108 protein-coding genes and 1 pseudogene (1 of these 109 cut by a window edge) are annotated in these 113,404 nt (G+C 68.6%); 61 read left to right on the top strand and 48 right to left on the bottom strand.

Features of this window, described 5'->3' with window-relative positions; genetic code table 11:
- Window positions 1–734, bottom strand: a 734-nt coding sequence (locus tag EV643_RS07350) for a hypothetical protein (protein ID WP_370452231.1), incomplete at its 3' end; no start/stop codon positions are given.
- Window positions 735–914: 180 nt separating this feature from the next.
- Between EV643_RS07350 and EV643_RS07355 the strand changes: the two genes are divergently transcribed.
- Window positions 915–1,334 (top strand): hypothetical protein, encoded by a 420-nt coding sequence (locus EV643_RS07355; RefSeq protein ID WP_133799238.1) that lies wholly within the window; start codon window positions 915–917, stop codon window positions 1,332–1,334.
- A gap of 64 nt (window positions 1,335–1,398) precedes the next feature.
- Here the strand turns inward: EV643_RS07355 and EV643_RS07360 are convergent, their stop codons facing one another.
- The 3 genes from EV643_RS07360 to EV643_RS07370 all read right to left on the bottom strand — a co-directional run bounded on the left by EV643_RS07360 (window position 1,399) and on the right by EV643_RS07370 (window position 3,756).
- Complete coding sequence (locus EV643_RS07360; protein WP_133799239.1) at window positions 1,399–2,013, bottom strand: tetratricopeptide repeat protein; 615 nt, start codon at window positions 2,011–2,013, stop codon at window positions 1,399–1,401.
- A 277-nt stretch (window positions 2,014–2,290) separates the two neighbouring features.
- Complete coding sequence (locus EV643_RS07365) at window positions 2,291–2,776, bottom strand: hypothetical protein (protein ID WP_133799240.1); 486 nt, start codon at window positions 2,774–2,776, stop codon at window positions 2,291–2,293.
- A 392-nt stretch (window positions 2,777–3,168) separates the two neighbouring features.
- A complete protein-coding gene (locus EV643_RS07370; protein ID WP_133799241.1) occupies window positions 3,169–3,756 on the bottom strand; it encodes a hypothetical protein in 588 nt (195 codons plus the stop codon).
- 111 nt (window positions 3,757–3,867) lie between these two features.
- On the opposite strand from EV643_RS07370, the gene EV643_RS07375 reads away from it, so the two are divergent.
- Window positions 3,868–4,401 carry a TetR/AcrR family transcriptional regulator gene (locus EV643_RS07375; protein ID WP_133799242.1) on the top strand — a complete coding sequence of 178 codons (534 nt, stop codon included), beginning with the start codon at window positions 3,868–3,870 and terminating at the stop codon, window positions 4,399–4,401.
- Here the strand turns inward: EV643_RS07375 and EV643_RS45425 are convergent, their stop codons facing one another.
- Entirely contained in the window at window positions 4,402–4,992 is a 591-nt protein-coding gene (locus tag EV643_RS45425) for a CGNR zinc finger domain-containing protein (RefSeq protein WP_133799243.1), read from the bottom strand.
- Between the two features lie 105 nt (window positions 4,993–5,097).
- Here EV643_RS45425 and EV643_RS07385 point away from each other — a divergent pair, with 105 nt between their 5' ends.
- Window positions 5,098–5,784 (top strand): MOSC domain-containing protein, encoded by a 687-nt coding sequence (locus EV643_RS07385; protein ID WP_133799244.1) that lies wholly within the window; start codon window positions 5,098–5,100, stop codon window positions 5,782–5,784.
- Between the two features lie 73 nt (window positions 5,785–5,857).
- Here EV643_RS07385 and EV643_RS07390 read toward each other — a convergent pair whose 3' ends face one another.
- The 7 genes from EV643_RS07390 to EV643_RS07420 all read right to left on the bottom strand — a co-directional run bounded on the left by EV643_RS07390 (window position 5,858) and on the right by EV643_RS07420 (window position 13,874).
- Window positions 5,858–6,508, bottom strand: coding sequence for a cutinase family protein (locus EV643_RS07390; protein ID WP_133799245.1), 651 nt, complete (start codon window positions 6,506–6,508; stop codon window positions 5,858–5,860).
- Between the two features lie 118 nt (window positions 6,509–6,626).
- Window positions 6,627–7,604 (bottom strand): ABC transporter ATP-binding protein, encoded by a 978-nt coding sequence (locus EV643_RS07395; RefSeq protein ID WP_202869438.1) that lies wholly within the window; start codon window positions 7,602–7,604, stop codon window positions 6,627–6,629.
- Entirely contained in the window at window positions 7,601–8,617 is a 1,017-nt protein-coding gene (locus tag EV643_RS07400) for an ABC transporter ATP-binding protein (protein WP_133799247.1), read from the bottom strand. Before EV643_RS07400 ends, EV643_RS07395 begins: the two co-directional genes overlap by 4 nt.
- Entirely contained in the window at window positions 8,607–9,623 is a 1,017-nt protein-coding gene (locus tag EV643_RS07405; RefSeq protein ID WP_305000393.1) for an ABC transporter permease, read from the bottom strand. The genes EV643_RS07400 and EV643_RS07405 overlap by 11 nt, the downstream gene beginning before the upstream one ends.
- Window positions 9,624–9,657: 34 nt before the next feature.
- Complete coding sequence (locus EV643_RS07410; protein ID WP_133799248.1) at window positions 9,658–11,430, bottom strand: ABC transporter substrate-binding protein; 1,773 nt, start codon at window positions 11,428–11,430, stop codon at window positions 9,658–9,660.
- A gap of 22 nt (window positions 11,431–11,452) precedes the next feature.
- A complete protein-coding gene (locus tag EV643_RS07415) occupies window positions 11,453–12,430 on the bottom strand; it encodes an ABC transporter permease (protein WP_133799249.1) in 978 nt (325 codons plus the stop codon).
- Window positions 12,431–12,569: 139 nt separating this feature from the next.
- On the bottom strand, window positions 12,570–13,874 hold the full coding sequence (locus EV643_RS07420) for an aspartate aminotransferase family protein (RefSeq protein ID WP_133799250.1): 1,305 nt from the start codon (window positions 13,872–13,874) through the stop codon (window positions 12,570–12,572).
- Window positions 13,875–14,006: 132 nt separating this feature from the next.
- On the opposite strand from EV643_RS07420, the gene EV643_RS07425 reads away from it, so the two are divergent.
- Window positions 14,007–15,611: a PucR family transcriptional regulator gene (locus EV643_RS07425; RefSeq protein ID WP_133799251.1), complete on the top strand. Its 1,605-nt coding sequence runs from the start codon at window positions 14,007–14,009 to the stop codon at window positions 15,609–15,611.
- Here EV643_RS07425 and EV643_RS07430 read toward each other — a convergent pair.
- The 3 genes from EV643_RS07430 to EV643_RS07440 are packed head-to-tail and all read right to left on the bottom strand — an operon-like array spanning window position 15,577 to window position 18,272.
- A complete protein-coding gene (locus EV643_RS07430) occupies window positions 15,577–16,437 on the bottom strand; it encodes a MurR/RpiR family transcriptional regulator (protein ID WP_133799252.1) in 861 nt (286 codons plus the stop codon). The genes EV643_RS07425 and EV643_RS07430 overlap by 35 nt on opposite strands.
- 9 nt (window positions 16,438–16,446) lie before the next feature.
- The gene (locus tag EV643_RS07435) at window positions 16,447–17,580 is read right to left on the bottom strand and encodes an FAD-dependent oxidoreductase (protein WP_133799253.1); all 1,134 of its coding nucleotides are present in this window, start codon (window positions 17,578–17,580) and stop codon (window positions 16,447–16,449) included.
- Window positions 17,577–18,272 (bottom strand): FMN-binding negative transcriptional regulator, encoded by a 696-nt coding sequence (locus EV643_RS07440; RefSeq protein WP_133799254.1) that lies wholly within the window; start codon window positions 18,270–18,272, stop codon window positions 17,577–17,579. The genes EV643_RS07435 and EV643_RS07440 overlap by 4 nt, the downstream gene beginning before the upstream one ends.
- 114 nt (window positions 18,273–18,386) lie before the next feature.
- On the opposite strand from EV643_RS07440, the gene EV643_RS07445 reads away from it, so the two are divergent.
- Window positions 18,387–19,886, top strand: a complete 1,500-nt coding sequence (locus EV643_RS07445) for an amidohydrolase (protein ID WP_133799255.1) — start codon at window positions 18,387–18,389, stop codon at window positions 19,884–19,886.
- 4 nt (window positions 19,887–19,890) lie between these two features.
- On the opposite strand, the gene EV643_RS07450 is transcribed toward EV643_RS07445, so the two are convergent.
- Both EV643_RS07450 and EV643_RS07455 read right to left on the bottom strand, forming a co-directional pair.
- Window positions 19,891–20,694 carry a heme ABC transporter ATP-binding protein gene (locus EV643_RS07450; RefSeq protein WP_133799256.1) on the bottom strand — a complete coding sequence of 268 codons (804 nt, stop codon included), beginning with the start codon at window positions 20,692–20,694 and terminating at the stop codon, window positions 19,891–19,893.
- Entirely contained in the window at window positions 20,691–20,969 is a 279-nt protein-coding gene (locus EV643_RS07455; RefSeq protein WP_370452248.1) for a FecCD family ABC transporter permease, read from the bottom strand. The genes EV643_RS07450 and EV643_RS07455 overlap by 4 nt, the downstream gene beginning before the upstream one ends.
- Window positions 20,970–20,998: 29 nt before the next feature.
- Here EV643_RS07455 and EV643_RS44050 point away from each other — a divergent pair, with 29 nt between their 5' ends.
- Window positions 20,999–21,832 (top strand): LPXTG cell wall anchor domain-containing protein, encoded by an 834-nt coding sequence (locus EV643_RS44050; RefSeq protein ID WP_166665348.1) that lies wholly within the window; start codon window positions 20,999–21,001, stop codon window positions 21,830–21,832.
- Entirely contained in the window at window positions 21,829–22,119 is a 291-nt protein-coding gene (locus tag EV643_RS07470) for a DUF2470 domain-containing protein (protein ID WP_133799258.1), read from the top strand. The genes EV643_RS44050 and EV643_RS07470 overlap by 4 nt, the downstream gene beginning before the upstream one ends.
- Window positions 22,120–22,135: 16 nt before the next feature.
- On the opposite strand, the gene EV643_RS07475 is transcribed toward EV643_RS07470, so the two are convergent.
- Both EV643_RS07475 and EV643_RS07480 read right to left on the bottom strand, forming a co-directional pair.
- Entirely contained in the window at window positions 22,136–25,399 is a 3,264-nt protein-coding gene (locus EV643_RS07475; protein WP_133799259.1) for a BTAD domain-containing putative transcriptional regulator, read from the bottom strand.
- 171 nt (window positions 25,400–25,570) lie between these two features.
- Window positions 25,571–26,068 carry a peptidase inhibitor family I36 protein gene (locus EV643_RS07480; RefSeq protein WP_133799260.1) on the bottom strand — a complete coding sequence of 166 codons (498 nt, stop codon included), beginning with the start codon at window positions 26,066–26,068 and terminating at the stop codon, window positions 25,571–25,573.
- 226 nt (window positions 26,069–26,294) lie between these two features.
- Between EV643_RS07480 and EV643_RS07485 the strand changes: the two genes are divergently transcribed.
- Both EV643_RS07485 and EV643_RS07490 read left to right on the top strand, forming a co-directional pair.
- The gene (locus tag EV643_RS07485) at window positions 26,295–27,194 is read left to right on the top strand and encodes a hypothetical protein (protein ID WP_133799261.1); all 900 of its coding nucleotides are present in this window, start codon (window positions 26,295–26,297) and stop codon (window positions 27,192–27,194) included.
- Window positions 27,195–27,231: 37 nt separating this feature from the next.
- Window positions 27,232–27,816 (top strand): hypothetical protein, encoded by a 585-nt coding sequence (locus tag EV643_RS07490; RefSeq protein ID WP_202869439.1) that lies wholly within the window; start codon window positions 27,232–27,234, stop codon window positions 27,814–27,816.
- Here EV643_RS07490 and EV643_RS07495 read toward each other — a convergent pair.
- Window positions 27,800–28,630, bottom strand: coding sequence for a Sco1979 family transcriptional regulator (locus tag EV643_RS07495; protein WP_133799683.1), 831 nt, complete (start codon window positions 28,628–28,630; stop codon window positions 27,800–27,802). The two genes, EV643_RS07490 and EV643_RS07495, sit on opposite strands and share 17 nt — an antisense overlap.
- A gap of 204 nt (window positions 28,631–28,834) precedes the next feature.
- On the opposite strand from EV643_RS07495, the gene EV643_RS07500 reads away from it, so the two are divergent.
- On the top strand, window positions 28,835–29,671 hold the full coding sequence (locus EV643_RS07500) for an SAM-dependent methyltransferase (RefSeq protein WP_133799262.1): 837 nt from the start codon (window positions 28,835–28,837) through the stop codon (window positions 29,669–29,671).
- On the opposite strand, the gene EV643_RS07505 is transcribed toward EV643_RS07500, so the two are convergent.
- A complete protein-coding gene (locus tag EV643_RS07505; protein WP_133799263.1) occupies window positions 29,668–30,255 on the bottom strand; it encodes a helix-turn-helix domain-containing protein in 588 nt (195 codons plus the stop codon). The two genes, EV643_RS07500 and EV643_RS07505, sit on opposite strands and share 4 nt — an antisense overlap.
- Before the next feature lie 69 nt (window positions 30,256–30,324).
- On the opposite strand from EV643_RS07505, the gene EV643_RS45430 reads away from it, so the two are divergent.
- From EV643_RS45430 to EV643_RS07520, 3 genes are read left to right on the top strand one after another with little or no spacing between them, the layout of a single operon-like run.
- Window positions 30,325–31,014: an AzlC family ABC transporter permease gene (locus tag EV643_RS45430; RefSeq protein ID WP_133799264.1), complete on the top strand. Its 690-nt coding sequence runs from the start codon at window positions 30,325–30,327 to the stop codon at window positions 31,012–31,014.
- Window positions 31,011–31,334, top strand: coding sequence for an AzlD domain-containing protein (locus EV643_RS07515; protein ID WP_133799265.1), 324 nt, complete (start codon window positions 31,011–31,013; stop codon window positions 31,332–31,334). The genes EV643_RS45430 and EV643_RS07515 overlap by 4 nt, the downstream gene beginning before the upstream one ends.
- 26 nt (window positions 31,335–31,360) lie before the next feature.
- Window positions 31,361–32,077: a hypothetical protein gene (locus EV643_RS07520; protein ID WP_133799266.1), complete on the top strand. Its 717-nt coding sequence runs from the start codon at window positions 31,361–31,363 to the stop codon at window positions 32,075–32,077.
- Window positions 32,078–32,158: 81 nt separating this feature from the next.
- Here EV643_RS07520 and EV643_RS07525 read toward each other — a convergent pair whose 3' ends face one another.
- From EV643_RS07525 to EV643_RS07535, 3 genes are all read right to left on the bottom strand, one after another.
- On the bottom strand, window positions 32,159–32,803 hold the full coding sequence (locus tag EV643_RS07525; protein WP_133799267.1) for a class I SAM-dependent methyltransferase: 645 nt from the start codon (window positions 32,801–32,803) through the stop codon (window positions 32,159–32,161).
- Window positions 32,804–32,806: 3 nt separating this feature from the next.
- Window positions 32,807–34,795, bottom strand: a complete 1,989-nt coding sequence (locus EV643_RS07530; protein ID WP_238165427.1) for a spermine/spermidine synthase domain-containing protein — start codon at window positions 34,793–34,795, stop codon at window positions 32,807–32,809.
- A 162-nt stretch (window positions 34,796–34,957) separates the two neighbouring features.
- Window positions 34,958–35,824: a S1 family peptidase gene (locus EV643_RS07535; protein WP_133799269.1), complete on the bottom strand. Its 867-nt coding sequence runs from the start codon at window positions 35,822–35,824 to the stop codon at window positions 34,958–34,960.
- A 322-nt stretch (window positions 35,825–36,146) separates the two neighbouring features.
- Between EV643_RS07535 and EV643_RS07540 the strand changes: the two genes are divergently transcribed.
- Both EV643_RS07540 and EV643_RS07545 read left to right on the top strand, forming a co-directional pair.
- Window positions 36,147–37,610, top strand: coding sequence for an LCP family protein (locus EV643_RS07540; protein WP_133799270.1), 1,464 nt, complete (start codon window positions 36,147–36,149; stop codon window positions 37,608–37,610).
- A 7-nt stretch (window positions 37,611–37,617) separates the two neighbouring features.
- Complete coding sequence (locus EV643_RS07545) at window positions 37,618–38,646, top strand: glycosyltransferase family 2 protein (protein WP_133799271.1); 1,029 nt, start codon at window positions 37,618–37,620, stop codon at window positions 38,644–38,646.
- Here the strand turns inward: EV643_RS07545 and EV643_RS07550 are convergent.
- Together EV643_RS07550 and hisC are read right to left on the bottom strand one after the other, a co-directional pair.
- Entirely contained in the window at window positions 38,643–39,284 is a 642-nt protein-coding gene (locus EV643_RS07550) for a YitT family protein (protein ID WP_133799272.1), read from the bottom strand. The two genes, EV643_RS07545 and EV643_RS07550, sit on opposite strands and share 4 nt — an antisense overlap.
- Window positions 39,281–40,336 (bottom strand): histidinol-phosphate transaminase, encoded by a 1,056-nt coding sequence (hisC, locus tag EV643_RS07555; protein WP_133799273.1) that lies wholly within the window; start codon window positions 40,334–40,336, stop codon window positions 39,281–39,283. Before hisC ends, EV643_RS07550 begins: the two co-directional genes overlap by 4 nt.
- Window positions 40,337–40,437: 101 nt before the next feature.
- On the opposite strand from hisC, the gene EV643_RS07560 reads away from it, so the two are divergent.
- Entirely contained in the window at window positions 40,438–40,902 is a 465-nt protein-coding gene (locus EV643_RS07560; protein WP_202869440.1) for an Lrp/AsnC family transcriptional regulator, read from the top strand.
- A gap of 118 nt (window positions 40,903–41,020) precedes the next feature.
- Window positions 41,021–41,695: a type IV toxin-antitoxin system AbiEi family antitoxin domain-containing protein gene (locus EV643_RS07565; RefSeq protein ID WP_166665349.1), complete on the top strand. Its 675-nt coding sequence runs from the start codon at window positions 41,021–41,023 to the stop codon at window positions 41,693–41,695.
- A gap of 249 nt (window positions 41,696–41,944) precedes the next feature.
- On the opposite strand, the gene EV643_RS07570 is transcribed toward EV643_RS07565, so the two are convergent.
- The 5 genes from EV643_RS07570 to EV643_RS07590 form a co-directional block, all read right to left on the bottom strand.
- On the bottom strand, window positions 41,945–42,754 hold the full coding sequence (locus EV643_RS07570) for an ABC transporter ATP-binding protein (protein WP_133799276.1): 810 nt from the start codon (window positions 42,752–42,754) through the stop codon (window positions 41,945–41,947).
- A complete protein-coding gene (locus EV643_RS07575) occupies window positions 42,741–43,631 on the bottom strand; it encodes an ABC transporter permease (protein ID WP_133799277.1) in 891 nt (296 codons plus the stop codon). The genes EV643_RS07570 and EV643_RS07575 overlap by 14 nt, the downstream gene beginning before the upstream one ends.
- A gap of 75 nt (window positions 43,632–43,706) precedes the next feature.
- Window positions 43,707–44,408, bottom strand: coding sequence for a tyrosine-protein phosphatase (locus EV643_RS07580; RefSeq protein WP_133799278.1), 702 nt, complete (start codon window positions 44,406–44,408; stop codon window positions 43,707–43,709).
- A 35-nt stretch (window positions 44,409–44,443) separates the two neighbouring features.
- A complete protein-coding gene (locus EV643_RS07585) occupies window positions 44,444–45,550 on the bottom strand; it encodes an iron-containing alcohol dehydrogenase family protein (RefSeq protein WP_133799279.1) in 1,107 nt (368 codons plus the stop codon).
- The gene (locus tag EV643_RS07590; RefSeq protein ID WP_133799280.1) at window positions 45,538–46,275 is read right to left on the bottom strand and encodes a phosphocholine cytidylyltransferase family protein; all 738 of its coding nucleotides are present in this window, start codon (window positions 46,273–46,275) and stop codon (window positions 45,538–45,540) included. The genes EV643_RS07585 and EV643_RS07590 overlap by 13 nt, the downstream gene beginning before the upstream one ends.
- A gap of 52 nt (window positions 46,276–46,327) precedes the next feature.
- Here EV643_RS07590 and galE point away from each other — a divergent pair, with 52 nt between their 5' ends.
- Window positions 46,328–47,278, top strand: coding sequence for a UDP-glucose 4-epimerase GalE (gene galE / locus EV643_RS07595; RefSeq protein WP_133799281.1), 951 nt, complete (start codon window positions 46,328–46,330; stop codon window positions 47,276–47,278).
- Here the strand turns inward: galE and EV643_RS07600 are convergent.
- Window positions 47,275–49,425: an MMPL family transporter gene (locus EV643_RS07600; protein WP_133799282.1), complete on the bottom strand. Its 2,151-nt coding sequence runs from the start codon at window positions 49,423–49,425 to the stop codon at window positions 47,275–47,277. The genes galE and EV643_RS07600 overlap by 4 nt on opposite strands.
- A gap of 182 nt (window positions 49,426–49,607) precedes the next feature.
- Here EV643_RS07600 and EV643_RS07605 point away from each other — a divergent pair, with 182 nt between their 5' ends.
- Window positions 49,608–50,756 (top strand): sensor histidine kinase, encoded by a 1,149-nt coding sequence (locus EV643_RS07605; protein ID WP_133799283.1) that lies wholly within the window; start codon window positions 49,608–49,610, stop codon window positions 50,754–50,756.
- Window positions 50,753–51,409 (top strand): response regulator, encoded by a 657-nt coding sequence (locus tag EV643_RS07610; protein WP_133799284.1) that lies wholly within the window; start codon window positions 50,753–50,755, stop codon window positions 51,407–51,409. Before EV643_RS07605 ends, EV643_RS07610 begins: the two co-directional genes overlap by 4 nt.
- Here EV643_RS07610 and EV643_RS07615 read toward each other — a convergent pair.
- The 3 genes from EV643_RS07615 to EV643_RS07625 are packed head-to-tail and all read right to left on the bottom strand — an operon-like array spanning window position 51,406 to window position 53,267.
- On the bottom strand, window positions 51,406–51,813 hold the full coding sequence (locus EV643_RS07615; protein WP_133799285.1) for an RpiB/LacA/LacB family sugar-phosphate isomerase: 408 nt from the start codon (window positions 51,811–51,813) through the stop codon (window positions 51,406–51,408). The two genes, EV643_RS07610 and EV643_RS07615, sit on opposite strands and share 4 nt — an antisense overlap.
- A gap of 2 nt (window positions 51,814–51,815) precedes the next feature.
- A complete protein-coding gene (locus EV643_RS07620) occupies window positions 51,816–52,583 on the bottom strand; it encodes an SDR family NAD(P)-dependent oxidoreductase (RefSeq protein WP_133799286.1) in 768 nt (255 codons plus the stop codon).
- On the bottom strand, window positions 52,584–53,267 hold the full coding sequence (locus EV643_RS07625) for a TIGR03089 family protein (protein ID WP_133799287.1): 684 nt from the start codon (window positions 53,265–53,267) through the stop codon (window positions 52,584–52,586).
- Window positions 53,268–53,322: 55 nt separating this feature from the next.
- Between EV643_RS07625 and EV643_RS07630 the strand changes: the two genes are divergently transcribed.
- Genes EV643_RS07630 through EV643_RS07645 form a run of 4 tightly spaced genes read left to right on the top strand, consistent with a single transcriptional unit; the run spans window position 53,323 to window position 58,017 of the window.
- Window positions 53,323–54,660: a hemolysin family protein gene (locus EV643_RS07630; protein WP_133799288.1), complete on the top strand. Its 1,338-nt coding sequence runs from the start codon at window positions 53,323–53,325 to the stop codon at window positions 54,658–54,660.
- Complete coding sequence (locus tag EV643_RS07635; RefSeq protein WP_133799289.1) at window positions 54,657–55,739, top strand: hemolysin family protein; 1,083 nt, start codon at window positions 54,657–54,659, stop codon at window positions 55,737–55,739. The genes EV643_RS07630 and EV643_RS07635 overlap by 4 nt, the downstream gene beginning before the upstream one ends.
- A 42-nt stretch (window positions 55,740–55,781) precedes the next feature.
- Window positions 55,782–56,876, top strand: a complete 1,095-nt coding sequence (locus tag EV643_RS07640; RefSeq protein ID WP_133799290.1) for an NAD(+)/NADH kinase — start codon at window positions 55,782–55,784, stop codon at window positions 56,874–56,876.
- A gap of 43 nt (window positions 56,877–56,919) precedes the next feature.
- Window positions 56,920–58,017 (top strand): mannose-1-phosphate guanylyltransferase, encoded by a 1,098-nt coding sequence (locus tag EV643_RS07645; protein ID WP_133799291.1) that lies wholly within the window; start codon window positions 56,920–56,922, stop codon window positions 58,015–58,017.
- Window positions 58,018–58,065: 48 nt separating this feature from the next.
- On the opposite strand, the gene EV643_RS07650 is transcribed toward EV643_RS07645, so the two are convergent.
- The 3 genes from EV643_RS07650 to cofD form a co-directional block, all read right to left on the bottom strand.
- Window positions 58,066–58,800 carry a thioredoxin-like domain-containing protein gene (locus EV643_RS07650; RefSeq protein ID WP_238165428.1) on the bottom strand — a complete coding sequence of 245 codons (735 nt, stop codon included), beginning with the start codon at window positions 58,798–58,800 and terminating at the stop codon, window positions 58,066–58,068.
- A 66-nt stretch (window positions 58,801–58,866) separates the two neighbouring features.
- Window positions 58,867–59,838, bottom strand: coding sequence for a coenzyme F420-0:L-glutamate ligase (locus EV643_RS07655; RefSeq protein ID WP_133799292.1), 972 nt, complete (start codon window positions 59,836–59,838; stop codon window positions 58,867–58,869).
- Window positions 59,835–60,812 (bottom strand): 2-phospho-L-lactate transferase, encoded by a 978-nt coding sequence (cofD, locus tag EV643_RS07660; protein WP_133799293.1) that lies wholly within the window; start codon window positions 60,810–60,812, stop codon window positions 59,835–59,837. The genes EV643_RS07655 and cofD overlap by 4 nt, the downstream gene beginning before the upstream one ends.
- Before the next feature lie 115 nt (window positions 60,813–60,927).
- Between cofD and EV643_RS07665 the strand changes: the two genes are divergently transcribed.
- The 4 genes from EV643_RS07665 (at window position 60,928) to EV643_RS07680 (ending at window position 67,263) form a co-directional block, all read left to right on the top strand.
- A complete protein-coding gene (locus tag EV643_RS07665) occupies window positions 60,928–62,133 on the top strand; it encodes a DMT family transporter (protein ID WP_133799294.1) in 1,206 nt (401 codons plus the stop codon).
- 316 nt (window positions 62,134–62,449) lie between these two features.
- Window positions 62,450–62,701 carry a WhiB family transcriptional regulator gene (locus tag EV643_RS07670; protein WP_020389877.1) on the top strand — a complete coding sequence of 84 codons (252 nt, stop codon included), beginning with the start codon at window positions 62,450–62,452 and terminating at the stop codon, window positions 62,699–62,701.
- Between the two features lie 174 nt (window positions 62,702–62,875).
- Window positions 62,876–65,788, top strand: a complete 2,913-nt coding sequence (locus EV643_RS07675) for a glycosyltransferase family 2 protein (protein WP_133799295.1) — start codon at window positions 62,876–62,878, stop codon at window positions 65,786–65,788.
- On the top strand, window positions 65,785–67,263 hold the full coding sequence (locus EV643_RS07680) for a DUF5719 family protein (RefSeq protein WP_133799296.1): 1,479 nt from the start codon (window positions 65,785–65,787) through the stop codon (window positions 67,261–67,263). The genes EV643_RS07675 and EV643_RS07680 overlap by 4 nt, the downstream gene beginning before the upstream one ends.
- 6 nt (window positions 67,264–67,269) lie before the next feature.
- Here EV643_RS07680 and EV643_RS07685 read toward each other — a convergent pair whose 3' ends face one another.
- Window positions 67,270–67,716, bottom strand: coding sequence for a metallopeptidase family protein (locus tag EV643_RS07685; RefSeq protein ID WP_238165429.1), 447 nt, complete (start codon window positions 67,714–67,716; stop codon window positions 67,270–67,272).
- Between the two features lie 31 nt (window positions 67,717–67,747).
- Between EV643_RS07685 and EV643_RS07690 the strand changes: the two genes are divergently transcribed.
- The 8 genes from EV643_RS07690 (at window position 67,748) to EV643_RS07725 (ending at window position 74,925) form a co-directional block, all read left to right on the top strand.
- Window positions 67,748–68,155 carry a DUF3499 domain-containing protein gene (locus EV643_RS07690; RefSeq protein ID WP_133799297.1) on the top strand — a complete coding sequence of 136 codons (408 nt, stop codon included), beginning with the start codon at window positions 67,748–67,750 and terminating at the stop codon, window positions 68,153–68,155.
- An 82-nt stretch (window positions 68,156–68,237) separates the two neighbouring features.
- Window positions 68,238–69,314 carry a Gfo/Idh/MocA family protein gene (locus EV643_RS07695; protein ID WP_133799298.1) on the top strand — a complete coding sequence of 359 codons (1,077 nt, stop codon included), beginning with the start codon at window positions 68,238–68,240 and terminating at the stop codon, window positions 69,312–69,314.
- Window positions 69,307–70,050 carry a ThuA domain-containing protein gene (locus tag EV643_RS07700; RefSeq protein WP_133799299.1) on the top strand — a complete coding sequence of 248 codons (744 nt, stop codon included), beginning with the start codon at window positions 69,307–69,309 and terminating at the stop codon, window positions 70,048–70,050. Before EV643_RS07695 ends, EV643_RS07700 begins: the two co-directional genes overlap by 8 nt.
- A gap of 37 nt (window positions 70,051–70,087) precedes the next feature.
- The gene (locus EV643_RS07705; protein WP_133799300.1) at window positions 70,088–71,476 is read left to right on the top strand and encodes a phosphomannomutase/phosphoglucomutase; all 1,389 of its coding nucleotides are present in this window, start codon (window positions 70,088–70,090) and stop codon (window positions 71,474–71,476) included.
- The gene (locus tag EV643_RS07710; protein ID WP_133799301.1) at window positions 71,476–71,673 is read left to right on the top strand and encodes a Trm112 family protein; all 198 of its coding nucleotides are present in this window, start codon (window positions 71,476–71,478) and stop codon (window positions 71,671–71,673) included. The genes EV643_RS07705 and EV643_RS07710 overlap by 1 nt, the downstream gene beginning before the upstream one ends.
- The gene (locus EV643_RS07715) at window positions 71,673–72,749 is read left to right on the top strand and encodes an SIS domain-containing protein (protein WP_133799302.1); all 1,077 of its coding nucleotides are present in this window, start codon (window positions 71,673–71,675) and stop codon (window positions 72,747–72,749) included. The genes EV643_RS07710 and EV643_RS07715 overlap by 1 nt, the downstream gene beginning before the upstream one ends.
- On the top strand, window positions 72,743–73,936 hold the full coding sequence (gene manA, locus EV643_RS07720) for a mannose-6-phosphate isomerase, class I (protein WP_133799303.1): 1,194 nt from the start codon (window positions 72,743–72,745) through the stop codon (window positions 73,934–73,936). Before EV643_RS07715 ends, manA begins: the two co-directional genes overlap by 7 nt.
- Window positions 73,937–73,965: 29 nt before the next feature.
- Window positions 73,966–74,925, top strand: coding sequence for a cation diffusion facilitator family transporter (locus EV643_RS07725; RefSeq protein WP_133799304.1), 960 nt, complete (start codon window positions 73,966–73,968; stop codon window positions 74,923–74,925).
- A gap of 18 nt (window positions 74,926–74,943) precedes the next feature.
- Here the strand turns inward: EV643_RS07725 and EV643_RS07730 are convergent, their stop codons facing one another.
- Window positions 74,944–75,312 (bottom strand): MerR family transcriptional regulator, encoded by a 369-nt coding sequence (locus EV643_RS07730; RefSeq protein ID WP_133799305.1) that lies wholly within the window; start codon window positions 75,310–75,312, stop codon window positions 74,944–74,946.
- Between the two features lie 120 nt (window positions 75,313–75,432).
- Here EV643_RS07730 and ahcY point away from each other — a divergent pair, with 120 nt between their 5' ends.
- Window positions 75,433–76,881, top strand: a complete 1,449-nt coding sequence (gene ahcY / locus EV643_RS07735) for an adenosylhomocysteinase (RefSeq protein ID WP_133799306.1) — start codon at window positions 75,433–75,435, stop codon at window positions 76,879–76,881.
- 100 nt (window positions 76,882–76,981) lie between these two features.
- Here the strand turns inward: ahcY and EV643_RS07740 are convergent, their stop codons facing one another.
- On the bottom strand, window positions 76,982–77,617 hold the full coding sequence (locus EV643_RS07740) for a TetR/AcrR family transcriptional regulator (RefSeq protein ID WP_133799307.1): 636 nt from the start codon (window positions 77,615–77,617) through the stop codon (window positions 76,982–76,984).
- Window positions 77,618–77,704: 87 nt separating this feature from the next.
- Here EV643_RS07740 and EV643_RS07745 point away from each other — a divergent pair, with 87 nt between their 5' ends.
- Complete coding sequence (locus tag EV643_RS07745) at window positions 77,705–79,189, top strand: MFS transporter (protein WP_133799308.1); 1,485 nt, start codon at window positions 77,705–77,707, stop codon at window positions 79,187–79,189.
- A gap of 51 nt (window positions 79,190–79,240) precedes the next feature.
- Here the strand turns inward: EV643_RS07745 and EV643_RS07750 are convergent, their stop codons facing one another.
- Window positions 79,241–80,194, bottom strand: coding sequence for an RDD family protein (locus EV643_RS07750; RefSeq protein WP_238165430.1), 954 nt, complete (start codon window positions 80,192–80,194; stop codon window positions 79,241–79,243).
- Between the two features lie 79 nt (window positions 80,195–80,273).
- Here EV643_RS07750 and EV643_RS07755 point away from each other — a divergent pair, with 79 nt between their 5' ends.
- From EV643_RS07755 to EV643_RS07795, 9 genes are all read left to right on the top strand, one after another.
- The gene (locus EV643_RS07755) at window positions 80,274–81,272 is read left to right on the top strand and encodes a stage II sporulation protein M (protein ID WP_133799309.1); all 999 of its coding nucleotides are present in this window, start codon (window positions 80,274–80,276) and stop codon (window positions 81,270–81,272) included.
- A gap of 36 nt (window positions 81,273–81,308) precedes the next feature.
- Window positions 81,309–82,142, top strand: coding sequence for a DUF1206 domain-containing protein (locus EV643_RS07760; RefSeq protein WP_133799310.1), 834 nt, complete (start codon window positions 81,309–81,311; stop codon window positions 82,140–82,142).
- 83 nt (window positions 82,143–82,225) lie between these two features.
- Window positions 82,226–84,058 (top strand): ABC transporter substrate-binding protein, encoded by a 1,833-nt coding sequence (locus tag EV643_RS07765; protein ID WP_238165431.1) that lies wholly within the window; start codon window positions 82,226–82,228, stop codon window positions 84,056–84,058.
- Window positions 84,055–85,095, top strand: a complete 1,041-nt coding sequence (locus EV643_RS07770) for an ABC transporter permease (protein ID WP_202869442.1) — start codon at window positions 84,055–84,057, stop codon at window positions 85,093–85,095. The genes EV643_RS07765 and EV643_RS07770 overlap by 4 nt, the downstream gene beginning before the upstream one ends.
- Window positions 85,092–85,973: an ABC transporter permease gene (locus EV643_RS07775; protein ID WP_133799311.1), complete on the top strand. Its 882-nt coding sequence runs from the start codon at window positions 85,092–85,094 to the stop codon at window positions 85,971–85,973. Before EV643_RS07770 ends, EV643_RS07775 begins: the two co-directional genes overlap by 4 nt.
- Window positions 85,970–86,926, top strand: a complete 957-nt coding sequence (locus tag EV643_RS07780; RefSeq protein WP_133799312.1) for an ABC transporter ATP-binding protein — start codon at window positions 85,970–85,972, stop codon at window positions 86,924–86,926. The genes EV643_RS07775 and EV643_RS07780 overlap by 4 nt, the downstream gene beginning before the upstream one ends.
- The gene (locus tag EV643_RS07785) at window positions 86,927–87,880 is read left to right on the top strand and encodes an ABC transporter ATP-binding protein (protein ID WP_133799313.1); all 954 of its coding nucleotides are present in this window, start codon (window positions 86,927–86,929) and stop codon (window positions 87,878–87,880) included.
- 22 nt (window positions 87,881–87,902) lie between these two features.
- The gene (locus EV643_RS07790) at window positions 87,903–88,235 is read left to right on the top strand and encodes an ArsR/SmtB family transcription factor (protein WP_133799314.1); all 333 of its coding nucleotides are present in this window, start codon (window positions 87,903–87,905) and stop codon (window positions 88,233–88,235) included.
- Entirely contained in the window at window positions 88,232–89,029 is a 798-nt protein-coding gene (locus EV643_RS07795; protein ID WP_133799315.1) for a VOC family protein, read from the top strand. The genes EV643_RS07790 and EV643_RS07795 overlap by 4 nt, the downstream gene beginning before the upstream one ends.
- Here EV643_RS07795 and EV643_RS07800 read toward each other — a convergent pair.
- The 5 genes from EV643_RS07800 to EV643_RS07820 are packed head-to-tail and all read right to left on the bottom strand — an operon-like array spanning window position 89,026 to window position 94,091.
- Window positions 89,026–90,318: a DUF58 domain-containing protein gene (locus tag EV643_RS07800; RefSeq protein ID WP_133799316.1), complete on the bottom strand. Its 1,293-nt coding sequence runs from the start codon at window positions 90,316–90,318 to the stop codon at window positions 89,026–89,028. The genes EV643_RS07795 and EV643_RS07800 overlap by 4 nt on opposite strands.
- Window positions 90,318–91,295: an AAA family ATPase gene (locus EV643_RS07805; RefSeq protein WP_133799317.1), complete on the bottom strand. Its 978-nt coding sequence runs from the start codon at window positions 91,293–91,295 to the stop codon at window positions 90,318–90,320. The genes EV643_RS07800 and EV643_RS07805 overlap by 1 nt, the downstream gene beginning before the upstream one ends.
- Window positions 91,292–92,434 carry a DUF4350 domain-containing protein gene (locus EV643_RS07810; protein WP_133799318.1) on the bottom strand — a complete coding sequence of 381 codons (1,143 nt, stop codon included), beginning with the start codon at window positions 92,432–92,434 and terminating at the stop codon, window positions 91,292–91,294. Before EV643_RS07810 ends, EV643_RS07805 begins: the two co-directional genes overlap by 4 nt.
- Complete coding sequence (locus tag EV643_RS07815) at window positions 92,431–93,069, bottom strand: DUF4129 domain-containing protein (RefSeq protein ID WP_133799319.1); 639 nt, start codon at window positions 93,067–93,069, stop codon at window positions 92,431–92,433. The genes EV643_RS07810 and EV643_RS07815 overlap by 4 nt, the downstream gene beginning before the upstream one ends.
- Complete coding sequence (locus EV643_RS07820) at window positions 93,066–94,091, bottom strand: hypothetical protein (RefSeq protein WP_133799320.1); 1,026 nt, start codon at window positions 94,089–94,091, stop codon at window positions 93,066–93,068. Before EV643_RS07820 ends, EV643_RS07815 begins: the two co-directional genes overlap by 4 nt.
- Before the next feature lie 249 nt (window positions 94,092–94,340).
- Here EV643_RS07820 and mtrA point away from each other — a divergent pair, with 249 nt between their 5' ends.
- From mtrA to hpf, 5 genes are all read left to right on the top strand, one after another.
- Complete coding sequence (mtrA, locus tag EV643_RS07825) at window positions 94,341–95,018, top strand: MtrAB system response regulator MtrA (protein ID WP_026163715.1); 678 nt, start codon at window positions 94,341–94,343, stop codon at window positions 95,016–95,018.
- A 107-nt stretch (window positions 95,019–95,125) separates the two neighbouring features.
- A complete protein-coding gene (mtrB, locus tag EV643_RS07830; RefSeq protein WP_255512951.1) occupies window positions 95,126–96,748 on the top strand; it encodes an MtrAB system histidine kinase MtrB in 1,623 nt (540 codons plus the stop codon).
- Window positions 96,745–98,505, top strand: a complete 1,761-nt coding sequence (locus EV643_RS07835) for an LpqB family beta-propeller domain-containing protein (protein WP_133799322.1) — start codon at window positions 96,745–96,747, stop codon at window positions 98,503–98,505. The genes mtrB and EV643_RS07835 overlap by 4 nt, the downstream gene beginning before the upstream one ends.
- A 64-nt stretch (window positions 98,506–98,569) precedes the next feature.
- Window positions 98,570–99,259: a ComF family protein gene (locus EV643_RS07840; protein WP_133799323.1), complete on the top strand. Its 690-nt coding sequence runs from the start codon at window positions 98,570–98,572 to the stop codon at window positions 99,257–99,259.
- A 217-nt stretch (window positions 99,260–99,476) separates the two neighbouring features.
- Window positions 99,477–100,103, top strand: a complete 627-nt coding sequence (hpf, locus tag EV643_RS07845; RefSeq protein WP_133799324.1) for a ribosome hibernation-promoting factor, HPF/YfiA family — start codon at window positions 99,477–99,479, stop codon at window positions 100,101–100,103.
- 78 nt (window positions 100,104–100,181) lie between these two features.
- Here the strand turns inward: hpf and EV643_RS07850 are convergent.
- Window positions 100,182–100,772 (bottom strand): annotated as a pseudogene (locus tag EV643_RS07850) (S1 family peptidase); the annotation flags it as partial.
- Between the two features lie 250 nt (window positions 100,773–101,022).
- Between EV643_RS07850 and EV643_RS07855 the strand changes: the two are divergent.
- From EV643_RS07855 to EV643_RS07895, 9 genes are all read left to right on the top strand, one after another.
- Entirely contained in the window at window positions 101,023–102,237 is a 1,215-nt protein-coding gene (locus EV643_RS07855) for a winged helix-turn-helix domain-containing protein (protein WP_133799325.1), read from the top strand.
- Window positions 102,238–102,491: 254 nt separating this feature from the next.
- Entirely contained in the window at window positions 102,492–105,380 is a 2,889-nt protein-coding gene (secA, locus tag EV643_RS07860; RefSeq protein ID WP_133799326.1) for a preprotein translocase subunit SecA, read from the top strand.
- A 12-nt stretch (window positions 105,381–105,392) separates the two neighbouring features.
- Window positions 105,393–106,346: an NAD(P)H-dependent flavin oxidoreductase gene (locus EV643_RS07865; RefSeq protein WP_133799327.1), complete on the top strand. Its 954-nt coding sequence runs from the start codon at window positions 105,393–105,395 to the stop codon at window positions 106,344–106,346.
- A gap of 248 nt (window positions 106,347–106,594) precedes the next feature.
- Window positions 106,595–107,623, top strand: a complete 1,029-nt coding sequence (locus tag EV643_RS07870) for a LacI family DNA-binding transcriptional regulator (protein WP_133799328.1) — start codon at window positions 106,595–106,597, stop codon at window positions 107,621–107,623.
- Window positions 107,620–108,912, top strand: coding sequence for an extracellular solute-binding protein (locus EV643_RS07875; protein ID WP_133799329.1), 1,293 nt, complete (start codon window positions 107,620–107,622; stop codon window positions 108,910–108,912). Before EV643_RS07870 ends, EV643_RS07875 begins: the two co-directional genes overlap by 4 nt.
- Before the next feature lie 11 nt (window positions 108,913–108,923).
- Window positions 108,924–109,802 carry a carbohydrate ABC transporter permease gene (locus EV643_RS07880; protein WP_133799330.1) on the top strand — a complete coding sequence of 293 codons (879 nt, stop codon included), beginning with the start codon at window positions 108,924–108,926 and terminating at the stop codon, window positions 109,800–109,802.
- A complete protein-coding gene (locus EV643_RS07885; RefSeq protein ID WP_133799331.1) occupies window positions 109,802–110,626 on the top strand; it encodes a carbohydrate ABC transporter permease in 825 nt (274 codons plus the stop codon). Before EV643_RS07880 ends, EV643_RS07885 begins: the two co-directional genes overlap by 1 nt.
- A gap of 36 nt (window positions 110,627–110,662) precedes the next feature.
- Entirely contained in the window at window positions 110,663–111,718 is a 1,056-nt protein-coding gene (locus tag EV643_RS07890) for a glycoside hydrolase family 130 protein (protein ID WP_238165432.1), read from the top strand.
- Window positions 111,715–113,404 carry the 5' portion of a hypothetical protein gene (locus EV643_RS07895; RefSeq protein WP_238165433.1) on the top strand. Its footprint extends 221 nt past the window's final position, so only the first 1,690 of its 1,911 coding nucleotides appear in the window; its start codon is at window positions 111,715–111,717; its stop codon lies off the right edge, out of view. Before EV643_RS07890 ends, EV643_RS07895 begins: the two co-directional genes overlap by 4 nt.

Here is a 113,404-nt window from a genome sequence, read left to right on the forward strand (position 1 = left end):
GTCTGACCGGGCGCGCGTTTCAGCACATGCGCCTCGACCGCGCGGGCCGCGGCCTGCGCCAGCGGGCGGGTCGCGATCGAGATCGCGACCGCCTTCGACACACCGATCGCGCCACACCGCAACGCCGACAGGGTCGCGGTCAGCGTCGAGGTCAAGTGCAACGCGGTGTCGACCTGGTTGCCGGCCGATTCCTTCGACAGCTTCAACGCGAGCGCGATCTCGGCGACCCAGCTGCGTTCGGGGTCGACCGGCCGGCCGGCGGCGTCGATCTGGCTGGGGCGCGGGATGTCGCCGGACTGGGCCTGGCGCTGCCGGTAGAACGACGCGATCGCCTCCAGCCGGATCGACTCCGACCACGCCGTCTGCCGGGCGGTGGCCTTCATCACCTCGACCAACGCCATCGGCGACAGCGTCGTCGCCCGCACCTGCTCCAACGCGGTCGCCAGGTCGGCGCCCGGGGGCAGGAACACCCACGCCGGGGCGTCGCGTTCCAGCAGGAACCGCTCGGCCTCGTCCTGGTCGGCACCGGCCCACTCCCGCCACTCGAACGCCTCCACCCGCGACATCCGATAGCAGTCGCCGGTGTCATAGAAGTCGATCTCGTCGATCAGCACCGGACCGCCTGCGGCCTCGGGGTCGTCGGGCGGGACCAGCAGCCCGGCAGCGTCCAGCGCGTCCAGTTCCGCGGCGAGGTCGTGCTCGCCGTAGCCCGAGTTGACCGTGATCGCGTTCATGTGTCTAGATTAGAACGCATGTTCGATCCATTCAAATCGAGAGGCGGCTGTCGTGGGCGGGAATCTGCTGCTCTGGTTGGGGGTTCGAGGCTCTTGGTTGCTCTTAGCAAATGTTGGGAAGGTGGGCTGAATGTGCTGCGGGAGAGAAGGACTGTCCGTGCCTACAGCTAGGGTCCGCTCATGATCAGAGGGCGCATCATCGCTGAAAGCCTGAAGTCCGGCGCAGACCTCCAGGTCAACGACCTCAGGCTGGTCCGCCTCGGCCGCCACGAAGTGTCGACCTCGACGCTGCCGGTAGACGAGCGTTCTGAAGACGCTGACCAGCACGGCGCTGTCGACGGCCAGCCCACCACCTGGACGTTCATCGACTTCGAAGCTCCCGACACCGTCGCCGACGAACTCGCCCAAGTCCTGACGGCAGCCCTTGAGCCACAGCTCGGTTGGTGGGCCGACTTCACCATCAATGAAACCGAACACGCCATCGTCTTCGCCGAACGCGCGTTCCGCTACTGCATCGGCGACGCCGCAGGGCGAGCCGAAGCAGTGGCATGGGGCCGCGCCGCAGGAACACCCGAACACCAGCTCGACTGGGGGCCGTGATGACGACGCGGCTCCGGCCGGGCGGGCCGAGACTCCCGGAGTTACCGACGGACCCGATGTTCACTCATGGGCTACCTCGTCCGCGCAACAAGACCTCGAGGTTGCGCATCGCGCCGGCGTGGCCAGTGTCGGCGGCTGCGCGATACCAGCGCTCGGCCTCTTCCAGGTCGCCCCGGTCCTGCAGCAGGCTCCCCAGGTTCACCATCGCGTCGGCGTCGCCGGTGTCGGCGGCCGCGAGGTACAACCGCTCGGCCTCTACCGGGTCACCACGCTGATCCTGCAAGACGCCGAGGTTGTACATCGCGTTGGCCTCGCCGGAGGCGACGGCTGCGCGGTATAACCACTCGGCCTCCATCACGTCACGTCGCTCCGCCAGCAGGTTCGCCAGGTTGTTCATTGCGATGGTGTGGCCGGTGTCGGCGGCTGCGCGGTACCAGCGCTCGGCCTCCACCAGGTCGCCCCGTGCCGTCAGCAAGTTTGCCAGGTCGTTCATCGCGGCGGCGTGGTCGGTGTCGGCGGACGCGCGGTACCAGCGCTCGGCCTCTTCCAGATGGCCCCGCTCATCCAGCAGGAGACCGAGGTTGTGCATTGCGTCGGAGTCACCGGTGGTAGCGGCTGCGCGAAAGAAGAGCTCGGCCTTCGTCGGGTCACCACGCTCGTACAGGGCGAGCCCGACCACCGTGAGGTCTCCCGATGCGTCGGTTGGTTCCTCTGCGATAGCGTCCCAGGTCTGCGGTGGGATCGTGTCCAGGGAGCGCCCTGCGACGTGGTCCAGGTAGTAGTCGTGGACGGCTAGGCCGGTGCCGTCGGTTTAGGTGAGTCAGCAGGCGTGCCCCTGAGACGGGGGGTGCACGCCCACTTCAGGGACTGCTCGAAGCGGTCGAGGAGCGAGGCGTCGTCGGGGGGTAGGTAGAGCGGGTAGAGGTTTCGGACGAAGTGGAGGGGCGCCGGCCGGGTCATGCCGAGGCGGTACGAGTCCGCGGCGGCTCGCACGACCGCGACGCCACCCGCGGGCGGATCGCCGGACTCAACCCGCTCGATGAGTTCGGGTCCGGCAGCGAGGTACTCGCCGAGTCCCATTCCTCTGTTGAGGGCAGAGACGACGTCGGCTGGTCGGCGTACTGCTGGGCAGCCTGTTCCCGGTCAGGAGCATCCCAGCCGGTGAACTTGATCAGGCCGCGATGAAATCTCGCCAAGTCGACCACGTCGCTGCCGGGTGGCCTCAGTTCGCCTTGCGGTTTGATGTCTTCGTAGGCGGCCGCGCGGATTGTGGCCACGACGATCGCGCCGTCCAGGGCGAGCAACGACTGCAAGACCCCGGCGTCGACACCGGCACCGATATGGCGGTCAACGTCGTCGAGCCACACCACCGTTCGCGGACTGATGACTTTCGCGGTGAGCAGTTCGGTCAACGCGCCCGGCCGAACAGCCGGCACCAGCACCGGGCGTCGCCGTACAAGGCACGAGCCGCCTCGGCCGTCGAACGCGATTTGCCGGAAGCCGAAGGCCCGTGCACGAGCACAAACCGACACTCTCGCAAAGCCGTTCGCAGTTCCGGATCCATCAGACGCCGCGACGCGTAGGGCAACTGGTCGACCGATGCCTGCGCGCTCTCACGTGGGACACGCACTCCCAGGTAGGTCAGTGCCGATGGCTTGGGCGGAATCGACAGGGTCGAAGGGTGTCGCGGCTGAACCAGATGAAGGCCAACGCCCCGACACCAGCTAGCACCAGCAGCCAGCCCAAACAAGACCGCGACCGAGGACCGCCACCAATCCCACACCCGCCCAAGTCTGCCGTAACCACAGGGCGACGATGAGCTACCAGCGTTTCATCAGCCCGCGGCGGACAAGGTCGTTGTCTGGCGGGACGTTGTCCATAGCCAGGCGGACAGCAAGCAGATGGCGAGCGCGAGTGCCAATAGTCCGATCTGGAGGGCGGCCTCTGGTACGGCGGCCCGCAGGGAGACAGGGATCGCCCCGGCGCCGTACAAGAACAGGGCTGCTTTGGGCGGTCCATCCTGTTGCCAGAGCGAGACCGTGAACAGGGCGGTGCCGATCAGGAAGGCGATCGACGTCACCGTCAGCGCGATCCCCAGCGGGCCGGCGCGGAGTTCGGCGACCGTCCCGCTGTCGAGGTGGGGGAACACCAGATTCAGCACGAACTCCACCCCGACCAGGAGTGCAACGGCAGCGAAGTTCAGCGCGAACGCCACGGCGCCGAAGTGGCCACGCCGCCGTCCCGCCCTTAGATACAGGGCCATCACGAAGGCCAGCGCGAGCACCTGAGCCAGCGGGGCCACCAGTTGGGTCACTGCGGTCGCCGGGATCACGCCGGCCCGCTTGGCGGTATTCGTCAGCAGCACCACCGCGCTGAGCAGGCCCGCCACCGCGGCCGTCCGGTACAGCATCGAAGAAGTCATTGCCCCACCCTCCAATAACGCTTGTTATGGATAACGCTTGTTATGGTGGTGTCCCGCGGTCCCCGATCACAAGGGCCGTGACCGACTTGTGTCCTGTCTCCCGGGAGTCCGATGCCACGTACCAGCGACCAGCCCGACATCCGCGAGCGCCTGCTGGCCGGCGCGGCGGACGTGCTGGTGACCGACGGGATCGACGGCCTGACCGTACGGCGGGTCGCCGAGGCGGCCGGCCGATCGACGATGTGCGTCTACACCAAGTTCGGCAGCCGTCGCGGACTGATCCAGGGTGTCTTCACGCAAGTGGAGAACGACCTCGCCGCAGTCCTGCGGAAGGCGAAACCCGTTCGCGGCAGCAATCCGCTCGGGGTCGCGTCGGCGTACCGCCGATTCGCCCGCCAGCACCCCGCGGCGTACGCGCTCCTGTTCGAGCATCCCATCGGCGCCCTCGACCTCGACGAGTCGGCTCGTCGGGACGCCATTGCGCGTGTCGTGGCGCTGCTTGCCGAGACCGGCGCGAACGAGCCGGTGGCCGCGCTCGCCACGATGCACGGCCTGATCACCATCGAGCGCACCCAACCGCCGCCTGCTGGAGGCTGGGAGACCTTCTTCCTCCGAACAGTCGAGCGCACCATGGCGACCGGCTGATCAGCTCTCCGCTCCGTGATGGCGGCGATAGTGGCGGGCGGCGCGGGCGCGGTTGCCGCACGATGTCGAGCACCAATCCCGGCGCGGGTGGTTCTTGACGAAGTACAGGACGCATCCGGGCGCGTAACAAGCTCGGAGCAGGGCGCGATCCTCGCCCGCGAACAGCTCTATCGCCTCGGTGGCGATGGTCGACAGTGACCGCATCGCCGGCGTCGCCGATCCGGCCGACTGGCGCTCGAAGTTGCCCCGGCGGAGGCTGAGCTGTGGCCAAGTGTTCCCGCTGGCTACTGCTTCGTTGACCTTCGTGACAGCCAGCTCGATGTCAGAGGCGGCGGCCGCCGGCCGGGCATCCTCGGTGACCAAGGCCGCCAGTCGGCGCAGTGCATCGCGGAGAACCCGGAAAGCGGCCAGCTCCGACCTGCCCAGTCTTGCGCCGGCCGGCAACTGGATCGCCGCGCCGTCGACAGCAGTCAGCCAGGAACGCAAGTCGTCGACATCAGCCAGCGCGTCGTGAATGCCCTTCCGATCGGCCCAGATCGTGTTCATCAGCCGCACCGGCACCGGCTCGCGTGGAAGCACCTGCGTGTCCATCCGCACCTCCCAGATCTAACGGTACCAGCAGCTTGCATGCGTTAGAACCACGTGTTCTACTTTCTAACGCCAAGCGAGCCAACAATCCGTTATAAGGGGGCGACGATGCAGATCGAGGGATTGTGGCGCTATCCGGTCAAGTCGCTGGCCGGTGAAGCACTTCCCGATGCCCGGCTCACGACCGACGGCGTCGCCGGCGATCGAATCGTCCATGTCCGCGGCCGTCGCGGGCCACTGACCGGGCGGACCCGTCACGGGCTGCTGACCATCCCCGCTGTCACAGGTCCAGGCGGTGTTCCCTGGGTGAACGGCCATCCATGGAACACGCCGGCCGCCACGGAAGCCGTCCAGGCAGCAGCCGGACCGGACGCCGAGCTCGCCGCGTACGCCGGACCGGAGCGCTTCGACATCCTCAACCTGCTCGTCGCCACCGACGGCGCCGTGCGGGAGTTGGGCGCTGACATCCGCAGGTTGCGGCCCAACCTGCTGATCGGCGGCGTACCGGCAGGGGCAGAGCAAGACTGGCCGGGACACGCACTGGTCATCGGCGAGGTCGTCATCGGCCTCCATTCCACCCGCGGCCGCTGCATCGTCACCTCCATCGACCCCGACACCGGCGCCCAGGACCTCGACGTCTTCCGGCGCATCCGCACCGACTTCGGCGGCCGGCTCTGCCTCAACGCCTGGGTGATCAGACCCGGGCACATCCGGATCGGCGATCAGGCCACCCTCGAGCCGACCCAGCTCGAGCCAGACCACCTGGGCGGCTGGATCGTGGGCGCGCCGTACTAACAGAAGTCGTACCAACAGAAGACGAGGTGCCAGCCGACCGGTCGGCTGGCACCTCGCTGGTTCGGTGGCGTTATCAGGGAATGAAGACGCCGTTGAACCACTGGCCGCGCGCGTCGTCGGAGTAGACGTCGACGTTGAAGTTGTAGTTGCCGTGCTTGCCGGTGAAGTACCCGGGCAGGCCGGAGGCCGCATCGGCGTCGCAGATGATGTCGTCGGTGCAGAGCGTCAGCACGGGAATGTCGCCGAAGAAGTTGTCAGCGCCGGACAGCGGCGCACCCACGACAGGAGCGACGAGCGGGTGCGCTGCGGCTCCCGCGTTCCCCGGACCCGCGGCGCGCTTGGGGTCGGCGATCAGGACCGCGTTGACGTTGTCGATGGTCTCGTGGTTCTCGGTGACCCAGGTGTGCACCACGGCGGCACCAAGCGAGAATCCGAGCGCCTTGACGTGCTGGTCCGGGCACGCGTTGCGCTGATCGCGGATCAGCCGGTTCAGTTCGTTGACACCCTGCCGGGCGTTGTGGCCGATCGGCTGGGCCGGGTACCCGACGCGCTGGCTGATGTTTCCCTGCCAGTACGGCGCATTGGAGTCGTTGTCGCCGGTTCCGCCGACCACGATCGTGTACGTGCCGCCGCACTCGGCCGCTTGCGCAGCAGGTACCGCGAACACGTAAACCCCCGCGGCCGCCACCAGAAGGCCGGCCAACAGAGCTGCAAGTTTTTTCATTTACCTCTCGATTCAGATCGCTTCTCTCTGGAGCGACCATGTTGCCGAGAAGGGGGTGCACGGAAAGCGATCAGACGTGTCGCCTCTGTGACAATGTCTCATGTACGTCAGAGTCGCGTCAGACGAAGTGGCAGGCAGCCGACTGCCCGGGACTCAGGGGCAGCAGAGTCGGTGTCTCCTCGGTGCAGCGGGTCTTGTCGCCGGCACTCAACTCACCAGCGAACCGCGGGCAGCGCGAGCGGAACGCGCAGCCGCCGACCGGCCGATCCTGTACGACGTCGCCCGTGAGCAGCACGCGTTTCCTTGCCTCGGGCACCTTCGGGACCGGCACCGCGGACAGCAACGCCTGCGTATAAGGGTGGGCCGGGTTCCGATACAGCTCCTCCCGTGCGGCCTGCTCAACCACCCGGCCGAGATACATCACCACGACCTGATCGCTCAGATGACGTACGACGGCGAGATCGTGCGCGACGAACAGGTACGCCATACCGAACTCGTCTTGCAGTCCCGCAAGCAGATTCAGCACCTGAGCCTGTACGGACACGTCGAGCGCGGACACCGGTTCGTCGCACACCACCAACCGCGGCCGCAAAGCGATCGCGCGGGCGATGCCGATCCGCTGCCGTTGTCCGCCGGAGAACTGATGCGGATACCGGTTGTAGTGCTCCGGATTCAGCCCGACCCGCTCCATCAGATGCCGAACCTCGGCGAGCACCCCACCCGACGGCTGCACACCTTGTACCTGAAACGGCGCGCTGAGGATCGTCCCCACAGTCTGCCGTGGATTGAGCGACGACTGCGGATCCTGGAACACCATCTGCAGCTCCCGCCGGAGCGGCCGCAGTCGTCGTTCCCGCAACCCGACCAGCGAAGTCCCGGCGAACCGGATCTCGCCCGACGTCGGTTCGATCAGCCGGACCACCATGCCCGCGGTAGTGGACTTCCCGCAGCCGGACTCGCCGACCACCCCGAGCGTCTCGCCATCGGCCACCTCGAAGCTCACCCCGTCCACGGCGGTCACCACCCGACGCCCACTGCCATGCCCCCGGACGAAGGTCTTCCGCAGGTCCCGTACTTCGAGCAGCGGGGCCGTCACAGCGCGGGCGCAATCTGGGTGCGCCAGATCTCCTGGCGGTCCGGCACGGGCAGATGACACCGGGCCAAGTGGTCCTCGCTTCCCGCGGCCGACAACTCCGGACGCTCACTGGTACAACTACCGAACGCAAAACCACACCGCGGTTCGAATGAGCACCCCGGTGGCAGATCGATCAGCGACGGCGGCTGCCCGGCGATCGGCGCCAGGTCCCCGCGCGTCTCGTCGATCCGCGGGATGGACCCGAGCAACCCCCACGTGTACGGCGACATCGGCCGCTCGAACAGGTCCACCACGTCAGCTTGCTCGAGGCAACGACCGGCGTACATCACCACCACCCGGTCACAGGTCTCGGCCACGACGCCGAGGTCGTGCGTGATCAGTACGACCGCCGAGCCGAACTCCTGGCTCAGATCCCAGATCAGCTGCAGGATCTGTGCCTGCACGGTGACGTCCAGCGCAGTGGTCGGTTCGTCCGCGATCAGCAGACCCGGATCGCAGATCAACGCCATCGCGATCATCGCCCGCTGCCGCATCCCACCGGAGAACTCGTGCGGATAGGCACCGTACGAACGCGCGGCCGCCGGGATGCCGACCAGCGTGAGCATCTCCACGGCCCGCGCCCGCGCCGCCTTCCGGCTCACCCGGTTGTGGACCCGGTACGCCTCGCTGAGCTGGTCTCCGATGGTGAAGTAGGGGTGCAACGACGACAACGGGTCCTGGAAGATCATCGCGATCTCCGACCCGCGCAGCTGCCGCAACTCCTCCTCGGCGGCCCCGACCACCTGTCGGCCGGCGTACCGGATCTCGCCGGTGGTGACCGACTGCCCGGGTTCGTGCAGGCCGAGAATCGCCTTGCCTGCAACGGATTTCCCCGAGCCGGACTCGCCGACTACACCGAGGATCTCACCGGCCCGGACGTCGAACGAGAGCCCGTCGACGCTGCGGACCAGTCCGTCGGGAGTGGGGAAGTGGACGCTCAGGTCGCGGACTCGGAGCAGCGGCTCATCCGCCATGGCGCACCCGCGGATCCAGGATCGCGTAACACGCGTCGACGACCACATTGGCGACCACGATCAGGAACGCCGCGAACAGCGTCGTGCCCATGATCACCGGCAGGTCCTTGGTCGAGATCCCGTCGTACGCGAGCCGGCCGAGACCGGGGAAGCTGAACAGGTACTCGACGATGATCACCCCACCGAGCAGCGCGCCCAGATCGAGACCGGCGAGCGTGACGACCGTCGGAATCACCGCGCGCAACCCGTGCTTGCCGACGACGGTACGCCGGCGCAACCCCTTCGCCTTGGCCGTCGTGATGAAGTCCTCGGACATCGTTTCGAGCATCGCGGCCCTGGTCCACCGGGTGTAGACGGCCGTGATCAGGAACGCCAGGCAGAACCACACCGGCAGCAGGTTGACGGCCCAGCGCACGGGATCCTGGGTGAACGGGACGTAGGTGATACCGCCGGAGTACCAGCGCAACCAGCTCGGCCCGGCGGTCAGCGCGTAGATCAACAGCATCCCGCTGAAGAACTCGGGGATCGAGACGCCCAGCAACGAGATGACGGTCGAACCCCGGTCGAACCACGAACCACGTCGCGCCGCCGCGATCACCCCAGCAGCGACACCACCGGCGAGCCACAGTACGGCCGCGCCGATCACGATCGACAAGGTCACCGGGAAGGCCTGGACCAGCATCTCGGTGACGGACCTGTTCTGCCGGAACGAGTACCCGAGACAGGGTGCCGCACAGTGCACCGCTGAGACACCGTCACCGAGATCGCGGCCGGTGACGATCCCGCTGAGCCACGTCCAGTACTGCTCCCACACCGGCTTGTCGAACCCGAACCGCTCCGAGACCGCGGCCGCCTGGGCGGGACTGGTGTTCCGGCCGGTGTAGTAGAAGGCCATGTCGACCTTCGTCACCCGGGGCAGCAACTGGAAGATCGAGAACGTCACCACGCTCGCCACCAGCAGCACCCCGAGTGCCCCCAGCACCCGGTTCGCCGCGTAGCGGATCACGAGTTGCCCCTGGGCTCGATCCCCCTGGGCTCGATCACGGAGCCTTGACGCCGATGTTCGCGAGGTCGTAGGTGCCCAGGTCCCCGGTCATGTCCACGTTGGTCAGCGCGGCACCGCGGTACAGCGTCGCCTTCGCGTACGTGACCGGGATGTAGTACGCGGTCTCCATCGTCGCCTTGTCCATCTCCTGGTAGACCCCGGCCAGCTCGTCGCTCGACGCCGTGGCCGCCTTCTCGATCTGCACGTTGATCGCCGGCTCGTCGACGCCGACGAAGTTGGTCGACGAGGTGCTGCCGGTGTAGCGGGCCGGATCGACCAGCAGGGTGAGGAATCCGTTGCCGCTCGGGTAGTCCGGGATCCAGCCCATCAGGCCGATGCCGATCCGCTGGCCCTTCACCGCGGCCGGCGTACTGAGCGTGTTGTACGACGTGGACGCGTCCAGCTGCTTCGGCGTGAGGGTGATCCCGACCCGCTTGAGCGCGCTCTGGACACTCGCGAACACCTGGGGATCGTTGCCGTAGTTGGAGAAGCCCATCGATGTGCTGAAGCCGTCCGGCTTACCGCATTCGGCCAGCTCCGACTTCGCCTTCTCCAGGTCGCCGGTCCAGTCGGCGCCGGACGGGTAGAGGTTGGACTTGTCGTCGTGCCCGGCCAGGCCGCGTGGCATCAACGTGGTGGCGAAGTCGGCGCCGTTCGTCCCGCCGTACTGGATGACGAGATCGCGCTTGTCCACGGCGTACGCGATCGCGCGGCGGCAGTGCAAGTTGGCGAGCGTCGGGTCCGACGGGTAGAGGATCAGCATCGTCGTACTGCGCAGCACGGGGTTGTCGGCGTTTGCCTTGAGCTTCGGGTCCGACAGGATCTGCGACTGGAAGGTGGTCTGCACACCGCCGTCGAGCGACACGTTCAACGCACCGGTCTTGATTCGCGCGTCCAAGTCGTCGGCGTTGCTGAGCACGGTGATGTCGATGCTGTCCGGCAGGGCGCTGCGGATCGGATCACTCGTGCGATCCCACGACGGGTTGCGGGCCAGAAGCACGCTCTGCTTGGGCTTGACGGTCTTCAGAATGTACGGGCCGGACGAGACGAGGTTGGTGCCGGCGCCGTACTGGCTGCCCTTGTCGTTCTTCTTCGGGACCGGGGCCGCCGCGGGCAGGGCCATCAGGTAGTCCCAGTCGCCGAACGGCTTGGTCAGCTTGAAGACCACGGTCTTCGCGTCCGGCGTCGTGATCGAGGAGAGCGAACCCTTCGCGTCCTTGTACGGGCCCTGGTACGTCGGGGTGCCGTCCGGGGCGCACTTGTCCAGCAGGCAGAGGTAGTAGCCCTGGGGACCACCGGTGATGACGTCGGTCGCGTACATCCGCTCGAAGGCGTACTTCACATCGGCACTGGTGATCGGTGCGCCGGTGGAGAACTTGAGACCGTCGCGGAGTTTGTACGTCCAAACGGTCTTGTCCGCGTTGGCCTGACCGAGTGACTCCGCCAGGTCGGCCTGCAACTTGGCGCCGTTACCGGCCGCGGCCCCTTGTCCGGTCTTGCCGAACGACACCAGGTTGCGGCTCAGCAACCGGTGCAGGAACCAGCAACTCCCGCCGTACGTCGTGCCCGGGTCGAAGTTGTCGCAGCTGGCCGACGTGCCGACCTTGAGAGTGCCGCCCTGTTGCTGCGAGGGGTTCACAACTCCTTGCAGGGCAGCGTTGTAGCCCTCCGGTGCCCCGGGTTTGTCCTCGGCGGTGGACGAGGAACACGCTGCGAGGCTCACTGCACAGCAGAGCGCCACCGCTCGGTTGATCAGGTGCCGTTTCATGGTGGTGCCCTTCGTGAGCGGGTCAGGACTTCGTGGACTTCGGGTCGAAGGCGTCCCGGATGCCGTCACCCAGGAGGTTGAAGGCGAGCACGGTCGCGACCATGCACAGACCGGGGAAGAGCATGTAGGCGGGATCGACGACGAACGTCCGGGACGCCGCGCCGAGCAACTGGCCCCAGGACGTGGCCGGCGGCGAGATCCCGACCCCGAGGAACGAGAGTCCGGCCTCGGCCAGCACGGTGGTCGGGATGGACAGGCTGGTCAGGACGATGATCGGGCCGGTCAGGTTGGGCAGCAGTTCGCGGACCAGGATCCGGCGGTTCGTCGAGCCCATCACCCGGGCCGCGGCGACGAACTCGCGGGTCCGCAGCGAGAGCACCTGGGAACGCATCAGCCTTGCTGTGTAAGGGAAACTGAAGAACCCGATGACGAAGATCAGGATCGCCATCCGCAGCCCGTTGCCGGTCAGGAACCAGACCCGGTCGAGGTTGCCGAGTACGGCGAGCAGTGCGATCGAGAACAGGAACACCGGGAACGCCATCAGCACCTCGGTCGACCGGGAGATCACCGTGTCCACCCAGCCGCCGAAGTACCCGGCCCAGAGACCGAAGACGATGCCGAGCAGCACCGAGACCGCCGTTGCGCCGAACGCGATCAGCAGCGACGTACGGGATCCATAGAGCAGCAGGGCGAGCAGGTCGCGACCGGTCTTCGGTTCGATCCCGAGTGGGTGGTCCCAGCTCATCCCGCCGAAGCGGCCCTCGGGGAAGCCCAGGTTGGTCAGGCTCAGCAACTCGATGTGCCGCTCGGTGTCGACACCGAGTACGCGGCAGATCAGCGGGGCGAAGACCGAGGCCAGCAGCACGAGCGCGACGAAGACACCCGCTGCGACGGAGACCCGGTCACGCCGCAGGCGGGCGAGCGCGAGCCGGCCGGGCGAGCGGGTGCGGCTGGCCGAGCGGGTGCCGGCGGCCGCGACGGGATCGGTGACTGCGGTCATCGCCCACCTCGCCTTGGTCGCCCGGCATCCTGCGGGTCATACCATCACCGAAGCCGTCGGCAGAGTTCGGTCGTCCGCACGAATTGCGGCCGTCCCCATTGGGGCTGGCCCACTACACCGAGCCCGGGTACCCCCGCTATCACCAGCCGGCGAAGGCGTCGACCTCGTCGGCGCTGACCACGCCGTTGACCGCGTCGGTGATCGCCTGGACGAGGATGGTGACGGCCAGGTCGATCTCGGTGGCGGTGATGGTCAGGGGTGGGGTCAGTTCGATCACGTTGCCGCCTACGTAGAAGGCGACGGCGCCCAGTTGCCAGGCGCGGTAGACGGCCTTGCGGGTCAGGTCGGCATCTCGTTCGAGGCCGTCGCCGGTGACCAGGTCGATGCCCAGGGCCAAGCCTCGGCCGCGGATGTCGGCGCAGCGGTCCGCCACATCGAGGGCTCCGCGGAGTCCGTCGGCGAGGCGCTGGCCCATGGCGGCGGCGTTCTCGACCAGGCCCTCCGACTTGATGGCGTGGAGGACGGCTCGGCCGGCGGCGGCGCTGACCGGGTTGCCCGCGGTGGTGAGGAGAGCGGATCCGGCGGGTTGGTCCAGCAGGCTGGTGGGACCGACCGCGGCCGACAGCGGGAGGCCACCGCCGAGTGACTTGCCGAAGGTGACGATGTCGGGCTGGATTCCTTCGTGTTCGAAGCAGTGCAGCAGGCCGGTCCGGGCGAGGCCGACCTTGACCTCGTCGCAGATCAGCGGGGTCTCGTGCTCGCGGCAGAGCCGGGCCAGTTCGGCGAGGAACCCGGTCGCCGGTACGACGAGGCCGCCGTCGGACAGGATCGGCTCGACGATCACGGCCGCGACGTCACCGGCGGACAACGCCTGCTCCGCGGACCGTAGTACGTCGGCAACTGCTTCCTCGACCGTGCCCAGATGCGGCCGGAGGGGATCGGGGTACGGCAGGAAGACGGCATCGGCGGAGGCGTCCGCACCCGCGTCGACCTGGACCCCGGAGATCCCCTGCGCCAGCCCGAGACCGCCGTGATAGCTGTGCTCGAACGACACGATCCGCCGCCGCCCGGTGGCGTGCCGGCAGGCCCGGAGCGCCACGTCGTTGGCGTCGGACCCCGCATGGCCGAGGTACACCCGTCGATCGTCGGCGCCGGGCACGATCGCCAGCAGTTCCTCGGCCAGTTGGACAGCCTCCGGGTGAGCCGCCGAGATCGCGCCCGCGCCCGGTGCGCTCCGCAGTACCGTCGCCACCGCTTCGGCCACCGCCGGGTGCCCATGACCGAGACCCGAGGCCGACCAGGACGCAGACAGGTCGAGCAGCCGCCGCCCGCCGGGCTCGATCAGGAACCGCCCCTCACCGGCGACGACCTCCAACGGGAAGAACCGGAGCTTCTGCGCAGCGACCAGACTCGCCTGGTCCCGCTCGTACCAGGTCAGCGCCATCCGGCTTCTCCCCTTCGTGTGACGAACAATTCAGTGTGTGACAAACCGTTCAGTGTGTAACAAACCATTCAATGTCTGCTTGAAGTGAGTACCATATTGGATCTGTTACACGCTTGCCGTGGGAGTGATGCGATGCACGACGAGACGCCGCAGCTGTTCACGACGGCCTTGACGCCCATCGCGCTGCCGCTCGGTGCTCAGCCGCTGGCTGATGCGGATCCGCGCCCGATCCAGGCGGTCACGATCGTGGACGGCGCCACCCTGACCTGTCCGCCGGACGCCGTCGTCCTGGGTGTCGGGGTCCAGTCCTCGGCCGTCCTCGCGCTCGTCCGCGAAGCTGTCCGGGTCCGGGCTTCGGCGGTCGTCGTCGGCCGCGCGGTCGACCCTGGCAAGGCCGCCGCGGCGCTGGCCGCAGAGCACGGTACGACGATCCTGCGGCTGGCCGATGGCGTCACCTGGCAGCGGGCGGCGACCGCGATCGCGAGCCTCCTGCAGGGAGTCCGCCGGCCGGTCAGCGGGATCCAGGCGCTCGACGAGGTCCCGGACGGCGACCTGTATGCGCTCGCGGACGTCATCTGCGACCTGATCGACGCCCCGGTCACGATCGAGGACCGCAACACCCACGTGCTCGCGTTCTCCGCGCGGCAGGACGAGGCCGACTTCGTCCGGATCGACTCCATCCTGCAGCGGATGCGGCCGCACGACTACGTCGAGACCTCTATGGACGCGGTCCTCTCGTCGCCGATCCCGGTCTACCTGCCGGCCAGCCGTACCGCGGACGGCCGGGACGTGATGCCGCGAGTCGCCGTGGCCGTCCGCGACGGGATGCACCTGTTCGGGACGATCTGGGCAGTGGTCCCCGGACCGTTGCCGGCCGAGCAGGAGCGGCTGCTCACCGAGGCGGCCCGGGTCGCCGAACATCACTTGCGCCAGGCAACCGCCCAGGAGGACACCTCGTACCTCGAGGACCGCGTCTCGGCCTTGCTGGACGGCCGCGCCGACGCACCCGAGGCCGCGTCGTCGCTCGGGGTGGGGACACCCGCGCTGGTCATCTGCGTGGAGACATCGGGTTCGGACGTTCCCGCGCCCGCAGGTGATCTGGCCGGCTACCTCACCCGGCTCGCTTGGCGGAACCGCATCTGCTCGGCGCTGACGATGCATCTGCAGGGCGCCGGTATCCCCGCGGTCGCCGCGAGCGTCGCCCATCGGGTGTACGCCATCGCCTCGCTGGTGCAGCACGCCGAGACCGAGATCCTTGCCGCGTGCACCCAGTTCAACGGGCTGGTCGGGACCCGGACTCCGGTGTACGTCGGACTCGGGCGGCCGGCCTTGTCGGTGGAGGATTTCCGTCGTTCACGGGAGGACGCCGACGTGGCCGCGCGGACCCTGCGGCACGTCGGTGGTCCGCGCCGGGTCGCGTCGGTGTCGGACCTGCTGGTCGACTCGCTCTTCGTTGAGTTGAAGGGCAAGGTCGAGGCGGGGGAACGTGGTCCGTCCGGTGCGTACGAGCGGTTGCTGGCGTATGACCGCAATCGTGGAGCGCGGTTGGTGGAGACCTTGTGCGCCTGGCTGGACGCGTTCGGGGATGTGACCACCGCGGCCGGGTCGTGCGGCGTGCACCCGAACACGTTCCGCTATCGACTGATGCGGGTCGAGGAGATCGGCGAGGTCGACCTGACCGACCCGGAGGAACGCTTCGCCCTCAACTTCCAGCGTCGCCTCTTTCGAGCTGGGTGATGCGTTCTTTGGAGGTGCGGGCCAGGCGGATGTTGACCGCGGCAACCACTGTCTCGACGACGCTCATCGCCGGTGCGAGTGAGTCGAACGGTCCGACCGCCTCGACCTGTGCCGGGATCACCGCCGCCGCGATCTCCGCGGCCGGGGACAGCCACGGATCGGTGAAGAGCAGCACGCGGGCCCCGTTTTTGTTCGCCCGGCGGGCCACCTCGATCACGTCCGCGTCGTACCGGCGGTAGTCGAAGACGACCAGCAGGTCGCGCTTGCCCAGGTCGAGCAGCGTTGCGTCCCGTTGCAGGCGGTCCGCCGGCAGCACGGCGACCGCGGGCCGCATCAGCACCAGGTGGTTCGCGAAGTACGTCGCCAGCACCTGGCTGAACCGGCCGCCGATCAACGTGATCCGCAGCCGCGAGTCGCTCAGCAGGTCGACCGCGAGGTCCAGTTCCGACTGCGGGATCCGGGCGAAAGACTCGTTGACCGATGCGACGTACGCCGCGGCGACCTCGGTCAGCGAGCCGGGCATTGGCGGTGGGGTGCTGGTGTCGTTCATCCTTCGCAGTGGTGAGCCCATCTGCTCATGGATCTCGCGCATCAATGCCTGCTGCAAGAGCGGGTAACTGGAGTAGCCCAGGCGCGCCGCGAACCGCAGTACGGTCGGTGCGCTCACCTTGGCCCGGTCGGCCAGGTCCGCGACCGTCTCCAGCCCGGCCACCGGGTACGCCGCGAGCAGGGCGCGGGCGACCTTGCGTTCACCGGGACTGAGCGAGCCGAGCAAGTCCCGGGTCCGGTCGGCCACAGACCCCGTGTCCCCCGCAGGCTTCGACATCCTCGCAGCCTAATCCGACAGGTGACTGCGGAGCTGGTACCGGGGTGGGGCCGCGCCGTCGCCGGTGACCAGGTCGGTGAGGAACTCGGCGATCAGCGGGACGAACTTGAACCCCTGGCCGCAGAATCCGGTGGCGACGCTGATCGGGCCGACCCGGTCGATGACGAAGTTGTCCGACGGCGTGTTGTCGTACAGGCAGCTGATCGCGGTCGACTGATTCGGGTCCAGTCCGGGGAACCACTCCTCGACGTACCGGAGCAATTCCCGATCGGCCGACGGTTCTACCTCGAAGTCCCGGCTGTCCGGATCGACCACTGGCCCGGTGGCGTGAAGGCCGACCTTCACGCCGGACCCGGACTCGAAAAGGCCATAGCTCTCCGCCGACCCCAGCAGCCCTGAGCCGCGCCGCCAGTGCACGAAGCTCGGCCACGCCAATCCGGCCGAGACGGGGGTGAAGAACCGGGGCTGCTCCTGCGTGATCCGCAGCGGCGGCAGTGCGACCAGCCCGGCGAGCAGCTTCGGCGCCCACGGGCCGATCGTGACGACCACCTGACGTGCCCGGACCGCACCGCCAGGCAGACCGAGCTCGACCAGCCCGTCCCCGTAACCGTCGCCGGCCGTGACGACGCGCATCGCCTTCACCGGCGAATGCGGCCGGAACTCCGCTCCGAGGCTCGCGGCCACCGTCTGCAGCGCCTGCACCGTGCGATCGGCGTACAACCGTCCCGCACCAGGCTGGAAGAGCACCCGCGACTCGAATCGCATCCCCGGCCAGCGTTCGGCGGCCTCGTCCGGATCCAAAACTTCGTGCTCGATGCCCTGTCCGCCGAACAGGTCGGAGAAGGTCTCGACTGTGCCCTGATCCACCCCGTGATCCAGCCCGCCGGTGATCTCGAGCAACGTCTCGCCCGACTCAGCCTCGAGCTCCCGCCACAGCTCGCGCGCCCGCTCGGCCAGCCGCAGGGTCTCCGGATCGTCCACGGCGAGCCGGAACAGCCTGGTCCCGCCATGCGACCCGCCGCGCGTATGCCCGAGGTGGTACTGCTCCAGTACGACGACCTCGCGCCCCGCCGCAGCCAAGGCCCGCGCAGCGGCGGAACCCATCGCGCCTGCCCCGACCACCGCCACGTCGTACGTCGTCATCCGTCGCTCCCTCCAGAATGCGGCAGACCGTCACCGTCGTACCGGGCCCGCATCAGCTCTTCGACCACCTGGTGATCGCCGCGGGACGACTCCTGCAGTGCGGTCATCACGCCGACCCGGTCGCCGGCGGTCCGGTTCTGTCCCATCTTCACCTTCGCGGTCACGGTCTGCACCTTCATCGTGAACGCCTGCAGTTCCGGCAGCAGTTCGGTGGTCCGGTCCCGGGCCCAGTCGTCAACCTTCCAGCGGGCCTTCGACTCGTCCGGATGCAGACCGCGTTCGTGGTCCGCGACCAGCCGCATCAGGTGCGCCCGGACCGCCTCCGGATCGGTCAGCGGGACCGCCCGGCCGCGCAGCTCGATCGCGACGAAGTTGTACGTCGGCAGCCCGCGGCTGGCGTACCACGAAGGCGTCACGTATACCGACGGACCAACCACGCTGACCAACACCTGCGCGCCCAACCGGATCGACTCGGCGAACGGATCCTGGCCGGCCACATGCGCGGCGATCTCGAGCTCATCCGCCGCGGGCCTGCGCAACTGGACCGGGACATGGGCGATCCGCAGCTCCGGCTCGTCGGTGATCAGGGTCGCGAACGGCTGGGCCTCGATCAGCCGGGCCACCTCGTCCAGGTCGGGTTCGACGTAGTCCGGGTCGACGTACACAGGCGCTCCGTTCGGTTGCTCGACCATCCGAGTATCGGAGACCCCGGTCCGGGGCGGTTCGTGCCAGGCCACAACTTCGGCTGGTCAGTTCCGTGCTCAGCACCGAGCACCGTGGCCCGATTCGTCCGCAGAGTTGGGCGCATGACTTCAGCACCTGACGACACTCTGCTGACTCGTGTCCGTCTCGTCCGGGCCGGCGACCCCGCGCAGGACACCCTGGTCGACGTCCTCGTCACCGACGGAACCATTCGCAGCGTGCGGCCGGCCGGCAGCCTGCAGGACATCAGCGACGCCCAGGTGGTCGACTACGACGGCCGCTACCTGATGAACGGTCTGTGGGACCACCACGTCCACTTCCAGCAATGGGCGCTGGCCCGTCAGCACCTCGATCTGTCCGGTACGACGTCCGCGGGGGAGGTCGTCGACCGCGTCCGGGACCGGCTCGCCACCAACCCACCACCAGCCGGTACGGCGCTGCTCGGGTACGGGTTCCGCGACGGGCTCTGGCCGGACAAACCGCTGAAGTCCTTGCTGGACGACGTGTCCGGCGACATCCCGGTGGCCCTGGCCAGCGGCGATCTGCACTGCGGCTGGCTCAACAGCGCGGCATTGCGCAAGGTCGGCGCGACCGATCGGCCGAGCGGCCTGCTGCGAGAGACCGAGTTCGCCGCGGTGATGAGCCTGATGCAGGCGACCGCGCGCGACGCGGTGACCGGTCTCGTCGCCGAGGCGTCCCGTACGGCGGCCTCCCGTGGAATCGTCGGAATCGTCGAGCTGGAGAACGCCCGCAACACCGACGTCTGGCGTACCCGGTACGACGCCGCCATCCGCGACTTCCGGGTTGAGTGCAGCGTCTACCCCGAGAACCTCGACGGGGCGATCGACCAGGGCCTGCGGACCGGTGACGTCATCGAGGGCACCGACGGCCTGGTCACGATGGGCCCGTTGAAGGTGCTGACCGACGGATCGCTGAACACCCGGACGGCGTACTGCCACGACCCGTACCCGGGACTCGACGAGGACCCGCACGGCCTGCTCGTCGTACCGCCGGCGGTGCTGGTGCCGTTGATGAGTCGCGCCCTCGACCACGGGATCACCAGCACGATCCACGCGATCGGCGACCACGCCAACTCGCTCGTCCTGGACGCCTTCGAGAAGCTGGGCTGCGGTGGTTGTATCGAGCACGCGCAGCTGATCTCGCCGGCCGACTTCCCGCGATTCCGGCAGCTCGGGGTGGCCGCCAGCGTGCAGCCGGTGCACGCCCTCGACGATCGCGATGTTGCAGATAAGCACTGGGCCGGCCGCACCGACCGCGCCTTCGCCTTCGGTGGACTCCTCGCTGCCGGGGCCGATCTGCGACTCGGCTCGGACGCGCCGGTCGCACCGCTCGACCCCTGGCTCTCCATCGCCGCGGCCGTCCATCGCAGCGACGACGATCGCGAATCCTGGCACCCAGAGCAGGAGATCCCGGTCGCAGCGGCCCTGGACGCCTCGACCAAGGGCGGTCGTACTCCGCAGGAGGGTGCGCCCGCGGATCTTGTTGTCCTCGACAACGACCCGGCCAGGGCAACCGCGGCCGAACTGCGTACCACCGAAGTGCATGCCACCATGCTCGGCGGCCGCTGGACCTGGCAGGCCTGAACCGTCATCCTCGCTTCGGCAGGATCACCGGCTCACCGGTCGCGGGATGCGGCCAGACCTCGACATCATGCTGGTACACCTTGCTCAGCAGGGGAGCGGTCAGTACGACGCGGGGCGGCCCGTACGCCGCGAGCGCGCCCCGCGACAGGACGGCCACCTGATCGGCATAACCGGCCGCCAGGTTCAGGTCGTGCAGGACAACGACCACGGCATCCCCTTCGGCCGCACGGCTCCGAGCGAGCTGGAGAACGTCTTCCTGGTGGTGGAGATCGAGGGCCGCGGTCGGTTCGTCCAGCAGCAGCAGTTGGGTGCGTTGGGCAAGAGCCCGGGCGAGTGAGACCCGAGCGCGTTCACCGCCGGACAACGAGCTGAAGACCCGATCGACGAACGAAACCACGTCCGCCAGCGTCAACGCGGTACGGACGGCCTCATCAGCTTGTTCCTCGGCTTCGGTCCCGATCCACGGCGCCCGGCCCATCGCGACGATGTGGCCGACGGTGAACGGGAACGAGATCATTGCCTGCTGCAACATCACGGCCCGGCGCATCGCCATCTCCACCTGGGACCAGTGGTCCAGCGGTTCGCCGTACAGGCACACCTCGCCCTGCCAGGGGACGTCGCCGCAGAGTGCGTTCAGCAGGGTCGACTTGCCCGCGCCGTTGGGTCCGACCAGGGCGAGGACTTCGCCGGTGCGAACGGGCAGCGTGACGCCGTCGAGAATCAGCGCGCCGCCGAGGGTCACCCGGAGATCGCGGACCTGGGCGATCGTCGTACCGGTGCCGAGTCGGTTTGGTGGCCGGCGTCTCATCCCCAGCCTCCTTGCCGCGATCTGGTCCTGCGCAACAGCCAGAAGAAGAACGGCGCGCCGACCAGCGAGGTGATCATGCCGATCGGCAGGTCGGCGTTCCGGATCAGCGTGCGGGCCAGCAGATCCGCGCAGATCACCAGTACGGCGCCGGCCAATGCGCTTGCCGGGAGCAACAACCGGTGACCGGGCCCGGCGATCATCCGGATCAGGTGCGGTACGACGAGTCCGACGAAGCCGATGATGCCGGAGAACGCGACGCTGGCCCCGACCAGCAGCGCGACCGGTTGCCGATGGCAAGCTGGTTGTGGCGGACGGTGCGCGACTTGCCGTCCGGGTCAGCGGGCTTCGCAACAGCCAGGCGAACACCGCGGCGGCGCCGAGTGGGTTCTACCTGCTGACCGCGGTCGACAACGGACCCGGCCAGCAGGCGTCTCCGGCGATCGGCGGCATCGACATGACCGGGGAGTCCGGCTTCTCCCAGTGGATCACGAACTTCCCGTACGCCGGGTCGGAGGATCTGGTGGTTCCGGTCGGGGCCGACCTGGTCGCGCGGAGCACCCTGCAGGTGGTGTCGGCCGATGAGCACACCGACTGCGCCGAAGCACCAAACGGATGCGTGCTCTATCTCCGGACGGATCACCGGTCGACGGGGAACCGTGCATTCGACGTACGGGTGCCACTGCAGTTCACCGCAGCCGGCGCGTCGGCAGCCGCGGCCAGGCAGGCGTCGACGGGGTTGGGGGAGCAGACTGCCGACGCGGCGGGCAAGGTCTCCTTCACCTGGACGGTGCCGGCCGGCTTCGCGACCGGTAAGCACACCCTGACCCTGTCGGCCGGCGCGGGCATCCTCGCCGCCACCACCTTCTCGGTAGCCCCGGCAACGACACCAACCCCCACGCCTACTCCGACACCTACGCCCACCCCGACGCTCACCCCGAGTGCGTCGCCGACCCCGGCCCCAACGGCATCGGCGACCTCGTCGTCCGAACCGCCGGTCACAGACGTGAACACCAAGCCAAGCGGCGCCTTGGCCAGTACGGGCGGAAGCTCACTCTGGCTGGCCGTCGGAGGAACCGTCCTGCTCCTCGCGGGCGCCGCAACAGTCCTGCTCACTCGTCGCCGGAGAATGAACGCATGACCGACCCGTTCACGCCCGACATCGTCGCCGCGGTCCTCCGCCACATGAACGAGGACCACGCCGAGCACTCCCTCGAGATCGTCCGAGTGCTCGGCGCCCGCCCCGACGCCACCTCGGTCCGCCTCACCACCGTCACCCCCACCGGCGCCACGTTCGAAGCCACCGTCCCCGACGCCGATCCGGTCGAAGTCGTCATCCCCTGGTCCACCGAAATCACCGAACGCCCCCAGTTCCGCACCGAGTTCGCCCACATGTACCAGAGGGCCTCAGCCCAACCCCCACACTGAGAGCCACTGGTCGGGATCAAGCCCGAAGCGGGACGACGGTGGTGGCCTGAGCCTCGAGCAGACGGAAACCGCAGGAGACGGCGATCGACACGGCCTGTTCGGCGGCCTTGGTCGCGGACGTAGCGTCGCCGGTGTCGTGCAGCGCAGCGGCCAAGGTGATCAGAGCCTCGGCTTCGAGGTACGGGTAGGTGCCGCGCGCGATCGTGAGGCAGTCCTCGATCCACTCCATGGCGGCGGGAGCGTCGCCGAGGGTGAGGTGGGCCTGTGCGACGGTCGAGGCGGTTTGGGCCTGAGCCTTCGGGTCACGGACGACGTTCGCGAGGTGGTGCGCTCGCAGGGCCGCCTGCAGCGCGGCGGTTCCGTCTCCGCGCTGGCTGTACAACCGTGCCCACTCGTCCAGCGTGGACAGCTCGCCGCGGAGGTACGAGCGGCGCTGATAGGCCTCGATTACGTTGCTGAGCAGGCCGGCCGCACGGTCGGCTTCGCCCAACTGCCGCAAGGCGCTCGCCAGGTTGCCGCAGGTGGTGAGCGCGGCTACCTCCCGGCCGGTCTCGTTGATCTGCAGCGCGGATTCGAACAGGTCGGCCGCCTCCCGCAGATCGCCCTGGTAGAGGCGCGTCATGCCGAGACTGTTGAGCGCGATGGAGCGGACGTGGCCGTGCTGATCGTCTTCGGTCAGTTCGAGGGCACGCCGCATCCACAGGTCGGCGTCGCCCAGCTTGCCCCGCTCCAGCTGAAGCCACCCAACCTGGTGAGCCAGATAGGCAGCGGCTGTGGTGCGGCCTACGGCCAGCGCAAGGGTATGGCCGGCGAGACCGTCGGACAGTGCGTCCTCGTCCCGTCCAACCGCTCCCAACGCCTGGCAGCGGTTGATCAACATCGCGACCTGCGCGATGTCGTCACCGGCCGCGGTGGCGGCAGCCATCCCTGCCTGGGCCGCCGGTAGCCAACCGTCGGCATCCCTGCGAATCAGGAAGTATCCCCGGAGCTGGTCGGCGATTCGCCAGGACAGCGGCCCGTCGCCGGACTGCGCCGTATCCTGCACGACCGCCAGCAAGGCGGGCAGTTCGTCGTCGAGCCAGTCGAGGGCCGCGGTTTCCGTGTTGAAGAAGGCGGCCGGTTCGGGATGGACGCCGAGCCGCACGAGGTGCGGATTCACCCAGTTCATCGCGGCTGTCACCGCCTCGGCGTACCAGGAATACAGCCGGGCCCGCGCAGCCTCCCCTTCGGAGTCCTCCGCGAGAAGCCGATGTGAATAGAGGCCGAGCAGATCGTGGAACCGGTAGCGGTTCTGCGCGTGCTGCATGAGCATGTTGGCCTCGAGGAGGTCTTCCAGGATCTGATCGGCTTCGGCCTTGGGTAGCTCGAGCAGGATGCTCGTGCTGTCGACACTGAAGTCGTCGCCGGGGTGCAGGCTGCACAGCCGGAAGGCCCGCTGGGCATCGGAGTCCAGGTCGGCGTAGCTGAGCTGGAAGCTGTTGAGCACGCTGGACTCGCCAAGGCTGAGCTCGGTGAGCCGCTGGTTGCCGTCGTCCAGCCGGCGGGCCAGGTCGGCGACCGTCCACTCCCGCCGGGTGGCGAGCCGCGCGCCGGCGATGCGCAGGGCGAGCGGAAGCCGGGCGCAGGCTTCCACGAGCGCCCGCACATTTTCTGGGTCGGCATCGAGTCGATGCCTTCTCGCGGTCGAGCTGATCAGCGAGACGGCATCGTCCCGGGGGAGAGGCTCGAGGTTCACGACGCCGACGGTGGCCAGGTCCGGCAGCCGCCGTCGGCTCGTCACGATCACGTCGCTGCGCCCGGCCCCCGGCAGCAGCGGTCGTACCTGAGCCGCATCCTGTGCGTTGTCGAGCAATACCAGCATCCGGCGGTCGGCGAGCTCGCTGCGGAGCAGGGCGGCCGCTTCGATTTCGTCGGTGCCGATTCGCCGGCCGGGTACTCCGAGCGCGCGAAGAAAGCGGCCGAGGACCTGGATCGGCGCAGGGGTCGTCGCGTCGCTGCCGCGCAGGTCGGCGTAGAGCTGGCCGTCCGGATACTCCGCGCGGAGCTGGTGTGCGGCGTTCAGGGCCAAGGCGGTCTTGCCGACCCCGGCGATGCCGTTGATCAGGACGACTCGGGATGAGAGGGCGCCCGGCCGGCCGAGCGCCGTACAGATCGTCGCCAGCTCGTCCGTGCGGCCGACGAAGTCCGGCGGTGCGGACGGAGCTTGCTGGATGACCACTCGCTCTGCTGGTTGCGCTGGATACCCGCTCTGCTGCCGGAGCACCTCGAGATGAACCGCGCGTAGCCGCTCGCCTGGGTCGATGCCGAGCTGCTCGGCGAGCGCGGACCGGATCCGGTCGTACGCCGCGAGGGCCTCGGCCTGCCGACCGCACGCGGCCAGGGACTGGATCAGCTCGACGTGCAGCGGCTCGTCAAGTTCGTGCCGCGCGGTCAGGTTTCGCAGTGGTTCCAGCGCCTGTTCCGGCTCGCCAAGGTCACGCGCCAGCGCGGCGAAGGCCCGGACGGCGGCCGTGTACTCGTTGGAGACCGCTATGTAGAGCGGGTTGGCCGCCATCGGCTCCACATCGGTATCGCCACGCCACAGTGCTACAGCATCCGCAAGCTTCGCCAACGCCGCCTCTGGTTCGGCGCTCGCTGCTTGCGCAATGAGGTCGCGGAACGTGACGAGGTCGACGTCGCCGGTGCTCAGTGCCAGCCTGTAGCCGGCACGGCCGCCGACGACCACCGGGTTGGTCGACCTGCCGTCCTCCAGCAGCCGTCGCAGCCTGGCGACCCGGGTGTGCAGCAGATTCACGGCGTTTCGGGGTACACCGCGCGGCCAGAGGAGATCGATGAGTTCGTCCTGACTGACCGTCGTACCCGCGGCAAGGGCGAGCCGGGCCAGCAAGATGCGCTGCGGACCGGAGCTGACGCGCACCGGGACGTCGCCGTGCCGGACCTCGAGCGGGCCGAGGACATCGACGCGCAGCGGTCCGGCGGTGCCGGCGATCGAAGCGGTGACGAATCGGTGCGCCTTGGCGGCGGCATGGAGAAGACCCGCATCGTGTCCACTCAGCGCCAGGGCGGCCGCGATGGCCGCGATCGAGTCCCGCTTCGGGCTCTTGGTCCTGCCCTGTTCCAGGTCGCGAATCGCCCCCGCGCTGAGGCCTGCCCGGTCGGCGAGCTCCTGTTGCGTCACTCCGGCGTGCCGGCGAAGTGTACGCAGCAGCTCACCGAACTGGCCTCCCGCTCCCTGGGCATGCCGGGTGCCGGGTGAGCTGTCCTGCGACCATCCGGGCACGCTGAGTATCTTACGGGCTCCGAGGTGTCACGGATGTGGGTACTGGGCGGAAATGCTCGGCCGGGAATGTCCCGGCCGAGCAATTCCAGCGGCGGTCTGGATGACCGCTAAAGGTGCCGGATACCCGTCATTCTGTCATCAATTGGCCTGCGGTTCGCGCTGCGCCGGGATTCAGCCGCACGAGCCGCTTTCCCACTTGTGTGAACGGAGCAGGCGGGATGTGTTGAGCGTGCCCTGGGCGCCGCGGGGAATACAGCCGACCGAGGTCTGGTAGTTGATGCTGGTGTAGTAGCGGACGCCGTTGAAGGCGGTGCTGGTGCCGTTGTTGCGCACCGACTCGACGCTGTCGCTCCTGGCCCAGGAGCAGGTGACGGTGCCTGCCAGCCAGTTGTCGTCGGCGCCCGACCATGCGCACCTTTTGCCGGTTCCACCCGAGCCGGAGAAGAAGCAGACAAAGCCGCTGGAGCACTCCCACGCAGCCAGGAACGCCTGCTTCTCCTCGTCCCACGCCAGGTCGACATCTTCGGCGATCTGGCCCATGTCCAGGATGGCGGCTGGTGCGCCGGTGGATGCGGTCTCCGCGTTGGCCTGAGCGGTCGGCGCGGACACCGCCAGCATGATCGCGAGTACCCCCAGAATAGCGAGAACTGATTTCTTGAGGAATTTCATGAGTGCTCCAATCCGAATTCATGAGACTGCCGGGACATTCCGGTGAATCAGCTGATTGGTTCGGCCCGAACGCTAGTGCAGAGATTTGCCTTGCGCAAGCGGCAATCCGCGCCGTTTTGGTACGGGTGAGGTACGGGCAGCGCGCCGTCGTCGACATTCCCTAAAATGCACCACGGCGACCGAAGAAATCCCGCCAATTCGAACCCTTTTTGGAGGATCTCCCATTATGCGCAAGTCCATCGTGGCTGTTGCGGCGGCGCTGACCGTTGTCGCGACCGGTCTCGTCGTGGCCGGAGTCGTCGGGACCGCCCGGCCGGCGTCCGCGGCGCTCAGTGATGTTCCCGCGGACTGCAGTGTGTCCACTGCGGCGTACCGCTCCGACGGTCAGCGGCTCACCTACGTGTACAGCGACAGGCTGACCAGTACTAAGGCCTATGCCAACGACAAGCTTGGCTGGGTGCCATCGGCGCATCAGCAGATCGGCGCAAGCGGCGACGACACTGCCTTCAACAGCAGCGAGTTCGCCGCCCATCCGACCGATGGCTACATCTACCTGCTGAGCCGTCGGGGCGAGCTGATCGACGGCTCCTGGAAGATCACGAAGAACACCTCCACCCGGGTCAGGGCGGGGTTCGGAGGTACGCGCATCCTTGCGCATGGATGGCCGTACCTCTACCGGGTCGTGGGCACTTCGCTCTATCGCTACACGCAGTCCTCCTCCTCAGACGGTGCTCCCACCCTGACGTCACCGGTGAAGCTGGCCGGTACCGGCTGGGACAAGGTCAACACCCTGACCTACGAGCGCACCGGCGGTACGGGCACCGGCACCGTGGACGTGCTGATCGGCACCAAGGCCAACGGCGAGCTCAAGGAATGGCGGATCAACCGCGCCACTCCGACGACGATCAACTCGTCGGTACTGCGCTCGAGCGGCTGGGCATCGTTCACCAGCCTCAGCACCGGCTACTGCGACGCCCATCCCAACGGCCGGCCCCTGCTCGGGATCACCGCCGCCGGCACTGCCTCCGTGCGCTTCGACGCCAAGAAGACGGACTGGGTCGGCACGGACATCAAGGGCGGCTCTCTCGGCTCCCTCGGCTGGACCGCCCATGCCTACGGCCAGTAGGGACAGACCGATGCGAGTTCATCCGGGGCAAGTTGTCGTGAATCGATACGTGGATCCGGTGAGCGTCCTGGGGACGCAGGTTGCCAAGCGAGTCGAGCCGTTCGGGGACGGGCGTCGGTATGTGCGCGCCGGGCAGTGGGCGTGGTTCCTGGCCTGGCTGGTGGACTTCGTGGTGGTCGTGTTCGGTGTGGGGATCGGGCTCGTTGCGCTGGGGCTGATAGACCGCCAGGCGGACCTCGGCAACGGGGCATCGGCGCTCGCCCTGCTCGGGCTGCCGTTCGGGGTTCCCCTGGCGTACGGGTTGTTCTACGGCAACGGCCGGGCCCTGGGCGCTGTGCTGACCGGTACGCAGCTCGTCCGGCTGAAGGACGGTGGCCGGGTGGGCAACTGGGCGCCATGGGCCATGCTGATCCGGGTCTTGCTGCTGCCGCTCCTGCTCGTCGCGGTGCTGGCGAGTGCGTTTGCCGGAGGTGGAGGATCGCCGCCCGGGTCGTTCGTCAGGGTCAGTCTGGATGTCGACGCCAGCCGCCGGCTCTGGGCGGCGGAATCAGCCACCGCCGTTCCGGTCACGCTTCTGGCCGTGGCGCGGCCGGACCTCTGGGCTGCTACGGCAGGGACTTGATGATGTTCTTGAGCAGGTCCTCGGTTTCGCGCGGGGTGCCGGCGGCGATGGACAGGGCGTCCATGGTGACGACGTACTTGTCGACCTCTTCGCGCTTGTCCAGGTAGACCGCGCTGGTCAAGTGCTCGATGTAGACGACGTCGGGCAGGTCGGTGTCGGCGAACCGCATCAGGCTGAACGCGCCGCCGGTCGCGACGTACCCGCCGCGGTCGATCGGGATCACCTGCAGGGTGATGTTCGATCGGCTGGACAGCTCCAGCAGGTGTTCGAGCTGGTCGCGGAGCACCCGCGGACCACCGATCGCCCGGCGCAGCACGACCTCGTCGACGATCGCCCAGAGTCTGGTCGCGCGGCCGCGGGTGAGTATTCGCTGCCGGGCCAGCCGGAGCGCGACCAGCCGGTCCACCTCGGCCTTCGGCAGCGGCGCCTCGGCGTGTCCCAGCTGGGTGACCGCGCGGGCGTAGTCCGGGGTCTGCAGCAGGCCGGGGACGAACTGGACCTCGAAGGTACGGATCAGGCTGGCCGCCTCCTCCAGCCCGAGGTAGGAGTGAAACCAGGTCGGCGTGAGGTCGTCGTACCGCTGCCACCAGCCGGGGTTGTTGGCCTGCTGGGCGAGGTCGAGCAGCCGCGCCCGCTCGGCCGGATCGGTCACCCCGTAGAGGGTGAGCAGGTCGCCGACGTCGCGTGGCTTGAACCCGACCCGGCCGAGCTCGAGCCGGCTGATCTTCGACTCCGAACCGCGGATCGCCCAGCCGGCGTCGGCCCGGCTGATCCCTGCCTCCTCGCGCATCCGGCGCAGGTGGGCGCCGAGCATGATCCGCAGGGCGGTAGGCCCGCCCGGCGTGCCCGGCTCCTCGGTCACCGCTCCGCCTCCCCATCGGCAAATCGCGTCCTCAGCACAGATCTTTTCACGTCAGGTGGCCGGTTGCCGAGTCGCGACCCGCTACTCGGCGTGATGAGGAGCCTCCGATATGGATAAGCTCGGGTCGACAGCCGCTACGTCCCCAGCGAGGTCTCAATGCACCAGCCCACCGTGGCGCCCAGCTCGGTCCCAGTCGGCGTGGACACCACCCGGGCCAGCATTGCCCGCGTGTACGACGCCGCGCTGAACGGCAAGGACAACTACGAGGTCGACCGCGAGGTGCTCCGCCAGGTCGCCACGGTGGCCCCGCAGGTGAAGGATCTGGCCTGGTCGAACCGGAATTTCCTGACCCGGGCCTGCCGGTTCCTCGCCGGCCAGGCCGGGATCACGCAGTACCTGGACTGCGGCTCCGGCCTGCCGACCGCGGAGAACACCCACCAGGTGGTCCAGCGGCTGCAGCCGGACGCCCGGGTGCTCTATATCGACAACGACCCGGTGGTGCTCGCCCACGGCCGCGCGCTGCTGCAGGAGAACGACCAGACCCTGTTCATCAGCGCCGATATCTTCGACCCCGACGAGGTGCTCGGGACGCCGGAGGTGCGGGAGTTCCTCGACTTCGACCAGCCGATCGCGGTGATCCAGAACGGGACGCTTCACCACTACCTCGGCGAAGACTCGACCGAACTGATGCAGCAGTACGTCGATGCGGTGGTGCCCGGGTCGTACACGGTGATCGCGCACTTCCTGGACCCGCAGACGCCGGAGCACTCGGAGATCGCCCGGAAGATGGAGGAGAAGTTCACCCACAGCCCGATGGGCAGCGGGGTGTTCCGCACCTATGAGCAGATCCGGGCGATGTTCCCCGGGCAGGAGCTGATCGAGCCAGGCCTGGTCCTGTGCGACGAGTGGTGGCCGGACGGCCCCCGGGTGACTCCGCTCAACCAGGTGGAGGAATGCATCGCCGGCGCCGTCGGCCGCAAGCTCCCTGCTTAAGAGGTTTCCGAGATCAGTACGGCGGTGGTGTCGGGGGCGAGTGCCTGGAAGAGGTGGGGGAGGTCGCCCGGGTAGGCGATGTAGTCGCCGGGGTTGAGCTCGACCGGGTCGCCGATCAGGCCGATGAGGGCGCGGCCGGTGCTGAGGATGACGTGCTCGACGGTGCCGGGCATGTGCGGCTGCGATTCGCGGCCGGGACCGGGGGCGACGGTGATCCGGTAGATGTCGCGACGGGCGTTCGGCGGGCAGGACGCGACCAGGGTGGCGCTGTAGTCGGCGCGCTCGGAGTGGATCGCCGGGCCCTCGTTCGCCCGGATCACCTGGACCGTGGGCCGGGGTGGGTCGATCAGGTCGGCGAACTGGATCCCGAGCGCCACGCAGAGCGCCCAGAGCGTCTCCACACTGGGGTTGCCGGTGCCGGACTCCAGTTGGGACAGGGTCGACTTGGCCACGCCGGCCCGCTTCGCCACCTCGGTGAGGGACAGGCCGGTCCGGGCCCGTTCCCTTCGCAGCGATCCCGCGATCACATCGAGAGGCGCTCCACTTGATTCCTTTCCCACCCCACCACCCCGGTCATTCTGCATGCCTGTTCGCTCCATCGGTCCACTTGTTCGGCTTGACGAACGCAGTGCTTGGTGTTCATCATAAAACCCATGCGTTCGATTTGGCGAACATTGGATCGCGGTCTGGCCCGGGACATCGCGCTGGTCTGCCTGGCCGACGGCGTCGTCGGCATCTCGTACGGCGCGATCAGCGTCGGCGGCGGACTCGACCTGTGGGTGCCGGTGGTGCTGTCGCTGCTGGTGTTCGCCGGGGCGTCGCAGTTCCTGTTCGTCGGGATCGTCGCGGCCGGCGGGAGTCCGATCGCCGCGACCATCGCGGGGTTGCTGGTGAACAGCCGGCACGTGGCGTTCGGGCTGGCGATCAGCGATGTGATCGGGAGCGGCTGGCGGCGACTCCCGGGGAGTCACCTGATGACCGACGAGAACGTCGCCTTCGCCATCGGGCAGGACGAGTTGCGGCAGAAGCGGGCGGCGTACTGGGCCTGCGGGATCGGGATCTTCGTCTGCTGGAACGTCGGGGTGGTGATCGGCGCGCTCGCCGGATCGGTGATCACCGACACGGACGCGTTCGGCCTGGACGCGGCCTTCCCCGCTGTCCTGATGGCGCTGGTGTTGCCGGCGTTGCGGGATCGGGCGACGCGTACGGCGGCTCTGATCGGAGCTGGTGTGGCGCTGGTCGCGGTCCCCTTCCTGCCGGCGGGGTTGCCGGTGTTGATGGCGTTGGTGGGGCTGCTGTTCTACCGGCCGGTCCGGACGGGTGAGTTGGAGGGAGTGCGGTGAACAATCCGATGCTGGTGCTGGGCGCGATCCTGGTGCTTGCCGTGGGCACCTTTTCGTTGCGGATCGCGGGACCGTTGCTGCGGTCGCGGTTCGAGGTGCCGGTGCGGATCCAGCAGATGATGAGCGCGGCCGCGATCGTGCTGCTCGCCGCGCTGGTGGCGACCGCCGCGCTGACCGACGGCCACACGCACGCCGGCATCGCCCGGCCGGCCGGCGTACTGGTCGGTGCGGTGCTGGCGTGGAGTCGCGTGCCCTTCGTCCTGGTCGTCGTCGCCGCGGCCGCAACCGCGGCAGGATTACGCCTGCTTGGCATCCCCTAGCCACCTTTGCGCGTTAGCGTTCTGGTATGACGAGCTACCCAGGGCAGCCGGCGCCGCAGCGGAGCCGGACGTTGACGTGGATCGCGATCGCCTGTTTCGTCGTCGGGCTGGCGGTGAGCGGGTTCTTCGTCTCGCGGATCGTCAAGAACGTTCCCGAGACGCCGACCGCGGTCGAGAGCGGTCCGGTCCAGCTGGAGAAGGAAGGCCTCACCGTCTACGCCTCCCAGCCGGTGCTCACGCCGCCGTGTGAGGCGAAGGACGCGAGCGGCTCGGACATCCCGCTCAAGCAGCCGTCGGCCTCCGAGACGATCACCCTCAACAGCCGCACCTACTACGTGGTCGCCCGCTCGGTGAACCCGGTGCCGCCGCAGTCGGTCAGCGTCAGCTGCACCGACGGCGACACCAACGCCACGTACTACGTCGGCCCGAGGATGTCCGTCGTCGCCTTCGTCCTCTCCATCCTGGGCGCCGTCTTCGCCTTCATCATCTTCGTCATCGCCGGCGTCATCCTGCTCGTCGTCGACACCACTAAACGCCGCCGCTCCAACCGGCCCGGCAACACCTTCCCCGGCTCCGGCAACCCGCCCGGCAACACCTATCCCGGCAACCAGCCACCCCAGTTCCCCGGCAACACGTTCCCCGGCAACCAGCCGCCCCCGTACCCCACGCAGCCGCCCGGCAACCCGTACCCCGGCAATCAGCCGCCGTACCCCGGCCAGCAGGACTACCCGCCCCGCCAGTAGGACAGCCGCACCTCGGACAACATCACGGGACCTCGGACAGGTTTGTGTCATGTCCGAGGTCCCGCGATGTTGTTCAAGGCCCTAGCGGCTGCGGCAGCTTGCCAGCCAGAAGTAGGTGAGCTCCTCGTACTGGATCTCGGCGGCAACTGGACTGAGGTCGGCGAGCAGTTGGTCCTTAGTGGGGAAGTTCTTCAGTACTTCGTACTCGCGCCCGTCCGCGAGTCTCCTCGCCTGGTAAGTATCACCGGCATCCGTCGTCCGCGTGATCGGGTAGTTGCTGCCCTCGACGTATCGGTTGTCGGCCAGCACCACCAGTCCGCCAGGCCCGACGCGCTCGGCCAGCCCGTTGGCGAAGCGCGGGATGTCCGCACGCAGTACATGCGACCAGAAGAACCCGGCGAAGATCACCTCGACCTCACCAGGGATCGTGTCGAGCCGGTATACGTCGGCCGGCTGAAACCGAACCTCGGCGGGACCGAGCTGGCGGGTCCGGGCGATCGCGAGCGTCTCCTCGTTGACGTCGGTCGCGAGGATCGACCGCGCCGAGGTCGACAGCGCGGCCGTCCAGTACCCGGTCCCAGCGGCCACCTCCAGCACGGATTTCCCGGCAACGAGGTCAACCAGCGCCGATCGGAGCCGGCCCAAGTCGTGTGCACGTTCGGGCTTGGCGTAAACGGCGTCGTACTCCGGCGCACGCTCGCGGTAGTACTCCGTGAGGTCGGCCATCGCCTACCTCACGGCGACTTGCTTCGGGCGGAGGAGGAAGGCGCCGGCGTACAGGAGAGCGGCGACGATCAGGAGGCCGTCGAAGCCGATCAGCAGGGCGGCGTACTCGAGGCAGCCGCCGAGCATCGCGCCGAGCAGGTTGGCGCCGAAGCTGGCGGTGCCGTCGGCGGTGTCGGTGAACCGCTTGGCGAAGATCACGTTCGCCGCGAAGATCGGCAGGAACGCGATCAGCACCGCGACCAGCGCCCGCAACCCGATCGGCATCGAGAGCAGCCAGCCGTCCGGGAAGACCCAGCTCAGCAGCAACCCACCGAACAACACGACGTACATGGTCTTCAACGGTGGTGTCTTGAACCGCCTGGTCACTTCGACCGCGGCCAGGACGGCGACCAGCACGCCCGCGAACACGATCGCGTTGACCACCCACGTCGTACCGAACAGCAACGCGAATCCGGTGATGCTCTTCGTCTCCAGCAGCATGAATCCGGCGCCGAGCAGGAACAGGTCGGCGTACGGGCGCATCCGCCGGTACGACGAGCCGCCGCCCGCGATCCCGACCCCGATCACCCCGGCCACCAGGATCAGCCCGAGCGTGATCAGGTACAGCGACGGGATCCGGTCGGTGAACAGGTACAGGAACGGCCGGTTGTCCGTGGCCGGCGGCGGCGTGATCGCGGTCGGTCCGGCCCATGCGGTGGCGCAGGACTGGTCCGCCTCGGTGAGCCCGACCGTGACCACGGCCTGCTGCAGATCGTCACCCACCTTGTCCACACACGGCACGTGCCCGAACGCCTTCTGTGCCGTCGACGCGAGCCGGTCGATCAGCCAGGTCTCGCGGTAGTAGTTGTACATCGCGAACGCGCCGCCCGGCGCCAGGTGTTCCCGCGCGCTCTTGAACGCCTGCTCGGTGAACAGGTAGCTCTCCAGCCGCAGCGAGCTCGCGCCGTTCACCAGTGTCAGCGAGTCGGGCAGCGCCAGCAGGATCAGGTCGTACTTCTTGTCCGTCCGGGACAGGAACGCCCGCCCGTCGTCGATGTGCGACGTCACCCGCGGGTCCTGGTACGGGTGGTCCGGGTGCCGCTCGCGGCCGATGTCGCGAATCCGCGGGTCGATCTCGACGGCGTCGACGTGCTCGGCACCGTTGCGCAGGGCAACGGCCACGTCGGTGCCGGACCCGGCGCCGATGATCAGCACGTTCTTCGGCGCCTTGCCGGCCACCGCACGCTGGTACGGCAGCCCGTACTGCGGTTCCCACTGCAGCCGCTTCTCCGCCGGGATCGCCTGCTGATGCGGTACGCCGTTCACCGTGATCGTCAGCAACGGCGTGTTCTGCCACTCGAACGAGGACGTCTGCACCTTGTAGTACGGCGACCAGCTGTTCTCCGGGCGGGTGGATTCGTGGAACAGCACGCCGACCATCACCGCCAGCGGCGTGAGCACCAGCGCACCGGTCAGCACGGCGGCCGTCACCCGCGGCTGCGGGACCATCAGCACGAGGAAGCCGAGCGTGACCAGCAGGCCCCACCACACCGGCGGCGCCCCGAGGAACGACAGCAGCGTGAACGTCACGATTCCGGCCAGGCTGCCGATCAGGTCGAACCGGTACGCCGTGAGGCGCGGCAACTCGGCGAAGCACCGCCCGACCAGTTCGGCCGGCCCGGCCAGGACGATGGCCGCGGCGATGAAGACGATCGGCAGGATGACCCAGGTGGGCGGTCCGCTGGTGTCCAGGCTGGTGAAGTAGATGACATTGTCGCCGGACCGGTTCACCGTCACCGGTTTCCAGGCGATCACCGCGACCAGCAGGCCGAGCATCACGGGGGAGTAGTACGGCAGCCGCTTCGCCCGGCCGGACCGGAGGATGCCGATCCCGATCCCGAGGAACGAGCCGAGCAGCACGAAGTTCGAGAAGTAACTCAGGTGGACCACGTTCGACCCGGTCCAGCGGATCAGCGCGAGCTCGAGGAACAGCATCAGAGCGCTGGCGGCCACCAGACGGGTTCTCACCCCCAGCGGGTTCTGCCAGGGGTTCGCTGCGGCCAGAGGGGGCGTTGACGAGTCGACTGCCATGGGCGGCGACCATACCCGATCAGCAGTGGCACGGCGACCGACCGAGCGGTCGCCGTACCACGACTGTGATCGGCTACCGGACGGTCAGTGCCGGGCCGCCGGCTTGGCCAATTGGCAGCCGGCCTTGTTCAGATCGATCGTGCGGGACGCCGTCAGGCAGGTGTAGAGCCACCAGGTCTGCTGCCCGTACGCCGCACCCTGGTCGACCGTGATGTTGCCTTGTTCATCCACCTCGCACGGGTTGTTCACCGTGCACCGCTCGCCGTCCTCGTTACCGGTGTTGTTGACGCCGATCACCTCACCGGTGGAGGTGCTCACCACCGGTGATCCCGACGTGCCGCCGATCGTCTCGCAACCCGGCTGCTGGTACTTGATCGAGCTCTTCCAGGTCCAGTCGCCCTCGCGGAGCTCGGGGATCGTGGCCTGCACCGAGCAGGTGTAGATCCGCTTCCAGTATCCGGACACGACCGCCATGCCGGCGCCGTTCGCGGGGCCCTGCTTGGCCAGGGTCAGCGGGGTGACGCCGAGCCGGGAGTTGATCGACGCGTAGGTCTCGTTGACCTCGTAGACGATCATGTCGGTCTTGGTCATCGTGCCGTAGAGGATCCGGCGCGCGCGGACGGTCCCGGCGCGGCTGGAATCCGGCCGGAGCAGGGTGATCGACCGGGACGTCGAACGGTTCACCAGCACCTGGCCCGGGTCCAGGAACCCGCCTTCGTAGCAGTGCCCGTTGGTGAGCACCAGGGCTCGATCGGTTGCAGGAGATTCGGCGTACCGGACGAGCGAGGCGGAGCAGTTGCTGAGTGCGGCGATGCCGGTGAAGTCGGCGCCAGGTGCGGCGAGCTTCGGAGCTGTCTCGGCAGCTGTGTCGACCGCGAGGGCCTGGTTGCCACCGAGCAGCACTGTGCTCAGGGCGATCGCGGACACGGCAATGGAACGGATGAATCTCATGGGCGGTATTCCTTTGTCCTCACTGAAGCCTGCGACGGGGGGATGCAGACAGGGCGTGATGGCCCTGGGACTGTTCGTATCCGATCCGGCCGCCGGTGTTCCATCACAGGCGCGTGAAAATCACCGTTTCCGGGTCGCAGCAGGGGTTTCCCTCCGCGCGGGTGCGCCGGGGCGGCCGGTTTCGCTGCGTGGCAACACTGTTACGCTTCGTCTCCGGATCCGCCGGCTCGAACCAACGCCTGCACCGGTACGTCGTACCTGTGGGAACAGGTGACATGCGAGTGTCAGTACAGGCGCCGTACGGGAGAACGGGAAGGACGTCATGCCGCAGGAGAAAGCAGACCTGCGAAATCTCAGCGAGCCGGTGCGGTTCAAGCGAGCGCTGACGCTGCTGCTGATGACGCTGGTGCTCCCCGGATCCGCGCAGATCGCGGCGGGCAGCAAACGGGCCGGACGGTGGGCCTGGCGGGTGATCGCCGGGCTGGTCGCGATCGTGATTTTCCTGATCCTGCTGTCCCTGGTCTGGCGGTCCGGCACGATCAACATCCTGGTCTCACCGACCACCCTGCGGTTCGTGCAGATCCTGCTGATCCTGCTGGCGATCGGCTGGGCCGCGCTCTTCGTCGACGCGTACCGGCTGGGCCGGCCGCTCACGCTGGAACGGAATCACCGGCTGACGACGAGCATCGTGGACGGCGTCCTCGTCGTCCTGGTGGTCGGCGCCCTGATCTGGGGCAGCACGATCGTGTCGGCGCAGCGGGACTTCGTCGCCTCCGTGTTCGGCAGCGGGGAGAAGTCGAAGGCGGACAAGGGCCGGTACAACGTGCTGCTGCTCGGCGGCGACTCCGGCGCGAACCGGGTCGGCGTCCGGCCGGACAGCATCACCCTGGCCAGTATCGACGCCGACACCGGCCGGACCGTGCTGATCGGGCTGCCGCGGAACATGGCGAAGGTGCCGTTCCCGGCCGGGACCGAGATGGCCAAGCAGTTCCCGAACGGGTTCGAGTGGGACGGCTGCGGACACGACTGCTACCTGAACGGCGTCTACACCTGGGCGATGGGCCACAAGCAGTACTTCCCGGGCGTCAAGGAGCCCGGCCTGGTCGCCACCCAGCAGGCGGTCGAGGGGCTGACCGGGCTGAAGGTCAACTACTACGTGCTGATCGACATCGCCGGTTTCCAGCACCTGCTGGACGCGGTCGGCGGGATCACGGTCGACGTCGGCAAGAAGGTCCCGATCGGTGGTATCGGCAGCCCGATCAAGGGCTACATCCAGCCGGGCAAGAACCAGCATCTGGACGGTTACCACGCGATGTGGTTCGCCCGGTCCCGGGCGAACGCCAGCGACTACGAACGGATGACCCGGCAGAAGTGCGTGATGAGCGCGATGCTGAACCAGCTGTCGCCGCAGAAGGTGCTGACCAAGTTCCAGGGCATCGCCGCGGCCAGTAAACAGGTGGTCCAGACCAACATTCCGAGCGGCGAACTGGGGACCTTCACCGACCTCGCACTGGACTCGAAGAAGCTACCGGTGTCAAGCTTCTCGCCGGTCCCGCCACTCATCAAGACGGGTGACCCGGACTTCGACCTGATCCGTACCAAGGTCGCCGAGGCGATCGGAAAGTCCGAAGTGCTGGACAAGGCGGCCTCGGACGGGGACGGTAAGAAGCCGAGCACACCGAGTAGCGTGTCCACCAAGAAGCCGTCCAGCTCGACCAAACCCAGTTCGACCCCGTCCAAACCAACAGCCGACGTCGACGACGTCGCTCAGATTTGTAAGGCCTGACCTGAAGATGCCGCTGTCCAACTGGCCCCCGGTCTCCGTCGTGATGCCCGTGCTGAACGAGGAACGCCACCTCGAGGAGGCGGTCGGCCGCGTTCTCGAGCAGGAATACCCCGGCGATCTGGAGGTGGTGCTGGCCGTCGGGCCGAGCAAGGACCGGACCCAGGAGATCGCCGACCGGCTCGCCGCCGACGACAAGCGGATCACCATCGTTCCGAACCCGACCGGCAAGACCCCGGCCGGCCTGAACACCGGGATCGCGCACGCCCGGTACGACATCGTCGTCCGGGTCGACGGTCACGGCGTCCTGACCCAGGGCTACATCACCCGCGCGGTCGAGGTACTGGACGAGAGCGGCGCGGACAACGTCGGCGGCGTGATGGCGGCCGAGGGCAAGACGCCGTTCGAGATGGCCGTCGCGTGCGCCTACCGGTCCCGGCTCGGCCTCGGCGCCTCGACCTTCCACCAGGGCGGCAAGGCGGGCCCGGCGGACACGGTGTATCTGGGCGTCTTCCGGCGGGCAGCGCTGGAACGGGTCGGCGGGTTCGACGAGTCGATGCACCGGGCCCAGGACTGGGAGCTGAACTACCGCATCCGCAAGACCGGCGGCCTGATCTGGTTCAGCCCCGACCTGTCGGTCACCTACCGTCCCCGGTCGTCCCTGTCGGCCGTCGCCAAGCAGTTCTTCCACACCGGCCAGTGGCGCCGCGAGGTCATCCGCCGCCACCCGGAAACCGCCAACAAGCGGTACCTGGCCCCACCGGTCGCCGTCTCGCTCCTGGTGGTCGGCACTCTGCTCGGCATCATCGGCCTGATCACCGGCATCAGCCTGCTGACCCTGGGCTTCCTGGCCCCCCTCGGCTACGGACTCGCCGTCGTGGCCGGCTCTGCCATGGAAGGTCGCTACCTCCCCTGGAAAGCCCTCTTCTGGCTCCCCATGGTGATCGCCACCATGCACGTCTCCTGGGGCCTCGGCTTCATCGTCGGCCTCCAGGAACGCCCCACCGGCCCTGCCTTGACCTCCCCAGGCACCGCTTAGGCGCCGAGGTAGCGGCCGGGGCGGTGGGTCAGGGCTAGGACCAGGCCTAGGACGACTGCGCCGAGGGCGGAGCGTAGGACGTTGATGGGTGTGACTACGGCGAGGGCTGAGAGTACGACGATCGCGTCCAGTGCGAGTTGTACGTAGCCGGCTCGGAGGGCGTATCGCTCCTGCAGGATCAGGGCCAGGATGTTGAATCCGCCGAGGCTTGCCTGGTGGCGGAAGAGGATGAGTAAGCCCATTCCGGCTAGTAGGTTTCCCGTGACTGCTGCGTACGCCGGGTTCGGGTGGAAGTTGGGTGCGGCGAGGGGGTGGATGGATGAGAACGCCGAGACCAGGACGACGGCGATCATCGTCCGGATCGTGAAGTTCCAGCCCTTCTTCAGCACGGACAGGACGAAGAACGGTGCGTTGACCGCGAGGAAGATGACGCCGAACGGGAGCGGTGCGGCGTAGCTGACGAGAAGCGCGAGGCATGCGGTGCCACCGGTCACGGCGTCGCCGGTTTTCAGCAGGTACAGACCGAGGGACGCGACGAAGCTGCCGCTGAGGAGGGCGAGTACGTGGTCGGAGAGGGAGTGCGGGGCCGCCGGGTGTTGGGCCGCCGTACGGGGTGCGGAGATCGTCTGCGGGATCATGGCCGCGACCGTCGCAGTACTCGCAGCACTCGGTCGTTGGATTCGGGGTCGGCCACGGTGATCCGGATTCCGTCGTTGGGGTAGCCGCGGACCAGGATGTCCTCGGCGGCGAAGGCGGAGAGCAGGTGCTCGCGGAGAGCCTCGGTGGTGCGGATCCAGATGAAGTTCGCTTCGCTGTCGGGGATGCTCCAGCCGTACGTCCGCAGTACGGCCGTCATCCTCCTGCGTTCGGCGATCACCGGAACAACCCGTTCGCGCATCTCGTCGTACGCGTCGAGTGAGGCGATCGCGGCCTGCTGCGCGATGCTCGTCACCCCGAACGGGATCGCCGTACGCCGCAAGCCGTCGGCCAGCTCCGACGACGCGATCGCGTAACCGACACGCAGACCGGCGAGGCCGTACGCCTTCGAGAAGGTCCGGAGCACGCACACATTCGGGTGTCGCCGGTACGCCGACAACGCGGTCTCCGGCGTACCGGCGTACTCGAAGTACGCCTCATCGACAACGACCAGGACCTGCGGCGGCACCTGATCCAGGAAGGACTCGAGTTCGCTCGCGGTGATCGCGACACCGGTCGGATTGTTCGGCGAGCAGAGCAGTACGACCCGGGTGCGAGCGGTGATCGCGTTCACCATGGCAGCAAGGTCATGACCTTCGTCGCGCAGCGGAACGGGTACGGCCACGGCGCCCGCGAGGCCGACCACGATCGGATACGCCTCGAACGAGCGCCAGGCGAAAACCACCTCGTCGCCCGCGTCGCACATCGCCGTGATGATCTGCTGGAGTACGCCGACACTGCCGGGCCCGACGGCGATCTCAGCGGCGGTCACCCCGACGTGTTCGGCGATTCGCTCCCGCAGCTCGATCGAACTGATCTCCGGGTACCGATTGAGCCGCCCGGAAGCGTCCGCCACGACCTTGAGCACTGACTCGAGTGGCGGGTAGTGGCTCTCGTTCGACGCGAGCGCCGCCGCGAGCGCCGACTGAGCGCGCCGGCCGGGCACGTACGGCCGAAGGTCAGTGACTGCGGTGCGCAGAGCGGGATTGGTCATGTCAACGATGCTCAGGAGTCTGGAGCTCTGTGCGCAACCTCGCGCCGATCTGCTGGGACGAAATGTCGTTGCTAGGGCGATCTGGTGGCAATATGCACAACGTGGACACCCTTGACTCGCTTGACGCCCGGATCCTGCTGGCGCTCGACGATGACCCGGACGCGTCGATCCTGGCCCTCTCCCGGGCCCTGAAGATCTCCCGGAACACCGTCCACGCCCGGCTCCAGCGACTGTCCCGGAGCACCCTCCTGGGTTTCAGCCAACGCGTACCACCCCAGGCGATGGGCTACCACCTCGTCGCCTTCGTCTCCCTCGCCGTCAGTCAGACCGTTGAGGGCGCGAGCGAGCAACTCCAAGACATCCCCGAGGTGGTGGAGATCCACAACACCACCGGCCCGGCCGACCTCCTGGTCAAGGTCGTCGCCACCGACACCGACGAACTCCACCGCATCACCAAGTCCATCCTGGCCATCGACGGCGTAGAACGCTCCAACACCGCGATCTCCCTCTCCCAATCCATGCCCAACCGAACCCGAGCCCTCCTAGAACGAGCCGCAACCAGCTGACCCGGACGCGCTCCTCAAAGATTGTGATGCTTCATTTGATAGCGATACCGCTATAGTTTGAAGTAGCTATCTAGCGATAGCGCTTCAGTTAGTAGCGATATCGCTATACAATGCAGCTGTGTCCAAGTCGGAGTCGTGGCCGGCCGTGCTGACGGTCGCCGAAGAGCAGTGGGGCCTGGTGACCAAGCAACAGGTCGACGCCACCGGTGTCGCGTGGTCGACGCTGGCCCGACAGGCGCGAAACGGTGCGCTCGAGCACGTGGCGCATGGCATCTACCGGGTGCGGGGCGCTGGGAGCGTGGAGCATGCCGAACTGAGAGCAGCCTGGCTGCAGCTGAATCCCGCGGTTCCTGCGTGGGAGCGGGGTCCGGCTGACGGTGTGGTGTCACATCGTTCCGCGGCCGCGCTGTACGCGATCGGGCACCTCCCGGCCGACGTTCACGAGTTCACTCTCCCCGGCCGCAAGCAGAGCCGCCGCGCGGATGTGCGGCTGCACCGGGGGACGGTGGAGGCATCCGGTTGGACCGTGGTTCGCGGGCTGCCGGCTACTCGGCCGTACAGGATCGCCGCCGACCTGCTGGCCGAGCATGAGGATCCCGGGGCGATGGCCCAGCTCATCGCCGACGCACTGCGGTCGGGTTTCGACTATCCGGCCGCGATCGCTTCCGCAATTGCACCGTACGCCGCGGCGTACGGTCTGCGTCGCGGTGACGGGCTGGGGCTGCTTCGGTGGCTGCTGGACCTCAGCGGCGACCCGGAGCGGCAGGTGTGGCTGACCGACGCGGCGCGGTAGGCCGTGCGCGACAAGCTCCGCACGCAAGCCGAGGACAGTCCTTGGCAGCTGGGCGATCTGCAGCGCCAGTACGCCTACGATCAGCTGGTCGAGCGGTTGTACCGGCTTGACGCTGGCTGGGTGATCAAAGGAGCGACTGCCTTGCTGGCCCGGAGGATCTCGGTGCGGCACACAATCGACATCGACGTGTACAGACCGGGGCCGATCGCGGACGTCGAGCCGCCGGGCGGTTGCCTTGTGTTGAAGGGTTTAGCGTTTGCCGGTGGCTTCTTTGTTGTAGGCGTCTACTACTTCCTTGACGCCGCCGTCCATCCGGAGGACGCCCTTGTCGAGCCAGATGGCGCGGTTGCAGGTGTCCAGGACGACGTCGAGGGAGTGGCTGACCAGGAAGACCGTGCCGGCCTGGTCGCGGAGGTCCTTGATCTTCTGTTCGGAGCGGACCCGGAACTCCGCGTCACCGGTGGCCAGGGCCTCGTCGACGAGCAGGATGTCATGGGTCTTGGCCGAGGCGATGGCGAACTTGAGCCGGGCCGACATACCGGACGAGTAGGTCGACATCGGCAGGTCGATGAACTCGCCGATCCCGGAGAACTCGACGATCTCCGGGTACCGTTCCTCGATCTCCTCCGGTGACATGCCCATCGCGAGGCAGCCGAGGACGACGTTGCGGTCGCCGGTGAGGTCGTTCATCATCGCGGCGTTGACGCCCAGCAGGGACGGCTGGCCGCCGGTGTAGATGGCGCCGGAGGCGGGCGGCAGCAGGCCGGCGATGGCGCGCAGCAGAGTGGACTTGCCGGAGCCGTTGCGGCCGATCAGGCCGATCGCGTCGCCCTTGTACGCCGTGAAGCTGCAGTTCTTGACCGCGTGCACCTCGCGGATGGTCGGGCGGTCCTGGCGCTTCAGGATGCGCCGGAACGCGCTCGCCGCGGTGCCCTTGCCGCCGGAACCGGCCGTCACCTTGTAGATGATGTTGACGTTGTCGGCGATCACGGTGGGGACAGCATCGGACGCCGGCGTCGTAGCCGCCGGGGTCGGAGCTGCCGTTTCAGCCACGGCCATACCTGTCCTCCGCACGCCAGAAGTAGATGAACCCGCCGACCAGGCTGATCACGGCCCAGCCGACCGCGATCGGCCAGGCGTTCGGCAGCGCGTGCCTGGCGTGCTCTTCGAGCAACGCGCGCCGGGCGATGTCGATGTACGCCGAGATCGGGTTGAGCGCGAGGACGTGGATCACCCAGCCGGGGGCGTCCAGCGCGGCCAGCTTGTCCGGGATGGAGAAGAAGATGCCGGACGCGTACAGCCAGGTCCGGGTGATGAACGGCAGCAGTTGGCTGATGTCGGTCAGGAAGGTGCCCAGCCGGGCGAAGATCAACGTCATGCCGATGTTGAACATCGTCTGCAGCAGCAGTGCGGGGATGATCAGGAACCAGCGCAGCGCCAGCCCGTCGGACACGCCGACCATGACCAGCAGGATGCCCATCGAGATGAACATCTGGTTCAGCTCGTTGACCACGTAGGCCAGCGGCAGGGTCGCGCGCGGGAAGTGCAGGGTGCGGATCAGCGACAGGTTCGTCGAGATCGCCCGGGAGCCTTCCGTCATCGACCGCTGGGTGTAGGTGAACACGAACATCCCGCAGATCAGGAAGGCGGGGTAGTTGTGGATGCCCTTGGCGGTGCCCAGCAGGACGCCGAACGCCAGGTAGTACACGGCGGCGTTCAGCAGCGGGGTGAGCAGTTGCCAGATCGATCCCAGCCGCGCGCCCGCGTACAGGGCGTACGTGCGCGCGCGGGCGTAGGTGTAGATGAACTGGCGGCGGCCCCACAGATCACGGAGGTAGCCCCGGAACTCCGGTCGTGCGGAGCTCCTGGACAACCCGTAACGTTCGGCCACTGCCGCCATCTCAGCGGTCTTGGCCGACTCGGCGGCGGTTGACATGCGGGCCAATCTACTGGGCCCCAGCCTTCGACATCACATCGGCGCGCTCTGAACCGTTTCAGCCCGCACGCTGCGTCACGGCCGGAGCCGGTCGCGCAGCAACTTGAGCTGGTACGGCGTCAGACCGCCGTGCCGGAGGTACGCCTCAGGACCCCCGTACCGCGTACCGAGGTGGGCCAGGATCGCCACCAGCGACTCGGCCCGGGTGTCGCGGAACTCGATCATCTCCGGATGCAGCGACTCGTCGGGCTCCGCGGCGAGCTGCTCGGCCATCCAGCCGGCCAGATTCTCCTTGGTGAGGAAGTAGTCCGCGATGATCTCGTCCTCCGGTACGCCGGCCACGGACAGCGCGAGGGCGACCATCATCCCGGTGCGGTCCTTGCCGCCATGGCAGTGCACCACCACCGGACCGTCAGGCGCCTCCGCGATCGCCAGCACAGCAGCCGCGAACAACTCCGGATGCCTGTCCAGCATGTCGATACACGCGCCGACGATCGTGTCCTGCCCGTGTGGCGGATCGGCCGGATCCTGCAGCGGCATCTGCACCGCGACCGGGTCGTTCGCGAACGGCGACGGGAACAGCCGTAGCTCTTCCTCACCTCGAAGATCGAGGATCCGGCTCACCCCGGCGCGACGTACCGCCTCAACGCCTGACGGGTTCAGGAAGTGCAGGTTGTCCGCCCGGATCAGTACCCCTTCGCGGACCACCCCGCCATCACTGGTCGGCAGTCCACCGATGTCCCTGACATTCCTGCATCCCGGCCAGTTCAGCTGCATACGACCAGCCTGCCAGAACGCCCAATCGGAAACGCTCAGATCAGCCGGCCCTCCGGCGTGACCGCTCCGTCCGCGTTGATCCGCGCGAAGACGTGATCGTTGTACTCGTTGACCTTCGCGATGATCGCGGCCGGGCTGAGCCCCAGCTCCTCCAGGATCGTGAAGCGACCAGGACGGGTCTGTGGCGCGTAGTCGACGATCGCCGCGAACTCCTCCAGGCTGAAGCCGAGATCCACCGGCCGCACCGGCAACCCGTGCCGATGGAGACAGTCCACGGTCGCGGTGAACAGTTGCTGATCGCCACGCAGGAACCACGCGAACGCGGCCCCCAGCCCGACCTGCTCGCCGTGATAGACCCGCCGGTCCGGATGCATCAGGTCGATAGCGTGCGACACCTCGTGACACGCACCGGACGACGGTCGTGACGTCCCGGCGACGACCATCGAGAGCCCGGACAGCACCAGCCCTTCCGCCAGCGCGCTGAGGAAGTTGTCGTCGAGGATCCCGCCCGGATGGTTCATCACCGCGTTCGCGGACGTCCGGGCGAGGGATATCGCCAGCCCGTCGATCTCCTCACCGTGCAGCCGGTGGGATGCCTCCCAGTCGGCGACCGCGGACAGGTTCGAGACGATCTCGCCGATCCCGGACCGGATCGATCGCGGCGGCGCCTGGGCGACCAGGTCGAGATCGACCAGCACGGCGATCGGCGCCGGTACGCCGTACGAGCCGCGGCCGGCGTCGTTGTCCAGGGTGCTGATCGGCGACCCGATCCCGTCGTGCGCGAGGTTGGTGGCGACCGCGACCATCGGCAGACCGAGCCGGGCGGCCGCGAACTTGGTCACGTCCAGCACGGTCCCGCCGCCGATCCCGACCACCGCGTCGTACCGGTTCTTGCGAACCTGCTCGACCAGCTTGATCGCGGTGTTGATCGTGCCGCCCTCGACGGTGAACCAGTCCGCGTCGACCAGGTCGTGCTCGAAGGTGTGCTGAACGATCGGCCCGTACGTCGAACCGACCGCGATCGCGACCCGCCCGGACGTCGAGATCCGCTGGTCCGCCAGGATCTTGGCCAGCTCGGCCAGTGCGCCTCGCCGGACGTCGACGACCAGCGGCGCGGTGACGAACCTGGCTAGGAGGGGCATACGATCTCGCGGGCCCGGGCCAGGTCGTCGTGGTTGTCGATCTCCACCCAGTCGACCGAACCGATCGGGGCGACGTCGATCCGCAGGCCCTGGTCGACGAGGTGCTGGTAGCCGTCCTCGTAGTACAGGTTCGGGTCGCGCTCCCAGGTCTTGCGCAACGCCTCGGCGAGGTCGTCGGCGGCGGCCGGCTCGATCAGGGTGACGCCGATGTACTCGCCGGTGGCGTCGGCCGGGTCCATCAGCTTGGTGATCCGCGAGACGCCCTTGTCGGCCGTCCAGATCACTTTCATCTCCTCGTCGGCGAGGGACTTCTCGGTGTCGAGGGCAAGGATGATCCGCCGGTCGTCGCCGCGGGCCTCGAGCAGGGTGCGCTGGACCGAGGCCGGGTGCACCGTGTCGCCGTTGGCCAGCAGTGCACCCTGGCTGAGCAGGGAACGCGCGCACCACAAGGAGTACGCGTTGTTCCACGTCTCGGCCTTGTCGTTGTGCACCAGCTCGAGGCGGACGCCGTACCGGTCTTCGAAGTACGGGACCCGCTCCTCGACGGCGGCCGCGGCATACCCGACGACGATCGCGACGTCGGTCAGGCCGACCTCCGCGTAGTTCGCCAGGGTCAGGTCCAGCACGGTGGTCGGCGGGTCGATCGGAACGAGCGCCTTGGGCAACGTGTCCGTGTACGGGCGCAGACGGCGGCCCGCACCGGCGGCCAGGACTAGTCCGATCATTGCCCGATGGTACCGGCTCAGGCCGGTTTGGCGAGGATGAGAGGATCGGCTCATGACTTGGCTTGTGACCGGTGGTGCCGGCTACATCGGGGCGCACGTGGTGCGCGCGTTCGCGGCGGACGGGATCGACGTCGTGGTGATCGACGACCTGTCCAGCGGGAAGACCGACTTCCTGGTCGACGGCGTGCCGTTCGTCGAGGCGAACCTGCTCGACACCGACGTGGTTCGCAAGACCCTGGACGGCGTCACCGGTGTGGTGCACCTGGCCGGATACAAGTACGCCGGGGTCTCGGTCGAGAAGCCCATGCACACCTACACGCAGAACGTCACCGCGATGGTCTCGCTGCTCGACGCGATGGCCGGCACGGGTGTCCGCAACATCGTGTTCTCGTCCAGCGCGGGCGTCTACGGCACGCCGACGGACGAGATCGTCACCGAGCAGACCCAGCCCGACCCGCAGAGCCCGTACGGCGAGACGAAGCTGGTCGGGGAGTGGTTGCTCCGGGACCAGGCGAAGGCCGTCCCGCTGAACCACACGTCGCTGCGGTACTTCAACGTGGTCGGGTCCGGCGACCCGAAGGTGTACGACGCGAGCCCGTACAACCTGTTCCCGATCGTGTGCAACATGCTGACGCAGGGGAAGATCCCGCAGATCTACGGCACCGACCACCCGACCCCGGACGGCACCTCGATCAAGGACTACCTGCACGTGGCCGACCTGGCCCGGGCGCACGTCGCCGCGGCCCGGGCACTGGAGTCTGGCAAGACGCTTGAGCCGGTCTACAACCTGGGCAGCGGCACCGGTACGTCGGTCCGGCAGATCATGGACGCCGCCCGCCGGGTCACCGGGATCGACTTCACCCCGACCGAGGGCCCGCGCCGCCCCGGTGACCCGTCCCGCGTGGTCGCATCCGGCGAACTGGCCGCCCGCGACCTCGAGTGGAAGAACACCTACACCGTCGACGAGATGTTCGCCTCGGCCTGGGAGTCCTGGCCCAGCTAGACGAGGGCGGCGGCTTCCTCGTCAGCCACGGGTTTGATCTCCACGGCGGGTTCCGGTTCGCCGGCCATGGTCGGCAGCAGGCGGTCGAGCCACTGGGGGATCCACCAGTTGGCGTCGCCGAGCAGCTTCATCACCGCGGGCACCAGGACCAGTCGCACGATCGTCGCGTCGATGAATACGGCCAGCGCGAGGCCGAGGCCGAACATCTTGGTGCTCGGGTCGTCACTCACCACGAAGCTGAGGAAGACCGAGATCATGATCAACGCCGCCGACGTGATCACCCGGCCGGTGGCCGCGATACCACGGACCACCGAGGCGCCGTTGTCGCCGGTGCTCAAGTACTCCTCCCGGATCCGGGAGAGCAGGAACACCTCGTAGTCCATCGAGAGCCCGAAGAGCAGGGCGAACATGAACATCGGGATGAACGGGATGATCGGCACGGTCGTCTCCAGGCCGATCAGGCCGGCGGCCCAGCCCCACTGGAACACCATCACGAGCACGCCGAACGAGGCGCCGATGCTCAGCAGGTTCAGCAGCGCTGCCTTGAGGGGCACGAGAATCGACCGGAAGACCACGGTCAGGAGAATCAGCGACAGCAGGATCACCGCGCCGATGAACCACGGGAGCCGGTCGCTGACCCGGTCGCCGACATCGGCGAGGCTGGCTGTCTGACCACCGACGTGAGCCTTCGCCGGGCTGTCGCCCAGCACCGGCGGAAAGACCTCGGCGCGGAGACGGTGGATGGTGTCCACTGTCGCGTCATCCTGCGGCCCGGTGGTGGGATAGGCGACCAGCGTCGCGACGCCGGCCTGAACCGATGGCGGGGCGACCGCGGCGATCCCCTTGTCGGCCTTGACGGCGTCGAGGAGAGGCTGGACGACGCTCGGGTCCTTCGAGATGTCGACGGCGATCACCAACGGCCCGTTGACCCCCGGACCGAAGCCCTCGGCAACGAGATCGTACGCCCGGCGCTCGGTTCGATTGGTTGGAAGTGTGCCCTCGTCGGGCGTGCCGACCCGCAACGCCAGTACCGGTGCGGCCAGCGCCAGCAGCAGGACGGTCGCGCCGATCGCGAAGGCGGCGGCGTGCCTGGACACGTACTCAGCCCACCGCTGCCACCCCAGGCCCGGAGCATGTTTGCGGCGCCGGTTGATCCGGTGCCCGGCGAGTCCCAGGAACGCGGGCAGCAAGGTGATCGCGGCGATCACCATGATCAGTACGACGGTCGAGACGGCGATGCCGCCGGCGGTCAGGAACGGGATGCCGGCCACTGCCAGGCCGAGGATCGCGATGACCACGGTGCCGCCGGCGAAGACCACGGACCGGCCGGCCGTTGCGACAGCGCGCCCGACCGACTCCTCGACGGTCAGCCCGCCGGCCAGGTACTCGCGGTGCCGGGTAACCAGGATCAGCGCGTAGTCGATCCCGACCCCGAGGCCGACCATGCTGCCGAGCACGGGGGCCCAGGCGGGAATCTCGATCAGGTAGGTGATCAGGGACATCGAGCTGATCCCGAGCGCGAGGCCGAACAGGGCAAGCCCGATCGGAAGCCCCGTCGCGATCAGCGATCCGAACGCCACCAGCAGGATGATGATCGCGGCGATCACCCCGACCAGTTCGCCGACGCCCGCGTCCGGTTCCTCGAACGCGAAGAAGATGTCGCCGCTCAGCTCGATCCGCAGCGGCGACCCGGTACCGGCCTGGACGCCGAACTCCTTGAGATTCTCGAGGTCGGCCGGCTCGAGTTCCTCCAGCACCGGGTAGTGGATTCGGATGACGGCGACGCGGCCGTCGTCGGGTGAGATCGCGCCTTCGTCGGCCGCGAGTACGTGGGGCAGTTCGCCGGCCGCCGTCTGGACCCGGGCCAAGGCGGCGCGCGCCTCAGCCGAGTTGGGGAACGTCACCTGGTCGTCGCGGGGCGTCGCGACCACTTGAGTGGTCAGGCCCGCCTGGTCCGACCTGGCGGCTGACAGCAGGTCGGTCGCGTGCTGGGAATCGACGCCGGGCGCCTCGAACGTGTCGTGGAGTTTCTGGCCGAAGGCGCCCGAGGCCGCGACCAGGAGAACGGATACGACCAGCCAGGTTCCGATGACCGCCCAGGGACGGCGTGCGGCGTACCGGCCCAACCGGTACAGAGCTTTCGACATCGTTGTTCTCCTTCAGCGCCTCACAGGTACAGCGCCTCATAAGTGATGGGACCTTCATCGTGTCGAGGCAGCACTGGCCGGCGCCTCGGACGAAGAGCCGGAGTTCCCTCGGCCGGACAGCCGATCGGCGTGCCGTACTTCCGGCCGATACGCGGCGCTCTGGCTGTCTCTACGCTGTGGCCATGCTGAGAAACGCGGTCCGCTCGCTGCGGGCTGAACCGCGAGCACCGCAACCACCCAGGCGCGTATGGCGGGACTGGGTGCTCGTCGGCGCGCTGGTGCCGACCGCGATCCTCGAAGGCGTGTTGCGCGAGAACGTGCCCTGGCGACCGCTCGCGATCGTGCTAGCGGTATTTGCCGCCGTCGCTCTGTTGTGGCGGCGGACCCAGCCTCTCGGAGTGGTCGCCACCGTCTTCGGTGCCACGACCGTGATCACCATCGCGGGGGTGATCGGTACCGACGAACCGGTCGGGCTGTACACCATGATCCTGGTGCTGTTGCTCCCGTACTCGCTCTTTCGCTGGGGATCCGGCCGGGAGATCGTGATCGGGTCGGCGATCCTCGTGGTCGCTTCGGTCACCGGTACTGCCGCCGACTTCACCGGGGTTGGCGATGCTGTGGGCGGCAGCCTGGTTCTGTTGTTCTTGGCGACGCTCGGAGCTGCCGTCCGGTACTGGTCGTCCACCCGGCTCCGCGAACTGGACCAGGTGCGGCTCCGCGAACGCGAGCAACTGGCCCGCGAGCTGCACGACACGGTCGCCCACCATGTGTCGGCCATCGCCATCCGGGCGCAGGCCGGCCGGGTTGTTGCTGCAACCCGCCCTGAGGCCGCGGTCGACGCGCTGTCCGTGATCGAGGCGGAGGCCGCCCGGACGTTGGCCGAACTACGCGTCATGGTTGGCGGCCTTCGTGAGGACGAGGCGCCCACGCTCTCCCCGCAACCTGGCGTGGCCGACCTCGAGCGGCTCGCGCGCAGCGTCGGCGACCGGCCTCGGGTCGAGGTGGAGCTGTCCGGCGACCTCGACGATCTCGGGCCGTCGGTCGGGGCTGCCATCTACCGGATCGCGCAGGAGTCGATCACGAACGCCGTCCGCCACGCACGTCATGCGACCCGTATCGACGTCTCCGTCGCAGGCGAGAAGGACTGGGTGCGCTTGACCGTTCACGACGACGGCGATGCCGCCTCGGCTCCCCGGAACTCCTTGGGCTACGGCCTGGTGGGCATGACCGAACGGGCGATGCTGCTCGGCGGGTCGTTCGAGGCGGGCCCCGGCGTGGACCGGGGCTGGACCGTCGAAGCGTTGCTGCCGAAGACGGGAGTGGTTCGATGACGGTGCGGGTGCTCGTCGCCGATGACCAGGACCTCGTCCGTACCGGGCTGTCGATGATCCTCGACGCGCAACCGGGGATCGAGGTGGTCGGGCAGGCGGCCGACGGACTCGAAGCCGTGGCACTGGCGCGTCAGCTCAAACCTGATGTGGGTCTGTTCGACATCCGCATGCCTGGCCTGGACGGGATCGCGGCGACTCGCGAGCTGGCCGGGCCCGGTGTCGACGAACCGCTCGCGATCGTGGTGATCACCACCTTCGACCTCGACGAGTACGTCTACGGCGCCCTCAAGGCGGGTGCCCGTGGATTCCTGCTGAAGGACGCCGGGCCGGAGCTCCTGGTCCAGGCGATCCATGCTGCCGCCAACGGTGATGCACTCATCGCGCCGCGCATCACCGCCCGGCTGCTCGCCGCGTTCTCGGACGCACGCACCGGGCGTCCACCGGCTCAACCCGTCGAGCCGCTCACCAGCCGGGAGGAGCAGGTCCTGCTGACCGTCGCGCAGGGCCGGACCAACGCCGAGATCGCGGCGGAGCTCCACATCAGCCTCAGCACGGTCAAGACCCACCTGGCCGGCGTGATGACCAAACTCGGGGCCCGGAACCGGGTCGAAATCGCCATCTGGGCTTACGAAACGGGCCGAATCAACCGCTAGGGCTCGATGTCGTTGATGTTCCCCAGCTCGTCCGGATCGGGTTCGGCGACGGCGAGGAAGGCCCGCACGCATTCGACGGCGACGTCCGGGGCCAGGCGTTTGAGGCTCAGGGCAACGATGTTGGCGTCGTTCCAGCGCCGCGCGTTGGTGGCGGTCCACGCGTCGGCGACCGTGGCCGCCCGCGCCCCGGGGATCTTGTTCGCCGCGATCGCCGTACCAGTGCCCGTCCAGCACATCAGTACGCCGAAGTCGCAGTCGCCATGAACGACCTGCTCCGCGACCGCGCGCGACATACTCGTCCAGGTCTTGGCGTCGGCCGTCACCACCTCGTGCTCCGATCGCAGGTGGTCGACCACCGCCCGGACACACTCGTTCTCGTCATCCGCCGCGAACGCGATCCTCATGATCAACCCTTCCGATCGGTGAGGTTGAGCGGGTTGGGGCCGAGCAGGATGCCGCCCTCGACGGGGAGGGTGAGGCCGGTGATCCAGGCGGCGTCGTCGGACGCGAGGAAGGCGACGGCGGCGGCGATGTCCTCGGACTCGCCGACGCGGCCGAGCGGGTACATGGTGGCGAGGCGTTCGAGGGTGCCGGGCTGGTTGTCCCAGTTGGGGGTGCGGATCGTGCCGGGGGCGACGATGTTGAAGCGCACCCCGTTCGCAGCGTGCCGGGCGGCGAAGTTCTGGGTCATGGCGACCTGGCCGGCCTTGGCCGCGGAGTACTCGAGGTTGCCGAAGGCGGCGAGCCCGTTGACCGAGCTGATGGTGACGACGTTGCCGCGGGTTTCCAGTAGATGGGGGAGCGCGGCCTGGATGCATTGCGCGGCGCCGATCAGGGTGAGGTCGAGTTGCCGGTGCCACTCCTCGACGGTGGTCTCCTCGGGCGGCGAGGTGACGATGCAGGCGCCCGCGTTGTTCACGACGACGTCGAGCCGGCCGAACCGCTCGACCCCGGCCGCGACCGCCGCGTCGATGTCGGCTCGCTGGGTGACGTCGACCCGTACGGCGAGGGCGTGCTCCGGTCCCAACTCGGCCGCGACCGCGTCGATCTTGTCCTGCTGGAGATCGGTGACGATCACCGAACCACGCTCGGCCGCGATCCGCCGGGCGACGGCCGCCCCGATGCCCTGCGCCCCGGCCGTGACCAGCGCAACCCGTCCTTCGAACCGCTGCACCTAGCTCGCCTCCCAGACGCGATCGACCTTTTCGTCCGCGATCCGCCGCTCCAGCTTCGCCTCGTCGAGGTTGCGGCAGAGCACGATCGAACCACCTCCGGAGATCACCCCGACGAGTACGCCGACTCCCGCCGGCGCGACCAGGTTCGTCGTGACGAGGATGCGGTCGCCGATCGGTTCCGCGGCACGGATCAGGTCGGCATGCGAGGTCCCGTCGTACGCCGGTGAGGTGGCTGCCGGGGGATCGAACGGGACGAACACGTCCGGATGGTTGTACACCTCGGCCCCGTAGTCGTGGATGCCCTCGGGGATGGGCTCGCGGAACCGCCCAGCAAGGGGTAGCAGCGCGGACGCGATCGTCTCGCGGGTCCCGCGGACGCCGAAGTCCGGACCCGTGATCGCGAGATCGCCCGTCCCTGTGGTGACCTCGGCGCCGGCCGACCAGGTGGACAGCGCCCACACCACGCCGAGCCAGTGCGGCGGCAACCCGATCGCGACGGTCTCGCCCGGCTCCAGGTCGTACTCGTCGACCAGCAGGTTCGCGGTCTTGGCGACCCAGTTGGCGGTGGTCAGCGCACTCAGTTCGATCCGCTCGCCGGACGCGTCGTCGTAGTACGTGAGAAACGGACTGGCGCCGTCGCGTCGTACCGCGGAGGCGAACACCTCGGGAATGGTTCCGGCCATGTCTGAACCCTACGTTTTGCAGCTGCCACTCGGTGTCCTCGGGTAGGGTCGCTGCATGCTGATCGTGGTCGGCTTCGTGCTGATCCTGGTCCTGACCGTTGCCACCGGCTACTTCGTCGCCCAGGAGTTCTCGTACGTCGCGGTCGACCGGAACCGGCTGCGGAGCCAGGCCGACGCGGGTGATGCGGCCGCCGCCCGCGCGTTGAAGGTCACCTCGCGGCTGTCCTTCGTACTGTCCGGCGCGCAGGTCGGGATCACCATCACGGCACTGCTCGTCGGCTACGTCGCGCAGCCGTACCTGGGTACGGGCCTGGAGGATCTGCTCGGCACGACCGGGTTGCCGACCGGGGTGAGCCTCTCCGTCTCGGTCCTGCTCGCGTTGTTGCTGGCGACGATCATCCAGATGGTGTTCGGCGAGCTGGCGCCGAAGAACCTGGCGATCGCGCGGGCCGAGGCGATCGCCCGGCGGCTGTCCCGGTCGACGCTGATCTACCTGACCGTGGCCGGGCCCGTCATCCGGGTCTTCGACACCACCTCGAACCGGATCCTCCGCCGGGTCGGGATCGAGCCCGTCGACGAATTGCCCCAGGGCGCGACGGCGCAGGATCTCGACCGGATCATCGCCGAGTCGTACGAGCAAGGCTTGCTGGACCGCGACACCACCCGGCTGCTCGATCGCGGACTGGACTTCCGCGGCCGGATCGCCGAGGAGGTGATGATCCCGCGGGTCGACGTGATCACGGTGCACGCGAGCGATCCGGTGAGCCGGGTGGTGGAGCTGCTCGACACCGGGCACAGCCGGTACCCGGTGATCGGCTCGTCGGTCGACGAGGTGATCGGGGTGATCACGATCGGCGATGTGGTCGGCGTCGAACCCGCCGATCGCGATCACGTCAGCATCGGCTCGGTCGCCGCCGAGCCCGTGATCGTGCCGTTCACGTTGCCGCTGCCCGCCGTACTGGAGTTGCTCCGTACCGCGCGCCGGCAACTCGTGATCGTGATGGACGAGTTCGGCGGGTTCGCCGGGGTGGTGACGCTGGAGGACATCGCCGAGGAACTGGTCGGCGAGATCCGCGACGAGGACGACCTGCCCGAGGCCGAGTTCAGGGCGAACCCGGACGGCTCTTGGACCCTGCCCGGTCGGTGGCGGCTCGACCAGGTGGAGGAGGCGATCGGGATCACGCTGCCGGACAGCGAGGACTACGAGACGGTCTCCGGGTTGGTGATGGCGCAACTCGGTCGTGTGCCGGTGGTCGGTGACGAACTAGCGGTTGTCCTACCGCGCCGATTCGGCCACGACGGCCGACCGGTGCCGAGGGAACGTGTGTCGCTCAAAGTGCTGTCCGTACTGCGACACGTGCCCGGCGTGGTCTTTGTGGAGCGGCTGAAGTGAACACCACGCTCGCGCTGCTGATCTCCGTTCTCTTGCTGGCCTGCAACGGGTTCTTCGTCGCGGCCGAGTTCGCGCTGGTCGCGTCGAAACGGCACCGGCTCGAACAGGCCGCGGCATCCGGGAGTTTCGCCGCGCGGGCCGCGATCGCCGGAGTCAGCCAGCTGTCGTTGATGCTCGCCGGGGCGCAGCTCGGCATCACGTTGTGCACGCTCGGGCTGGGGTCGTTGACCGAACCGGCGGTGGCGCATCTGCTGCATCCGTTGTTCGAGCTGATCGGGCTGCCGGAGAGTGCGGGCCATGTGATCGCGCTGATCATCGCGGTCGGCGGGATCGCTCTGCTGCATGTGCTGCTCGGCGAGATGGCACCGAAGTCGTGGGCGATCAGCGATCCGGAGCGGTCGGCGCTGCTGCTGGCGTTGCCGTTCCGCGGGTTCAGCTGGATCTTCCGGCCGCTGCTGCTCGTCCTGAACTGGCTGGCGAACGCCCTGGTCCGCGCGGTCGGGGTGACGCCGCAGAACGAGATCGCCAACGCGCACGGTCCGGAGGAACTGCGCTTGCTGATCGAGTCCTCCGGCGAACACGGCACTCTCCCGGCACCCGAACAGGCTCTCCTCACCGCCATGCTCGCGCTGCAGAACAAGACCGTCGTACAGGTGATGACCCCGAGCGCGGAGCTGTCCACTGTGCTCGCGACCGCACCCGCGCGCGAGGTCGAACTGATCAGCCAGCGCGATGGCCGGTACCGGCTCCCCGTCGTCACCGGCGGAACCGGTGGATCCGAGATCTGCGGCATCGTCCACGTCCGCGACGCCGCCCGCGCGACCATGTCCGGTGGCGACAAACTCCGCGCCGCCGACCTGATGACCGAACCCATCCGCCTCCCGGCCGCGACCCCGGTGGCCGCCGCCATCCGCCTGATGCAGGTACGCCGTTCCCAGCTGGCCGTGGTCCAGGACGACGCCACCAACCCGCTGGGCGTGGTAGCCCTCGAAGACCTGCTGGAAGAAGTCATCGGCGAGTTCGACGACGAGGTGGCCCCGATCATCGCGGCCTCTCGCCGTACTGAGGAGCCGACCTAGCTACGGTGGTCGCAGACCGTCCCTCTTCAGAGGAGAACCACCGTGCCCGTCAGCCGTCTCGGCCTCGTCGTCCATCAGGGCCGCCCTGTAGCCGTGCAGACGGCTGAGGTGGTCCGTGACTGGTGCCGCCGGCACGACATCGGCTGTACCGACATCGACGTCTGGACCAAGGACGAGTCCCGTCGCAGCGGCGTGGACGAACTGCACCACGCCGGCGATCCGGACCTGGTCGTCACACTCGGTGGTGACGGCACGTTCCTGCGCGGTGCCCGGATCGCGGCGAAGAACGACGCCGTAGTACTCGGTGTCGACCTCGGCAAGGTCGGTTTCCTCACCGAGGTGGCGTGCAGCGACGTCGAGGCCGCTCTGGAAGCCGTCCACCACGGTGGTGCGACCATCGAGGAGCGGATGACCCTGACGATGCGGGCGTCCCGGCCGTTGGAGATCCCCGCGGGCATCGAGTCACTTCTGCGCTACGGACACGGCCCCAAACTCCCGCCGCCCACCGTCCGGCACGAGGCGTCCGACGCAGACGGCTGGGGTGTCGCCCTGGACGTGACCGCCCTCAACGACGTCGTACTGGAGAAACTGGCCCGCGATCACCAGGTGGCCCTCGGCGTCTACCTGTCCGGCCGGCTGCTGGCGTCGTACTCCGCCGACGCCGTCATCGTCGCCACCCCGACCGGCAGTACGGCGTACAGCTTCGCCGCCGGCGGCCCGATCCTGTCCCCGAACACCGAGGCGATCGTCTTCACCCCGGTCGCCCCGCACATGACCTTCAACCGCACCGTCATCGCCGCCCCCGACGAACCCGTCGGCCTCCGCGTCCTCCCGCACTCCGGCCAGGCCGCCGTCAGCATCGACGGCCAGCTCCGCGGCGTCCTCGACCCCGGCGACTGGATCGGCGTCTACGGCTCCCTCCGCCGCCTCCGCCTGGTCCGCCTCCGCCCCACCGACTTCTACGGCCGCCTCCGCGACCGCTTCCGCCTCACCGACGCCCCCGCCACCGCCCTCGACGGCGACCCCGACCCCCTCTGGGCCCCCACCACCCCCATCCCCCCAGACCTGGCCCACCTACGCCTCCCCACCCCAAACCCCAACCCCGGCCCGCCACCCGGCCCAGCCTGCGAAACCTGAGTCCGACCGTAGGGTGCCTACCGGGCGGGTAAGGTTCGTCCTCATGCGAAACGTGGTGATCCTGGCCGGTGGCTCGGGCACACGGCTGTGGCCGTTGTCTCGGGCGGACAAGCCCAAGCAGGTGCTGCCGCTGGCGGCTGGAAACTCGCTGCTACGGGTGGCGTACAACCGGCTGCAGGGCCTGGTCGACCCCGCGAACATCTATGTGTGCACGGTCGCCGCGCATACCGAGCTGGTTCGCGAGGAGCTGCCCGAGCTGGGCGAGCACAACATCATCGGTGAGCCGGTAGGCCGGGATACGGCGAACGCTGTCGGCCTGGCCTCCGCGGTGGTCGCCCGGAACGACCCCGACGCTGTCCTCGCCATCGTCGGGTCGGATCACCTGATCACACCCGAGGCGGAGTTCCGGGCAGCGATCGAGCGCGGGTTTGCACTGGTGGAGCGGCGGCCCCGATCGCTGGTGACGTTCGGGATCGAGCCGACCCACCCGCACACCGGCCTTGGGTACGTCGAACGCGGCGACGCGATCGAAGGCACCGCGGCGTATGTGGTGGACCGGTTCCGCGAGAAGCCGGATCGGGCGACGGCCGAGGAGTACCTCGCCACCGGGCGGTTTTGGTGGAACTCAGGGATGTTCGTCTGGCGGGCCGAGACCGTGCTCAGCGTGCTGGACGAGCTGCTGCCTGAGTCGGCCGCGCAGCTGCGTCAGGTCGCCGCGGTCTGGGACACGCCCGAGCGCGAGTCCAGCCTGGCCGGGATCTACCCGAACCTACGCAAGATCAGCATCGACTTCGCTGTGATGGAGCCGGCCTCCCAGGGCAAGGTGGACGCCGACGTGGTCGTCGTCCCGATGCCAGTGCACTGGCTGGACGTCGGTTCCTGGGCCGCGCTGGCCGGCACCTACGAGGTCGATGCCCACGGCAACCGTCACGACGGGTCGGCGCTCAGCTGCCTGCTCGACTCACACGACAACGTGATCGTCACCGACGATCCCGACCACCTGATCGCCGCCGTCGGCCTCCGCGGTCACATCATCGTCCACACCAAGGACGTCACCATGGTCTGCCCACTGGCCGACGGCGAACGAGTCAAGGACCTGGTAGCCCAGGTCCAGTCCGACCACCCCGAGCGCTACACCTGACGCACCCCGTCAGCAGGCACCCGGGGTCGGAGTCGACCCGGACCCGGGTCAGCCGCCGTTGGGCTCCTGGGCGTCCATGGCGGGGAATTTGTCCATGAACTGGTTCAGGGCTTCGCCGGAGACCGAGCCGCAGAACTGGCGGTGGCCGAAGGCGGTTTCGGTGCCCTGCTGGTTGCCGCTCCAGTGGGAGAAGGCGATGTTCTTGTTGGCCGGCCAGGCGGCGCCGTCGGCTTCCTTGAAGGGGGCGGCGATGAACTTCTGCAGTGAGCTGTCCGGGAGCTTGGCCTTGGAGATCTTCTCGATCTGGTCGATCTGGTCCTTCGGCAGGGTGTCGCGGTACCAGAGGATCGTGTAGCCGTGCTCGAGGTTGTGCACCAGGAACGGGACAGCGGGGCGGTCGTCGCTGTAGAACTTCTTGCCGAACGGCGCCCAGTTCGGGTAGTGCGGGCCGGACGAAGGCGGGGACACCGGGTAGGCGATCGGGGTGCCCTCGGCCTGGTGGTCCTGGGTGCCGGAGGCCTTGTCGTCGACGACGGTGTCGCAGGAGGCGGCCGCGGCGGCCAGGCCGATCTCGGCGATGGGCTGGTTGCGGGTGCGGGAGTCCTGGATCAGGCGGATCGCGGGGTAGGCGATGATCGCCAGGCCGACGAGGATCGAGGCGGCGACGATCATCCAGGTCCGGCGCTTGTCAGCCCGCGCTTGGTCGCGCTGCATCTTCTCGATCAGTGCGCGGCGCGACTGCTTCTCTGATGACGCTTTACCCACGGTGTTCGTCTTCCCCATCCGGGCGGTCCGGCGCCGCCGTGCGGATGCAGTGTACGCAGGCCGGCTGAGAAGTTGCCTAGAAAGCTACGCGGAACGTGAGCCGAACGTGACCGTGGCCTCACTGCCCGGACCGGTCCGGACCGTAACCCCGTAACCCTCCGCATGCAGCAGTACGGCGAGCCGCTCGGCCGTCATGCCGATCGCGACCGGGTCCTCCCCGAAGACGCCGATGGACGAGTCCAGCAGCTCAATGTGTACACCCTCGTCCAGGACCAGGTCGGCCCACAGCGAGGGGTCCGCCGAGCGCGGTCCACCAGGCGGTACGCGATCCAGTACTGCGGCCCGCGCCGCCTCCCGGGTGCCCAGGCTGAACATGTCGTGCTCCGCATCCCGGACCAGGGCCCGCGCACCGGAGCCGTGCTCCCCGACCGGCAGGACCACGTCAGCCAGCCCACGTAGTACGGCGACCGGGACCCCGTCGGCCTTGCCCTTCACGAGTTCGCCCGCGGAGGCGATCTCGTCGGCGATGGCGGGCTCGGTGACGGCGAGGACGTTCCCGTGGGTGTCGGTGGTACCGCGGAGGTCCTCCACCACCCGTACGCCGGCGGCCCCGATCGCCAGGTCGGTCTGGCCGACGCGCCACGGCCGGCCGAGCGTGTCCGTGATCACGATTCCCACGTTCACGTCGTACCGCTGCTTCAACGCACCCCGGAGCCCACGCGCGGACGCATCGGGGTCGACCGGCAGCAACAGGACCGTCCCGGGCGCGGTGTTCGACGTATCCGTGCCCGCCGCGGCCATCACCAGTCCATGCCGGGTCTGCACGATCCGGGTGTCCCCGCGGCTGGCGACAACGCGTACCAGTTCGGCGTCGACGGCCTCTGCCCGCGTCCCGAACGTCAGCCGCCCCTCCGCCTTGCTGACGATCTTCGAGGTGACGGCGATGACATCACCGTCGCGCAGGTCGGCCGTGTCGCCGATCAGCCCGGCCAGGTCGTCACCGGCGGCCACCTCGGGCAGCCCCGTGACCGGGAAGATCTCCAGGTACTTCCTCATCGCCGAACCGCCTCCGCCAAGGTCAACGCCGCGTCAGCCATCGCCGCGGTCTTCGTCTCGTCCGTCATCCACAACGGCACAGCCTGCGCGTGGATTCCGGCCGCGACGATCGCGCCCAGCTGGGCCGCGTCCGACGTGTCGATCAGCCAGCCGTCCAGGACCCCTCCGGCCGCGCGGGAGCCGTAGTACTGCGCGACGGCTGCTGCGGTGGACTGTACGCCGACGGCGGCGAGCACCTTGTCGGCCATCCCGCGGACCGGGCCGGTGCCGATGATCGGGGACAGCCCGATGACCGGCGCGGCCGTCTCCCGGACCGCCTCGCGGATCCCCGGGACGCCGAGGATCGTGCCGACCGAGACCACCGGGTTCGACGGCGGCACCAGCAGCACGTCGCACTCCGCGATGGCATCCAGTACGCCGGGGGCGGGCTTGGCCTTCTCCTGCCCGACCGCGACGATCTTGTGCGCCGTCACCTCCGCGTGCAGGCGGACCCAGTACTCCTGAAAGTGGATCGCCTTGCGGGTGCCCGGGTTGTCCGGGTCGTCCACCACGACGTGCGTCTCGACCCGGTCGTCACTCATCGGCAGCAGCCGGACCGGGAGGTTCCACCGGGTGCAGAGTGCCTCGGTGACGGCGGTCAGCCCGTAGCCGGCGTCCAGCATCTGGGTGCGGACCAGATGGGTGGCGACGTCCCGGTCGCCGAGCCCGAACCAGGTCGGCTCCATCCCGTACGCCGCCAGCTCCTCCTTGATCACCCAGGTCTCGTCCTCGCGACCCCAGCCCCGTTCCTTGGAGATGCCGTCGCCGAGGGTGTACATCACCGTGTCCAGATCCGGGCAGACCCGCAGGCCGAACAACGTGATGTCGTCCGCGGTGTTCCCGATCACCGTGATCTCGGCGTCCGGGCGGGCCTTCAGCAGGCCGCGGAGGAAGGTGGATCCGCCGATCCCACCGGCCAGCACTGTCAATCGCATGGGAAGAGTCTGCACGAGTCGTCAATGCGGCGAACCATCGCACGGATATGCTGCCGGGAGTCCGAAGTTCGCCAACCGTAAGTTGCACTGCCCCACAACATCCCGAGGAGCCCTCGTGGTCACCGACGCAACCAAAAAGCTCAGAGAGCCGGTCGCGTATATCCTGCTCGCCTTCGCCGGCATCGTCGCGCTGGCCTCGCTGATCCGGCTGTTCGTCGGCGGCGTCGGATTCACCGCCGCCGCCGCCAGCGTCCAAAGCACGATCGTCCCACCTGGGTTCACCGCGCTGGTGCTGCTCGTCTCACTGGCGGCCGCGGTCTGGCTGGTGACGGAGGCCGGTGAGCGTACGCCCAACGCCCGGATCGTGACGCTGGCCGCGCTGGCGATCCTCGGGGTGCTCCTGCTGATCGGCGTGATCACGGCGTTCGCGGGGTTCAACGAGCGGGGCACGGCCGGCCTCAAGACCGTCGGCTTCATCTACGCGCTCGGTGGGCTGGTCCTGTACGGCGCCGCCGGGCTCTACATCCTCAAGACCTTCCAGGCGCTGCCCGCCCCGGTCCGCGCCCCGAAGCCGGGCCAGTTCGCCGGCCAGCAGGGCCAGCCCGGCCAGTACGGCGGGGGTCAGTACGGCCAGCAGGGTGGTCAGTACGGCCAGCCGGAGCAATACGGTCAGTACGGCAACCAGTACGGCCAGCCCGAGGGTCAGGGCCAGTACGGCGCCTTCGGAGCGGGCGCGGCCGCCGGAGCCGCAGCGGGTGCTGCCGGTGGGTATGCGGCCGGTCAGCAGGGCGAGCAGCAGTGGCCGCAGGAGCAGAGCTGGAACCAGGGCGAGCAGCAGGCCTGGTCCGCCGGTGAGGCCGGGGGCCAGCCGGCTGAGCAGCAGCCGGCCTGGTCCGGGGAAACACCGGGTGTCGAGCCGACGCAGCAGTGGAGCCCCGAGGGTCAGCAGTGGCCCGGCCAGGAGCAGGGCCAGCAGTGGCCGCAGGAGCAGCAGTGGTCCGGCGCCGACGCCAACCCGCAGCAGCCGTGGGCCGGTCAGGAGTACGGCCAGTCGGAGTGGCAGTCCCAGCCGGAGGGCCAGCAACCGCCGGCCCAGCAGGGTGAGCAGGAGTGGTCGCAGCCCGAGTGGCAGCAGCAGGGTGAGCCGGCCTGGCAGGGCGAGGACGCTCCGGCCACTCCCGCAGTCGAGCCGCAGCCGGTCACCGAGGCTGTCGACGAGACCCGGATCGACCCGGCCGCTACCGCCGAGCCCCCAAAGGACGAGGACGGGCAGCAGGAGGGTCAGAGCGGACAGCAGGGCTGGTGGTCCCAGCCGTCCTGAAAACCCTGTCAGAACAGGGAGAACACGCGCTGGCAACCGGTTCCCGGAACCTGACGCGGCAGTGAGGTAGAGCCCGAGAGGCCTGTTCCCACAGGCCTCTCGTTCTTTTCAGCCGTGTTGCGGATACCGCCAATAGCAGACCACGGCTTGACTTTCGTGGATTGCAGGAATGTAATTTCAACCGTGTCGTTCGTTGGACACTCGGTATCGGGGACCGTTGCAGAGCGCAGGACGGACGAGGTCAGGCATGTGGACCGCAAACCCACATGTACAGGGGAACGAACAGGGTCGAGGAGGTCGTACCGTGACAGAGCTGATGGCGATTGTCGACGGTGAGGCGATCGAGGAGGAGCCGAACTGGCAGGAACGGGCGCTGTGTGCCCAGACCGATCCAGAGGCTTTCTTCCCGGAGAAGGGCGGTTCCACCCGCGAGGCGAAGAAGGTCTGCCTCGGCTGTGACGTCCGGGGCGAATGCCTCGAGTACGCGTTGCAGAACGACGAGCGCTTCGGGATCTGGGGCGGGCTGTCGGAGCGGGAGCGCCGCAAGCTGAAGAAGAAGGCCGTCTAGACACCACCACCGCAGCACACACCCAGTGGGCAGAACTCGTTGGGCGACGGAGGCCCCGGCTGGACATCGTCCACCGGGGCCCGCGCCTGTCAGGCGGGCTGTAAGGTGAGACCTCGCTGTGACCTCCGGGTCGTGGCAGGCCGAACCACTTCCCCTGAGGTGTCATAGCTCCTGATGGAATCCGAAGCACCGGCCGGCTGGGAATTCTTCGACGCCGTCGACTTCCCGACCGACCCCACTCACGACCCGATGGGTCGCGCGCCGGTTCGGCACGTCGTCACCGCGGTCGTGGTCGGCCACGAGGGCGCGGCCTGGCTGCCCCGGCTGACCGAGGCGCTGTGGGCCCTGGACCGCCGGCCCGAGCGGCTGATCGCGGTCGACACCGGTTCCACCGACGAGACGGCCGAGCTGCTGGCCGAGATGCCCAGTGTCGAGCCCGTCGTCAGCCTGTCCGCCCGGACCGGATTCGGTACGGCGGTCGCCCGCGGCCTCGAGACGGCCGGTTTCGCGCCGATCCCGTCCGCGGTCGGCCCGTACGGCGACGACGGGCAACTGCCGGTGGTCGAGTGGCTGTGGCTCCTGCACGACGACTGCGCGCCGGCCCCGAAGGCCCTCGAGAAGTTGTTGCTCCAGGCCACCTTGTCGCCGGAGACCGGGATCTGGGGCCCCAAACTTCGGCTCTGGCCGCGCGACCGCGAACTGCTCGAGGTCGGCGTCACCACCTCGCTCGGCGGCCGCCGCGACACCGGGATCGAGAACGGCGAGCTGGACCAGGGCCAGCACGACCAGCCGCGGCAGGTGCTCGCCGTCAGCTCGGCCGGCATGCTTGTCCGACGCGACGTGTGGACGACCCTGCGCGGCTTCGACCCGCGGTTGCCGATGTTCCGCGACGACATCGACTTCGGCTGGCGGGCCAGCCGGGCCGGTTTCCGCGTCGGCGTCGCTCCGGACGCGGTGGTCTACCACGCGCAGGCGGCCGCGACCGGTGAACGCGCCCTCGCCGGCACCAGGAGACATGCCTACCAACTGGACCGCGCCCACGCGTACTACACCGTGCTGGCGAACGCGCCCGCCAAACTGCTTCCACTGCTGATCCTGCGGTTCCTGATCGGCACAGTGGTCCGATCCGCCTGGTTCCTGCTCGGCAAGACGCCTTCGGGTGCGGTGGACGAGTGGACCGCGCTCCTCGGCACCCTGCTGGCCGGCGGCTGGACCCAGGCCCGCAAGGACCGCCGCCGCCTCGACAAGGTTCCGTACGACGACTTCAAGGGGCTGTTCTCCCGATCGGTGCACGCACTGCGGCACAACCTGGAGGAGACCGGCAGCACGATCTCCGAGCGGCTCCGGGAGGCCTGGGCGGACGAGCCCGAGGAACAGGTCGTCACCACGGCCCGCCGGGCGAAGAGCACCGCCCGCGTCGCCGTGGACCAGCCACGCTGGCGTCGTCAGCTGATCAGGCGCCCGTTCCTGGTCGCGTGGGTCTTCCTGTTCGTCGGTGCGTTCGTGGCCGCCCGCAGTCTGATCGGAGGCGGTGTACTCCGGTCCGCTCTGTTGCTGCCACCTCACGAGAGTCTCGGGGCGCTGTGGCATGCGGCGGCTGCGGCACCGGCCGGCGTGACCCCACCGGCCTGGCTCTCGCAGTACTGGGCGTTGTCGACGATCACGTTCGGTCCGGCGGGTGCGGCGAATGTGTTGCTGCTCGGCGCGGTTCCACTGGCTGCGTTGGCTGCGTGGGCGTTGTTGCGTGCCTTCGTCGTTGACCGAGTCGCACGCGCCTGGGGAGCATCGGCGTACGGGCTTGCGGTGTTCGCCAACGGTGCGGTGTCGCAGGGGCGGATCGGGACGTGTGTCGCGGCGATCGTGTTGCCGCTGCTCGGTGCTGCCGTTCATACGGTCGCGCGGCGTCGGCGGGTGCAGATCCAGGGAAGTTGGCGGGCCGCGTGGTTCGCGGGGATCTGCCAGGCGGTGTTGTTCGCGTTCACGCCCTCGCTGGGGGTGCTGGTCGGTGTCACGTTGGTGGTCGGCGGCGTGCTCGGGCTCGGGTGGCGTCGGCAGGGCCGGCAGCTGGTGTTCTCGGTGGTGCTCGGCCTGTTGCTGGTGCTGCCGTGGACGATCCAGTTGGTGCTGCACCCGTCTCGGCTCGGTCAGGAAGCCGGTGGTCCTCCCACTGCCGCTGTCGGCCCAGGTGACAGCTTGGCCCGCCTGCTCACCGGTACGCCGGTCGGCGCGCCCGCTCCTTGGTGGTTCGCCGTACCGCTGATCGTGATCGCTCTGCTCGCGCTGACGCGGGAGTCGCGCCATCGGTACGAGTTGCTCGGCTGGTTCGCGGCGCTGTCCGGGCTGATCGGCACGTTGGCGGCCAGCCGGCTCGGCGGTGGTAGCGGGCCGCTGATGTTCCTGATGACGGCCGGCTGGATCATGACGGTCACGGTCGCCTGGGATTCGGTCGGGAAGTCGTCCGAGTTGATCGTGCAGGGCGCGCTCGGGGTCGTTCTCGTGTCGACGCTGGTGATCGCCGGGTTCTGGCTGGTGCGCGGTGACGACGGGCCGCTCCGGCGAGGGCCGGCGCAGGACCTCCCGGCGTACCTGATGTCCGCGCAGGATCCGCCGCAGAACGCGTCGATCCTCGTTGTACGCAAGGAGGGGACCAGTCCGACGAGGTTCTCCCTGGTGCGCGACGGCGGTCCGCGGATGGGGGCGCTGGAGGCCGCACCGACGGCCGAGCAGACGAAGCCGATCACTGACGTGCTGTCCGCGCTCGGTGGTGGCGGTACGGGTGAAGAAGGCCGGCAGTTGGCCGCGCTGGCGGTCGACTACGTCTACCTGCCGGCGCCGGTCGACCCGACGCTGATGGCCACCCTGGATTCGCTGTCGGGGCTGACCCGGGCGAGTGCGGACGACGGCGATGCGTCCTGGCTGATCGACCGGACCAAGATCGAGGGCAAGGCGCCGTTGCAGGACGACGTCCGGAGTCTGTGGCGGGTGCTCGGGATCATCGCCTGGATCATCGCGCTGATCTCCTGCATGCCGACCGCGCGGCGTACGGTCGCGACCCCGCACGGGACGCACGCGAGGAGAACGTCGTGACCAGACTGCTGTCCGACGCCCGGGTCCGGCTGGGCGCCTGCGTGCTCGCGCTTGCCGTGGTGGCCGGTGTCGGTGCGGTGACGAACGCGAAGGCGCCGTTGACTCGGGCGGAGGGTGTCGAAGAGCCGACCCGCGCGGTGGTGAACCGGACAGCCCTGTCCTGTCCCGTGCCGGGTGCGGGCGTGAAGATGCAGAACTTCGTCAACGCCGTCTCCCCGGCGCTGCCGGACGACACCCCGACGGCCGAGGGTGACGAGACACCGTTGGCGATCAGGCCGCTGGCCGCGACCTCGAACCCGGTCGGCTCGGTCCTGGTCCGCGGCAAGATCGCCTCGACCGCCGTGACCGCGAAGCTCGATCCGCTGTCGGTGCAGGGGACCGGGCCGCTGGCCGCCGGTACCGTCGCCACCTCCACGACGACCTCCACCGAGGGCGTGAACCGCGGGATCGCGAGCGTGCCGTGCCAGGTGCCCGGGTCGGACTTCTGGTTCGTCGGGGCGTCGGCCGCGCCGGGCCGGCGGGACGTGCTGGTGCTGACGAACCTCGACAGCGTCAACGCCGAGGTCAACGTCACCTTGTACGGCGGCTCGGGGAAGCTGGATGCGCCGAACGCCCGGGGAATCGTGGTTCCGGCGCGCGGGACGGCGGAGATGTTCCTCGGTCAGGTCGCTCCTGGCCAGCGGGATCTCGCGCTGCACGTCGAGTCGACCGGTGGCCGGGTGGCGCCGGCGGTCCGGGACAACGTGACCAACGGCAAGACCCCGGCTGGGGTGGACTGGCTGCACGTGTCGGCGGCGCCGGCGGAGAAGGTAGTCGTACCGGCGTTGGCGCCGGGCGGCGGCGTACGGATCCTGACGCTGGTGAACCCGACCGACCTGCAGGCTACGGCGGCGTTGACGGTGAACGGGCCGAACGGTCCGTTCAAGCCGGCCGGCCTTTCGACGTTGCAGATTCCGGCCGGCTCGGTGAAGGTCGTCCGGCTGGACAAGGCTCTGCACGGCGACCCGGCCGCGGTCACGATCACCTCCGACCAGCCGATCACGGCGTCGACGCGGATGACGGACTCGACGGTCACGGAGTTCGCCACGATGGGCGCGACCGAACCGTTGCGCGGGCCGGCGTACCTGGTGCTGCCGCCGCACACACAGCCGGTCGTCCTGCTGGCCACCGCACCCGACCAGACGGCCGGTGTCCGCTTCGAACTCCGCGACGCCGCGAACAAGGTGATCCAGACCCGCACCCTCGACGTCATCGCCGGCGCCACCAACCTGATCACCTTCAAACCGCAGGCGAAGCCGACCTACCTGATGGTCGAACAGCTCCGCGGCGACCTGCACGCGGGCGTGACCCTCACTCCACCCGCCAAGCCGGCCGAGGACGCCGTCCCCCAGGTGGCCGCCTGGCCGCTGACCACCAGCCTCGTCTTCCGGGCCCAGCTGGGTGCCCAGCCGGACCTCCGGGCCGCCCTGAAATAACGGGGCTCAGTCGTCGTCGGAGTCGAACTCGGGGTCGATCTGTTCAGGGGACAGGGCCAGCACATCGGCCAGTTCCAGGACGAGCGCTGACCGGACCAACCAGGCGAGGCTGGTGCCGGAGCGGTCGGCGCGAAGTTCGATCGGGCGGCGGAAGACGACGATCCGGTAGGGCTCGTGGGAGGTGCCGCCGGTGGAGTGGGTGAGCGGGATCTCGGCCACTTCCGCGTCGAGGTTCGGCACGTCCTCGATCGCGAACTCGACCCGCGCGACCACCTGCGGCAGCCGCTTCTCCAGCCGGGTCACCTCGATCGCGACCACCTCGTCGAACTGCGCGGCAGCGGAGCGCTGCAACGGCAGTCCACGCGGCGCGAAGCTGCTCGGCCTACTGATCGGGCCGAGCATGCCACGGCCGTGGCGGTCGATGTGCCTGCGATGACGGCGAGCCTCGGTCACGCGATCAGCCTAGTGGGGGTAGCGTCAGGTCGTGAGCATCGCCAGGATCTGTTCGCGCGCCGCCTGTCATCGGCCGGCGGTGTCGACGCTCACCTATGTGTACGCCGACTCCACCTGTGTCCTCGGTCCGTTGGCCACCTATGCGGAACCACACTGCTACGACTTGTGTGCGGAGCACGCCGAGCGGCTGACCGCGCCGAACGGGTGGGAGGTGATCCGGTTGGCGCCGGATCCAGCAGCCGCCGGCCCGTCCTCCGACGACCTCGAGGCCCTGGCCAACGCCGTCCGCGAGGCTGCCCGTCCGTTGCCGCCACGCACCTCCGGCCGGCCGGGATCGTCGTCGCCCGGCGCGCCCGTCGAGGTGGCCCGACGAGGTCATCTCCGGATGCTGCAGGACCCGGGCAACACCGCCCAGGACAAGTCCTCCGGCCAAGGCTGAACCTTTCCGCCGTTGTTTGAACCTGTTCCGTAACGTGGGATGAGGTTTGACCGATTGACAACGACGGACAAGGATCGCTGGTGTGAACGATCAAAAACTGCGGGTGGGTGTGGTGGGGCTCGGCTACGCGGGCCGGACCGCGCTGGAGGCCTTCTCCGAACTGCCAGAAGTCGAGGTGGTCGCGTTGGCGGGCCTCGAGACCGACGTCCTGAAGGAGCTGGGAGAGCGGCACCAGGTGCCGAACCTGTACGAGAAATGGGAGGACCTGCTCGCGGACGAGCAGCTGGACGCGGTCAGCATCGGCACCCCGACCCAGCTGCACACCCCGATCGCCGTGCGGGCGCTGGAGCAGGGGCTGCACGTGCTGTGCGAGAAGCCGCTGGCCCGGACCGTGGCCGAGGGCGAGCACATGGTCGCGGCGGCCAAGCAGGCCGGCCGGGTGCTGAAGGTGATCTTCAACCACCGCGAGCGGGGTGACGTCGCCGCGCTGAAGCACCAGATCGACTCCGGACAGCTCGGACGCATCTACTACGCGAAGGCGCACTGGATGCGCCGCAACGGCATCCCGGGGATGGGCGGCTGGTTCACCAATCGCGACTTGTCCGGTGGCGGCCCGCTGATCGACCTGGGCGTGCACATCCTCGACATGGCGCTGCACCTGCTCGGCGAGCCCGATGTGACCACGGTCAGCGCGAACACCTTCGCCGAGCTCGGTCCACGCGGCCGCGGCAGCGACGTACCGAACGCGAACACCCTGGGTTCGGCGTTCGAGGTGGAGGACCTGGCCACGGCGTACCTGCGGCTGGCGGGCGGTGGCGCGCTGCAACTCGAGACCAGCTGGGCCACGTACCGGGCGCCGGGCGACAACTTCGGCATCGAGCTGTTCGGTACCGAGGGCGGCGCCAAGATCGAGGTGCAGAACTACACCACCACCGACACCCTGAAGATCTTCACCGACGTCGCCGGGATCCCGGCCGAGGTGAGGCCCGCGACCGGCGCGGGCCGCGGTCACCGCGCAGTGGTCGCCGAGTTCGTCGACATCGTGAACAGCGGCAACTGGTCCGCGCACAACGGGTCGGAGGCACTCCTCCGGACCCAGGTCATCGACGCCTGCTACGCCTCGGCGAAGGCGGGACGAGAGGTTGTACTCCATGACTGATCCGATTCGCGTCACCGTCTGGGGCGAGAACGTTCACGACCAGCGCGACGCCTCGGTCCAGAAGGTCTACCCGGACACCATGCACGAGACGATCGCGGCCGGCCTGCGCGCGAAGCTCGGCGCCGACGTCGTCGTCCGTACGGCGTGGCTGCAGCAACCCGAGCACGGGCTGACCGACGAGGTGCTGGCCGAGACCGACGTACTCACCTGGTGGGGGCACGCCGCGCACGGTGACGTCGACGACGCGATCGTCGAGCGGGTCCAGCGGCACGTGTTGTCCGGGATGGGCCTGATCGCGCTGCACTCGGCGCACTTCAGCAAGATCTTCATCCGGCTGATGGGCACCACCTGCTCGCTCGACTGGCGGTCCGAGGACGACCGCGAGCTGCTCTGGACGGTCGCCGCCGGGCACCCGATCGCGCGGGGGGTCCCGCATCCGCTGGTGATCGAGCGCGAGGAGATGTACGGGGAGCTGTTCGACATCCCGCAGCCGGACGAGCTGGTGTTCGTCAGCTCGTTCTCCGGTGGCGAGGTGTTCCGCTCCGGGTGCTGCTACCGGCGCGGCCAGGGCCGGGTGTTCTACTTCCGCCCGGGCGACCAGGAGTACCCGACGTACCACCAGCCGGAGATCCAGCAGATCGTCGCCAACGCGGTCGGCTGGGCCGCTCCGACCAGCCCACGGCAGCTCCCCGAGGTACACCACCGGAAGAACCCGGGCTGGTTCCAGGAAGCCTGAAACACAGAGATAACAGTGGGCCAGATAGGGTCCACGCATGGTTGACGTTGCTGCGATCTTCAAGGCGTACGACGTACGTGGGGTCGTTCCGGACCAGTTGGACGAGTCGGTGGCCCGGGCGACCGGCGCCGCGTTCGTCGAGGTGCTGGACGTGCTGACGGGGGCTGGGGCGGTCGTGGTCGGTTACGACATGCGGCCGTCCAGCCCCGCGCTGGCGGCCGCCTTCGCCGAGGGGGTGACCAGCACCGGGGCCGACGTGATCGACATCGGCCTGGCCTCCACCGACCAGCTGTACTTCGCCTCCGGGCGGCTCCAGCTCCCCGGCGCGATGTTCACCGCGAGCCACAACCCAGCGCAGTACAACGGGATCAAGCTCTGCCGTGCGGGAGCGGCGCCGGTCGGCTCCGAGTCCGGGTTGGCGGATATCGCAGACCTGGTCGCCAAGGCGCTGACCGAGACGCCGGTGAGTGTCGCCGTACCGGGCAAGGTCGTCCACAAGGACCTGCTCACCGCGTATGCCGACCACCTGCACGACCTGGTCGACCTGACCCGGATCCGGCCGCTGAAGGTGGTCGTCGACGCCGGCAACGGGATGGGCGGGCACACCGTCCCCGCTGTCTTCGCGACCGGGCCGGTCGAGATCCTGCCGCTGTACTTCGAGCTGGACGGCAACTTCCCGAACCACGAGGCGAACCCGCTGGACCCGAAGAACCTGGTCGACCTGCAGGCGGCCGTTCGCGAGGCCGGCACGGATCTGGGCCTCGCCTTCGACGGTGACGCGGACCGCTGTTTCGTGGTGGACGAGAAGGGCGACCCGATCTCGCCGAGCGCGATCACCGCCGCGGTCGCCGTCCGGGAGCTGGCCAAGCACCCCGGCTCGGCGGTCATCCACAACCTGATCACCTCCAAGGCGGTGCCGGAGCTGATCACCGAGCATGGTGGGACGCCGGTCCGGGCCCGGGTCGGCCACTCCTACATCAAGCAGCTGATGGCCGAGACCGACGCGGTGTTCGGTGGCGAGCACTCGGCGCACTACTACTTCCGCGACTTCTGGCGGGCCGACACCGGGATGCTCGCGGCGCTGCACGTGCTCGCGGCTCTCGGTGAGCAGGACAAACCGGCCAGCGAGGTCTTCGCGGAGTTCGAGCGGTATGTCGCGTCCGGGGAGGTCAACAGCCGGGTGGACGACGCGGCCGCGACAGTCGCGGCGATTGAAGACACCTACGCGGGCCGCGACGGGATTACCGTTGATCATCTCGACGGACTCACAGTGGATGCCGGGGACTGGTGGTTCAACGTCCGCGCGTCCAACACCGAGCCGCTGCTGCGGCTGAACGTCGAGGCCGGGGACGCCGCCACCATGGAGCGTGTCCGGGACGAAGTACTGGCCCTGATCACCGGAGCACCGGTGGAGGAGAAGAACTGATGGCAGTCAACCTGGACCCGGACCTGCTCAGCATCCTGGTCTGCCCGAAGTGCCGGTCGGAGTTCCGCGTCGACGACGAGGCGAACGAGCTGGTCTGCACCAACGCCGGCTGCGCGCTGGCCTACCCGGTGCGGGACGACATCCCCGTGCTGCTGATCGACGAAGCCCGGCAGACCAAAGAGACCGACGACCACTGATGAGCTCTTTCGACGACTCGCGGCTGGACGATCCGGCCGCACTCCAGGCGACCGACCACCTGCTGCGCCGCCTCGCCGGGGCCGGTGCCCGGATCCGGGCCGAGATCGACGCGGCCGAGGAGGCGCTGTCCCAGCTCGACTCGGACGGCTTCCGGCCGCGCGCGATCGTCGCCGCCGGCCGGGACGCCCGGCTGGTCCGGGCCGTGCTGGAACCGGTCTGCCCGGTCCCGTTCGTGGCCTGGCCCGGTCCCGGCCTGCCGGGCTGGACCGGTCCGCTCGACCTGGTGATCGTGCTCGGTGGCAGCAGTGCCGACACCGAGGCGATGTCCGCCACCTCCGAGGCGGTACGGCGGGGCTGCGGGCTGATGCTCGCCTCCCCCGAGGACTCCCCGGTGGCGCAGGCCTCGGCCGGCTCCCGGCACGCGATCCGGTTGCCGTCGCAGTCCGACGACCAGCTTGCCGCGGCCGTCGCGGTACTGCAGGGGCTGCACCAGATGGAGCTCGGGCCGGTCGTGGACGCGAAGTCCGTTGCCGCGCTGCTGGACGAGGTCGCGATCGAGTGCTCGCCGAACAACGACGTCGCGGCGAACCCGGCCAAGGATCTGTCGCTGATGCTGGCCGACGCGCTGCCGCTGGTCTGGGGTGGTTCGGTGCTCGCCGCGCGGGCCGCTCGCCGGGTGGTGGAAGCGATCCGGCTGGCCAGTGGCCGTCCGGCCCTGGCGGCCGACGCCGGCCACCTGCTGCCGGTGCTGAATCAGCCGCCGCGTGACCTGTTCGCCGACCCGTTCGACCAGGCGGACGAGCTGCGGCCGGGGCTGATCATCCTGGACGACGGCGTCGAGGACGCGGGTGTGGCCGAGCACCGCCGCCAGCTCGAGGAGAAGGCCGAGCGGCACGACGTCCGCGTACACGTGGTCACCCAGGCCAACGGGACGGACATCGCCCGGTACGCCGCCCTGACGCAACACGGCCGGTATGCCGCGGCGTACCTGGGCATCGGCCTCGGCCGGTACGGGACCCCGGTCGATGACGTGCCGGTCGTGCCCGGCAATCCCGCGGAGGATCCGGCGTGGTAGCTCTGCTCCGGAACACCATCCGGGACTACGCATGGGGGTCGCCGACCGCGATCCCCGAGCTGACCGGTGCCGAACCGGACGGCAGGCCGCAGGCCGAGCTCTGGATGGGCGCACACGAGTCGGCGCCATCCGTGCTGCCGTCCGGTCAGTCGCTGTACGACCTGGTGCGGACCGACCCGATCGGCACGTTGGGAGTGGAGACGGCCGAGCGGTTCCAGGGCCGGTTCCCGTTCCTGGCGAAGATCCTGGCCGCGGCACAACCGTTGTCGATCCAGGCCCACCCGTCGCTCGAGCAGGCCATCGACGGGTACGCGCGGGACGAGGCCGCGGGGATCCCGCTGGACGCGTCCGACCGCAACTACAGGGACGCCTGGCCGAAGCCGGAGATCCTGATCGCGCTCGAACCGTTCGAAGCGCTGGTCGGGTTCCGGCCGCTGAATCGGACCGTCGCGTTGCTCGACGCCCTGGCCGGCGAGGGGGTGGCGGTCGATGGGTTCGAGGAACTCACCGACCTGCTCCGCAACGGCAAGCTGCAGGACGCTTTCACGCACTTCATGAGCACCGACCGCGACTCGATCCGTCCGCTGGTCGCCGCTCTCGGCGAGGCGTGCAGCCGGTATGCCAGGGCCGAGTTCGCCCTCGAAGTGGAGACCCTGGAGAAGCTGTCCACGGATTTCCCGGACGATCCCGGGGTGCTCGCGGCACTGCTGCTCAACCGGGTCCGGCTGGATCGGTTCCAGGCGGTCTACCTGCCGGCCGGGAACGTGCACGCCTACTTGTCGGGGACGGGGTTCGAGGTGATGGCCAACTCGGACAACGTGCTCCGAGGTGGACTGACCCGCAAGCACGTCGACGTACCGGAGCTCGTGTCCGTGGTCGACTTCGAACCACTGGCTGACCCTGTTTTGACCGCACGGCACGAAACAGGGCAGTACGAGACAGGCTGTCCGTACTTCGCGGTCCGGCGGGTGGATCTCGGTGTGGCGCCGGTGACCGTGGCGGATGCCGTTGGGCCGCGAATCGTCGCCTGTGTTGACGGAACGACCACGGTCGGTACTGCAGATGTTGTCATCGGCATCGACGACGTGGTCGAGCTGTCCGCGGGTCAGTCGGCGTTCATCAAGGGACCCGAGGGACCCTGTACCCTGCGTGGGTCCGGCACGGCGTTCGTCGTGTCCGCTCGCTGAGCCCCCCGATCTGCTGGAGGACTACCGAAATGGCTGGTGGCGGTACCAAGGCCGTCGTCGCGGCACTGCTGGCGAACACCGGAATCGCGATCACCAAGTTCGCCGCCTGGGGCCTGACCCAGTCGGCGTCGATGCTGGCGGAGGCGATCCACTCGGTCGCGGACGCGGGCAACCAGGTGCTGCTGCTGGTGGGTGGCAAGCGGGCGCAGCGGGAGGCAAGCGAGCTGCACCAGTTCGGCTACGGTCGCGAGCGCTACGTCTACTCGTTCATCGTCGCGATCGTGCTGTTCAGCGTCGGTGGGCTGTTCGCGCTCTACGAGGGCTGGCACAAGGTGAACGACCCGCACGCGATCGAGCACTGGAAGTGGGTCCCGGTCGCGGTGCTGGTGGCGGCGATCATCATGGAGTCGTTCTCGTTCCGGACCGCGATCGTCGAGGCGAACAAGATCCGTCACCAGGTCGGCTGGGCCAAGTTCATCCGCAACGCGCGGTCGCCGGAGCTGCCGGTGATCCTGCTGGAGGACTTCGCCGCGCTCACCGGTCTGGTGCTGGCGCTGATCGGCGTCGTCCTGACCCTTGCCACCGGCAACGGTGTGTTCGACGGCCTGGGCTCGATGGCGATCGGTGCCCTGCTGGTCTGCGTGGCGGTCTTCCTGGCGATCGAGATGAAGTCGCTGCTGCTCGGCGAGTCGGCCACCCGGGAATCGCAGGCCAAGATCGTCGCCGCGATCGAGAGCGTGCCGGGAGTGCAGCGGATCATCCACATCAAGACGCTGCACCTGGGCCCGGAGGAGATCCTGGTCGCCGCCAAGTTCGCCGTCGAACCGACCGCCGACGCGGCCGTCGTCGCCGAGTTGATCAACACCGCCGAACGCGCCGTCCGCGAAGCCGAGCCGATGGCCCAGCACATCTACCTGGAACCCGACATCTACGTGGAAGGCCACGTCCCGGACGAGCGCCCCGCGGTCCCCGAGGCCCCGTCCCACTGAGTCCTACTACTCGGGGTTCTACCTCGGGCGGTGGGGTGGCGGCGGGAGTACGCCGGAGCGGCCTAGCCAGCGGAGTGCTCGTTCCCGGTCGATCTCGGCCGGGCTGGGTGGGGCGGACAGACGGCCGGTGCGGTAGCCGAGGTTGCGGAGATCGGCTGCGACCGAGGGTTCCGCGAGTGCCCGCAGGGCGAATGCGAGGGCGGCCGGCGTCACGTCGTACCGGTGTTCCAGTTCGAGGGCGAGCTTGACCGCGGCGAGGTCGCGTTCGTCGTACTGGCGCTGGGAGTTGTGGCCGGACCGGGTCCGGGGCAGCAGTCCCAGCGCCTCCCGGTAGCGGAGCATGCGCGGTGTGGTGCCCAATAGTTTGGCGGCTTCCGTGATGCGCATATGTTTATCCTGACATTTCGGTGTCAGGAATGCCTACCCGGTGTCCACCGCGGGTCCCCCGACCTCTAGGCTCGTCGCCTGAAGACTTCACACCGACACCCTCAAGGGAGCGGGAACCGCATGACGTTCGACTACAAGGTGGCAGACCTCGGGCTGGCCGAGTTCGGCCGCAAGGAGATCCGGCTCGCCGAGCACGAGATGCCGGGTCTGATGGCGATGCGCGCGCAGTACGGCGAGAGCAAGCCACTGGCCGGTGCCCGGATCATGGGCTCGCTGCACATGACGATCCAGACCGCTGTGCTGATCGAGACGCTGACCGCGCTCGGTGCCGAGGTCCGCTGGGTCTCCTGCAACATCTTCTCCACCCAGGACCACGCGGCCGCCGCGGTCGTCGTCGGCCCGGACGGTACCGCGGACGAGCCGAAGGGTGTCCCGGTCTTCGCCTGGAAGGGCGAGACGCTCCAGGAGTACTGGTGGTGCACCGAGCAGGCGCTGACCTGGCCGGGCGACAGTGCTGGTGTCACGGGCCCGAACATGATCCTGGACGACGGCGGCGACGCCACGATGCTCGTCCACAAGGGCACCGAGTTCGAGAAGGCCGGCGCCGTGCCGGACCCGTCGACGGCGGAGTCCGAGGAGTTCGGCGTCGTGCTGTCGCTGCTGACCCGGACCCTGCAGGAGGACCCGCAGCGCTGGACCACCATCGGCCAGGGCATCAAGGGCGTCACCGAGGAGACCACCACCGGTGTGCACCGGCTCTACGAGATGCACAAGGCCGGCGCGCTGCTGTTCCCGGCGATCAACGTCAACGACTCGGTGACCAAGTCGAAGTTCGACAACAAGTACGGCTGCCGGCACTCGCTGATCGACGGCATCAACCGCGCCACCGACGTGCTGATCGGCGGCAAGGTCGCGGTCGTGGCGGGCTACGGTGACGTCGGCAAGGGCTGCGCCGAGTCGCTGCGCGGCCAGGGCGCCCGGGTGATCGTCACCGAGATCGACCCGATCTGCGCGCTGCAGGCCGCGATGGACGGCTACCAGGTCACCACCCTGGACGAGGTGGTCGGGACCGCCGACATCTTCGTCACCACCACCGGCAACAAGGACGTCATCACCGCCGACCACATGGCGCGGATGAAGCACCAGGCGATCGTCGGCAACATCGGCCACTTCGACAACGAGATCGACATGGCCGGGCTGTACAAGACCGCCGGCATCGAGCGGGTCACGATCAAGCCGCAGGTCGACGAGTTCCGGTTCGCCGACGGCCACACCGTGATCATCCTGTCCGAGGGACGGCTGCTGAACCTCGGCAACGCGACCGGTCACCCGTCGTTCGTGATGTCGAACTCCTTCACCAACCAGGTGCTCGCCCAGATCGAGCTGTTCGTGAAGACGGCCGAGTACCCGACCGACGTCTACGTGCTGCCGAAGCACCTGGACGAGATGGTCGCCCGGCTGCACCTGGACGCGCTCGGCGTGAAGCTGACCGAGCTGTCCAAGGAGCAGGCCGAGTACCTCGGCGTCCCGGTCGAAGGCCCGTACAAGTCGGACCACTACCGCTACTGAGTTCCTTCAGTACTACGACGGAAGGCGCCTCACCAACGCGGTGGGGCGCCTTCTGTCATTCCCTGGAGGGAATTGCCGGTGCCACCGGCATCTGAAGCAGTCAGGCCCGCCAGCGGTCGGTCAGTTCGTCACTGCTGGGCGGCGGTCCCGGGAGTTCCGAACCGCCGCCTGGTCGTTCCCCGGGCCGATGCATCGCCTCCAGCATCAGGGTGAGGTACCGATGCCGGAGCTGGTTCGTCCGAGCCTCGTCGCCGAGCTTGATCGACGTGATCTGCTCCAGGATCACCCCGAAGTCCTCGACCACGATCCCCGGCCGGAGGTATTCCTTCGTCCGCGCGTAGATGGCCTGGTTCAGCTCAGCCGCCCGGGCGGCGTCCCGCCAGAGGTCGGGCGTCGGGGTGAACGTTCCCGCCAGCCGCTGGGTCAGTGAGTTGGTGTCAGCGTCGACCAGCGAGTGCAGGAACGCCCCGAACGCAAGCCACGGCTCGCGGTTGTCTGCGAGAGTCTTCTCCGACTCCTCGATGTACCGGGCCAGCCCGTCGCTGCAGAGCCTGCGGAGCAACTCCTCCTTGCTCGCGTACCGCCGGTAGAGCGCGCTGATACCGACGCCGGCGCGCTCCGCCACCGCCGAGATCGGGGCGCCGGGATCGGCGATGAACACCGCCCGGGCCGCGGCCAGGATCACTTCGTCGTTGCGGGCCGCCTGCGCCTGCCGGCCACTGAGAGCTTTCGTCATGTCGTCCAGATTACCACTTGAACGGAATGCTCCGTTCCGCTAGAGTTGGAACAGAACATTTCGTTCCGTTTGAGTCTGGAGTCGATGATGACCGCAGTCGTAGAACTCCCCCACAGCGCAGCACCCGCCGCTGTCCCCGAGGCCGCCCCGCGGCGCCTTCGCAAGCGCTGGCTCGCCTTCTCCGCGGTCATCACCGCGTCGGTGATGGACCTCCTCGACTCGACCGTTATGAACGTCGCCGCCCCCGCCATACGCGCCGACCTCGGCGGCTCCTACGCGAGCCTTCAGTGGATGGCCGCCGGGTACACGATGGCCCTGGCCGTACTGCTCCTCGTCGGCGGACGCCTCGGTGACTTGGTCGGCCGGAAGCAGGCGCTGCTGATCGGTGTCGGCGGATTCACCGTGACCTCGTTCCTCTGCGGCCTCGCGGTGTCGTCCGAGATGCTGATCGCCGCGCGCGTCGCCCAGGGCGCGTTCGCCGCGATCATGTTGCCGCAGGGCTTCGGACTGGCCCGAGACCTGTTCGAACCGGGCGAGCGAGCCAAGGCGTTCGGGTTCTTCGGCCCGGTGATGGGTCTGTCTGCGGTGATCGGCCCGATTGTCGGCGGCACGCTGCTCGACGCGGACCTGCTGGGTACCGGATGGCGAGCGATCTTCCTGGTGAACATCCCGGTCGGCATCTTCACCTTCGTCGTCGCGGCCAAGTACTTGCCGAACGCCCGGCCCACTGGCCGCCGGATCTCGCTGGACATTCCCGGGCTGCTGATCGCCGGCGCCGGCCTGTTCGCCCTGGTCTACCCGCTGGTGCAGGGTCACGAGCTCGGCTGGCCGCTGTGGTCGAAGGCGCTGCTGGTCGCCTCGCTACCGGTGCTCGCCGGGTTCGCTGTCCACCAGTCCCGCCGGCAGCGCAGCGGCGCGACCCCGCTGATCGAGCCCGGGCTGCTGCGGAGCCGCTCGTACCTGTCCGGCGTGTTCTTCGCGGTGGTCTTCTTCGGGGCGATGGCCGGCACGTTCGTCCTGGGCATGTTCCTCCAGGTCGGCCTCGGCTACACCCCGATCCACGCGAGCCTGGCGATGGCGCCTTGGGCCTTCGGGGCGCTGATCGGCTCCGCGGTCTCCGGGATCACGATGCAGAAGTACGGTCGCAAGCTGCTGCACATCGGCCTCGCGCTGATGGCGACTGGACTGATCGGACTGTACGGCGTGCTGGCGCTGACCGGCCTGAACGTCGGGCACTGGGATCTCGTGGTCCCCAACCTGATCGGTGGAGCCGGCATGGGCATGGTCTTCGTCCCGCTGTTCGACATCGTCCTGAGCGGCGTCCGGGACGAGGAGGTCGGCTCGGCCACGGGCATGCTGGGCTCGCTCGAGCAGGTGGGAATCGCGCTCGGTATCGCGGTGATCGGGACCATCTTCATGGGCGAGGTCGCCCACGCCGCGCCCGCGACCCGCGCCCTGGCCGCACTCGACGGCACCCAGGCGGCGCTGCTCGCCACCGTCGGCGGGATCCTGCTCGCGTTCGCGGTCGGCTTCCTGCTCCCCAAGACCGCCCGAGCCGGCACCGAGCACTGATCCAGCCGACCGAGGCCGGTCTCTCACCCCTCCTGGTGCAGGTCCGCGGGGCTAGAACCACTGGTTCGGCTCGTTGCTGCCTGGCGCGTGCCAGCCCTCCGGGTTCACCTGGGTAGGAGGTGTGTCCTGCGGCGGCGCGGGCGGTCCCGGGTACGGCAGCGGGGGACCGTTTGGACCCGGCGGGATGCCGTAGGGCGGGGTGGTGGTGTAGGGGTTGGGTGGGCCGAATGGGCCGGTGTGGCCGGCGGGGCGATGGGCGGCCAGGCGGGCCAGTTCGCGGCGGCGGCGTTCGGCCAGGACCGCGGACAGGAAGGCGGGCGACGCGATCGGCACCGGGGGAGCGGGTGCGGTGACGCCGCCGACGCGGAAGGCCAGTGCGTCGCCGAGGGCGACCTGGGCGGCCGGCTCGAGTTCGCGGTAGCGGGCCAGGTACTCGCGGGACGTGTTCGCCAGGTCGTCGGACAGCCGGGACAGCTCCAGCGACTGCGCCCACTGGACGAGGTGACCCGGCACGAACAGCGGTGGCGACGCCATCGGCTGGTGGCGTTCGCGGATCACCACGGTGCCCGCGACCATGTCGCCGATCCGCTTGCCCTGCTTGTTCATCAGGCTGGCCACGATCCCCGGGCTGGCCGCGAACCACGGCGCGAAGTCCACGAACACCCACAACAGCGCCCGAACCAGCGCATGCCGGAACCGGATCGAGCTGCCGTCGTCGCGGACCACTCGCAGCCCGAGCATCATCTTCCCGAGCGTGCGCCCACGGGTGAGCGTCTCCATCACCACCCGGTACCCGACCAGTACGAGCAGCAAGGTGATGAACACGAGGGCGATCCCGAGCGCCTCGCTGGCCTCGGTGATCAGGAAGCCGAGCAGCGCGGTCAGCACCACCCCGAGCACGATCGACTGCAGGGTGAAGTCGATCGCGCACGCCAGCGCCCGGGTCGGCATCCGCGCGATCCGCACCTGGAGAACAACCGCTTCCCCCGTGACCAGCTGAGACACCCTCGCCCCCTCCCCACCAAAGACACCCGAGACGGCTAGTGTGCCAGCGCAGGTAGCTAAGCGGTGCAAAGGAGGCGGGATGGACGTCGAGGCGTACGTGTCCGTCCATCAGCCGCAGTGGGATCGCCTGGCTCACTTGACTCGTCGGCAGCGGAGGTTGACCGGGGCCGAGGCTGACGAACTGGTGCTGCTCTACCAGCGTGTCGGGACGCACTTGGCGGCGCTCCGGGCGGGTGGGGCCGATCCGGTGGCGATCGGCAGGTTGTCCGGGCTCATCGCCGACGCCCGCGGAGCCGTGACCGGTGCGCAGGCTCCCGTCTGGCGCGACATCTCCCGGTATTTCCTGGTGAGCTTCCCGGCCGCGCTGTACATGTCGCGCCGCTGGTGGCTGACCATCGGCCTCTTGTTCTACCTGGTCGCGGGCTGGGTGGCGTGGCGGATCATCGCGCACCCGGAGGTCCTAGACTCGGTCGCGACGCCGACGCAGATCCAGCAACTCGTCGACGAGGACTTCGCCAACTACTACACCGAGAACCCGGCCCAGGACTTCGCCCTCCGGGTCTGGGTCAACAACGCGACCATCTCGGCCGCTGTACTGGCGATCGGGGTCCTGCTGGTCCCCGTCGTCTTCGTCCTCTGGAGCAACGCGGTCAACCTCGGACTGATGGCGGGCGTGATGATCGGCCACGACAAGGGCGACGTGTTCTTCGGCCTGATCACCCCGCACGGCCTGCTCGAGCTCACCGCCGTCTTCGTGGCGTCGGCGGCCGGCCTGCGCCTCGGCTGGGCCTGGATCGCCCCCGGCCCGCGCACCCGGATGCAGGCCCTGGCCCAGACCGGCCGCGCGACCGTCGGGATGGCGATCGGCCTTGCCGCGATCCTGTTGGTCACCGGTCTGATCGAGGCCTTCGTCACGCCGTCCCCGTTCCCGACGGCCGTACGGGTGGGCATCGGTGTCATCGCCGAGGTCGCCTTCTTCGTCTACGTCTGGACCCTCGGCCGCCGGGCCGCGCAGGCCGGCGAGTACGGCGACGTCGAAGCCATCGACCGCGAGGCCACCGCCCCCGTTTCAGCCTGAGGACCTAACGGTTTCGATCCGGGGTACCGGGTCTCAATGAAATCCGCCGAAGCCGCCCGGCAAAGCCGCCTGTACGACGTGTCGATCACGGCCGGGTTGATCGCGTACGGCGTCGTGCACCTCCTCGTCGCCTGGATCGCTCTGCAACTCGCCTGGGGACGACCCAGCGAAGAGGCCTCGGAAGAGGGTGCGCTCAGGCAACTCGCCGACGAACCCCTAGGCGGGGTACTGCTCTGGGTGGTCGCGATCGGACTCTTCGTACTGGTGATCTGGCGAATCCTCGACCTCGTCTACGGCCACCTCGACCTGGAGAAGAAGCTGTCGGCGGTTGGCCGCGGCCTCGTCTATTTGACGCTCGGGATCAGCGCGATCCGGGTGGCCGTCGGCTCTGGTGGTTCGAGCACCGGCAGCACGCGATCACTGAGCGCCCGGCTGATGGAGAACGGCGCCGGCCGGGTGCTGATCGTGGTCGTCGGCCTGGTGATCATCGCGATCGGCGTTCGCCAGCTCTACAAGGCGGCGACGAAGAAGTTCACCGAGGACCTGACCGGCGGCGTCTCGGACACCACCGTGCTGCTCGGCCGGATCGGCTATGCCGCGAAGGGCATCGCGTTCTTCATCGTCGGCGCGTTGTTCGGCTGGGCCGCGATCGACTACGACCCGCAGAAGGCCGGCGGTCTCGACACCGCGCTGCACACGATCAAGGAACAGCCGTTCGGCGCGATCCTGCTCACCTTGATGGCCATCGGCATCGCCTGCTTCGGCGTCTACTGCTTCGCCTGGTCCCGCAGCCAAGCACTGAGCTCAACTGGCAGTCAGAGGAAAATCAGCTACGGCTTGGGGGCACAGATCGGAAACAAAGATGCGTAACTCGTTGACATAGCACCGGCCTGTGGTGTGGCTTTCTCTCTAAACACAGCTCTCCAGACCTGGGGCGGAAGGTGCGTGGGGCGATGAGGCGTGGACTAGTGGGGCAGGCGCTCGCGGGACTGGCGGCGTTCGGGATGCTGGCGGCGGGCGGTGTCGTGGGCGGTGCGCTGCCGGCGGCCCAGGCGGCCGACCCGGCGACGAAGGTGATTCGGGTCGGGACGACCCAGGCGGTGGACTCGATGAACCCGTTCCTCGCGGTGCGGCTCGTCACCGGGTCGATCCACCGGTGGATGTACGGCTTCCTGACCGTGCCGGACTCCAAGACCCTGCAACCGAGTGCGGACCTGGCCGAGTCGTGGACCACGTCACCCGACGGCCTGACCTGGACCTTCAAGATCCGCGCGGCGAAGTGGTCCGACGGTCAGCCGATCACCGCCGCGGACGCCGCCTGGACGTTCACCAAGATCATGACCGACGACGGCGCCAAGACCGGCAACGGTCCCGCGGTGGAGAACTTCGCCAGTGTCACCGCGAACGGCCAGGACCTGACCATCAAGCTGAAGACCCCGCAGGCGTCGATGCTGGACAACCCGGTGCCGATCCTGCCCAAGCACGTCTGGGAGAAGGTCGGCGACATCGCGAAGTACGAGGCCGACGCCTACCCCGCGGTGACCAGCGGCCCGTACGTCGCGGTGGAGCACAAGAAGGACCAGTACGTGAAGCTCCAGGCGAACCCGAACTACTGGCGCGGCCGGCCCAAGATCGACGAACTGCAGGTGATCTTCTACGACAACCCGGCGGCCGCGATCGTCGGTCTGAAGAAGGGCGACATCGACCTGATCGGCCGGCTCTCCCCGCCGGACTTCGAGGCGTTGAAGGGTGACGAGAACATCGTCCAGTGGAACACCCAGGGCCGCCGGGCGACGTACCTGCAGATCAACCACGGCGCGACGACCAGCGACGACAAGCCGATCGGCGACGGGCATCCGGCGTTGAAGGACCAGCGGGTCCGGCAGGCGCTGCACTACGCGATCGACAAGCAGAAGCTGGTCGACGAGGTGCAGAACGGCCTCGCGGTACCGGCCGACGGGTCGATCGTTCCGCCGATGTACAAGGACTTCTTCTGGCAGGCCGATGGTGATCAGAAGGTCTCGTACGACGTGGCCCGGGCGAACAAGATCCTCGACGACGCGGGGTACAAGAAGGGCGCCGACGGGATCCGGATCATGCCGGACGGATCGCGCAAGCTGCAGTTCCGGTTCAGCATCCACACCGACACCCCGATCGAGGACAAGCTCGCCGAGTACCTGACCGGCTGGCTCAAAGAACTCGGTATCACGCTGACCACGAAGCGGCTCGACTCCAGCAAGTTCACCGAGGAGACCGGGACGACGGCGCTGTTCGACATCGCGATCAGCGGCTGGTCGGTGAACCCGGATCCGGAGGAGGTGCTCGCCACGCACCTGTGCAGCCGGCGGCCGACCGCATCGGGTGAGGGCGGTGGGACCGAGTCGTTCTACTGCGACCCGCAGTACGAGCAGCTGTACCTGCAGCAGCTGAAGGAGCTCGACCGGTCCAAGCGGGCCGACCTCATCAAGCAGATGGAGCAGCGGCTGTACACCGACGCCCCGGTGATCGCGCTGTACTACCCGAACGACCTCGAGGGGTACCGCAAGGACCGGATCGCCAGCATCACGCCGATCCCGGAGGAGAAGGGCCTGCTGTACGGCGGGAGCGGGTACTGGCCGTTCTACACGATCGAGGCCGTCAGTGCTGACGGTGCGGACGGCTCGGCCGAGGACGGCGGCTCGAACACCGGCGTGATCGTCGGCGTCGCGGCCGGTGTCGTGGTCCTCGCGGCCGCCGGGTTCTTCGTCGCCCGCCGTCGCAAGGGTGTCGCGGACGAGCGCGAATGACGGTTGCGCAGTCGGCGACCAAGGCGATCGACGCGGTCGAGGAGCGGCCGGCCCGGCACGGCCTGGTCCGGTACGCCGCGGCCAAGGCCGGCGGGGCGTTGCTCAGTATCGCGATGGTGATCGTGGCGACGTTCTTCCTGTTCCGGTTGCTGCCGGGCGACCCGGTCCGGGCGCTCGCGCAGGGCCGGAACATGACGCCCGAGCAGCTCGACCTGGAACGCCGCCGGCTCGGGCTGGACAGGTCGCTGCCCGAGCAGTTCGTCCATTTCGTCAACCAGACGGTGCAGTTCGACCTGGGCACCTCCTACGAGTACAAGCGTCCGGTGCTCGACCTGATCGGTGAACGCATCGGCTCCACCTTGCTGCTCACCGGTACGGCGCTGGTGATGGCGGTCAGCCTCGGGATCTGGCAGGGCGCCCGGGCAGGGTGGAAACCGGGCAGCCGATTCGACCGGTTCTCCACCGCGATCTCACTGGTGTTGTGGTCGGTACCGACGTTCTGGCTGGGTCTGCTGCTGTTGATGGTGTTCGCGGCCGGTATCGGGCCGATCCCCGGGCTCTTCCCGACGCGTGGGATCGAGAGCGTGGACGCACCTGACGGATTCGCGTACGTCCTCGATGTGGCGAAGCACATGGTGTTGCCGTGCCTGACGATGGTGGCGGTCGTGTACGCGCAGTACCTGCTGGTGATGCGGTCGTCGGTGCTCGACGAGGTCGGGCAGGACTACGTGACGACCGCGCGGGCGAAGGGTTTGCGCGATGACGAGATCCGCCGCAAGCACGCAGTACCGAACGCGCTGCTGCCGACCGTGACGTTGGTGTTTATGCGGATCGGGTTCATCGTCGGCGGGGCCGTCACGGTCGAGGCGATCTTCAGCTGGCCGGGGCTCGGGCAGTTGTTCTACGAGGCGATCCGGGTACCGGACTTCACCCTGATGCAGGGGACGTTCCTGCTGATCACGGTGTCGGTGATCCTGATGAACACGCTCGCCGACGTGGTCTATCACGTGCTCGACCCGAGGGTGCGGTCCGCATGAGCATCACGTGGACGCGGCGGCAGCGGGCGCTCCGGCGGTTCTGGGCGGACTTCCGTACCCATCGGGCCGGCGTGGTCGGGCTTGCGATCCTCGTGGTCGCCGTGGTGCTCGCGTTGGCGGCGCCGTTGTTCATCGACGAGGGCGTGACGAACGTCGTACGGGGAACGGGGGAGAAGCTGGCGCCGCCGAGTCTGGACGATCCGTTGGGGACGGACGAGTCCGGGCGGTCGGTGCTGTTGCTGATCTGGTGGGGTTCGCGGACCTCGCTGCTGATCGGATTCCTCGCGGCCCTGTTGAGCATGGTGATCGGCACCGTCCTGGGGATCGCGGCCGGGCACTTCCGCGGCTGGATCGGCGCGGTCATCATGCGCATCACCGACTGGTTCCTGGTGCTGCCGTCCCTGGTCACGGCGTTGGTGCTGGCGGCGATCCTCGGCGGCAGCACGGCCACGATCGTGATCGCGATCGGCGTCACCTCGTGGCCGTCGACGGCTCGGTTGATCCGGGCGCAAACCCTTGCCGTGGAAGCCCGTCCGTACATCGAGCGGTCCACCGCACTCGGCGCCGGCCACTGGCACATCACCACCCGGCACGTCCTGCCGAACGTCGCACCGTTGCTATTGGCAAGTACGACGCTGGAGGTGGCGAGCGCGATCGTCACCGAGTCGACGCTCGCGTTCCTCGGGGTGAGCGCGAACAAGACGTCGTGGGGGACGATGCTGCGTGGTTCGTACGACTGGGGCGCGGCGACGTCGGGAGCCTGGTGGTACATCCTGCTGCCCGGTCTGTGCATCGTGATCGTCGTGCTGGCGTTCACGTTGTGCGGTCGCGCGCTGGAGACCGTGCTCAACCCGCGACTCCGGGGAGCGACCCGATGAGCCTGCTCGAATTGGACGACGTGTCCGTCACCTACAAGCTTGCGGGCGGCGAGTTGCCCGCGGTACGAGGTGTCTCGCTGAGCCTTGAGGCCGGGGAAGCTGTTGGTGTGGTGGGGGAATCCGGCTCCGGCAAGTCGACGCTGGCGATGGCGTTGCTCCGGCTGCTGCCGCGTGACGCCCGGATCTCCGGCCGGATCCTGCTCGACGGCGAAGACGTGCTCGCGATGAGCTGGGGCCGGCTCCGCGCGGTCCGCTGGGCGCAGGCGTCGATCGTCTTCCAGGGTGCGCAGCACGGCCTCAACCCGGTGCATCGGATCGGCGACCAGATCGCCGAACCGCTGCTGATCCACAAACTCGCGAGTCCGGACCAGGCCCGCCGCCGGGTCGCCGAGCTCCTCGACCAGGTCGGCCTGCCCGGCTGGCGGGCGAAGAGTTATCCGCACGAACTGAGTGGTGGCCAGCGGCAACGAGTGATGATCGCGATGGCGCTCGCCTGCGAACCACGGCTGATCGTCGCCGACGAACCGACCACCGCACTCGACGTGATGGTACAGGCGCAGGTCCTCACCCTGATACGCGAGCTGATCGCCACCGACGACATCTCGTTGCTGATGATCTCGCACGACCTCTCGGTGCTGGCCGACCTGTGCGATCGGCTGGCCGTGATGTACGCCGGCCGCGTGGTCGAGACCGGTCCCGCGGACGGCACGTTCACCCATCCGTACAGTCGTGCGCTGGCGGCCGCGTTCCCGACCATCGGCGACCTCTCCTCACGGCTGGCGCCGAAAGGACTCGGTGGCGATCCACCGGATCCGCTTCAGCTCCCGTCGGGTTGTGCCTTCCACCCGCGGTGTCCGGTCGCGTTGGACACGTGCTCGACCGTGTCGATCGAGTTGCGCCCAGCCGGCGAGCGTCGTACGGCGGCTTGTGTCCTGGCTGGGGAGGCGGTTTAGGTGCTGGAGGCAAACAACTTGGCGGTCGAGTTCGCCGGTCGGGGACGGCGTGCGCGGGCGGTCGATGGGGTCAACCTTTCCGTCGGCGCGGGTGAGATCGTTGCCCTGGTCGGCGAATCCGGCTGCGGCAAGACCACTCTCGCCCGTACCTTGCTCGGCCTCGAACGCCCCACCTCCGGCGAGGTCCGGTACGACGGGTCGGCGCTGAGCCATCGCGGCCGGGCGCTGAAGGCCTACCGTCGGCAGGTCCAGCTGATTCTGCAGGATCCGATGGGCTCGCTCAATCCACGACAGACCGTCTACGAAGCAGTTGCCGAGGGCCCCCGGATCCACGGGCTGCCGGACGAGGAACAGGTGGTCGCCGAGGCGCTGTCCCGCGCCGGCCTCCGCCCGCCTGAGCGGTTCTTCCTGCGGTACCCCCACGAACTCTCCGGTGGCCAACGCCAACGCGTCGTCATCGCCGGCGCCCTCGCCCTCAACCCGAAGGTCCTGATCGCCGACGAACCCGTCGCCTCCCTCGACGCCTCGGTCCGCGGCGAGATCCTCGCCCTCCTGCTCCGCCTCCGCAACGAACTCGGCCTGTCCGCCCTGGTCGTCACCCACGACCTGGGCCTGGCCTGGAACATCGCCGACCGCGTCGCAGTCATGTACCTCGGCCGCATCGTCGAATCCGGACCGGTCGAACAGATCCTCACCGCACCCCAACACCCTTACACACAAGCGCTCCTCTCGGTCCTCCCCGAATCCCCGGACCGCATCGTCCTCACCGGCGAACCACCCGACCCGACCCGAATCCCCACCGGCTGCCGCTTCCACCCCCGCTGCCAACTCCTCGCCTCCGGCAAGGCCGCAGCCGCCGGCATCGACACCGCCTGCCACTCCGAACCCCTCCCCATCCTCTCCTCGGCAGCAGACCCTCAGACCGCCTGCCACTTGACCCTTGTAGATAGTTAACCGATGGTGTAACTATTGCGCCATGGTGAACGAAGTCGATCGGTTCTTCGAGGTGCTGGCCGATCCGACCCGGCGGCAGGTGGTGGAGTTGCTGGGGGAGGGGCCGCGGCGGGCCGGGCAGCTGGCTGAGGCGACCGGGGCATCGGCGCCGGCGATGAGCCGGCATCTGCGGATTCTGTTGTCGGCCGGGCTGGTCGCCGACGAGCGGGTGCCGGACGACGCGCGGGTGCGGGTCTTCCGGTTGCGGCCGGAGCCCGTGGTCGCCGTACAGGCCTGGCTCGACCAGGTCCAGGCGCACTGGCAGGAACAGTTGGGCTCGTTCAAGAAGCACGTCGAGCGGAGGAAACCAGAGTGACTGAGCAATCCGCGTCAGCAGCTGTCGAGGTCGCCGCCGATCCGGCGACGGCGTTCAAGATCTTCACCGACGAGATCGATCTGTGGTGGGTCCGCGGGCCGATCAACTTCTGGGACTCCGGCCGGGCGGTGGCGAGGCGGATCGAGTCCGGGGTCGGTGGCCGGATCCTCGAGGTCTACAGCGGTGAAGACGCACTCGTCCTCGGCCGGATCACCGAGTGGCAGCCCGGCGAGTTGCTGGCCTATCGCAGCGAGGTGGACGATACCGAGATCCGGGTCAGCTTCGAGCCGTCCGACGGTGGCACCCGCGTCACCGTCGTACAGTCCCTGGTCTCCGGTGGCGAGACGGCGTTCTACTACTGGCGGAACGTGATCCACTGGCTCCCCGCCTGGGTCGCCCGGCGGGACGAGGCTCCCCGCACACCGCGCGAACTCGACCGGCTCAGCATCGCCTTGTACTACGAGGATCCGGCGGCCGCGGCTCGCTGGTTGCATACGACGTACGGGCTGGAGTCGTGGGACAAGATCCCGGCCGAAGGGGAGAAGCCGTCGTGGATCGAGTTGCACGTCGGGTCGGCGGCCATCCTGCTGTTCGAGGCGAAGCAGCCGCCGTCCGGTGACGACCACGGGATCTGGGTCTACGTCGACGATCTGGACGCGCACTTCGCCCGGAGTCAGGCGCAGGGAGCCAGGATCGTCTCCGAGATCCACCAGCACGGGTACCGCTGCTACGAGACCGACGACCTCGAAGGCCATCGCTGGACGTTCGTCCAGGCCCGGCCGACGATGATCTAGAGCCTGCCGGCCTTCTTCAATGCCAGGTAGGTGTCGGCGAGGGCCGGCGCGATGTGGTCGGGGTTCTCGTCGACCACGGTGACGCCGGCCCGGCTGAGGATGGCGGTGACGCGTTCGCGGTCCAGCCGGGAGCGGGCCGCCGACGCGGCGCCGTACACCTCGATCAGGTCGGCCTTGGCGGACTCCATCTCCGCGAGCCTGGGATCGGCGACCGACGCCAGGACTACGACGTGCCTCCGAAGGAGCGGACCGATCACCGGCAGCATGGATTCCTCGATCACCGCCGGCTCCAGGCCGGTCAGCAGCACCACCAACGAGCGCTGCCGGAGTCGTTCGAGCACCTGCGACACGACCACCCGGAAGTCGGTCTGCACCAACTCCGCATCGACGTTCGCCAGCGCGTTCACGAACGACGGCAACACGTCCTCCGGAGCAGGCCGGCGTACATCGGCCCGGACCGCGGAATCGCAAGCCAGCAAGGAAACCCGGTCACCGGCCCGGGTGGCCAACGCGGCGAGCAGCAACGCGGCGTCCATCGCGTGGTCGAGTCGCGGCGCGTCGCCGACCCGGCCCGCGGACATTCGGCCGGAGTCGATCACGATGGCGACCTGCCGATCCCGTTCGGGCCGCCAGGTCCGCAGTACGACGCTGCTCCGGCGGGCCGTGGCACGCCAGTCGATCGACCGTACGTCGTCACCGGGAACGTAGTCGCGCAACGAGTCGAACTCCGTGCCCTGACCCCTGACCAGCAAGGCGGTCCGGCCGTCCAGTTCGCGCAGCCGGGCGAGCCGCGACGGCAGGTGCTTGCGGCTGTTGAACGGCGGCAGCGCCCGTACGGTCCACGGCACCCGATGAGACCCCTGCCGCCCGGCGAACCCCAGCGGTCCGATCGACCGGATGGTGACCCGGTACGCCTGCCGGTCACCCCGGCGAGTCGGGATCAGCCGGGTCACGAGCCGACGCCGTTCGCCAGTGGGCAGGTCGAGCTTGTGCGGCGGATCCTGTACGCCGGCAGACGGCGGCCACGCGTCCCGGAGCAGCCCACGGACCCTGCGACCCGGGTTCGCCACCAGCATCGTGACCACGGCCTGTTCGCCGAGCCGGACCGCGTTGTCGCCTTCCCGGCTGAGCTGGAGCCGTCGGGGCGAACCCGCGAGCAACAGGTCGAGCAGACAAACCAGCAGCACCACAGCGACCACCAGTCCGATGCCCGACCAACTGGGCATCACCAGTGCGACGAACAGGACTCCCAAGCCGGCCAGTACGCCGGCTCGGCCGGTGACGACCATCAGCGTGGTACTGGGACCGTGGCGAGCACGCTCTCCAGTACTGCGTCCGCGGTGACCCCTTCCAGCTCCGCTTCCGGCCGGATCTGCACCCGATGCCGAAGGCAAGGACGTGCCATCGCTTTCACGTCGTCCGGGATCACGTAGTCCCGCCCGGACAACCAGGCCCACGCCCGGGCCACCGCGAGCAAGGCGGTCGCACCGCGTGGCGACACCCCGAGCTGCAACGACGGCGACTGCCTGGTCGCGCGGCACAGGTCGACCACGTACGCCAGGACGTCCTCGCGCACCGCGACCCGTCGCACGGCGGTCTGTCCGGCGAGCAGGTCCTCCGGCCCGGCGACCGGACGCAGACCCGCGGCCTCCAGATCGCGCGGGTCGAACCCCTGCGCGTGCCGGGCCAGTACTGCGATCTCGGCGTCGCGCGGGGGAATGTCCAGCGTCACCTTGAGCAGGAACCGGTCCAACTGGGCCTCGGGCAACGGATACGTGCCCTCGTACTCGATCGGGTTCTGCGTGGCGGCGACCACGAACGGCACGGGCAGCTTGCGTGGTTCGCCGTCGACCGTGACCTGGCGTTCCTCCATCGCCTCGAGCAACGCGGCCTGGGTCTTCGGCGGGGTCCGGTTGATCTCGTCCGCGAGCAGGATGTTGGTGAACACCGGTCCCCGGCGGAACTCGAACTCACTGGTCTTCGCGTCGTACACCAGCGACCCGGTGACGTCACCCGGCATCAGGTCCGGGGTGAACTGCACCCGCTTGGTTTCCAGCCGCATCGCCATCGACAGCGCCCGCACCATCAGCGTCTTGGCCGTCCCCGGCACGCCTTCGAGCAGCACGTGGCCCCTGCAGAGGAGGGCGAGCACCAGGGCGGTGACGGCAGTGTCCTGGCCGACGACGGCCTTGCCGATCTCGGTCCGCAGCTCGATCAACGCCTGCCGCGCCCGCTCGGGTGTCACCTCGGCGGTAGTGGTGGTCACGGGTGTTCAGCCTCCTGGATGAGCAGGTCGAGCTCGTAGGACAAGGACATCAGGCCGGCGTCGTCCAAGGGCGGATAGCCGTACAGGAGTTCGTACAGCATCGCCGGGTCGCGGCCGGTCCGGGCGGCGACGGTCGTGACCACCGCGGTCGGTTCAGCGCGCCGGGGGATTCCGTGCAACTTGTGCAGCTTGCCGAGGGTCGACTCGCGCAGCGCAGCCGCGGCCCGGTCCCTGGCCCGCGACCGCCGGTACAGCCGCGCCCGGCCCTCGGTCGTCTCGGCGGCGTGCACGATCACCGGCAGCGGCTCCGGTACGACGGGACCGAGCCGGCGACCCCGCCACAACGCCACCACGAACACGGCGAACGCCAGCGCCCATGCGATGTACCGCACGGACGGCGGCACGACGGGCTGCTCCTCGCCACCGTCCTCCTCGTACGCCGAGGATTCGTACTGCGGCAGGTACCAGACCACTTCGGTGTGCGTGCCGATCAGGTTGAGCGCGAGCGACGCGTTGCCGTTCTCCGCTAGTTGGGCGTTGGTGAACGTCCTCGCCGAACCGATCACGTCGACGATCCGGTCACCGGTCTCGACGCGAACCACCGTGTGGTTGATGCCGTCGCCGTAGCAGGTCTGTGCGGACGGCGGCGCGGAGTACGACGAACCGCCGACGGTCACCGTCCCTGCCTTGACCGCCGCGGGCAGCTCGCAGTCCGGCTCGCGGGAATCGATGGACAGGGTGTCGCTGGCGTCCTCGATGCCGGGGGCAAGTTCCTCCAGGGCCCGGTCGCTCGGCCGGATCAGGACCAGGTGGCTCCAGCCGGCGTTGGCGATCCGGCTCCAGTCGTACCGGCTCAGCGAACCAGTGGGCGCGATCAGCAGCGTCCGGTCCTGCCCACCGGCCACTGCGTCGTCGAGGTCCTCCGTGCCCGTCACCTGGACGCCGTGGTCCTCCAGCAGAGCCGCGAGCGCCCGGGCGCCATTCGGCTCGGCGGAGTCGGGGCTGAAGGGACCGGACGTGCGGGCGGCCGTCGCGATCATCACCGCGATCACGCCGAGCACGATCACCCCGGTGATGAGCAGCGGCGTCCGGAGCACGTGCCAGCTCTCCACGGCGCTCCGCCCGACCGGAGTGCTCATCCGCGCACCAACGCCCGCGTGGAGACCCGGCGAGCCGCCTCGTCAGCCGCGAACACCGTGGCGTACCGCTCCGGCGTGCCCGGACGGTTGCCGTAGACAACCTCGGTGAACACGTCAGCGGCGGGCTGCAGCGTCTCCCGCAACTCCGGTACTACGCGCGCTGCGTCCGCCGCCGCCTCGTACGCCGTCCGGCCGGCCCGTTCATCCAGCACAGTGCGCTCGGTGAGCTCGGCAATGCAGGCACGGAACCGGCTTCGCACCGCGGCTGCGTAGTCTCCGGCAGTGGCCTCCTGCTCGGCCTGGGCCCTGTACTGCGCAGCGGTGCGCGGCTTGTCTGTGTCGAAGACGGTTTGGGCGGCCGAAGTACGAGTGGTTCGCAGGACACCGGCCCGCCAGAGCACCACGATCACGACCAGAACGATCAGTCCGATCAGCATCAACAACCCGGCGTCGCCGTCACTCGTCGGGCTGACCAGACCGTCCAGCAGGTCCGAGATCCACTCCAGGACCTTCAGGATCGCCCGGGAGATCAACGAGTCGCCGGCCTGGTCGTAGACCGGCTTGGACAACTCGCGAGCGGCCTCGGCGGCCGCGTCGTCCCGGGAGATGTCCACCGGCGGTTCGAGCGGAATCACCAGTTCGGTCCAATCTGCTGGGTCGGTCCGAGAGCGGGACGCATCCACAGGTCCAGGCCCTCCCGGCGGACCCGCAGGTCCAGGTAGATCAACGCCTGCACAGCGGACATGAAGGCCAGGCTGGCGATCAGCGTCATCACGGTCGCGATCCCGGCCGCGGCGCCCACGATGACGGCGATGATCACCGCCCCTTCGCTGTCACTGCCGTCGGCCCAGGCACCCAGCGTGAGCACGAGGGTGGTGATGCCGAACTGCAAGGCGTAGCTGACGACGTTCACCACCAGACCGCCGAACAGCAGGATGCCGAAGACCCGCCAGAACCGGCCCTTCACCAGTGTCCAAGATCGCCTCAGCGCACCCCAGATCCCCACCCGGGCAGGGATGTAGAGCCCGATGTCCGGTGCGTTCTTGCCTTCCAGCAGGATCACCGTGCCGGCCAGCACCAACCGGATCCCGAAGATCACCACCAGTAATCCGCCGCCCAGCATCAGCACCAGCGCGACCGCTCCGGCCGCATCGGACGAGATCGCCGCATCCGTCCCGGAGCCGATCCCGAACACGGTGAGCAACCAGCCCGCGATCAGGACGATGAACGACAGGGACTGCAACAGTCCCACCGCAGCCAGTGACGGCAGCGTCGGCCGGACCAGCCGGAGCAGCTCTCGCGGACCGATCCGGTGGGCCAGCTGACTGCGGATCGCGGCCAGCGCGATGATCCCGGCCAGCATGCTCGACACGACCGCGAACAGCACCAGCTGTACGCCGTACGTGAGCAGCAGTGCGGCCCCTGCCTGTCCGAACGGGTCGTCAGCGTTGAAGAAACCAGGGATCCCGCCTGGCACGGCCACCTGGGTCAGACCGGCCTGTACCGCGGCCAGCGCGAGGCCGGCGAGCACCGGCAGGCCCAGCATGATCGTCTTGTTCTCGGAGATCGTCCGCGCCGCGTTGTCGAGCAGGTCGGCGGGCAGCCACGGGCGCAGCGGCTCGCCACCGCTCTCCCGGACCCCAAGGTCGTCCCGCACGCCCCGCCTCCCGTCCTCCACCGCTCACCGGGGTTGTCCCCGGCCACGACTGTGCACCATGATCACCCCCCGGACGGTGCACAGGCCGCGAATCGGGCACATACCGTGATTCAGCCGTACGCGCTCGGCGATCCGGCGTGTGCATTACACCGGAAATGGGACACTATCCGTAGTGCGTACGGCAGCGGACGCCGGGCGCACCAGATCCAGATCGGCAAGGAGCAGGGCGTGGCAGAAGGTAACCGGACGATGCGAGGGCGCGTCCTCATCGTCGACGACGACACCGCGCTGTCGGAGATGCTCAGTATCGTGCTGCGCAACGAGGGCTACGACACCTACCTGGTCGCCACCGGCGACAAGGCGGTGCCGGCCTTCCGCGAGTTCAAGCCCGATCTGCTGCTGCTCGACCTGATGCTGCCCGGGATGGACGGGATCGACGTCTGCCGGGCGATCCGGGCCGAGTCCGGGGTGCCGATCGTGATGCTGACCGCCAAGAGCGACACCGTCGACGTGGTGCTCGGGCTGGAGTCCGGCGCCGACGACTACGTGGTGAAGCCGTTCAAGCCCAAGGAGCTGGTGGCCCGGATCCGGGCCCGGCTGCGCCGGATGGACGAGCCCGGGCCGGAGTCGCTGACCATCGGCGACCTGACCATCGACGTGGCCGGGCACTCGGTCAAGCGCAGCGGCGAGACCATCCAGCTCACCCCGCTGGAGTTCGACCTGCTGGTCTGCCTGGCCTCCAAGCCGTGGCAGGTGTTCACCCGTGAGGTCCTGCTGGAGCAGGTCTGGGGCTACCGGCACGCCGCCGACACCCGGCTGGTGAACGTGCACGTCCAGCGGCTGCGGTCCAAGATCGAGAAGGACCCCGAGCACCCGGAGATCGTCGTCACGGTTCGCGGGGTCGGGTACAAGGCGGGTGCGGACTGATCGAGTACGGGCGCGACGAGGCGTCGCCGGCGGATCCTCCGGACACCGAGCCGGAACCCCGCGGAACCGAGATCGAGCTCACTGCCGCCGGGGCGGACTGGCACGCCCTGCCGCAGGCGTTTTGGCGGACCCACCCGCGGCACTGGCCGGACAGCTGGCGCCGCTCGATCCAGGCCCGGATCGTCACCGGCACCCTGCTGATGTCGACCGTCGTGCTGATCCTGGTCGGCTGGGTGATGATGAGCCAGGTCACCGACGGCGTGCTGGAGTCCCGCCGGACCAGCGCTCAGGCCGAGGCGGCCGCCCAGCTCACCGCGCTGTCCAACTCGATCAACGCGGCCGACCCGGCCAGCATCAACCAGAACCTCTCCCAGGTGATCCAGGGCACCAACCGGGCCGGCCTGTACGACGTGGTGCTGATCCCGACCGATACGTCCGGGACCACCTCGATCCTGAAGACCGGGCTGGTCGAGAGCGACTCGATCCCGCACGACCTGCAGTCCTCGGTGTCGAGCGACGAGAGCAAGCTCTACGACACGTACACCCAGATCCGGTACGACGACCAGCCCAGCCAGCCCGGGCTCGTGCTCGGCTCGCAGATCCGGGTGAACTCCACCGGTGAGCGGTTCGAGGTCTACTTCCTGTTCCCGCTGACCGCGCAGCAGGAGACCCTCGACGTGGTCCAGCGCGCCCTGCTCACCGCGGGTCTGTTGCTCGTCCTCCTGCTCGGCGCGGTGGCCTGGCTGGTCACCCGGCAGGTGGTCACCCCGGTCCGGATGGCCCGGCGGATCGCCGAGCGGCTGGCGGCCGGCAAGCTCGAGGAACGGATGCAGGTCCGCGGTACCGACGACCTGGCCCGGCTGGCGGTCTCGTTCAACAAGATGGCCAGCAACCTGCAGCAGCAGATCCGCAGGCTGGAAGAGCTGTCCCGGTTGCAGCGCCGGTTCGTCTCGGACGTCTCGCACGAGCTGCGCACCCCGCTCACCACGGTCCGGATGGCGGCCGACCTGCTGCACGAGTCCAGGGACCAGTTCGACCCGATCAGCCGCCGCTCGGTCGAGCTCCTGCAGAACGAGCTGAACAGGTTCGAGGAACTGCTCGCCGACCTGCTGGAGATCAGCCGGTTCGACGCCGGTGCGGCCGCGCTCGACCTGGAGGATGTCGACCTGCGCGACATCGTCGCCCGGGTGCTGGAGAACCACGAGACCCTGCTGGAGCGGAAGGGCTGTGCCGTCCAGCTGGACATGCCGCGCCCGTGCCGTGCTCAGGTGGACTCGCGCCGGATCGAACGGATCCTGCGCAACCTGATCGGCAACGCGATCGAGCACAGCGAGGGTCTGCCGATCCGGATCAGCACGGCCACGGACGACGACGCCGCCGCGGTGGCGGTCCGCGACCACGGGGTCGGGTTCCGGGCCGAGGAGGCCGAGATGGTGTTCAGCCGGTTCTGGCGGGCCGACCCGGCGCGAGCCCGGACGACAGGCGGGACCGGGCTCGGACTGTCCATCGCGCTGGAGGACGCCCGGTTGCACGGCGGCCGGCTGGACGCGTGGGGGTCGCCCGGCGACGGCGCGTACTTCCGCCTCACGCTGCCCCGGCGGCCGGACGTCAACCTGTCCGGATCGCCGTTGCCCGCGCGGCCGACGGATGCGACCCGGGTCGTGCCGGACCTGTCCCTGGTCGACGTCGGCGCGCCGTACCAGAAGCTGACGGGTGGTGGCGAGCAATGAGATCCAGGCTGCTTGCGGCGGCGCTTGCCTCCGCACTGCTGGTGACCGGGTGCGGGACGGTGCCGACCAAGGGGCCGATCCGGAGCGGTAGTCAGGACGGGCCAGCGCCGCTGGCTGGCGGGATCGGTGTGGAGGCCCAGCCGCCGAGGCAGAACGCCGCGCCGCTGACGATCGTGAACGGGTTCCTGGAGGCGATGTCGGACAAGCGTGGCCTCGACAAAGCCCGCCAGTACATGACGCCCCCGGCCGCCGCGAGCTGGAAGCCGGAGCAGCGGACCTATGTCTACGACCAGAGCTCGACCAAGGCGGTGTCGATTCGCAGCCAGAACAGCATCGCGCTGCGGGCTCCCTTGATCGGCAGCATCGACGGGCGCGGTTCCTGGACGCCCGCGCCGCGCGGAGCGCTTGCCAGCTTCGACTTCGTACTCGCCAAGGTCGACGGTCAGTACCGGGTCGCCAGCGTGCCGCCCGGGGTGTTCCTGGGCAGCAACCTGCTGGACGCGCGGCTCCGGCCGAGCCCGCTGTACTTCGCCAACCGGGAGCGCGACATGCTCGTCCCGGACACCATCTACCTACCGAACAACCTCCCGCCCGGCCAGGCCGCGACGCAGCTGGTGCAGGAACTGCTGAAGGGCCCGACGGACCGGCTCGGCAACGGCGTCGTCACGGCCGCACCGCCTGGCACCCAGGTGAACGTGTCGGTCCCGGTCGACTACGGCGTCGCCACGGTCGCGCTGAGCGACACGGCGAACGGCCTGAGCACCGCCGACCGGCAGTTGCTCGCCGCGCAGATCGCGTGGACCTTGCGGCCGATCAGCTCCCGGGTCCGGATCACCGTCGGCGGTGCGCAACTGCTGCCGGACCTGGAGGAGGTCCTCACCTTCAGCGACTTCAGCCAGTACGACCCGTCCGTCCCGATCGGCCAGATGAAGGACCTGTACGGCGTTCGCAATCACAAGCTGGTGCGGATCAACCAGGACGGCTCCAACACGATCGACGCCACCCCGCTCGACGGCAGCCAGCTCTACCAGTTCAAGGTGCAGTCGTTCGCGGTTGACCTGCGCGGTGAGTTCGGCGCGGTCGTCACCGAGGTGAACAGCAACCGCGTGATCGCGTACGGGCGGCTGGAGCCGGGGGACAAGGACGGGAAGCCCGAGTTCATCCCGACCGACGGCACGGTGCTCCGGCCGACCTTCGACAACGTCGGGAACCTGTGGATCGTGGACCGGGCCGGCGGTGATTCGCCGCGGCTTCGGATGCGGAACAAGGACGGCAAGGTGACCGAGATCCAGGCCGATTTCCAGGGTCAGCCGATCCAGCTGCGGATGGCCCCGGACGGGGTCCGCGCCCTGCTGGTGATCAGCCCGAAGACCGGCGGCGGCAACGTCGTCAAGACCGCCACCGTCGTCACTGACGACCAGAAGCTCGCGTTGAGCAACTTCCGCTCGCTCGAGCTGCCCCTGGTCGACATCACCGACGCTTCCTGGACCCAGTCCGGCATCCTGGTCGCCGGCAAGGCCCGCATCGGCGCTCCCCGGCAGCCCTGGCAGGTCAACGTCGACGGCTCCCAGCCCCGTCTGATCCAGGGCGCCTCCAACGACTTCCAGGCCACGTTCCTCGCTTCCAACACCAACATCGACACCCTCCCTGTCGTCGAGGACCCGGACGGCCGGCTGCACTGGCAGACCAAGGACCTGGGCTGGGCCACCCTCGACGACAACCCCGCAATCCCCATCTCGCCTGTCTACCCCGGCTGAGCTGTCCACAGGCTGCTTCGGAGGCGGTTGCGGCGGAGCGTGCGGATCGCTCAGGGTTGTGGAGATGTCGCTCCGGGACGCGTTCCTCGATCTCGTGCTGGGTGGGCGGTGTGCGGGATGTGAGCGGCCCGGGGTCTCAGTCTGCGCGGAGTGCTGGAGCGAGCTGACCGGCTCCGTGCCGTTTCAGGCCTGGCCCGAACCTCGACCCGAGTCGTTGCCCCAGCCGACCGCGAGTGCGCCGTACGACGGGGTCGTGCGGCGGGTGATCCTGGAACACAAGGAGCACGCGCGGTACGGGCTGGCCAAACCACTCGGCGTCGCACTGGCGAACGCGGTGAGTGCCGGGCTCGGGCCGAGTCGGGCGGCCTGGCTGTGTCCGGTCCCGTCGACGTGGGCGACTGTGCGGACGCGTGGGCATGACCCATTGCGGCGGCTGGTGATCGTTGCCGTTCGCCACCTCCGCGGCCAGGGGTACGACGTCCGGCTGGCCGACGCTCTGCGCGTAGTACGGAGGCCTGTTGATCAGGCCGGACTGTCCGCAACAGAGCGATCGGCGAACCTGGCCGGGGCGTTCGCGATTCGTTCGCGCTGGGCTGAAACGCTGACAGGTCAACCGGTCCTGCTGGTGGACGACGTGCTGACCACCGGATCCACGCTCGCGGAAGCCTGCCGGGCCTTGGAAACCACGGGAATCAAGGTGTCCGGTTGTGCCGTGATCGCAGCGACCGCTCGGCGCACGATACCCGGTTCATGAGAACTTCCCTACCGGTTTTCGCCGAAGCCGACTAGCGTTGGCCTATGACACCCGCTAGGGCCTGTCGGGCAGTGAAGTGGTGCAGGACCGGATCAGCCGGATTCCTGGCCACGGGGTCCGATCGGTTCGACAGCGGGTGTTCTCGTTTCGGGCGTCTGGACACGAGAACCGGGGGTCCGGAAACGTAAAAAGAAGTCGCCGATCGATGGAGGTTTCCGTGGACGTCGTTGTCAAGGGTCATCACTGCGAGGTCAGTGACCGCTTCCGGCAGTACGTCGAGGAAAAGCTCGCCAGGATCGAGAAGGTCGATCACCGGGTGCTGCGCTGCGAAGTGGAAGTCAGTCTGGAGAAGAACCCTCGACAGCACGATCGGGCGATGCGCGTCGAGCTCACCATGTACACCAAGGGTCCGGTGCTCCGGGCCGAGGCGTCCGGTGAGACGAAGCAGGCGGCGTTCGACGTCAGCCTGGACCGGCTGCGGGCCCAGGTCCGCAAGGCCGCCGACCGACGCCGGGTCCACCGTGGCGAGCACTCCCCGGAGGGTCTGCGCCACGTCAACGCGAAGCAAACGACCAACGGCAACGCACCCGCAACAGAGGAAAGCGCCGCCGAAGAAGAGGTGAGGACGCAGAAGTTCGGCTCCCTGACCGTGACCGGAGACGGTCCGCTGGTGATGCGCGAGAAGACTCACACGGCCAAGCCGATGACTCTCGACCAGGCGCTCTACGAGCTCGAACTGGTCGGACACGACTTCTACCTCTTCGTCGACGCCGACGAGAACCAGCCGAGTGTGGTCTACCGGCGCCGTGGCTACGACTACGGCGTCATCCGCTTGGCCGTCTGACCCGGGAGGAGCCCACATAAAGGGGCCCGGGCGCACTCACAGCCCGGGCCCCGCCCTCCTCTTCAACCGGTCAGCTGATCAACCGTCGATCTGGGCCTGCAGCGCCGCGGCGTAGGTCGCGACCTCGGCGTACACGCCTGGGTTGCCGGCGTCCGCGCAGCCGATTCCCCAGGAGACGACACCGAACAGGCGGCCGTTGAGGATCAGCGGACCGCCGGAGTCACCCTGGCAGGAGTCCTTGCCGCCGTCCTCGTAGCCGGCGCAGATCTCCCCGTCGGCGGTGTAGTCCTGGCTCGCGTACACGTCACCGCAGTACGCGTCGCCGAGCACCGGCACGGTCACCTTCTGGAAGGTGTTCGCCGGCCCGGTGCCCTCGGTCTCGCCCCAGCCGTACACGACCGGCTCGGCCCCGACCGCGTCGGCCGCCGTACTGGTCTCCAGTTCCAGCGTCGGTACGCCGGTGAACGGGGTGGCCAGGGTCATCACCGCGACATCATGTCCGGGCTGAGATCCGTACGCCGGGTCCGCCCAGATGTCGGAGATCGCCGACTCCTGGCCGGTCGAGGTGTCGCTCAGGACGTCGCGACCCTGGATCGCGGTGTAGGTGCTCGCCGCCTCCGTCGCGCAGTGGGCCGCGGTGACGATCTTGTCCGGCGCGACGAGCGTGGCGCCGCAGTACTCACCGGTCGGGTCCGGCGACCAGGCCGAGGGACGCCACCGTCAGCACACCGGCCGCCAAGGCGGCGCGGACCAGCTGGAATCTTCCTGTCATGCCTCACACTCCAGGTGGATAGGGGCCGCGCGGGCGTCGCGGCCTGTCGGCCAGGTTCCCTCGCCACGGTCCGTAGCGAAACTCTCACCTTTGGTCACTCCGGAGTTATGTCGGATTTTGTCGGTGGTGCCGGGCAGACTTCGTGACGTGACGACTACGCAGGTGCTCTCGCAGGCCCAGGCCCGCCGGATCGCGCTGGCCGCGCAGGGATTCGTGGACCCGCGGCCCAAGGGGGTGCCCGACCTGCGGGCGCTCAGCCGGGTGCTGGCGCGGATAGGGCTGATCCAGATCGACTCGGTGAACGTGCTCAGCCGGGCGCAGTACCTGCCGCTGTATTCACGGCTCGGGCCGTACCCGCGCGACCTGTTGGATCGCGCGGCCGGGAAGGCGCCGCGCCGCCTGGTGGAGTACTGGGCACATGAGGCCTCGCTGGTCCCGGTCGAGACGCATCCGCTGCTGCGCTGGCGGATGGCCCGGGCGACGACCGAGGCCTGGGGCGGTCCGCGGGCGATCGCGGTGCAGCGGCCGGACCTGGTGAAGCAGGTGCTCGCCGACGTCCGCGACCACGGTCCGCTGAGCGCCCGGCAGATCGACGACGACGTCGAGCGCGAGCGGGACAACTGGGGCTGGAACTGGTCCGATGTGAAGCGCGCGCTGGAGTTCCTGTTCTTCGCCGGCGAGATCACCGTGGCCCGGCGGAACGGTCAGTTCGAGCGCCTGTACGACATCCCGGAACGAGTGCTGCCCCGCGCGGTGCTGGAGACGCCGACGCCCACGCCGGCGGAGGCGCACCGCGGGTTGGTGGCGATCGCGGCCCGGGCGCACGGCGTCGCGACAGCCCAGTGCCTGAAGGACTACTTCCGTACTTCGCCCGATCCGACCGCGCAGGCGATCCGCGAGCTGGTCGAGGACGGCGAGCTCGTCCCGGTCCTGATCGACGGGTGGAAGCGTCCGGCGTACCTGCACAGAGACGCCCGGCTGCCGCGGCGGGTGAACACGCAGGCCCTGGTCAGCCCGTTCGACTCGCTGGTCTACGAGCGGACCCGGACCGAGGTGCTGTTCGACTTCAGGTATCGCATCGAGATCTACGTCCCGGCGGAGAAACGCGTCCACGGGTACTACGTCCTCCCGTTCCTGCTCGGCGATCGGCTGGTCGCCCGGGTGGATCTCAAGGCGGACCGGGTCGCGGGGGTGCTGCTGGTCCAATCCGCCCACGCGGAGCCAGGTGCGCCGGCCGAGACGCCCGAGGAGCTCGCCGCCGAACTCGTCCAGCTCGCCACCTGGCTAGGCCTCGACCAGGTCCGCATGGCCGGTCCCGGCGACCTCGCGCCTGCCTTGAGCGACGCCCTCCGCGGCTTCTGAGGATCACCCGGCGCCAGCGCGCCGTGGCGGTCGAGGCGGCCGCGGACCGGCGTACCGGAACTTTTCCTCCCGCCCGGTCGTGGGTCTGATGAGGGGCGGGGCGCGCACGGGAGGGTGGCTTGGATCACCGGGCCCCGTACCATGGGTGACGCCCGCCCGCGGGTTTGACCGTGCCATGCCCGGATCGGGCCGGCGGCGGCGCACCGGTACGACCCGCCTACCAGGCTTCAGCAGCAAGGAGAGAACTCCCCACCATGAAGGTGATCGACAAGGTCCTGCGGATCGGCGAGGGCAAGATCGTGCGCCGGCTCGAGGGCATCGCCAAGCTGGTCAACTCGATCGAGGACGACTTCGTCGGCATGTCCGACGAGGAGCTGCGCGGCCAGACGGCCGAGTTCAAGCAGCGGGTGGAGAACGGGGAGACCCTCGACGAACTGCTCCCCGAGGCGTTCGCGGTCGTCCGCGAGGCGGCCAAGCGGACCCTGCACCAGCGGCACTACGACGTCCAGATCATGGGTGGCGCCGCGCTGCACCTGGGCAACATCGCCGAGATGAAGACCGGTGAGGGCAAGACCCTGGTCGGCACCCTGCCGACGTACCTGAACGCGCTGTCCGGCAAGGGCGTGCACGTGGTCACGGTGAACGACTACCTGGCCCGGTTCCAGGCCGAGTGGATGGGCCGGGTGTACCACTTCCTCGGCCTCGACTACGGCGTGATCCTGCCGGAGATGTCCCCGGCCGAGCGCCGGATCGCCTACGCCAAGGACATCACCTACGGCACCAACAACGAGTTCGGCTTCGACTACCTGCGCGACAACATGGCCTCCAACATCGAGGACTGCGTGCAGCGCGAGTACAACTACGCGATCGTGGATGAGGTCGACTCGATCCTGATCGACGAGGCCCGGACGCCGCTGATCATCTCCGGCCCGGCCGAGGACTCGCAGCGCTGGTACGTCGAGATGGCCAGCATCGCCAACCAGCTGAAGCCGCGGCTCGCCGACGACAAGGTGCCGGAGGAGCAGCGCCCGGTCGCCGACTACGAGGTGGACGAGAAGAAGCGCACCGTCGCCATCCTCGAGCGCGGGATCGAGAAGGTCGAGGACCGGCTCGGCATCGACAACCTGTACGAGTCGGCCAACACCCCGCTGATCAGCTACCTGAACAACGCGCTGAAGGCCAAGGACCTGTTCAAGCGCGACAAGGACTACGTGGTCGTCGACAACGAGGTGCTGATCGTCGACGAGCACACCGGCCGCACCCTGCACGGCCGCCGCTACAACGAGGGTCTGCACCAGGCGATCGAGGCCAAGGAGAAGGTCGAGATCAAGGAGGAGTACCAGACCCTCGCGACCATCACCCTGCAGAACTACTTCCGTCTCTACAGCAAGCTGGCCGGCATGACCGGTACGGCGATGACCGAGGCGAACGAGTTCTCCAAGATCTACGGCCTCGGCGTGGTCCCGATCCCGACCAACAAGCCGATGGTGCGGGCGGACCAGCGCGACCTGATCTACCGGACCGAGGAAGCCAAATTCGACGCCGTCGTCGAGGACATCGTCAAGCGGCACGAGTCCGGCCAGCCGATCCTGGTCGGCACCACGTCGGTGGAGAAGTCCGAGCGGCTGTCCACCCAGTTGCGCAAGCGGAACGTCGCGCACGAGGTGCTGAACGCCAAGCAGCACGCCCGGGAGGCGGCGATCGTTGCCGAGGCAGGCCGCAAGGGCGCGGTCACGGTGGCCACCAACATGGCCGGCCGTGGTACCGACATCATCCTCGGCGGCAACCCCGAGTTCCTCGCCGACAAGGACCTGCGGGCCCGCGGGATCGATCCGGTGGACGCCCCGGAGGAGTACGAGGCGGAGTACCCGAAGGTGCTGGAGAAGTTCGAGCAGCAGGTGAAGGACGAGCAGGTGGAGGTCACCGAGGTGGGCGGCCTGTACGTCCTCGGCACCGAGCGGCACGAGTCCCGCCGGATCGACAACCAGCTGCGCGGTCGTTCCGGCCGGCAGGGCGACCCGGGCGAGTCGCGGTTCTACCTGTCGCTCGAGGACGACCTGATGCGGCTGTTCAAGCGCGAGATGGTCGACTGGGCGATGTCCCGCAACGAGGACGACACGGTGCCGCTGGAGAACAAGGTCGTCACCAAGGCGATCGCGTCGGCACAGTCCCAGGTCGAGGCGCAGAACTTCGAGACCCGGAAGAACATCCTCAAGTACGACGACGTGATGAACCGGCAGCGGCACGTCGTGTACGACGAGCGCCGCCGGGTGCTCGAGGGCGCGGACCTGCACGAGCAGGTGCAGGACATGCTCGACGAGACCATCACCGGTTACGTCCAGGGCGCGACCGCGGACGGGTTCGCCGAGGACTGGGAGCTGGACCCGCTGTTCACCGCGCTGAAGACGCTCTACCAGACCGAGCTGACCGAGGACGAGCTGATCGAGGAGGCCGGCGGCGACCGGTCCGGGCTGACCCAGGACTTCCTGATCGAGCGGATCGGCGAGGACGCCAAGCAGGCCTACGCCAAGCGCGAGGAACTGCTCGGCTCCGAGGCGATGCGTGAGCTGGAGCGCCGGGTGGTGCTGAGCGTGCTGGACCGCAAGTGGCGCGAGCACCTGTACGAGATGGACTACCTGCGCGAGGGCATCGGCCTGCGCGCGATGGCGCAGCGCGACCCGCTGGTCGAGTACCAGCGTGAGGGCTACGACATGTTCGCCGCGATGATGGAGTCGATCAAGGAGGAGTCGGTCGCCTTCATCTTCAACGTCGAGGTGGACGTCGAGGCGATGCAGGCGGAGCTGGCCGCGGCCGCCGAGGTGGTCGAGGAGGCCGAGGACATCCTCACGCCGGGTGCCCCGGTCGCGGAGTTCCCGGGCCGGCAGTCCGATGCCGAGCGGCCGCAGGACACGCCGCGGCTTCGGGCCAAGGGGCTGAGCACCGAGAGCCGGCCGCAGCGGCTGTCCTACTCGGCGCCGACGATCGACGGCGACGACGAGGTCGCGGTGCGGACCGAGGCGGGCGCCGACGCCGACGGGCTGGAGTACGCCGGTACACCGCGCAACGCGGCCTGCCCGTGTGGTTCCGGCAAGAAGTACAAGCGCTGCCACGGCGACCCGCAATCGGACGTCTACAAGCACTGAGCAGCCAACACCATGGGCACGTGGCTGACGGAGAAGTTCGGTCTGTCCGTGCCCGTGGTGGGTGCGCCGATGGCGAATGTCAGCGGCGGAAAGTTGACCGCCGCGATCTCGTCGGCCGGTGGGCTGGGGATTCTCGGTGCGGGCTCGGCGGTCTCGGCTGACTGGATCCGTACCGAGGGTGCCATCGCGGCGGCGAGCGGGAAGCCGTACGGGATCGGGCTGATGGCCTGGTCCGTCAGCGACCACCCCGACCACCTCGAAGCCGTCCTCGAGCTGAAGCCCGCTTTCGTCTCGCTCAGCTTCGGCAACTACGCCCCGTACGTCGAGCCGCTCCGGCAGGCCGGCATCGTAGTGGCGACCCAGGCCGGGACGGTCGCGGACGCGGTTGAGGCGATCGCCGCAGGCGTCGACCTGATCGTGGCTCGAGGCTCCGAGGCCGGTGGGCATGGTCGCAACGCCGTCGGCACTCTTCCGCTGCTCCAGGCGATCCTCGATCTCACCGACCTCCCGGTCCTGGCCGGTGGCGGTATCTCCGGCCCTCGGGGACTCGCCGCGGTCCTCGCAGCCGGAGCCGCCGGCGGCTGGATCGGCACCGCATTCCTCACCACCGCCGAAGCCCTGACCGCGGAACCCGTCCGCGAACGGCTCGCCGAGGCGACCGAGACCGACACCGTCTACGGCACGGTCTTCGATGCCGCGTCCCGGGCCGGCTGGCCGGACGAGTTCGGCGGCCGGGCCCTGCGCAACGACTTCTTCGACCGCTGGGAAGGCCGCGAGCAGACGCTCAAGTCGGACGACGACGGCCACGCGGAGTACGCCGCCGCCGTCCGCGCCGCCGACCCAGCCGCCTCGTCCCTCTATGCCGGCCAGGGCGTCGGGGTCCTCGCCGGCCGGCCAACCGCCGCCGAGGTCCTCGCCGATTTCGCCACCTACAAAGCGCTCCTGAAGGCGGCCGCTACGGCCTGAGCGGGCTCAGCAGGCCTTGCGGACGTAGCCGGGGTTCGCCTGGTTCGCGGTGAGCAGGTTCTTCGACCGGCCAGGGCCAGGGCGGCCGCGCCGATCAGTAGGCGAGGGGTCTGCTCCATCGGTCCCGGAATGCTAACCGCCGCGGCCGCTTGTTTGGCTGAGTTGGGTCTGAGCTCTTGACTGAGGCGCGTTTATACCGGTTTAGTGGCTGCCTAAACCGGTTTAAACCCTCGGCGTGAAGGATCTTGATGAGCAAAGCACGGCCGACGATCGCGGATGTGGCATCCCGGGCCGGGGTGTCCAAGGGCGCCGTCTCGTTCGCGCTGAACGGTCGGCCGGGCCTGGCCCAGGCGACCGTCGACCGGATCCTGGCCGCCGCCGATGAGCTCGGTTGGCGGCCGAGCAACCGCGCCCGCTCGCTGTCGGTCTCGAAAGCGTTCGCGCTCGGCCTCGTCATCACCCGGGACCCGGCCGTGCTGTCGTCGGACCCGTTCTTCCCGGCCTTCATCGCCGGGGTCGAGAGCGTGCTGGCACCGCGCGGCCAGGCCCTGGTCCTGCAGGTCGTCAGCGCGGGTGAGGACGAGGAGGCTGGCTACCGGCGGCTGGCCCAGGACGGTCGGGTCGACGGCGTCTTCCTGTCCGACCTCCGGCACGAGGATCCGCGGATCGACCTGCTCAGCGAGCTCGGTCTGCCCGCCGTCACGCTGAACCGGCCCGAGGGCACGTCACCGTTCCCCGCGGTCATACTCGACGACCGGCCGGGGACGCGGGCCGTTGTCGAGCACCTGCTCGAGCTCGGTCACCGCCGGATCGCGCATGTCGCCGGTCCGCCCGCCTTCGTCCACGCGACCGCGCGGTCCGAGGCGTTCGTCCAGACGCTGGCCGCGGCCGGACTGGAACCGGTCGCGATCGAGGTCAGCGACTTCACCGCGGCCGGTGGGATCGAGGCGACCAAGCGGTTGCTCGTGCTTCCGCAACGGCCGACCGCGATCGTCTATGCCAACGACCGGATGGCGATCGCCGGACTCGGTGCCGCCCAGCAGGCCGGGCTGACCGTGCCGGACGACCTGAGTGTGGCCGGCTTCGACGACAGCGAGCTGGCCGAGTTCGTCCACCCCGGCCTGACCACCGTGCGTGCCGATCCGTACCGCTTCGGCGAGGCGGCCGCGCACACGCTCAACCAGTTGATCGACGGATCCGGCGACGTCGCGGACGTGGAACTCCCGCCGGCCCAGCTCGTAGTACGGCGGTCCACCGCCCATTTGGAGGAGTCATGAAACGCACCTTGACAGCCACCCTTCTGCTGCTGTGTTTGGCCGGTACGACGGCCGCCTGCGGCGACAGCGGTGGCGGCGGTGATGCCGACGCGGCGGCCCAGGCCCGCGGCGAGATCACCGTCTGGTACTCAAACAACGCCGAGGAAGTGGCCTGGGGCAAGCAGATGGTTGCGGCCTGGAACGCCGAGCATCCGGACCAGAAGGTGACCGCGCAGGAGATCCCGACCGGGAAGAGTTCCGAAGAGGTGATCGGCGCGGCGATCGCGGCCGGGAACGCGCCCTGCCTGATCTTCAACACCTCGCCGGCCTCGGTCTCGCAGTTCCAGAAGCAGGGTGGCCTGGTGGCGCTCGACAGCTTCGCGGACGGCAAGTCCTACATCGAGGAGCGCAGCGGCAAGGTCGCCGAGCAGTACAAGTCGACCGACGGCAAGTACTACCAGCTGCCGTGGAAAGCCAACCCGGTAATGATCTTCTACAACAAGAAGGCGTTCGCCAAGGCCGGTCTCGATCCGGCGAAGCCGTCGCTGGCGACGTACGACGAGTTCCTCGCCACGGCACGGAAGGTGGTGTCCGGCGGCGGCGCGCAGTACGCGATCTACCCGGCGCCGAGCAACGAGTTCTACCAGTCCTGGTTCGACTTCTACCCGCTGTTCGCGGCCGAGAGTGGCGGCAAGCAGCTCGTTGCCGACGGCAAGGCTCAGTTCGCGTCGGAGGAGGGCAAGAAGGTCGCCGCGTTCTGGCGCACCCTGTACGCCGAGAAGCTGGCGTCGCAGGAGAAGTACAACGGCGACTCGTTCGTCGACGGGAAGGCGGCGATGGCGATCGTCGGGCCGTGGGCGATCGCGACGTACAAGGGCAAGGTGGACTGGGGTGTCGTCCCGGTGCCGACGTCGGCCGGGAAGGCGGCGGCCGAGACGTGGACGTTCAGCGACGCGAAGAACGTCGCGATGTACTCAGCGTGTAAGAACCGTGGGACCGCTTGGGACGTGCTGAAGTTCGCCACCAGCAAGGAGCAGGACGGCAAGTTCCTCGAGTCGACCGGTCAGATGCCGTTGCGGGACGGTGTGGCGACGGCGTACCCGGAGTACTTCGCGAAGAACGCCGACTACCAGGTGTTCGCGGACCAGGCGGCCCGGACGGTCGAGGTGCCGAACGTGCCGAACTCGATCACCATCTGGCAGACGTTCCGGGACGCGTGGTCCAAGTCGGTCATCTTCGGCCAGCAGGATCCGGGCGCGGCGCTGGACGGGGCCGCGCAGAAGGTCGATCAGCTCGCTGCCCAGTCGTGAGGTTGGACGGCATGAGGTCCTTGCTCGGCAAGCAGCCGGTGGGCACGGCGTTCGTCGTTCCGTACGTCGTGTTCCTGGCTGCCGTGTTCGCGTACCCGCTCGGGTTCGCGGTCTACATGTCCTTCCACGACTACTTCTTCGCGGCGCCGGGTGCGATCGTGGAGCGGCCGTTCGTCGGGTTCGACAAGTACGCCGCTGTGTTGTCGGACCCGGCGGTGCGCCGGTCGTTCGGGAACGTGGGGATCTTCCTGCTGATCAACGTGCCGCTGACGGTAGTGCTGTCGTTGCTACTGGCAACCGCATTGAACACGGCGATCCGGTGGCGGACGTTCTTCCGGGTCAGCTACTACGTGCCGTATGTGACGGCGAGCGTGGCCGTGGTCGGCGTCTGGTTGTTCCTGTTCAACTCCAACGGCCTGGTGAACTCGGTACTGGGTCCGTTGGCGCCGGATCCGTCCTGGTTGGTGAACTCGAAGCTGGCGATGCCGACCGTGGCGTTGTTCGTCACCTGGAAACAGCTCGGATTCTTCATCCTGCTGTACCTGGCCGCGCTGCAGAACGTGTCCAAGGATCTGTACGAGGCGGCGTCGATGGATGGCGCCAGCCGGGTGAAGTCGTTCTGGAACGTGACCGTGCCAGGGGTGCGGCCGGCAACGACATTGGTGGTGCTGTTGGCCACCGTGACCGGTGCGAACCTGTTCACCGAGCCGTATCTGCTGACCGGTGGCGGTGGGCCTGACGGGGCGTCCGCTTCGCCGGTGCTGATCATGTACCAACGCGGTATCGAGCAGGGCAATCCGGACGTGGGCTCGGCGATCGGCGTACTGCTGGTGGTCGCCGTACTGTTGCTCGCGCTGCTGCAGCGGCGGCTGCTGGAACGGGAGTCGTGATGTCCCGGGTCGTGCGGTTCGTGCTGCTGTTGCTGGGAGCGTTCGTCTTCCTGTTCCCCTTCTACTACATGCTGATCGGCTCGCTGCAGACCGAGCCGGACTCGTCGGTCACAGGCGCGTTTCCGTCGCCGGGGAACCTGACCGGTCACAACTACGTGGAGATCAACACGGCGATCAACCTCGGGCGATCGCTGCTGAACTCCGGGATCTTCACCGGCGGGGTGATCCTGTGTACCATGGTGTTCGGCGTGCTGGCCGGGTATGCGTTGGCGCGGTTGCAGTTCCGCGGGCGGGGTGCCGTGTTCAGCCTGATGCTGCTGGTGCAGGTGATCCCGTTTCAGTTGCTGACGATCCCGCTGTATGTGCTGATCGTGCGTGGGTACGGGCTGGCGGATTCGTATCCGGGGATGATCCTGCCGTTCGCGATCAACTCGACCGCGGTGTTCGTGTTCCGGCAGTACTTCCTGCAGCTGCCGCAGGAGTTGTTCGACGCGGCGCGGATCGACGGGGCCGGGGAGCTGAACACGTTGCTCCGGGTAGCGGTGCCGTTGGTGAAGCCCGCGCTGCTGACCGGGGTACTGCTGACCTTCATCGGTCCGTGGAACGAGTTCCTCTGGCCGTTCCTGATCACCAAGCAGCAGGACCTGCAGCCGTTGGCGGTGTCGCTGTCGAACTACCTGACGACGGTGTCCGCGCGGGCCGCGAACCCGTTCGGCGCAGTACTGGCGGGTGCGTGTGTGCTCGCCGCGCCTGCGGTGACCCTGTTCCTGATCTTCCAGCGCCGGTTCATCTCGTCCAGCCTCGAGTCCGGAGTCAAGGGCTAGCAAGTTTCATACGTTATGTAAGGAAGGTTGTTCTCGATGGTTCCCTACACCCTGACCCGTGTCGGCGTGCTGATGACGCCCGAGCCCGGTAACGAACAGGAGTCCGAAGGAGTGCTGAATCCGGCCACCGGTCACACACCGGACGGGACGCTGTACCTGCTGCCGCGGCTCGTTGCTACAGGCAACGTGTCGCGGGTTGGGTTGGCTCGGGTTCGGCTTGCCGATGGAGTGCCGGTCGGCGTTGATCGTGAGGGCGTTGTGCTTGCGCCCGACGAGGGTTGGGAGCGTGGTCTGAACAACGCCGGGGTCGAGGACCCGCGGGTCACCTGGGTGGCGGCGCTCGGCACCCACGTGATGACGTATGTCGCGTATGGGCCGTTGGGGCCGAAGCCGGCGCTCGCGGTGTCGGAGGATCTGCGGACCTGGCGGCGGCTGGGGCCTTTGCACTTCGAGTACCAGGCCGACCTGGACACGGATCTGAACCTGTTCCCGAACAAGGACACGGTGTTCTTCCCCGAGCCTGTGCCCGGTCCGGACGGCGAACCGTCGTACGCGATGCTGCACCGGCCGATGTGGGACCTGGGCTGGTTCCGCGAAGGTGAGGGCGTTCACCTGCCGGCCGGGATCACGGACGACCGGCCGGGGATCTGGGTGTCGTTCGTACCGGTCGCGGAGGTCGAACGCGATCTGCGGAACCTGGTGCACCTGCGGAACCACCGGCTGGTGGCGATGTCGGAGTACCCGTTCGAGGCGTTGAAGATCGGTGCGGGGCCGGCGCCGTTGCGGGTGCCGGAGGGGTGGTTGGTGATCCACCACGGGGTGACGGGCGAGCAGCCGCAGGGGTTCGACCCGACAACGCAGAAGGTCAGCTATGCGGCCGGGGCGTTGCTGCTCGATCCCCTGGACGTCACCAAGGTGATCGACCGGACCGCCGAGCCGATCCTGGTGCCGGAAACCGAGGAGGAGCGGATCGGGACGGTCGGCAACGTCGTCTTCCCGACCGCGATCGAACCGGTCAACGGCGTCCACTACGTCTTCTACGGCATGGCCGACGCCAGAATCGGCGTAGCCAGATTGGACCGATTGCCATGACTGTTTCTCGCCGCGCGGTACTCGGCGGCTCACTCGCAGCGTCCGGAGCGATAGCGCTCTCCACAACCGGTGCAGCCGCGCCCGCTCTCGCCGTCTCTGCTGGGAGGCTGGTGAACCTCGATCACCTCGACTTCCTGGGCGACGTGGTGACCCCACCCGCCACGCCCGGCCACACGACATACGGGACCGGTCCGATGCGCGTGCTGTGGACGTACGCCGATCGCCGGGCGGACGGGTCGTATGCACGGATCGGCGGCGGCACCTACGACCCGGTGACCAACACCTACGGACAAGGCGCGTTCAACGCCGACGACATCACCCGGGCCGCCGTGGTGTATCTGCGCCACTACCAGTCCTACCGAGACACGCACAGCCGCGATACGGCGTACGGGCTGCTCCGGGCCCTGACGTATCTGCAGACCGCAACCGGTCCGAACGCGGGCAATGTAGTCCTCTGGATGCAACCCGACGGCACCCTCAACCCCAGCGCCGAACCAGTCGAGCTCCCCGACCCGTCGGACTCCGGCCCGTCGTACTGGCTCGCCCGGACAGTGTGGGCGCTAGGGGAGGGGTACGCCGTCTTCCGGCGTACGGACCCGTCGTTCGCGGCTTTCCTGCGAGCCCGACTCGAACTGGCGCTCCGTGCTCTCGAACGGCAGGTCCTGAACCACTACGGCGAGTGGAACATTGTGGACGGCCGCCGGGTACCCGCCTGGCTCATCGTTGCCGGTGCGGACGCAACTTCCGAAGCAGTGCTGGGGTTGTCGGCCTACGTGCGTGCTGGTGGTTCGGCGGCGGCACGGCGGGCTCTCGCACGGTTCGCCGAGGCTGTTGCGGCAATGGGAGCAGGTGGTGTGCGGGAGTGGCCGTTCCGTGCCGTGCTGCCGTGGGGCGAGTCGATCACGCTCTGGCATGCGTGGGGTGCGCAGATGCCGTCCGCGCTTGCCGAGGCGTCCGCTGTCCTTGGCGACCGCTCACTACTCGGCCCTGCTCTTGGCGACACCGCCGGCTTCACTCCGCTGCTGCTGACCGCCGGTGGACCGGACAACGGTTGGCTCCCGGTACCCATCGACCGCACCCAGATCGCGTACGGCGTGGACGCCCGACTGCAAGGTCTACTCCGCGTCGCCGATGCGGCCGATCTCCCGGCGCTCCGACAGGTCGCCGCATTCGTCGCCGCCTGGTACTTCGGCGCGAACCGGGCCGGCGTGCCGATATACGACCCCACGACCGGCCGCACCTTCGACGGCATCTCCGGCGACGGCGTGGTCAACCGCAACTCCGGCGCCGAATCCACCATCCACGGCCTCCTCTCCATGCTCGCCCTGGACGACGCCCTGGTCCGGCAGGCCCGCGACCTCGGCGGCGCCACGATGAGCCGGGTCGGCCTCGAGGTGGTTGAAGCCGAGTCCGCCCAACTGGGCGGCGGTGCCACGATCGCAACCCCACCGTCGGCGTGGACCGGCGAATCCCAATGGAGCAACGGATCCTACGTCTCGCTCCCACAAGACGCCAGCGCTACTTGGTCGCTACCTGCCTCCTCCCAACCGCGCCTGGTACTACCTGTCGTCGACCTGGTTGCCGGTAGCAACGGCCGCAGTACCTGGACCTCCGGCGCACGTCGGCTGGGCTCCATCTCGCACGGCTCAATCGGCCCTCAGGGCGTCTCGGCAGCTCCTGGTGCGC

The sequence above is a fragment of the Kribbella caucasensis genome, from assembly GCF_004361855.1.
Lineage (GTDB): Bacteria > Actinomycetota > Actinomycetes > Propionibacteriales > Kribbellaceae > Kribbella > Kribbella caucasensis.

Coding starts and splice junctions, on each gene's coding strand:
- EV643_RS07570 (WP_133799276.1), bottom strand. CDS start 42,754: ATGGCCGTGGCTGAAACGGCAGCTCCGACCCCGGCGGCTACGACGCCG.
- EV643_RS07535 (WP_133799269.1), bottom strand. CDS start 35,824: ATGAGATTCATCCGTTCCATTGCCGTGTCCGCGATCGCCCTGAGCACA.
- EV643_RS07880 (WP_133799330.1), top strand. CDS start 108,924: ATGAGGTCCTTGCTCGGCAAGCAGCCGGTGGGCACGGCGTTCGTCGTT.
- EV643_RS07540 (WP_133799270.1), top strand. CDS start 36,147: ATGCCGCAGGAGAAAGCAGACCTGCGAAATCTCAGCGAGCCGGTGCGG.
- EV643_RS07485 (WP_133799261.1), top strand. CDS start 26,295: ATGCGCAAGTCCATCGTGGCTGTTGCGGCGGCGCTGACCGTTGTCGCG.
- EV643_RS07625 (WP_133799287.1), bottom strand. CDS start 53,267: ATGGCCGGAACCATTCCCGAGGTGTTCGCCTCCGCGGTACGACGCGAC.
- EV643_RS07445 (WP_133799255.1), top strand. CDS start 18,387: ATGACTTCAGCACCTGACGACACTCTGCTGACTCGTGTCCGTCTCGTC.
- EV643_RS07410 (WP_133799248.1), bottom strand. CDS start 11,430: ATGAAACGGCACCTGATCAACCGAGCGGTGGCGCTCTGCTGTGCAGTG.
- EV643_RS07800 (WP_133799316.1), bottom strand. CDS start 90,318: ATGGTCGTCACCGGCCGAGCCGGCGTACTGGCCGGCTTGGGAGTCCTG.
- EV643_RS07375 (WP_133799242.1), top strand. CDS start 3,868: ATGCCACGTACCAGCGACCAGCCCGACATCCGCGAGCGCCTGCTGGCC.
- EV643_RS07525 (WP_133799267.1), bottom strand. CDS start 32,803: ATGGCCGACCTCACGGAGTACTACCGCGAGCGTGCGCCGGAGTACGAC.
- EV643_RS07590 (WP_133799280.1), bottom strand. CDS start 46,275: ATGATCGGACTAGTCCTGGCCGCCGGTGCGGGCCGCCGTCTGCGCCCG.
- EV643_RS07655 (WP_133799292.1), bottom strand. CDS start 59,838: ATGAGGAAGTACCTGGAGATCTTCCCGGTCACGGGGCTGCCCGAGGTG.
- EV643_RS07645 (WP_133799291.1), top strand. CDS start 56,920: ATGCGAAACGTGGTGATCCTGGCCGGTGGCTCGGGCACACGGCTGTGG.
- EV643_RS07725 (WP_133799304.1), top strand. CDS start 73,966: ATGGCTGGTGGCGGTACCAAGGCCGTCGTCGCGGCACTGCTGGCGAAC.
- EV643_RS07840 (WP_133799323.1), top strand. CDS start 98,570: ATGTCGCTCCGGGACGCGTTCCTCGATCTCGTGCTGGGTGGGCGGTGT.
- EV643_RS07885 (WP_133799331.1), top strand. CDS start 109,802: ATGTCCCGGGTCGTGCGGTTCGTGCTGCTGTTGCTGGGAGCGTTCGTC.
- EV643_RS07775 (WP_133799311.1), top strand. CDS start 85,092: ATGAGCATCACGTGGACGCGGCGGCAGCGGGCGCTCCGGCGGTTCTGG.
- EV643_RS07400 (WP_133799247.1), bottom strand. CDS start 8,617: ATGGCGGATGAGCCGCTGCTCCGAGTCCGCGACCTGAGCGTCCACTTC.
- EV643_RS07420 (WP_133799250.1), bottom strand. CDS start 13,874: ATGGCGCTGACCTGGTACGAGCGGGACCAGGCGAGTCTGGTCGCTGCG.
- EV643_RS07600 (WP_133799282.1), bottom strand. CDS start 49,425: ATGTCGAAAGCTCTGTACCGGTTGGGCCGGTACGCCGCACGCCGTCCC.
- EV643_RS07430 (WP_133799252.1), bottom strand. CDS start 16,437: ATGTCGAAGCCTGCGGGGGACACGGGGTCTGTGGCCGACCGGACCCGG.
- EV643_RS07730 (WP_133799305.1), bottom strand. CDS start 75,312: ATGCGCATCACGGAAGCCGCCAAACTATTGGGCACCACACCGCGCATG.
- EV643_RS07585 (WP_133799279.1), bottom strand. CDS start 45,550: ATGCCCCTCCTAGCCAGGTTCGTCACCGCGCCGCTGGTCGTCGACGTC.
- EV643_RS07415 (WP_133799249.1), bottom strand. CDS start 12,430: ATGACCGCAGTCACCGATCCCGTCGCGGCCGCCGGCACCCGCTCGGCC.
- EV643_RS07875 (WP_133799329.1), top strand. CDS start 107,620: ATGAAACGCACCTTGACAGCCACCCTTCTGCTGCTGTGTTTGGCCGGT.
- EV643_RS07435 (WP_133799253.1), bottom strand. CDS start 17,580: ATGACGACGTACGACGTGGCGGTGGTCGGGGCAGGCGCGATGGGTTCC.
- EV643_RS07610 (WP_133799284.1), top strand. CDS start 50,753: ATGACGGTGCGGGTGCTCGTCGCCGATGACCAGGACCTCGTCCGTACC.
- secA (WP_133799326.1), top strand. CDS start 102,492: ATGAAGGTGATCGACAAGGTCCTGCGGATCGGCGAGGGCAAGATCGTG.
- EV643_RS07505 (WP_133799263.1), bottom strand. CDS start 30,255: ATGCAGAATGACCGGGGTGGTGGGGTGGGAAAGGAATCAAGTGGAGCG.
- EV643_RS07745 (WP_133799308.1), top strand. CDS start 77,705: ATGACCGCAGTCGTAGAACTCCCCCACAGCGCAGCACCCGCCGCTGTC.
- EV643_RS07520 (WP_133799266.1), top strand. CDS start 31,361: ATGACGAGCTACCCAGGGCAGCCGGCGCCGCAGCGGAGCCGGACGTTG.
- EV643_RS07580 (WP_133799278.1), bottom strand. CDS start 44,408: ATGCAGCTGAACTGGCCGGGATGCAGGAATGTCAGGGACATCGGTGGA.
- EV643_RS07370 (WP_133799241.1), bottom strand. CDS start 3,756: ATGACTTCTTCGATGCTGTACCGGACGGCCGCGGTGGCGGGCCTGCTC.
- EV643_RS07480 (WP_133799260.1), bottom strand. CDS start 26,068: ATGAAATTCCTCAAGAAATCAGTTCTCGCTATTCTGGGGGTACTCGCG.
- EV643_RS07865 (WP_133799327.1), top strand. CDS start 105,393: ATGGGCACGTGGCTGACGGAGAAGTTCGGTCTGTCCGTGCCCGTGGTG.
- EV643_RS45425 (WP_133799243.1), bottom strand. CDS start 4,992: ATGGACACGCAGGTGCTTCCACGCGAGCCGGTGCCGGTGCGGCTGATG.
- EV643_RS07650 (WP_238165428.1), bottom strand. CDS start 58,800: ATGGGGAAGACGAACACCGTGGGTAAAGCGTCATCAGAGAAGCAGTCG.
- EV643_RS07760 (WP_133799310.1), top strand. CDS start 81,309: ATGAAATCCGCCGAAGCCGCCCGGCAAAGCCGCCTGTACGACGTGTCG.
- galE (WP_133799281.1), top strand. CDS start 46,328: ATGACTTGGCTTGTGACCGGTGGTGCCGGCTACATCGGGGCGCACGTG.
- mtrA (WP_026163715.1), top strand. CDS start 94,341: ATGCGAGGGCGCGTCCTCATCGTCGACGACGACACCGCGCTGTCGGAG.
- EV643_RS07755 (WP_133799309.1), top strand. CDS start 80,274: ATGGACGTCGAGGCGTACGTGTCCGTCCATCAGCCGCAGTGGGATCGC.
- EV643_RS07385 (WP_133799244.1), top strand. CDS start 5,098: ATGCAGATCGAGGGATTGTGGCGCTATCCGGTCAAGTCGCTGGCCGGT.
- EV643_RS07715 (WP_133799302.1), top strand. CDS start 71,673: ATGAGCTCTTTCGACGACTCGCGGCTGGACGATCCGGCCGCACTCCAG.
- EV643_RS07835 (WP_133799322.1), top strand. CDS start 96,745: ATGAGATCCAGGCTGCTTGCGGCGGCGCTTGCCTCCGCACTGCTGGTG.
- EV643_RS07390 (WP_133799245.1), bottom strand. CDS start 6,508: ATGAAAAAACTTGCAGCTCTGTTGGCCGGCCTTCTGGTGGCGGCCGCG.
- EV643_RS07700 (WP_133799299.1), top strand. CDS start 69,307: ATGACTGATCCGATTCGCGTCACCGTCTGGGGCGAGAACGTTCACGAC.
- EV643_RS07780 (WP_133799312.1), top strand. CDS start 85,970: ATGAGCCTGCTCGAATTGGACGACGTGTCCGTCACCTACAAGCTTGCG.
- EV643_RS07450 (WP_133799256.1), bottom strand. CDS start 20,694: ATGAGACGCCGGCCACCAAACCGACTCGGCACCGGTACGACGATCGCC.
- EV643_RS07425 (WP_133799251.1), top strand. CDS start 14,007: ATGCACGACGAGACGCCGCAGCTGTTCACGACGGCCTTGACGCCCATC.
- EV643_RS07810 (WP_133799318.1), bottom strand. CDS start 92,434: ATGAGCACTCCGGTCGGGCGGAGCGCCGTGGAGAGCTGGCACGTGCTC.
- EV643_RS07440 (WP_133799254.1), bottom strand. CDS start 18,272: ATGGTCGAGCAACCGAACGGAGCGCCTGTGTACGTCGACCCGGACTAC.
- EV643_RS07615 (WP_133799285.1), bottom strand. CDS start 51,813: ATGAGGATCGCGTTCGCGGCGGATGACGAGAACGAGTGTGTCCGGGCG.
- EV643_RS07740 (WP_133799307.1), bottom strand. CDS start 77,617: ATGACGAAAGCTCTCAGTGGCCGGCAGGCGCAGGCGGCCCGCAACGAC.
- EV643_RS07550 (WP_133799272.1), bottom strand. CDS start 39,284: ATGATCCCGCAGACGATCTCCGCACCCCGTACGGCGGCCCAACACCCG.
- EV643_RS07630 (WP_133799288.1), top strand. CDS start 53,323: ATGCTGATCGTGGTCGGCTTCGTGCTGATCCTGGTCCTGACCGTTGCC.
- EV643_RS07495 (WP_133799683.1), bottom strand. CDS start 28,630: ATGCTCGGCGCCCACCTGCGCCGGATGCGCGAGGAGGCAGGGATCAGC.
- EV643_RS07470 (WP_133799258.1), top strand. CDS start 21,829: ATGACCGACCCGTTCACGCCCGACATCGTCGCCGCGGTCCTCCGCCAC.
- EV643_RS07575 (WP_133799277.1), bottom strand. CDS start 43,631: ATGTCAACCGCCGCCGAGTCGGCCAAGACCGCTGAGATGGCGGCAGTG.
- EV643_RS07890 (WP_238165432.1), top strand. CDS start 110,663: ATGGTTCCCTACACCCTGACCCGTGTCGGCGTGCTGATGACGCCCGAG.
- EV643_RS07670 (WP_020389877.1), top strand. CDS start 62,450: ATGGCGATTGTCGACGGTGAGGCGATCGAGGAGGAGCCGAACTGGCAG.
- hisC (WP_133799273.1), bottom strand. CDS start 40,336: ATGACCAATCCCGCTCTGCGCACCGCAGTCACTGACCTTCGGCCGTAC.
- EV643_RS07545 (WP_133799271.1), top strand. CDS start 37,618: ATGCCGCTGTCCAACTGGCCCCCGGTCTCCGTCGTGATGCCCGTGCTG.
- EV643_RS07710 (WP_133799301.1), top strand. CDS start 71,476: ATGGCAGTCAACCTGGACCCGGACCTGCTCAGCATCCTGGTCTGCCCG.
- EV643_RS45430 (WP_133799264.1), top strand. CDS start 30,325: ATGCGTTCGATTTGGCGAACATTGGATCGCGGTCTGGCCCGGGACATC.
- EV643_RS07605 (WP_133799283.1), top strand. CDS start 49,608: ATGCTGAGAAACGCGGTCCGCTCGCTGCGGGCTGAACCGCGAGCACCG.
- EV643_RS07355 (WP_133799238.1), top strand. CDS start 915: ATGATCAGAGGGCGCATCATCGCTGAAAGCCTGAAGTCCGGCGCAGAC.
- cofD (WP_133799293.1), bottom strand. CDS start 60,812: ATGCGATTGACAGTGCTGGCCGGTGGGATCGGCGGATCCACCTTCCTC.
- EV643_RS07770 (WP_202869442.1), top strand. CDS start 84,055: ATGACGGTTGCGCAGTCGGCGACCAAGGCGATCGACGCGGTCGAGGAG.
- EV643_RS07765 (WP_238165431.1), top strand. CDS start 82,226: ATGAGGCGTGGACTAGTGGGGCAGGCGCTCGCGGGACTGGCGGCGTTC.
- ahcY (WP_133799306.1), top strand. CDS start 75,433: ATGACGTTCGACTACAAGGTGGCAGACCTCGGGCTGGCCGAGTTCGGC.
- EV643_RS07705 (WP_133799300.1), top strand. CDS start 70,088: ATGGTTGACGTTGCTGCGATCTTCAAGGCGTACGACGTACGTGGGGTC.
- EV643_RS07790 (WP_133799314.1), top strand. CDS start 87,903: ATGGTGAACGAAGTCGATCGGTTCTTCGAGGTGCTGGCCGATCCGACC.
- EV643_RS07675 (WP_133799295.1), top strand. CDS start 62,876: ATGGAATCCGAAGCACCGGCCGGCTGGGAATTCTTCGACGCCGTCGAC.
- EV643_RS07500 (WP_133799262.1), top strand. CDS start 28,835: ATGCACCAGCCCACCGTGGCGCCCAGCTCGGTCCCAGTCGGCGTGGAC.
- EV643_RS07870 (WP_133799328.1), top strand. CDS start 106,595: ATGAGCAAAGCACGGCCGACGATCGCGGATGTGGCATCCCGGGCCGGG.